Origin of the sequence: Roseovarius sp., from assembly GCF_030373445.1 — a bacterium.
Lineage (GTDB): Bacteria > Pseudomonadota > Alphaproteobacteria > Rhodobacterales > Rhodobacteraceae > Roseovarius.
In genome coordinates this window covers 1-110,919 of the sequence record NZ_JAUCYU010000001.1, presented here as the reverse complement: position 1 = coordinate 110,919, position 110,919 = coordinate 1, and the positions used below count along the sequence as shown (strand labels likewise).

The following is a 110,919-nucleotide window of genomic DNA, read 5'->3' as shown; positions in this document are numbered from 1 at the left end:
GCCGGCCCTATACCGCGAAGGAGGCGAAGGTGGCCCGCGTTGCGTGCCGCATATCGCCAATCGAGGACGGCATCGGCCTGCGGGCCGAGATCGACATGCCCCGCACCGGCGGCGGCGAGACGGCGATCGTCGAGGTGGATGACCCGCGCATCTGGGTGGCGCCCGCCCGCACCGTGCGGCAGGGTGGCCGGCTGGTGGCCGAGACGAAGCTTTACCATGTCGAGGGGCGGTCTTTTGCCCTGAACCGCTCGGGCATCCGGATCACCGTGGTTGGCCAGTCGCGCGCGGTGGATATTCAGGGCTGCCCGGCCGGCTGACGCCGCCGCAGGAGATAGGCGAGCCCGACCCCCGCCAGCACCATCAGCACGATGAGCAGCGCACCCGCAAGGTAGAGGCCGAGCGCCGCCATCATTGGCGAGGCGCCGGCCAGCATCGGCAGCGCCTCGGTAAACGGCTGCGGCAGGTGCCCCGTCGCCCATGTCAGGCCCATTGTCGCCACCAGCCACGCCACCACCACGGCCAATGCGCCCGCCACGGCCAGCCGGACCGACGCCACGGGTGCCGCCAGGGCCCGCCGCAGCGCGCCGGTACGGCGTGTGATGTCGTGCTGGATGGCGATCAGCGAGGGCACCAGCAGCAGGACCAGCACCATGCCGAACCCCAGCCCGTAGACCAGCGTGATCACCGTGGGCTTGAGGAACTGCGCCTGTTGCGAGCGCTCGAACAGCAGCGGCGCCAGCCCCAGAACCGTCGTCAGCGTGGTCAGCATCACCGGCCTGAGCCGGTCGGCCGCGCCGTCGATGATCGATGGAATCACGCCCCGTTCGCTGGCGTATTCGTCGATGGTGGTCACCAGCACGATCGAGTCGTTGATGATGATCCCGGTCATGCCCAGAAGGCCCACCACGGTGAACATCGACAGGGGCACGTCCCACGCCCAGTGCCCGTAGACCGCGCCGATCAGGCCGAAGGGGATGACCGCCATCACCACCATCGGCCGCGTCCAGCTGGCAAACACCCAGGCCAGCACGAGGTAGATGCCGGTCAGCGTCAGGATCAGGCCCAGCCGGGCATCGTTCAGGAACTCGTCCTCCTGCTCGGACAATCCCGAAAGGCTCCATTCAACCTGGTGCGTGGCGGCAATCTCGGGCAGGATCTCTTCCTCCAGCGCGTCCATGATCTCCGAGGCGCGGGCGGCGTCGTCTTCCGAGATGTCGCCGGTCACGTTGATCAGCCGCAGCCCGTTCTCGCGCCGGACGGTGGAAAAGCCGGTGCGCCGGTCGACGCTGACGATATCGGCCAGCGGCACGTAGGTGCCCGACGGGGTGCGCATCTGCATCCGTTCGAGGAAATCGGCCGTCAGCTCGCCCTCGGGCAGCTCGACGCGCACCTCCGCACTGCGCGGCCCGTCGGGATAGGTGGCGGCCTCTATGCCCGTGAGCCGGTTGCGCAGCACGCGGCCCAGCTCGTCGATGGTAAAGCCAAGCGCCTGCCCCTGCGGGGTCAGGTCGAGGATCAGCTCTTCCTTGTCATAGGCGAGGTTGTCCTCCACCGCCGAAACCTCGGGGAACTGTGCCAGCGCGGCTTTCAGCGCTTCGGACGCCGCCTTCAGCGTGTCGGCGGTGGCGCCGAAGAACTCGACATCGAGCGCGTCGCCACCCGGCCCCGAGCGCCAGCCGCGGAAGCTGACGGTTTCGGCCATCGGGTGCATCTCCACCCGCTCCTGCAGTTCACCCACGAAGGCGAAGCTGGAATAGGGGCGCAGGTCGGCGTCGATCAGCTCGATGGAAATGCCGCCAAGCTGGTCCTCGTCCTTGGTGTCAGAGCCCGACAGGCCGCGCCCGCTGTTGCCGCCGATCTCCGCCAGCACGAAGGCCAGCGGGTTGCGGCCGTAGCGTTCCTCGTACTCGGTCCCCAGCGCCTCGGTCGCGCGCTGCATCTCGCGCATCATCTCGACCGAGTCCTCGCGCGTGGCGCCGGGCGCCATCATGAAATTTCCGGTGACGCTGCTTTGCTCGGGCGAGTTGAAGAAGCGCCACGTCACGTCGCCCTTGATAAACAGCGCCGCCTGCGTGGCAAGGACGACGATGATCGCCGCGCAAACCACGTAGCGCGCCCGGATCACCAGCCCGATGAACGGCCGGAACAGCTTTTCCCGAACCCACACGAAGCCGCGGTTCACTACCCGGCTGGGCATGTCGTACCAGTGCGCCTTGGCCGAATGGGCCAGGGCGTGCGACATGTGGTTGGGCAGGATCAGGAAGCATTCCACCAGCGAGGCCAGCAGCACCACGATCACCGTGAAGGGGATGTCGATGATCAGATCGCCGAACCGCCCGCCGATGGCGACCAGCCCGAAAAAGGCGATCAGCGTGGTCAGCGTGGCCGAGAAAACCGGAAGCGCCATGCGATGCGCCGCGCGCTCGGCGGCCTCGACGGGGGTCTCGCCCAGCTTGCGCACGCGGGCATCGGCATGTTCGCCCACCACGATGGCGTCGTCGACCACGATACCCAGCGTGATGATCAGCGCGAAAAGCGAGATCATGTTGAAGGTCAGCCCGCCCAGGTACATCATCGCCACCGCCGCCAGCAGGGCCACGGGAATACCCGCCGCCACCCAGAAGGCCGTGCGCGCGTTGAGGAACAGGAACAGCAGCAGGACCACAAGCGCCAGCCCGGTCAGCCCGTTGTCGAGCAACAGGCTCAGGCGGCCGGAAATTGCCTCGGCGCGCGTGCGGATGAGTGACAGTTCCACCCCTTCCGGCAGGGTGTTCTGCAGCTTCGCCGATACCTCCTCGACCGTTTCCTGTATGGCGATCGCGTCGCCCTGGGCCGAGCGGTCGACGCGCACCGACATGGCCGGGTTCTGATCCACGAAATACTGCCGGTTCCGGTCCACCCCCTCGACCCGCACGGTGGCCACGTCGCCGACGGTCAGCTTGGTGCCGTCGCGGTTCGAGCGCAGGACGATATCGGTGATCTGGTCGGCGTTGCGTTTCTCGGTGCCGGTGCGCACGCGGGTGTTGGATCCCTCGACGTCACCGGCCGGGTTGGCATCGACCTCGGCGCCGACGGCGGCGGCGATCTCGGCCATGGTGATGTCATAGGCGATGAGATTGGTCGAGGGCACCTCGACGATGGTTTCCGGCGCGGCGATGCCCCGGATCGTGGTGCGGGTGACGCCCGCGTCGAACAGGCGCCTGACAAGCTCGTCGGCGAAGAGGCCAAGCTGTTCGGGGCCCACCGGACCGGTGATCACCACGTCGGTTACCCGGTCGCGCCACGCCCCGCGGCGGACCTCGGGCTCCTCGGCATCGTCGGGCAGGGTGGTCACGGTGTCGACTGCGCCCTGCACCTCGTCGGCGGCGCGGCTCATGTCCCAGCCGGGTTCGAATTCCAGCGCGATGGAGGCCGCGTTCTCTCGGCTGTCGGCCTCGCTGCTTTCGACGCCCTCGACCGCCAGCAGCACCGGCTCGAGCACTTGCACGATGGCGTTGTCGACGTCTTCGGCGCTGGCCCCTTCCCAGGTGACCGAAACGCTGATGCTGTCGATCACCACGTCGGGGAAGAACTGCGCCCGCATCTTCGGAAGGGCGGCAAGGCCCAGGACCACCAGCACGACGAGCAGGAGGTTGGCGGCGGTGCGGTGGCGCGTGAAATAGGACAGCACGCCGGCAACACGCGGAGAGGGGGCGCGGGCCAAGGGCTCAGCCCCCCATCCGGCGTTCAAGCCGTTCGACGACCCGTGCCGGCACGCGCTCCTGTTCAAGCTGGCCCAGCAGGCGGCGCTTGACCTCGTCGCTCATGTCGGCGCTGGCCTCGACGAACTCCATCAGCCGCTCGCGGCGGGCGGCGGACAGCTCCAGCGTGCTTGGGTCTGCCTCCGGCTCCTCCTGAACGCCGGAGGTCAGCGGACGTACCCGGATGCCTTCGCCCAGCAGCGGCGTGCGCTCGACCACCACGCGGGCGCCTGGCAGGCCCTCGCCGCGCACGAGGATATCGTCGCCCTGCCGTCGCAGCACCTCGACCTGGAGCGTCTTCAGGCGGTTCTCCTCGTCGAGCACCAGCACCGTGCCGCTCGGCCCCAGCGAAGAGGCGGGCAGGCGGACCAGCCGTTCGAGCGACGGCTCCTCGATCCGGACGGTGACGAAATCGCCGGGTTTCATCGCCGGGGCCTCGTAAAGCCGCGCGAACAGCAGCCGCCCGGTGGTGCCTTCGCCCACCGCGGCGCTTTCGCGGCTGATCACGCCCCTGGCTTCCAGATCGAGCCCGTAGGCGCTGAGATAGGCCGAGACCGGCGCCTTGAGCAGGCTGCCGGTCTCGTCCAGAAGCCGGCCGTATTGCGGGGTGGAGACGCGGAAGGAGACCTCGAGCGCGTTGCCGTCGACCAGCGTGCCAAGCTGTTCGTTGGCCGAGACGAGCCCGCCCTCGACAACCGAAACATCGCTCAGCGTGCCCGAGAACCCGGCGACGATGCGGGTGTCGGCCAGCTGCCGCTCGGCCTCGTCGAAGGCGATGCGCGCGCGGGCAAGGCTGGTATCGGCCTGGTCGATGCGGGCCTCGGCCACGGCCAGCGCCTGCCTGCGCGCGATGACGGCCTGCCGGGCCTGCGCAGCCGCAAGCTCGGCGGTTTCCACCGCCGCCGAGGTGCCGACGCCGCGATCTTCCAGGTCGACCTGCCGCTGATAGGCCTTTTCCTGCAACGTGGCCTGTTCCTCTGCCGCCTCCAGCTCGTCCTGCGCCAGCTCCAGCCCGCGCACGGCCTCCTTCTTCTCGGCCTGCGCGTCGGTCAGTTCGCTCTCGGCGCGGTTCAGGGCAAACTCCGCATCGGCCGGGTCGACCTGTGCCAGAAGCTGGCCCGCCTCGACCACGCCGCCCTCTTCGAAATTGTCCGCCAGCGTGACCAGCGTGCCGGTCGTCCTGGCGCGGATCTCCAGCGTCCGGCGGCTTTGGATTTCGCCATAGGCGGTCAGTTCCGGCGTGATCGTCTGTTCGCGCGCCTCGACCACGTTGACGGCGAAGACGCGTTCGCGCCGCTCGGGCACGCGCGGCTCGTCCGCCATCCGTTCCTGCACGGCGGAAAACACGATCTGGCCGGCATAGACCAGCAGACCCAGCGTCAGCGACAGCAAAAGCAGGCCGGTCAGGCTTTGGCGGAGGAATCTCATACGGCTTCGTAGAACCCCTGAAACGGGCCCCTCGGGGCGTCCGGTGATAGTAGTCGGAATGGCGTGAAAGCCAAGTGCACGGGGGTTCTACGGCCGAGGCCGTTACTTCCGTCGCAGATTTTCATCAAGCCGCGGCATGATTTCCACGAAATTGCAGGGCCGGTGGCGATAATCGAACTGCGGTTCGAGAATCTCGTCCCACGCATCCTTGCACGCGCCCGGGCTACCCGGCAGCGCGAAGAGATAGGTGCCGTTCGCCACGCCGCCGGTGGCGCGCGACTGAACGGCGCTGGTGCCGATCTTCTTCATCGAGACGATGGTGAAGACCGTGCCGAAGGCGTCGATCTCCTTCTCGTAGATCTCGCGATGCGCTTCGACCGTCACGTCGCGCCCCGTCAGGCCGGTGCCGCCGGTAGAGATGACCACGTCGACACGGTCGTCATTGACCCATTCACGCAACTGTTCGACGATCTGGTCGCGCTCGTCGCGCACGATCATCCGGTCGGCCAGGATATGGCCCGCCGCCTCGATCCGGTCGGCCAGCGTGTTGCCGGACTTGTCGTCGGAGGCATCGCGCGTGTCGCTCACGGTCAGAACGGAGATGCGGACGGGGATGAACTCCCTGCTGTCGTCTATGCGGCTCATGGCGGGTCAGGTCCTTTCGATCAGGGCAAGGCGCAGGGCGAGGCCCGTGAATATGGTGGCGCAGACATAGCCTATTCCACGCGAGAAGGCGGGGGACTGCGTCATCTTGCGCCCCAGGCCGCCGGCGAAGATGCCCACGGCGGCATTGACGACGAACCCGCCCGCGGCAATCACCGCGCCAAGGATCAGGAACTGCCCCAGAACGCTGCCCTTCGCCGGGTCGATGAATTGCGGCAGGAAGGCCAGCACGAAGAGGATGACCTTCGGGTTGGTAAGGTTCACGACCATCCCGTCGCGGAAGGCGCGGGCGGGGCGGACCCTGGGGGCGTCGCCGGCCTGCGGCGGGTGCCGCAATGCCTGCCATGCCAGCCAGAGCAAGTAGGCGACGCCAACCCATCGGATCACGTCGAAGAGCCATGGCAGGGTGGCCACGGCCGCGCCGAGGCCGAGCCCCGCCAGCGTGACATGTACCATGCCGCCAACCACGATACCGGCACTGGCGGCAATGGCCGGAACCGGCCCGGCGCGCAGGCCCTGGCCAAGGCAGAACATCATGTCGGCCCCCGGCGTGAGGTTCAGCGCCACGGCGGCGGGCACGAAGGCGAGAAGCGTCAGCAGATCGACCATCACAGATCGAACCAGTTGTGGCGCGGACCGAGATTGACAACCTGCGTATCGCCGATCTGGCCCGTGTGCCCCCAGCTATCGTGGATATGGCCGCAGAAGGCGAACCTGGGCTGGATGCGCTCGATGGCTTCGAAGATCGCTGTCGAGCCGACCGACTGACCGCCCGATGTCACGTCCGCAACGCCCTTGGGCGGCGAGTGCAGGACGAGGATATCGGCCGTCTCGCACGCGCCCAGCATCTCCGCCGCCTGGTCTTCGGACAGATCGCAGCTCCAGTCGCCGAATGGCGTGACCGGCACGCCGTAGCCCAGCCCGAACACGTGCAGCCCGTTCACGTCGACCCCGGTGCCGTGCAGCACGCGCATCCCCGGGTTGGCCGCCGCCTGCAATTCCTCGAAGCTTTCAGCATTGCCGGGCACCACGACGAAGGGGGCGGTGATGCCCTCCAGAAGCTCCATCGCCTCGGACAGCCCCTGCCGCATGTTGCAGAAATCGCCCGCGCCGATCACGAGGTCGGCGTCGTGGCTGGCCTCGACAAGCTCGGCGGCACGGGCACGGGCGAGGTGCAGGTCGGAAAAGGCCAGTACCTTCATGCTTCCCCCTCGAGCCGCGCCTGCAACTCCAGCAGGTCGGCCCAGGCGTGCCGCTTGTTGTGCGGGTTACGCAAAAGGCCCGCCGGGTGGAACATCGGCAGGGCCGGCCGGCCATAGGCCTGGGTCCAGGTGCCGCGCAGCCGGGTGATGCCGCGGCGGCCCAGCCCGGCCTGACAGCTCGTGTTGCCCATCAGCACGACCAGTTCGGGGTCGACCAGCTCCACGTGCCGCTGCACGAAGGGCAGCAGCATCGCGATCTCCTCGGGAGTCGGGTCGCGGTTCTGGGGCGGGCGCCAAGGCAGGACGTTGGTGATGTAGACCGCGCGGGCCGGGTCATCGGCATGGCGGGCCATGCCGATCGCCGCCAGCATCCGGTCGAGCAACTGCCCGGCGCGGCCGACGAAGGGCTTGCCCTGCATATCCTCGTCACGACCCGGGGCCTCGCCGATGATCATCACGCGGGCGGCGGGGTTGCCATCGAAGAAGACAAGGTTCCGGGCGCCCATCTTCAGGTCGCAATGGGGGTAGTCCGCCATCGCCGCCTCCAACGCCCTGAGGTCGGGTGCATCGGCGGCGGCGGCGCGGGCCACGTCGACCGGGTCGACCTCTGGCATGGGCTGGGGAATTGGCGGCGCGGCGGTGGATTGGGCTTCGACGGGCGCCGGCTTGGGGGCAAGCGCGGCGGCCGGAATTTCATAGCGGTTGACCGGCAGGTCGCCGATCGCCTCGGTCGCGCCGAGTTCGATGTGCCATTCCAGCAGCGCGCGGGCGGCGTGATATGAAAGCTCCGATTCCACGGTCGCAGCGTATCTCAAGGCCGGGCCGGTCTGAACCCGGAAAAGCGGGTCAGGCCACCATCGCGGCGGCGGCGCGCAGGTCGTCGCGGAAGCGGGCACGTTCGTCGGCCTGTTGCGCCCGGTCGGGCAGGCGCAGGAGGAAGCTGGGGTGGACAGTGATGAAGACGGGCGTGCCATCGTCTGCGGCTTCGACACTGCCGCGGCGCTTGAGTAAGCCCTTGCGGTTGCCGGTCAGGCTTTCCAGTGCCGTCGCCCCCAGCGCCACGATCAGGCCGGGCTGCACACGCTTGCGCTCGATATCCAGCCACCAGCGGCAATGCTGGATCTCGTGCGAATTGGGCGGTTCGTGCAGGCGGCGCTTGCCGCGGGGCTTGAACTTGAAGTGCTTGACGGCATTGGTGACGTAGGCCTTTGACCGGTCGATGCCGGCCTCGCCCAGAACCTCGTCGAACAGCCGCCCGGCGGGGCCGACGAAAGGCCCACCGGTCAGGTCTTCCTGATCGCCCGGCTGCTCGCCCACGAACATCAGCTTGGCATCGAGCGGCCCTTCGCCCGGCACGGGCTGGGTGGCATTTTCCCAAAGCGGGCAGCGGCGGCAGCCCTGAAGTGCTGCGCGGAACTCGGCCTCGCTGTCGATGGGCGGCACGTCCTCTCGCTCGTTGTGCAGGCGGTGAAGGATGCGCCCCGCGCGGGCCGGGGCGAGTGTCGGTGCAGCCTCGGCCATGCCGGCGGCGCGGGCGCGGGCGGTGGCGACCATTTCGGGGATCAGGTCGGCCTCGGGCAGGTTCTTCCAGTATTTCTTGGGCATCTCGGCCTGCATCGCCTTCAGCTTCACCCGGGCCGGGTTGAAGATCGACCGGAAATAGGTGCGCCAGAGGGTTTCGGTGTCATCCTCGGCCAGCGGTGGCTTGGGCGCGCCGGGGGCGAAGCGGAGCGTGCCATTTTCGAAATGCGCGGACAGGTCAGGGGTGAAGATCGTCCAGTCCATGTCGCCGAAGCGCTTGGCAAAGAAGGGCGCGGTGGGTTCGGTGATGAAATGCGACGGCTCGAACCACGCGGCGAAGCGGCGGCGTGGGGCGTCAGGCTCGCCGATCTCGCGGAAGCGGACGAAGGCGGTCATCTTGTGCTTGTCGCGGCCGACTTCCTTGGCCATGGCGTTGAGCTTGGCGACACGCGGGTCGCCCCGGTCGTGGATCAGTCGGGGATTGTCCTGCAACGCGCAGAGCAGGGCATAGGCCCGCGCGAAGCGTTCCGGATCGCGGTGCCAGAGGGCGAGGCGGGTGAGGGCCAGAAACCCTTTGGGAACAGTGATCCGGGCAGTGGCATCAGCCTTGGGCAGAGGGGCGCCGGGGCCGTCGAAGAGGTCGCCCGCCCCCTCGCCATGCTGCCACAGCACCTGCTCCGGTGCAACGCCCGCGGAAAGCAGCCCCCGCGCCGCATCGCGCCATGCCTCGAAGGTGCCGACGGTGGGCAGGTCGACCCGGTGCATCAGAACAGCGCCAGCTGTTCCGGCGGCGGCGCGAAGCGCGCGCGCAGGTCGGCGGCGTCGAGCGTGTTGCGCGGGCTCCATCCGGGGAGGGTGATGAAGGGGCGGGCGTTCTTGAGGTTGGCGCCCATGCGCTGCAGGTCCTCGTAACGCAGGCCGCGATGGCGGCGGGTGGCGAGGATGCGGGTCACCGTTTTCGTGCCAAACCCCGGCACGCGGAGCAGAGTTTCCCGGTCGGCCCGGTTCACGTCGACGGGGAAGGCATGCCGATTGGCCAGCGCCCAGGCGAGCTTCGGATCGACCTCCAGATCTAGGTTGCCGCCCTGAGTGGCCCCCGTGATCTCGCCCAGTTCGAACCCATAGAACCGCAACAGCCAGTCGGCCTGGTAGAGCCGGTGTTCGCGCATCAAAGGCGGCTTGATCAGCGGCAGCGTGGACGAAGCATCGGGGATGGGCGAGAAGGCCGAGTAATAGACGCGTTTCAGCCGGTAACTACTGTAAAGCCGGGTGGAGGTTTTCAGGATGGTAGCATCGTTCGCCCCGTCTGCCCCCACGATCATCTGCGTCGACTGCCCCGCCGGGGCAAAGCGCGGCGGGCGCTTGCCGGTGAAGCTTTTCTCCTTCCGCTCTTCCTTGAGGATGCGCACATCGGCCATCGCCTTGCGGATCTGGTCGGGCGACTTCTCGGGCGCGTAGGATTTCACGGCAGTGTCGGTGGGCAGTTCCACGTTGATCGACAGCCGGTCGGCGTAGAGCCCGGCCTCCTCGATCAATTTCGGGTCGGCGTCGGGGATGGTCTTGAGGTGGATGTACCCGCGAAAGCGGTGCTCGGTCCGCAGGGTCCGGGCGATGCGCACCATGTCGGCCATCGTGTCGTCGGGCGAGCGGATGATGCCGGAGCTGAGGAACAGCCCCTCGATATAGTTGCGGCGATAGAATTCGAGGGTGAGATGCACCACCTCCTCGGGGCTGAAACGGGCGCGTTTGACGTTGGAACTGACCCGGTTGATGCAATAGGCGCAGTCGTAGATGCAGAAATTCGTCATCAGGATCTTGAGCAGGCTGATGCAGCGGCCATCGGGCGCATAGGCGTGGCAGATGCCCGACCCGGTGACCGAGCCCAGCCCCTTGCCATCGCGGCTGTGACGCTTCGCGCCGCCGCTCGATGCGCAGGAGGCATCGTATTTCGCGGCATCGGAAAGAATCGCCAGTTTCTGATCGAGGGTCATCGCAGCCATGGTGTTCACTATATGTTCGCGTCATGGACCCCGCAAGCCAACGACTTCGTGATGCGCTAGACTCCGCAACGCGGCGTTCCTATAACCCGGCCCAGACAAGAGAGAGCGGCGGATGAGCTTTTCACAAACCCATCTCCTGGGGATCGAGCCCCTCGCGGCCCCGGAAATCAGCACCATTCTCGACCTGTCCGAGCGCTATGTGTACCTCAACCGGTCCAACATGAAGCACGGCGATGCGCTGGCAGGTCTGACCCAGATCAACATGTTCTTCGAGAATTCCACCCGCACGCAGGCCAGTTTCGAGTTGGCGGGCAAGCGGCTGGGGGCGGACGTGATGAACATGGGGATGCAGGCAAGCTCGATCAAAAAGGGCGAGACGCTGATCGACACGGCGCTGACGCTGAACGCGATGCATCCCGACCTGCTGGTCGTGCGGCACCCGCATTCAGGGGCGGTGGACCTGCTTGCGCAGAAGGTGAACTGTGCCGTGCTGAACGCCGGTGACGGGCGGCACGAGCACCCCACGCAGGCGCTGCTGGATGCGCTGACCATCCGCCGCGCCAAGGGCCGGCTGCATCGTCTCAGCATCGCGATCTGCGGCGATATCGCCCATTCGCGGGTGGCGCGGTCGAACATACTTCTGCTGCACAAGATGGAGAACCGCGTACGGCTGATCGGGCCGCCGACGCTGATGCCGTCGGGCATTTCCGACTTCGGGGTCGAGGTGTTCGAGGACATGAAGGAAGGGCTGCGCGACGTCGACGTGGTGATGATGCTGCGGCTTCAGAAGGAGCGGATGGACGGCGGCTTCATCCCGTCGGAGCGGGAATACTACTTCCGTTACGGGCTGGATGCAGAGAAGCTGGCCTACGCGAAGGACGACGCCATCGTCATGCACCCGGGTCCGATGAACCGGGGGGTCGAAATCGACGGCGAGATCGCCGACGACATCAATCGCAGCGTCATCCAGGACCAGGTGGAGATGGGGGTCGCCGTGCGTATGGCGGCAATGGACCTTCTGGCGCGAAACCTGCGCGCCAACCGAACCAGAGAGGTGATGGTATGAGCGACAAGATCAACGTGAAGGCAAGCGACCGGGGCCTTGTGTGGGTCTTCGCGGTCGACCTCGAAGGCGACGAGGCCGCGAATTTCAACCGCCGCAACGGCGAATGGCCGGCGCAGAAGGCGCTGGGGGCGGACACGCTTGACCCCGAACATGTGGAGGTGTTCCAGGCGAGCGACCTCGAAGGTGTGGGCCTGGCCGGCTATCTCGAAGAAGGGATGGGCATTCCCCGCGATCAGCTTCAGGACATGCGCGCCCGACTTGACGGGCAGCAGGGTTGGGTGATGGTGGTGACGTCGAAAGCCCTTGGTGGCAAGGCGCAGACGCTGATCCCGCGCGCGCCGCTGCGCCTGATCGGAAGCTTCTCGGAAGACCGCCCGCCCGTCTCGTTCGAGACGCTGCCCTCGGGATCGGCGCAGGGCACGGTGTCGGGTGGCGCCAGCGAAACCGAGGCGCCGCGCCAGCGCAACTGGCTCTGGGCCGTGGCGGGGGTGGTCGCGCTGGCGATCATCCTGACCCTCGTGCTGGTGGCCCGGTGAGCGATGCCGCCCTTTCCCGGCCGGAACCGGCCGAGGGCGAGGCGATACTGGCGGAATTCGCGCCCGACCGGGCGACATACTGGCGCGACCAGGCGTGGATGGCCGCGCTTGGCATGGCGGGCGGCATGGCGGTTCTGTGGGCCATCGGCAACCCGCATGTCTGGACGGGCGCCGTGGGCGGGCTGGCGGCGGTGGGCCTGCGGTCGTGGTACCTGTTATCCGAGGAGATGGCGGTTCGCTGGGTGCTGACCGAGGAGCGGCTTCTGGGACCGAACGGGCGCAGGGTTCGGCTGGGCGAGATCGAGCGTGTGCGCAGCCTCGGCTCGGCGGTGCAGGTGGTGACCACGTCTGGCGACAAGCACCTGCTGAAGTACCAGGCCGACCGCGACGCCACGCTGGCCCGGCTGCGCCGTGCCGGGGCGGGGAGGGGCGGATGAGCGAGGCCGACAGCTGGAAGGGCATTCTCGACGACGACGAAACCGTGCTCTGGCAGGGGCGGCCTGATGGGCGCGTGACGTTAAAAGCGAAGAATATCATGGGGTTCCTGTTCGGGCTGTTCTTCGCGGGCTTCGCCCTGGTGTGGATGGTGCTGGCCTCGCAGGCGGGCGGGTTCTTCTGGATGTTCGGGCTGCTGCATTTCTTCGTGGGGCTCGGGGTCGCCTTCGGGTCGACCTTCTGGAGCGCGTGGCGGCGGCGGCATACGTGGTACACGCTGACCGACCGGCGGGCCTTCATCGCGACCGACCTGCCGTTCCGGGGCCGCAGCCTGAAAAGCTATCCGATCACGAAATCGACGGTGATCGACTATGACGGGGGCCAACCGGCCTCGATCATGTTCAACCATGAAATGCGGCGGAAGAAGAACGGGCATTACCGCGTTGACGTGGGCTTTGAACGCATCGAGAACGGGGCGGAGGTGTATCGGATGATGCGAGACATTCAGAAGGGGCAGGCGGTTTGAAAACCCTTTTTCACAACGCCCGGCTGATCGATCCGGAAGCTGGCACGGACGCGCCGGGCTGGCTGTTGGCCGGCGGTGGGAAGGTGCTGGACCGGGGCAACGGCGAAGCGCCCAAGGCCGAGAAGGTCGTCGATTGCGGGGGCAAGTGCCTGGCGCCGGGGATTGTCGATATCGGCGTGAAGGTCTGTGAGCCCGGCGAGCGGCACAAGGAGAGCTATCGCTCGGCCGGGCTGGCGGCTGCGGCGGGCGGGGTCACCACGATGGTGACGCGGCCCGATACGCTGCCCGCGATCGACAGCCCGGAAACGCTGGAATTCGTGGCGCGGCGAGCGCAGGAGGCGGCGGATGTGACCGTGCTGGCCATGGCCGCCCTGACCAAGGGGCGCGAGGGCCGGGAGATGACCGAGATCAGCTTCCTGATGGATGCTGGCGCCGTGGCCTTTACCGACTGCGACCACGTGGTGACCGATACCAAGGTTTTCACCCGGGCGCTGACCTATGCCCGCAGCCTTGGGGCGCTGGTGATCGCGCATCCACAGGAGCCGGTGCTGTCGGCGGGGGCGTCGGCGACTAGCGGAAAGTTCTCTTCTCTCAAGGGGTTGCCCGCCGTCTCGCCGATGGCGGAACGGATGGGGCTGGACCGGGACATCGCGCTGATCGAGATGACGAGGGCGCGGTACCATGCCGACCAGATCACGGCGGCGCGGGCGTTGCCAGCGCTGGAGCGGGCCAAGAACAACGGGTTCGACGTAACCGCCGGCACCTCGATCCATCACCTGACGCTGAACGAGCTGGACGTGGCCGATTACCGGACCTTCTTCAAGGTCAAGCCGCCGCTGAGGTCCGAGGAGGACCGGATGGCGGTGGTCGAGGCGGTGCGCGAGGGGCTGATCGACACGATCTCTTCGATGCACACGCCGCAGGACGAGGAAAGCAAGCGCCTGCCCTTCGAGGAGGCGGCGAGCGGGGCGGTGGCGCTGGAGACATTGCTGCCGGCGGCGATGCGGCTCTACCATTCCGGCGACCTGAGTTTGCCCCAGCTTTTCAAGGCCTTGGCGCTCAACCCCGCCAAGCGGCTGGGGCTGGAAAGCGGGCGCCTGGGCAAGGGGGCGCCGGCCGACCTGGTGCTGTTCGACCCCGACAAACCCTTCATCATGGATCGCGAAACCCTGCGGTCGAAATCCAAGAACACGCCCTTTGACGGCCAGCGCATGCAGGGGCGTGTGCTGGCGACTTACGTGGGTGGCGAATGCGTTTTCGCCGAATAATGGAACTGAAAATCTATTTGGAAAATTCATGCTCAGAAATTGGTTTGGCCGAAGACGGGGAATGTCCCTGAAGGCGTTCCGGGACGAGATAGGCTCGCGGATACAGGACTCTGCCAGTGTAGCCAGGGTCGCGAGCGAGGGGGAGGCCGGGCTGCATGTATGGCATTCCGAGCAGCAGGAGGCCCCCACGACCATCGACATGACGAACATGTGGAAGACATACAGGGCCATGCTCGGAGATGGCCTGGAGACGGACGACCTGCTGCGCGAGTTCACCGCCGCAGTGGCGGAGGACCCGGATAACATCACCGTGGAGGCCGGCATGCTGCGGCCCCTGATCCGCCACATCGACTACATGGGCCGGGACGCGGAAATCGCGCGGCCGCTTTTCGAGAACGGGGAAGATCTTCCGGCCGATCATCCCGGGGTCTGGGCCGCGCCCTTTGCCGGCGACCTTGTCTGGATGGCCGCGCTGGAGACGCCGGGCACCGTGCACCCGGTGACGCGAAGGCACCTCGGGGCGCTTGGGCTTACCGGGCCGCAAGCCCTTGAACGGGCGATGGAAAACGAGCGAGGCATCGCACGCGAGATCTGTATGGAGGATGTCAACGAGGCGGGGCTGGCAGCCTTCTATTACGAAGGGTCGCACGAGTGGATGACGCCCACCCTTCTGGCACATGACACGCTGTTCCAGGACATGATGGCCGGAAACGGCATGGAGCGCGGCTGGGTCGCGCATCCGTGTCGGGAGAGGGTCTTTTTCACCGATCCGCGGCTGGAATACGCCGAGGACATGATGGCCGAAGTGGTGCGGCTTTTCATCACCGAGAGCCACCCGCAATCTCGCCTTGTTTTCGAGGTTGTCCGGGGGCGTGACATGGTTTCGCCGGTCATGGTTGTCCCGGAGAACGGCGCGGCGTATCTACTGCCTGACGAGTGATATCACTGAACACGGAAGAGGCGCTTTCACATGCCCTTGATGGACACACCGATCATGCTTCTCCTGCTTTGGGCCGTGATCGGCTACTTGCTGGGGTCGATCCCGTTCGGGATACTGCTAACCCGTTGGTTGGGATTGGGAAATCTGCGGGAGATCGGGTCGGGGAACATCGGGGCGACCAATGTTCTGCGGACCGGTGACAAGCGGGCGGCGGCGGCGACGTTGCTCCTTGATGGCGCGAAGGGGGCGGTGGCGGTGCTGCTGGCGCGGTGGATCACCGGGGAGGATGCGGCGCAGCTTGCCGGCCTGGCGGCTTTCCTGGGGCATTGCTTCCCGGTCTGGCTGGGATTCCGGGGCGGCAAGGGGGTGGCGACATTCCTGGGCATATTGCTGGCGCTGGCCTTGCCGGTGGGGATCGCGGCCTGCCTGACATGGGCCGTAACCGTCGCTGTCACAAGGACTTCTTCCATGGGCGCGCTGATGGCGGCGGCGCTGTCGACGCTGTGGGTTTTCGCTCTGGGGCATCCGCGGATGTTCGTGCTGGGGGTGATCCTGACGATCCTCGTCTTCGTGCGGCACCGGGAGAACATTGCCCGGATCAAGGACGGGGCCGAGCCGAAGATCGGCCAGAAATCCTGAGCTTCTTGCCGGCGATTCCGCGCTGCGGCGTGATTCGATGGTTAACGCCGTTGTTTTGAAGGGATCGTGACGTCGGTATCACGTCGGTATTCCGTCGGTATCGCGTCGGTGCGGGCGTCCGTGAGGACGGGCGTCAATGTGGCGCGCGGTGCGGGGCGGTACGAGATGTGGGGCCGGGCGCAACGGCGCGCCGGGCGGGGTATGGTGTGTTGGCTTCCTGCCATCTGGCGCGGCCGGAAGGTTGGTGGCAAAGTCGGCAGGTGGTTTCGGTTCGAGGGAGACGGAGATGGCGGATGCAAGCGCGCTGATCGGGTCGTGGCGGATGGAGGCGTGGACCCGCTCCTCTGTCGAGACGGGGGAGGTAACGGACGCGCTGGGCCCTGCGCCGATCGGGTATATCGCCTATCACGCCGACGGGCGGATGATGGCGACGGTGCTGCGGCGGGACCGGCCCGCGCCGAAGCCCGGCGGCTGGACGCAGGCCGAGAAAGCGGCGCTTTTCGACGACATGCTGGCCTATGTCGCCTCGTACCACCTGGAGGAGGACCGGGTGGTGCATCATGTCGACGGATCATGGAACCCGAACTGGGGCGGAGACCTGTCGCGGCCGTTCACGCTGGAGGGCGATCGGCTTGTGATCAGCGGCGCGCCGGGAGTGGACCCGGCGACGGGCGAGACGGTGGTTTACCGGATGGAATTTACCAAGGTCTGACGTCGGGAGTGGTGGGGTGGCACCCGCCCTGCGAGGAGGAATTGTTACGAGGCCCCGGCTCGGGGGCCGGGGCGGGATGGATCTGCCGCTCCGGCGCGGCAGATCGCCGGGGTCAGAGGACGGGTTCGGCGGGGAACAGGTCGGGGTCGCCGAGCGGGTTGACGCCCGGCCCCGGGTCGAATGCCAAAGCCAGATCGTTGCCCGTCATCCCCGACGGCCCGGCATCCGCGGAGGCGAAGAGGCCGCCTTGTCCGAAGGCCTCGCCCGGCCCTTGATCGGCCGGAAACATGTCATGCAACTCGATTCCGGGGGAGGGCATGTCGGCGCCGGACATGGCGCTTGCGGAGAGGGTCGTGCCGGTCGCCTGCGGCTGGTCCTCGGGCCCGGGAGGCGGGCCGAAGGGATAGACCGGGGGATCGCCTGGCTGCCACGGATCGAGCGCGACCGAGATCTCGGCGCTTGCCGTCTCTCCGTTGCCGTCGGTGACGGTGTAATCGAAGATGTAGATTTCGAAATAGTCGTCGTAGATGCCGCCTTGCGGGGCCATGTACTTGACGAGTTGCTGGCCGTCTTCCGTGGTCACGATGGAGGCGTCCCCGATGGACGGGTCCGACAGGGAGGTGATGGTCAGCGGGTCGCCGTCGGGATCGGTGTCGTTGGCCAGCACGTTGATATAGATCGTCTCGCCAGACCCGGCCTCGGCGTAATCGTCCCTTGCCTCGGGCGGGCGGTTTGGCAGCCTGTCCGGTGTCGAGCGCCCTTCCGAGACGATCGCGGTCAGGGCGCCCGTGGCGACGAGGCCGGTGGCGGTGAGGGCCAGCATGTTGACGAAGCTGTCGTCGCCGGCATGTGTTCCGGCGACCGGGTAGGCACCGTCGGAGAACTCGAGCGACTGGCTGCCATCTTCCAGGGGACGCAGGTAATAATCGGTGATGATGATCGATTGGCCGTCGTTGAAGACCAGGATCAGGTCGGGGCCCGCCTTGTGATAGGCCGAGACATCCGAGCGGGCAGCGTTGATCGCAACGGGCCGGCCGTTCAAGGGTGGGTTGATCGTGATTGTCATCGAGAATACCGGAACGGCGCGGTTATCAAAAGTCTTGGGTCTTGATAACTAAAGTCTGGATCTCATACAAGGCGGCGTTCAGGGGCGGCGAGGGGTTTCCCCCTCGCCTAGTAGCTGTATTCGGCGTAGATGGGCGCGAGGGTCTCGTTCCACTCGCCGTGGTATTTCGCCAGCAGCTCGTCGGCCGGAACCTGTCCGGTTTCGATGCTTTCCTTCAGGGCGTTGAGGAAGTGCGTCTCGTCGGCGATCATGCCGCCGGCGCCGGGGCGGGCGCGGGCCTTGAGGCCGGCCTCGGAGATGGCGACGGCCTCGCGGGCGAGGTCGTGCATCTTCAGCCCGTTCACCTCTGCCTGAAGCGCCTGTTCGCTGGCGGCTACGCGCAGGGCGTCGCGGGTTTCGGCATCCCAGTCTTTCACCATGTCCCACGCCGCGTCGAGCGAGCTTTGGTCATACATCAGCCCGACCCAGAAGGCGGGCAGCGCGCAGAGGCGGCGCCACGGGCCGCCATCGGCGCCGCGCATCTCCATGAACTTCTTGATCCGCGCCTCGGGGAAGATGGTGGTGAGGTGGTCGGCCCAGTCGCTGAGCGTGGGGGTTTCGCCGGGCAGGGCGGGCAGTTCGCCCTTGAGGAAATCGCGGAAGGACTGACCCAACGCGTCGATATACTTGCCGTCGCGGTAGACGAAATACATCGGCACATCGAGCGCGTATTGAGCCCAGGCCTCGAACCCGAAGCCCTCGTCGAAGACAAAGGGGAGCATGCCGGTGCGGTCGGGGTCGAGGTCGCGCCAGACGCGGGAGCGCCAGGACTTGTGGCCGTTGGGCTTGCCCTCGAAGAACGGCGAATTGGCGAAGAGCGCGGTGGCGACGGGCTGCAATGCCAGCGCCACGCGGAGCTTCTGGACCATGTCGGCCTCGGACGAGAAATCGAGATTCACCTGCACGGTGCAGGTGCGGTACATCATCGATTTGCCCATCGAGCCGACGCGATCCATGTACTCAGTCATCAGCTTGTAGCGGCCCTTGGGCATCATCGGCATCTGCTCGTACGACCATTCGGGCGCCGCCCCGAGGCCGATGAAGCCGACGCCGACCTTGTCGGCGATGGATTTGACGTCGGCGAGGTGGGCGTTCACCTCGTCGCAGGTTTCATGGATCGACTCGAGCGGAGCGCCGGAAAGTTCCAGTTGCCCGCCCGGTTCGAGGCTGACATTGGCGCCGTCCTTTTCCAGGCCGATGAGCTTGCCGTTTTCCTCGACGGGGGCCCAGCCGTGCAGGTCGCGCAGCCCTTCCAGCACGGCGAGGATCGAGCGTTCGCCGGCATAGGGGAGGGGCTTGAGGCTGTCCTTGCAGTAGCCGAACTTCTCGTGCTCGGTGCCGATGCGCCAGTCTTCGCGCGGTTTGCACCCGGATTCGAGGTATTCGGCAAGCTGGTTCTCGGATGTGATCGGCCCGCCGCCGGACTGGGGAATGGACATTTGGGGTAGGCTCCTGCTTCGGCGTGCGGTCGTTAGATGGAAGAAGTGGCTTCAAACGCCGGGAGTGTCAATGCAGGCGGGCGAGCTTTGCGCGGGCCATGTCGGGGCGCTGCCAGACGGTGACCGGGGCGGTGGCTGGCGCGCGCATCTGGGCCAGCATGCGCTCTGTCCGGATGCCGGGGAGGCTGGCGAAGACGTCGAACAGGGTGTCGGCGCCTTCGGCGGTGAGCGGGATGAAGAGGTCGGGCTGGCCGGGCTGGGAGAGCACCCAGTGGGGCGGTTTGGCGGTGGGGTCGAGGGAGAGGGCGGTGATTTCGGACAGCGCCACGGCGCCGCCGGTGAGGGGGCCGAAATAGGCGATCTGGCCCTCGTCGACCGTCACCACGCCCGGGCCGCCCGCGCCGCCGCGGAAGCGGGCGCGCTGCAGGCCGGCGAGGGTGAGGGCGGCGCCGGCGATGGCCAGGGCCCCGCCGATGTAGGGCAGGAGGCCGGTGGTGCCGAGGAGCCACCAGAGGCCGAGGAGGAGGATGGCGGCGCCGATCAGCGCCTCGCGGAAGCGGTGGAGGGTGGCGCGGGCCTCGGGGCGGATGAAGCTCATGACCAGTCTCCGAGGGCCTGTTGCCAGACGGTAAGGGCCGCGACGGCGGCGGTGTCGGCGCGCAGGATGCGGGGGCCGAGGGCGATTGGGTGGGCCGTTGGGTGGCCCGAGAGGCGGGTGCGCTCTGGGTCGGAGAAACCGCCCTCGGGACCGATGAGGATGGCCCAGGGCTGGCCGAAGAGGTCGGGCGGCAGGGTGGCGGCGGCGCCGGCGAGCGCCTCGTCGCAGAACATCAGGTGGCGGTCGGCGGGCCAGTCGGCGAGGAGGTCGGAGAGCTTGTGGAGGGCGGTGACCTCCGGCACGTAGGTGCCGCCGCATTGCTCGGCCGCCTCAAGGGCGTGGGCCTGGAGGCGGTCCTGGCGGATGCGCTCGGCATTGGTGAAATCGGTCTGGACGGGCAGGATGCGGGCGGCGCCCATCTCGGCGGCCTTCTCGACGATGAAGTCGGTGCGGGCCTTCTTGATGGGCGCGAAGAGGAGCCAGAGGTCGGGCGGGTTGCGCTGGGGGGATGTCTGCTCGTCGGCCGTGAGCAGGCCGCCGCGCTTGGAGGCTTCGGCGACGGTGGCGCGCCATTCGCCGTCATGGCCGTTGAAGAGGAGGACCGGGTCGCCCGGCCCCAGCCGCATGACGCCGAAGAGGTAATGCGCCTGGTCGCGGGTGAGGGGAATGGTTTGCCCTTCCCCCAGGGGGTGCTCTACAAACAGCCTGATCTTCGCAATCGCCATGAGGGCAGATATATGACCCCGACGAACGAGACGCCAGAGCCGCGCGGCACGGTGGCCGACGCGGTGAAAGGCAACTGGGTGGACCGGCTGGCGCCGGAGGGCACAAGGCCCTACCTGCGGCTTTCCCGGGCGGACCGGCCGATCGGGACGTGGCTGTTGCTGTTGCCGTGCTGGTGGGGGTTGCTGCTGGCGATGTTGCATGACGGGCGGGCGAGTTGGCACGACCTGTGGATCTTCGCGGGCTGCGGCATTGGCGCGTTCCTGATGCGGGGGGCGGGGTGTACGTGGAACGACATCACCGACCGGCATATCGACGGTTCGGTCGCCCGGACGGCATCGCGGCCGATCCCGTCGGGGGCGGTGAGCGTGACACAGGCACTGGCGTGGCTGGTGGCGCAGGCGCTGGTGGCGCTGTTCATCCTGCTGACCTTCAACTGGGCGGCGATCCTGATGGGGGTGATCTCGCTGGTGCCGGTGTGCATCTACCCGTTCGCCAAGCGGTTCACGTGGTGGCCGCAGATTTTCCTGGGGCTGGCGTTCAACTGGGGGGCGCTGCTGGCGTGGGTGGCGCATACCGGGCGGCTGGAGTGGCCGGCGGTGGTGCTGTACCTCGCGGGGATCTGCTGGACGCTGTTCTACGACACGATCTATGCCCACCAGGATGCCGAGGACGACGCGCTGATCGGGGTGAAATCGACGGCGCGGCTGTTCGGGAACGAAAGCCCCCGGTGGCTGCGGCGGTTCCTTGTGCTGGCGGTGATATTGCAGGGGCTGGCGGTGATCGGGGCGGCCATCGGGGCGGCGCCCTTCGCGCTGCTTGTGGCGCTCCTGGGGACGTGGGCATTCGGCTGGCACATGCACTGGCAGCTCAGCCGGTTCGACCTGGAGGACGGGGAGCGGCAGTTGAAACTGTTCCGGTCGAACCGGGATGCGGGGCTGTGGCCTCTGCCGTTTTTCGCCGTCGCGCTGTTCCTTTGATTGAACTTCCGCCCGGCTGGCCTTAAAACCGCACGACGAATTGGATAAACAGTATAGGCCCATGCGTCTTTCATCGGTATTCGCTATCGGCGGCGTGTTCCTGACAGCGGCCATCCTGTGCCTTGTCTGCGCGCGATTCGCCGTCTCGGTCGTCGAGGAGACGTCGCGCAACTCGGTCCGCAACACGCTTGACGAGAACGGCATGACCTGGACGGAGGTCGATGCCAACGGGCTGCATGTCTTCCTGGCCGGCACGGCGCCGACGGAGGCGCGGCGGTTCAAGGCGCTGTCGATTGCCGGTTCGGTGGTGGATGCCGCGCGGGTGATCGACCAGATGCTGGTGCAGGATACCGGCCAGATCGCGGCGCCGCGCTTTTCCATGGAAATCCTGCGCAATGACAGCGGCGTGTCGCTGATCGGGCTGGTGCCCGCGGCGATGGACCGGGAGGCGTTCGTGGGCGCCGTCGAGGGGGCGGTGGCGGGCGAGCCGGTGGCGAACTTCCTCGAATCCGCCGACTATCCCGCGCCCGAGACCTGGGAGGCGGCGACGGATTACGCGCTACGCTCGCTGAAGGACCTGAAGCGGACCAAGATTTCGCTGGATGCCGGGCAGGTCTCGGTCACGGCGATGACCGAGAGCGCGGCGGTCAAGGCGGACATGGAAAACAAGTTGGCGCGGCGGGTGCCCGAGGGGCTGAAGCTGGCGCTGAACATCTCGGCGCCGCGGCCGGTGATCACGCCCTTTACCCTGCGATTTGTCAGCGAGGAGGGCGAGGCCCGGTTCGACGCCTGTTCCGCCGATACCGAGGCCGCGCGCGAGCGGATCCTCGCGGCGGCGCGCGAGGCCGGGCTGACCGGCAAGGCGAACTGTCTCGTGGGGATGGGCGTGCCCTCGCCGAACTGGGCCGTGGCGGCCGAGCAGGCGATCGCCGCGGTCGGCGAGCTTGGCGGCGGGGTGGTGACCTTCTCGGACGCCGATATTTCGCTGGTGGCGCTGGAAGGCACGCCGCAGGGGCAGTTCGACAACGTGGTGGGCGCGCTGGAAAGCTCGCTGCCGGAGGTGTTCGCGCTGCATGCCGTGCTGCCGGCCCCGCCGGAGGAGACGACGCCCGAGACGCCGGAATTCACCGCCACGCTGTCGCCCGAGGGCATGGTGCAGCTGCGCGGCCGGATCGCCACCGCCGCCGAGCGCAAGCTGGTCGACAGTTTCGCGCGGGCCAGGTTCACCTCGGACGGGGTGCATATGAGCGCGCGGGTGGCCGAGGGGCTTCCCGAGGGGTGGACGTACCGGGTGCTGACCGCGCTCGATGCGCTGTCCTACCTGACCAACGGGGTGGTACGGGTCTCGCCGGACGAGATGCATATCAGCGGGCTGACCGGGCAATCCGGGGCCGGTTCGGCGATTTCGGGGATGTTCTCGGAAAAGCTGGGCGAGGGGGCGCAGTACACGATCGACGTGGATTACCGCGAGGAGCTGGATCCGGTGGCGAGCCTGCCGACGCCCGAGGAATGCGAGGCACGCATCGCCGCGATCCAGGAGACGCGCAAGATCAGCTTCGAGCCGGGATCGGCCAATATCGATGCGTCCGGGTCGGATATCATGGACGATATCGCCGAGATCCTGAAGACCTGTGGCGAGGTCACCATGGAGATCGGCGGCCATACCGACAGCCAGGGCCGCGAGGTGATGAACCAGCAGCTTAGCCAGGAGCGGGCGCAGACGGTTCTGAACGAGCTGCGGATGCGCCGGGTGCTGACCGCGTCGATTTCCGCCGTGGGTTACGGGGAAGCCCAGCCCATCGCCGACAACGGCACGGAAGAGGGCCGCGAGGCGAACCGGCGGATCGAATTCAAGGTGATCCTGCCCGTCGAGATCGTCGAAGAGCAAACAACGCTTGAAACTCTGGAAGGAACGTCAGAAGAACAGTCGGACAGTGATGGTACCGACGGCGAGGCTGACGATGCCGCCGGCGAGGCGGAAGAGGGGGCTGCGGACGCTGCCGATACCGGGGACGGCGACACGCAGGAAGACACGGCGGATGAACAGGATTGAATTCATAATCGCGACGGCCATCATTCTGTTCGTCGCTTTCGCGCTGGGCTGGTTCGCCAACTGGCTGGTGCACAAGTTCATCCGGGTGTCGCAATCGGACGTGGGCGAGCTGGAACGGCTGGCGCAGGAGCTGCACGAGGCCGAGGAGACCCGCGACCAGGCGATCACCTATCTTCAGCAGCGCGAGGCGGAGCTGACCAACCAGCTGAGCCAGACCGAGGCCGAGCTGTCGGCCACGATGGACGGGTTGCGCGAGGCCCGGCACGAGGCCGAGAGCCTGCGCAACGAGTTGGAGCGGCGCGCCGGGTAGGGCGCGCTACTTCTTTTTCTTCTTCGACAGCTTGGTTTTCTCCGCCGCCTTCCTGGCGGCTTTCTTGGCCTTGTCGGCGGCCTTCTTCGCCTTTTCGGCGGCCTTGGCGACCTTGCTTTCGGCCTTCTTGCGGGCCTCCTTGGCCTTCTTCTCGGCCTTGCGGGCGTCGGTTGCCTTCTTCTCGGCTTTCTTCTCGGCCTTCCTGGCGTCCTTGGCCTTGACCTGGGTCTTGTCGGCGGGCTTGGCGGGTTTCGGCGCCTTGGTCGCCTTGGTCGCCTTGGCGGCCTTGGGTTCGGCCGCCTTGGGCTTGGCGGCGGGTTTCTTCGCCTTGGTCGGTTTCTTCGCGGCCGGTTTGGGCGCGGGCTTCGCGGCCTCGGCGGTTTCGGCGCTGTGGGCGGTGTCGACCGGGGAGGCGGCGGGCTTGGTGCGGGTCTTGGCCGGGCTGCGCGGCGCGGTGGGGGCCTTCGACCTTGCGCCGGCGGTCCGGGTGGGCGACTTGCCCGGTGCGGGTTTGGCCCGCGAGCGGGTGGCTGGTTTGGTGGGGCTGGCCTTGGCCGCAGCGGGTTTGGCGGGTGCCTTGGCCGCGGCCGGTTTGGCGGGCGAGACGCGGGCCGCCGCCATGGCGAGGCGGGCGTTCTCGACGATGCGGGGCGCCGTGGCCGCGCCGATGCCGGGCACGTCGGTGAGCGTTGCCGTCGGGGTTTCGGCGAGATCCTTGGCCGTGGTGATGCCGCGCGAGGCGAGCTCGCGGGCCATGGCCGGGCCTACGCCCTTTACGTCTTTGGTGTCGGTCATGTTGATTGCCTTGCCTTGGTTGGTATAGCTTTTGGCGATACTATGTATATACGTTGATTTCAACCGTCGTGATGACAGGGGAGAATAGGGGCGACTGGCGGCGGGGCAAGGGTTTTATCGGAAGGCGGCCTTGCGCGGCGGGCTTTGCCCCTTGTTCCGCGTGACATGCGCCGGGACCGGTTACCTGGTTTCGCCCATCGCCTGTTTCGCGGAGGTGCCGGCCCCGGCAAGCCGGATGTCGGCGGTGCGGGCGTGGGCCTCCATCCCTTCGGCGCGGCTGATGGCGGCGGTGGCGGTGGCGAGGTCGGGGAGGGCGTCTTCGCCGACTTCCTGCCAGGTGACGGTTTTCAGGAACTTGTGGACCGAGAGCCCGCCGGTATAGCGCGCCGCGCCGGAGGTGGGCAGGACGTGGTTGGGCCCGGCGGCCTTGTCGCCGAAGGCCACGGTGGTGGAGGCCCCGAGAAAGAGCGAGCCGTAGGCGCGCAGGCGGTCGCGCCACCAGGGCAGGTCGGCCGCCTGCACGTGGAGGTGTTCGGGGGCCTTGCGGTCGGCGTAGGCGGCCATCTCCTCGGCATCGGCGCAGAGCACCACCTCGCCGAAATCGCGCCAGGCGGCGGTGGCGGCCTCGCGGTTGGCCGGGGGCAGGGTGGCGATGAGCTGGGGCACGCGGGTGAGGACGGTCTCGGCCAAGGCCCGGTCGGTGGTGGCGAGCCAAGCGGGGGAGGTCGGCCCGTGCTCGGCCTGCCCCACGAGGTCGTTGGCGACGGTTTCGGGGTCGGCGGCGGCGTCGGCGAGGACGAGGATATCGGTGGGGCCGGCGAACATGTCGATGCCGACGGGGCCGAAGAGCTGGCGCTTGGCCTCGGCCACGTAGGCGTTGCCGGGGCCCACGAGGATATCCGCCGGGCGCCCGCCGAAGAGGCCGAAGGCCAGCGCCGCCACGCCCTGCACCCCGCCGAGGGTGAGGATGCGGGAGGCGCCGGCGAGCTGCATGGCGTAGAGCATGGGGGACGGGATGCCGCCGGCGGCCGCGTTGGGCGGCGTGCAGGCGGTGATGTCGGGCACGCCGGCCTCGCGCGCTGTGGCGATGGTCATCAGCGCCGAGGCGATGTGGCTGTAGCGCCCGCCGGGCACGTAGCAGCCGGCGGAGCGGACGGGGATCTGTTTCTGGCCGGCGATCAGGCCGGGGCGGAGTTCGACCTGCATGTCCTGGGCGGTGGCGCGCTGGGCGGCAGCGAAGCGGGAGATATTGTCATGCGCCCAGCCAATGCTGTCCTTGAGGGATTGCGGGGTCTCGGCGATGGCCTGTTCGATGCGCTCGGGCGAGACGATGATCTCTCCCTCCCAGCCGTCGAGACGGCGCGCGTAATCCTGCGCCGCCTGGGCGCCGCCGCTGCGCAGGGTCGAGAGCATCTCGCGCACGGTGTCGGAGATGGCCTGGGTGGCCTGCGGCTGTTCGCCGGGGGCGGATTTGAGGGGGATTTCGGCCATGCGCGTGTCTCCTTGCCCACATCAGTTGCGTGGCGGATGGCGCCGGGGCAAGGGGCTTGGCCGTTCGGAGGCGGTGTTTTTCCGGCGGCTGAAACGGGGTTTCGGGTTTCCTGAAAAGAGCGGCGCGAAACCGGGCTCAGAGGCTGGCTTTGAGCCCGCGTGCCGCTTTTTCGATCAGGTCGAGCGTGCCGTCGAAATCGCGGGTGTAGTAGGGGTCGGGGACGTGGTCCATGCCGGTCTCGGGGGCGTAATCGGTAAAGAGGCGGAGGGGCGTGGTGTTGCCGGCGGGGCGGCGGGCCTCGATTCTCTCGATGTTGGAGGCGTCCATGGCGACGAGGAGGTCGAAGCGGGTGAAATCCTCGGGCGAGAGCTGGCGGGCGCGGAGGTCGGACAGGTCGTAGCCACGGGCGAGGGCGGCGCGCTGCATCTCGCCGTAGGGCGGCTCGCCCACGTGCCAGTCGCTGGTGCCGCAGCTGTCGGTCTCGACCTCGGGCGCGAGGGCGCGGAACACGCCCTCGGCGGTGGGGGAGCGGCAGATATTGCCGAGGCAGACGAAGAGAATCCGGGTGGTCATGGGGTCAGTGATAGGGCAAGCAGGGGGCATGGAAAAGATCGTGATCCTGACGGGGGCCGGCATTTCCGCCGAAAGCGGGCTGGGCACGTTCCGCGACGAGGGCGGGATATGGACGCAATACGCGCTGGAGGACGTGGCGACGCCCGAGGGCTTCGCCCGCGACCCGGTGCTGGTACATGATTTCTACAATGCGCGACGGGCGCAGGCGGCGGAGGCCGAGCCGAACCCGGCGCACAAGGCGCTGGCGCTGTTGGAGGCGGAGCACAAGGGCGAGGTGCTGATCGTGACGCAGAACGTGGACGGGCTGCACGAGAAGGCCGGGTGCCGCAACGTGCTGCACATGCACGGGCAGCTGGACCGGGCGTTGTGCGGGGGGTGCGGGCACCGGTGGGATGCGCCGCTGGCGATGGCGGTGGAGGATGGATGCGAGGCCTGCGGGGCAAGGGCCGTGCGGCCGGACGTGGTGTGGTTCGGGGAGATGCCCTATCACATGGACCGGATCGACCGGGAGCTGGCGGAGGCGGATATCTTTGCCGCGATCGGTACGTCGGGGCAGGTTTATCCGGCGGCGGCCTTCGGGCAGCTGGCGGGGGCCTATGGCGCGCGGACGGTGGAGCTGAACCTGGAACGGTCGGCGGCGTCGGAGGATTTCAGCGAGTTGCGGCACGGGCCGGCAAGCAAGGTGGTGCCGGCCTGGGTGGAGGAAGTGCTGCGGGGGTGAGGATCTGACGCGCGCGGAATAGAGGGCGAAGCCCGCCGCGCGAGCGGTCGTTCATTGAGGCGCCATTGGTTCGAGCCCAATGGACGACGCCGTCCCCACGGGCTGGCGCTTTTGCGGATCTCACGCCATGCTGGAATGTCGGATGTGCTTGGCCACCATGAAGTGCCAGTCACCAACGTAGGCAGCGCCACCCCACGGGCAGGCGCCCGCGCGGCTTCGAGACCGGACATATGGACAAAAGAAAAACCCCGCCGGGCTGGGCGGGGCCGTGCTTGAGCCGTCGTGAGGGGGAATGCCCCTCAGGCGTTGGCCGCCTGGGCCTTGGCGATCTCTTTCTTCACCTTCAGCGCGGTGGCCGACAGCGTGTCGTCCTTGGCCTTGGCAAGAAACGCGTCCAGGCCGCCGCGATGGTCGACGCTGCGCAGGGCCGAGGCCGTGATCCGCAGCTTGATGCCGCGGCCCAGCGTTTCGGACTGCAGGGTCACATCGTTCAGGTTCGGCAGGTACCGGCGCTTGGTCTTGTTGTTGGCGTGGCTGGAGTTCATGCCAACCATCGGCTTCTTTCCGGTCAGTTCGCACACGCGCGACATGGGGTCATCCTCGTCTTGGGTCAGGGCGCGTTGCGGCCCCGTTCAATACAAACGGGCACCACCAATGGCGGCGCCCCGAAATCCGTCTGCGGTCTTTACGGCCAAAGATGGGGGGCGTCAAGGGATTCGGGCGGGGAATTTCGCCGGTGCGCGGCGGGGAGTTGAATGTGCCGCCCGGGGGCCTAGGGTGAGGGGCGAAGCGCATCGGAAGGAGACGCAGATGGATATCATGAAGGCCGACGACCGGGAGAGCCGCGCGGCGAGCGCGGAGTATTTCACCGGCCGGGTCTGGCAGGACCCGGTGATCGAGGCGCCGGAGCCCGCGCGGGTGCGGGCGCTGAAGGTGACGTTCGAGCCCGGCGCGCGGACCGCGTGGCACACCCATCCGCTGGGCCAGACGCTGCACGTGCTGTCGGGCGTCGGGCTGGTGGGCCTGCGCGGCCAGGCGCCGCGGGTGATCCGGCCGGGCGACACGGTGTGGTTCGCCCCGGGCGAGGAGCACTGGCACGGTGCCGCGCCCGGCACGATGATGTGCCACCTGGCCATCCAGGAGGCGGAAGACGGGCAGGTCGCCGACTGGCTGGAGCAGGTGAGCGACGAGGATTATGCGCGGACCCCTGCCTGAGCGGTGCCGTTGACGGTTTCCCGCCGGTGCGCAGCACGCGTTTCAGCGGGGAACGGCCGGTCCGTGGCCGGGCCGGGCCGCGGGCGTTGAAACGATGCGGCGGCGGGGACAGGTCCTGTCGACGGGGCAAGAACCGCCCCGCGAAAGGAAAGAGACCCATGCGAGCTATGCTCAAGACAGTTCTGATGACCGCAAGCCTGGCCGGTGTCGTGGCTGCCCCGATGGCGGGCGTGGTCGTGGCCGGTGCTCCCGGCGCGGCAGAGGCCCAGGCCGGCGGCAGTGGCAATGGCAATGGCGCCGGCAACGGCAATGGCAGCGACAACGGCAATGGCGGGGCCGCCGGCGAGGCGCCGGGCGGCCAGGCCAGTGCGGAGGGCGCCCCGGGGGCCGATGGCACCGTTGGCAACCCGGGCAACGACATGGATGTCGGCCGCGCCGGTGAAATGCCCAACGGCGACGAGGACAGCTGGGGCGAAGGCACGCGCGGCTACTCGGATACCGTGGCCGAAGCCGGGGAGGACGGGACGGAGACCGACGTCTCGGAAGACCCGGGCATGGAGGACGACGCGTCCGACATGGAAGAGGCCGAAATGGAAGAAGACGGGACGGACAACAACCCCGAGGTCTGAGGACGTTCGGACCCCTGGCCGGCCGGCGCCTTCGCGGGGCCGGCCGTTTCATTTTGGGGCGCTGCCCCACGTTGAAACCCTGCAGGGTTTCAAGGCTCCCCGGAATATTACCGGCCAGAAGAAGCAGGGGCGTCGTCCTGCGTCTTCTCGGGCCCGGATACCCGATCCGGCGGCGGCCGCGCGGTCAGCCGCGGCCGTGGGGCGCGTCGAAGTCGGGGTTGGGGTTGATCGGGATGATGCCGTAGGGGTTAATCGTCTTGTGGCTCATGTGGTAGTGGCGCACGATGTGGTCGAAATTGACCGTCTCGCGGACGCCGGGCCACTGGTAGAGCTCGCGCAGGTAGCCCCAGAGGTTGGGGTAATCCATGATCCGGTTGCGGTTGCACTTGAAGTGCGTGTGGTAGACGAGGTCGAAGCGGACCAGCGTGGTGAAGAGACGCCAGTCGGCCTCGGTGATCGTCTCGCCCACCAGGTAGCGGCTGTGCGACAGGCGGTTTTCGAGCCAGTCGAGGCTGTCGAAAAGCGCGTGGACCGCGTCGTCATAGGCTTCCTGCGAGGTGGCGAAACCGGATTTGTAGACACCGTTGTTGACGGTGTCGTAGATGCGGTCGTTGACCGGCTGGATCTCGTGGCGCAGCGCTTCGGGCCAGTAATCGTCGGTGTTGCCGGTGATGTCGTTGAAGGCCGAATTGAACATGCGGATGATTTCCGCGCTTTCGTTCGAGACGATGGTCTCGCGCTCGGTGTCCCAGAGCACCGGGACGGTGACGCGGCCCGAGATCTGCGGGTCGGCCTTGAGGTAGAGCTCGCGCAGGTAGTCGAGCCCGTAGAGCTTGTCGCCCGTGGCGCCGGGATAGTCCGAGCGCAGTTCCCAGCCTTCCGAGAGCATGTCGGGGTGGACGACGGAGACGCCGATATGGTCATCGAGGCCTTTCAGCGCCCGGAAGACGAGCGCGCGGTGGGCCCAGGGGCAGGCGTAGGAGACGTAGAGGTGGTAGCGCCCCGAGGCGGCCGGGAAACCGCCCTCGCCCGAGGGGCCGGCGGAGCCGTCGGCGGTGATCCAGTTGCGGAACTTGGTCTCCGAGCGGACGAACTTGCCGCCCGTCTTCTCGGTGTCGTAGCCCTTGTCTTTCCATTCGCCGTCGACGAGCAAACCCATGGGAGCCTCCTTTGGTTAGGCAACGAGCTAGGCCGCGAGGGGTTCCGGGGACAGGGTGAGGGGCGCGCAGGGGCCGTGCGCGGCTGCACATGTCGCTTGCCGCGCGGATTCCGCCGATTCTCGGTTTGCAAGGGCCGCGCCCGGCGCCTATAGGTACGGGAAGACGATGCCCGGAGATCGGGCCGGAAAGGTGTGTGAAGGGCGGCCGACCCAATCCGGGGGCTTAGCTTCATGTCGTCAGTGCTCTCCTTTTCGACCGGGCCGGGACGTGACGTTTGGACAAGGGAGACGCCGCATGAAATTTGCCGTTTTTGTCGCCGCCATGATGGCAGCGGGCGCCGCGCAGGCGCATCCGGGACACCTGGCCGAGGTGGCCGGGCACGGCCACTGGCTGGGCGCGGCCGCGATCGGGGCGGCGATTGCCATCGGGCTCTGGGCCGGGCTGAAGGGGCGGAAGGCGAAGGAAGACCCCGAGGCCGGCGACGAAGAGGCCGACGCCGAGCCGCGGGAGGCCTGAGCCGGATGGTCAAGACCGGCGTGATGATCTGTGGCCACGGCTCGCGCAGCCAGTCGGCGGTGGACGAGTTCGCGACGCTGGCCGAGAAGCTGCCGCCGCTTCTGCCGGCGGAGTGGGAGATGGAATACGGCTATCTCGAGTTCGCCAACCCGGTGATCCGCGACGGGCTGGACCGGCTGCGGGAGAAGGGCTGCGAGCGCATCCTGGCGGTGCCGGGGATGCTGTTCGCGGCGATGCATTCGAAGAACGACATTCCGACGGTTCTGAACACCTATGCGGCGAAGCACGGGATCTCGGTGAGCTATGGCCGGGAGCTTGGGGTCGACCCGAAGATGGTGGCGGCCGCCGGGGCAAGGGTGCGGGAGGCGCTGGAGCGCGCCGATGCCGAGCATGGCGCGGTGAGCCGGCATGACACCTGCCTCGTGGTGATCGGGCGCGGCGCGTCGGACCCGGATGCCAATGCCAACGTGTCGAAGATCGCGCGGCTGTTGCAGGAAGGCATGGGGTTCGGCTGGTGCGAGGTGGGCTATTCGGGCGTCACCTTCCCGCTGGTGGAGCCGTGTCTGCAGCACGTGGTGAAGCTTGGGTACAAGCGGGTCGTCGTGTTTCCGTATTTCCTGTTCTCGGGGATCCTGATCGACCGGATCTATGGCTTCACCGACCAGGTGGCGGGGGAGTATCCCGGCACGCAGTTCGTGAAGGCGGATTACCTTGGCGATCATCCGCAGGTGCTGGAGACCTTTGCCGAGCGGGTGGTCGAGCAGGTGGGGGCCGTGCCGCCGCCCAATTGCGGGACGTGCCCCTACAGGACGCAGGTTCTGGCGCTGGAAGGCGAAGAGGTTGTGGAGATTTCGGCGGAAGAGCGGCGGGGGCATCCGGCGTTCAGCGACACGCCGCCGCCCACCTGCGTGATGTGCAAGTATCGCACCGCCGTTCTGGGCTTCGAGGCCGAGGTGGGGGCGGTTCAGGAGAGCCATCACCACCATGTCGAGGGGCAGGGGGCGTCGGCGCCGGGGTCGAACGTGGAGGATTGCCAGCTGTGCAGCACGTTCTGCACCGGGCTGTGCCGGCTGGAGATGGCGGGGCATCATCACCATCATCATCACGATCACGGGCACCATCATCACCATCATGACCATGGGCATGAGCACCACCACCATGATCATGACCATCACCACGATCACGGCCACGATCATCACCATCACCACCACGCCGCCTATCCGCATGCCGACCACCCGCTGGGGCCGGAGAGTGCGCGGAAGGCGAAGGCCTGAGGCGGGCGGGTCGTTCGTTCGAGAGATGCGTTGCCGGAGCGGTGTCCGGCGTTCCAGAGAGCCGAGGCCAGACCAGTGCGCCCTTACGAGAAGAACCCGCAGGCGATTTATGCCGAGAGCTTCGCGACCGTCCGCAAGGAGGCGCGGCTGGACCGGTTCGGGCCGGGGATGGAGGCGCTCGCGATCCGTCTGATCCATGCCTGCGGCATGGTCGAGGTGGCGGACCGGCTGGCGTTTTCGGAGGGCGCCTACGAGGCGGGGCAGGCGGCGTTGCAGGCCGGTGCGCCGGTGCTCTGCGATTGCGAGATGGTGGGGGCGGGGATCATCCGGCGGTATCTGCCGCGCGACAACGAGGTGATCGTGACGCTGAACGATCCGAAAGTGCCAGGGATCGCGGCGGGGATCGGGAATACGCGCTCGGCGGCGGCAGTGGAGCTGTGGGCCGAGCGGCTCGAGGGCGCCGTGGTGGCCATCGGGAATGCGCCGACGGCGTTGTTTCATCTGCTGGAGCTGATCGACGAGGGGGCGCCGAAGCCGGCGGTGATCCTCGGGTTTCCGGTGGGGTTCGTGGGTGCCGCGGAGTCGAAGGCGGAGCTGGCGGGCAATCCGCGGGGGTGTGAATTCGTGGCGTTGCGCGGGCGGCGTGGCGGGTCGGCGATGGCCTCGGCGGCGGTGAATGCGCTGGCGGCGGGGATACCGGAGGGGCGCGCGTGATGGCGGCGCTGCTCGTCGCGCCCTTGCAGGCGCGCCTCGCGGTGGAATTGGGAGAGTGAGCATGGCGGAGCCGTGGCTGCATATCGTCGGGATCGGCGAGGACGGAATGGACGGGTTGCTTCCGGCGACGCGGGCGGTTGTCGAGGCGGCGGAGGTGATCGTCGGGGGCGACCGGCATCACAGGCTGTCGGAGGCGGTGACGGCGGAGCGGGTGGCCTGGCCGAGCCCGTTCGATGCGCTGATCGATCTGCTGATGTCCTTCAAGGGGCGGCGGGTGGTGGTGCTGGCGACGGGCGATCCGCTGTGGTTCTCGGTCGGCGCGCGGATCGGGCGGGCGATCGACCCGGCGGAGATCACCTATCATCCGCAGGTCTCGGCGTTTCAGCTGGCCTCGGCCCGGATGGGGTGGAGTGTCGCGGATGTGGAGACGCTGACGGTGCATGGACGGCCCGTGGAGCAGATGATCGCGTTCATCCAGCCGCAGGCGAGGTTGCTGATCCTGACCACGGGGGCGGAGACGCCGGCGAAGATTGCCGCGTTCCTGACCGAACGGGGGTTCGGGAAGTCGCGGATGACGGTGCTGGCCGCGATGGGCGGGCAGGACGAGAAGCGGTTCGACGGGGTGGCGGAGAGCTGGGCGCATGAGGTGCCGGCCTTCAACACGCTGGCGGTGGACTGCGTGGCGGCGCCCGACGCGGCGCTGTTGCCGCGGGTGCCGGGGCTGGCGGACTCGCTCTTCGAGCATGACGGGACGATGACCAAGCAGGAGGTGCGGTCGGTGACGCTGTCGAAGCTGATGCCGATGCGGGGGGCGCTGTTGTGGGATATCGGGACCGGCTGCGGGTCTGTCGCCGTGGAGTGGATGCGCGGGGCGAGGTATGCGCGCGCTGTCGGCATCGAGCCGAGGGCGGACCGGCGGGCGATGGCGGCGGCGAATGCGCTGGCGCTGGGGGTGCCGAAGCTCGAGTTGATCGACGGCCGGGTCCCGGAGGCGCTGGAGGGGCTGGAGGCGCCGGATGCGGTGTTCATCGGCGGGGGCTTGAGCCGCGAGGTGTTCGAGGCGGCCTGGGCGGCGTTGCGGCCCTTGGGGCGGTTGGTGTGCAACGCGGTGACGCTGGAGAGCGAGGCGTTGCTTTTGGAGCTGCACAAGGAGTTTGGCGGGGAGCTGGTGAAGATTAGCGTGGCAAGGGCGGAGCCCGTGGGGCGGCTGACCGGATGGCGGCCGTTGATGCCGGTGACGCAGTGGAGCCTGGTGAAGCGGTGATGTTTGCGCGTTTTCTTCCAATGATGGCGATTGGCGAGAGTGCGGGATGCCTCCGGCGGGGATATTTGGGGCCAGAAGAAGCTTGGGGGCGTGTCTCTTGAGCGGCGTTTTGTACGGGGTCGGGCTGGGGCCGGGGGATCCGGAGTTGATGACCTTGCGGGCGCATCGGTTGATTTCGGGGGCCAAGGTGGTGGCTTATCCGGCGCTGGCGGGGGCGGAGAGTTTTGCGCGGTCGATCGCGGCGGGGGCGATTTCGCCCGGGGTGCGGGAGATCGTGATGGATGTGCCGATGACCACCGAGCGCGGGCCGGCGCAGGCGGCCTATGATGTCGGGGCCGGGGAGATTGCCGCTGTGCTGGAGGCGGGGGAGGACGTGGTTTGCCTCTGCGAGGGGGACCCGTTCTTTTACGGCTCGTTCATGTACCTGTTCGCGCGCTTGTCGGGGCGGTTCGAGGTGGAGGTGGTGCCGGGGGTGACGTCGATCACTGCCTGTGCCGCAAGGGCGGGTATGCCGCTGGCGGCACGGAACGAGCGGGTGACGGTGTTGCCGGGGCCCTTGCCCGAGGATGAGCTCAGGGCGCGGATCGAGGGCGCGGAGAGCGTCGTGATCATGAAGGTGGGGCGGCATTTGCCGAAGATCCGGGGGGTGATCGAGAGCCTCGGGTTTGGCGGGCAGGCGGTTTACGTGGAGCGCGCGAGCCTGCCGGGCGAGGTGGTTTGCCCCTTGGCGGAGGCGCCGGAGAAGGCGCCGTATTTCTCGATGATTTTGCTGACGAAAGGGGCCGATCCATGGCTGTGACACCGGTAGTTCTGGCGCTGAGCCGGTCGGGCGAGGACGTGGCGCACAAGGTGGCCGCGCTGTTGGGCGCGCAGGTGCATGGGCGCGAAGGGCGTGTTGGCAAGGCGGATGCGTTTTTCGGCAATGCGCTGGATCATGCGCGGGATCTGTTTGCCGCGGGGGTGCCGGTTGTTGGGGTTTGCGCCAGTGGCATCCTGATCCGGGCGGTGGCGCCGATGTTGTCGGACAAGCGGGCGGAGCCGCCGGTGGTTTCCGTGTCGGATGACGGGGGTGTCGTGGTGCCGCTGTTGGGTGGGCACCGGGGGGCGAACCGGCTGGCGGCGGAGATTGCCGAGGGGCTTGGCGGTATCGCGGCGGTGACGACGGCGGGGGACGTGGCGATGGGCGTGGCGCTGGATGCGCCGCCCGAGGGGTATCGGCTGGCCAATCCGGGCGATGCGAAGGCGGCAATGGCGGCGATGTTGTCGGGCGAGGGTGTGTCTGTTGTCGGTGAGAACATCTTTGGCGTCGAGGATACCGGCGGCGCGGTGGAGCTTGTTGTCAGCGAGGCGCCTGTCGAGGGGAGCGAGCGGCGGCTGGTTTATCATCCGCAGCGGCATGTCGTGGGCGTGGGCTGTGCGCGGAATGCCGATCCGAAGGAGCTTTGGGGGCTTGTACAACAGACGTTGGCGGAGGGCGGGATCGCGCCGGGGGCGGTGGCCTGCGTGGCGACGATCGACCTGAAGGCCGATGAGCCGGCGATGAACGAGGTGGCGCGGCGGTTGGGTGTGCCGCTCCGGTTGTTCACGGCGGCGGAGCTGGAGGCGGAGACGCAGAAGCTGGCCAATCCGTCGGAGGTGGTGTTTGCCGAGGTGGGCTGTCATGGCGTTTCCGAAGGGGCGGCGCTGGCCTGTGGCGGGGCGCTGGTGGTCGAGAAGCGGAAGACGGCGAATGCGACCTGTGCGGTGGGGCGGTGTGATGCGCCGCTGACCGAGATACCGGGGCGGGCGCGCGGGCGGCTGTCGGTCGTGGGAATCGGGCCGGGGCAGGCGACGTGGCGGACGCCGGAGGTTTCCAAGTTGATTGCCGAGGCGGATGAACTGGTGGGCTATGGGTTGTATATCGACCTGCTGGGGCCGCTGGCGGCGGGCAAGGCGCGGTCGGATTTCCCGCTGGGCGGGGAAGAGGCGCGGTGCCGCTATGCTCTGGAACAAGCGGGGCAGGGAAAGAACGTGGCGCTGGTCTGCTCGGGCGATGCCGGGATTTACGCGATGGGGGCGCTGGTGTTCGAGCTGCTGGATCGGGACGCGGCCGCGCAGGGTGTGAGCGATGCGGCGCGGCGGGTGGAGGTGGTGTGCTCACCCGGCGTGAGTGCGTTGCAGGGGGCGGCGGCCCGGGCCGGGGCGCCGCTGGGGCATGATTTCTGCACGATTTCCCTGAGCGATCTGCTCACGCCGCGCGATGACATCATTCGCAGGCTGCACGCGGCGGCGGAGGGGGATTTCGTGATCGCCTTCTACAACCCGGTGAGCAAGACACGGCGGACATTGCTGGCGGAGGCAAGGGATATCCTGCTCGAGCATCGGCCCGGGGAGACGCCGGTGATGCTGGCCACCTCGCTGGGGCGGCCGGAGGAGCATGTGCGCTATCGGCGGCTCGACGAGCTTGAGGTCGACGAGGTGGATATGCTGACCGTGGTGCTGGTGGGGTCGAGCAATTCGCGGCTGGCGCAATTGGGCGAGGGGCCGAGGATGTTCACGCCGCGGGGCTATGCGCGGAAGATCGACGGCGACCTGGCGAAGAAGGAGGGCACGGGATGAACGGGATATTGCTGGAATTTGCCGGGCGCATGTCGGATGCCGGGGCGACGCAATTGCCCGAGACGTTCAGGCAGATGGCGGTGAATGCACGGTTCTTCCTGGAGACGCGGATGGCCGGATCGGAGTTTGCGAAGCGGCTGGACGAGGCCAGTGATTTCCGGGTGAACCAGAAGAAGGGGCGGATTGTCTGGAGCTTCGGCGATGCGCCGGAGGTGGCGGCGGATGCGCAGGTGATCGGGACGTATTCGGACGATGGCAGCTTCATGTGGGGCTGGGGGCATCCGGATGTCGTCGAGCCGATGCAGCAGGCGGCGTGGGCGGTGCAGCAGCTGGGCGAGCGGCAACAGATCGAGGAATTGCTGACGCGGGGCGGGCCGACGGAGGAAGAGCGGCTGAAGGATTACATGGCGATCTGCGCCTATGTCTCGGACGCGGACGGGGTGTTCATGGGCGAGCATGGCGGCGGCGGCAAGGTGTGCATCTGTTACTATCTGAACGATCAGTTGAAGGGGCTTCTGGGACAATGACGGTTTATTTCATCGGGGCCGGGCCGGGCGACCCGGAGCTTCTGACCAAGAAGGCGGAGCGGGTGATCGGGGAATGCCCGGTGTGCCTTTATGCAGGCAGCCTGGTGCCGGCGGAGGTGGTGGCCTGTGCGCCGGAGGGGGCGCGGGTGATGGATACCGCGCCGATGACGCTGGACGACACCCATGCCGAGATCGTGGCGGCGCATCAGCGGGGCGAGGACGTGGCGCGGGTGCATTCGGGCGATCCGTCGCTTTACGGGGCGATTGCCGAGCAGATCAGGCGGTTACGGAAAGACGGGATCGATTACCAGATCATTCCGGGGGTGCCGGCCTATGCGGCGGCGGCGGCCGCGCTGGGGCAGGAATTGACGGTGCCGGAAGTGGGGCAGTCGATCGTACTGACGCGGGTGAGCATGAAATCGACGTCGATGCCCGAGGGCGAGACGCTGGAGAATTTCGCGCGGACGCGGACGACCTTGGCAATCCATCTGGGCGTTCGGGCGCTGCGGGAGATCGAGCGGGTGCTGGTGCCCTATTACGGGGCCGACTGCCCGGTGGTGGTGGCCTATCGCGTGGGCTGGCCCGACCAGATGTTCATTCGCGGGACGCTGTCGGATATCCGGCTGAAGGTGCGGGACGAGAAGATCACGCGCACGGCGCTGATCCTCGTGGGGCCGGTCCTGGGGGAGATATCGGACTTTACCGACAGCGCGTTGTACGACCCGGCGATCCCGCATGTGCTGCGCCCGAAAGCGACAGTTTGATGAAGAATCCCGGAGAGGGCCGAAATATCTTTTGAGAATCGGCGCTTACGTTTTACATGGTGACTCGGTAATTTTGCGTTGGGGTGCATCATGACAACCTATCTGCCGCCGGAGGTTCAGCAGGGGCTCGACGAGGCCCGCAAGCGGGCGCTGAAGAAGAGCCAGCGGCTGCGGGTGCAGGCGGGGGAGGAGACCTTCCGCGTGCTGGAGGCGTGGAACGAGGGGTTCGCGCTGGAACTGGCGGTGGCCGATCACCTTCGGGGGATGGTCGACCTTTACGATGGCGAGCGGCTGTTGTCGCAATGCCTGATCGTGGCGTCGGAGGAAGACGGCGACCGGATGCGGTTCGAGTACAAGCGCATGACCGAGGCGACGGGCGAGCAGCCGGTGGATTTCGAGAAGCCGGAGAACGCGCCGGTTGCGCTGATCGGGAAGGGCTGACCGCGAGGGTCAGGGGCGGATCACCACCTCTGTGCCGATGGGCGCGATGCGCCAGAGTTCCTCTATGACATTATCGGCGACGGCGATGCAGCCGGCTGTCCAGTCGCCCGGCAGGGTGCGAAGGCCTTTGACGGCGTTGGGCTGGCCGTGGATGAAGATATCACCGCCGGGAGAGACGCCGTTGGCGCGGGCCCGGGCGATGTGTTCGGGCTGCGGGTAGTCGATGCCGAGGGAGAGGTTGAACTTGCTGTTGGGGTTGCGGCGGTCGATGCGGAAGGTGCCCTCGGGCGTGCGGCCATCGCCCTGTTGCGTCTTGGCGCCGACCGGGTCGCGGCCGAGGCCGATGGGGTAGGTTCGGAGCGCCTCGCCGCCCTTGAAGACCGTCAGCAGGCGCTGGCCCTTGTCGATCTCGATCCGGTCGATCTGTTCGGTGAGCGGCGGCAGGGGTGGTGCAGGCGGTGGCGGGGCGAAGCGCTGCCAGAGGATGACGCCGCCGGCGACGAGAGCGGCCAGCGCCGCCGCCCGCAGCGCCCAGCGGATCATTGCAGGTCGGAGAAGGCGTCTTGCAGGCGCGAGACGGCCTCTTCCACGCGCGCGCGCTGGGTGCCGATGTTGAAGCGCAGGAAGGTTTCGCCCCCCGTGCCGAAGCCGCCGACGGAAGGCACGAGGCGGGCGTCGTCGTGGACGCGATGCAGCACATCCTCCATCGACAGGCCGGTATTGGCGAAGTCGACCCAGGCGAGGTAGGTGGATTGCATCGGCATCGGCACGGCGCCGGGGATCTGGTCGACCCCGTCGTTGAAGAGCCGCGCATTGCCGGCGATGTAGGGGACCAGTTCATCGACCCATTCGGCGCCGCGCGGCGTGTAGGCGGCGGCGGTGAGTTCGACGCCCAGCAGGTTGGGCTGGGTCTGGTGGACGAGCAGCGCGTGGCGGAAGCGCTTGCGCTTTTCCGCCTCGGGGATGGTCACGGCGGCGTTGCGCGCACCGGCGATGTTGAAGGTCTTGGACGCGGCGGTGAGGACGATGGTGCGGTGGGCCATGTCGGGCGCGGCGACCATGAAGGGGGTGTAGCTGTTGCCGGGGAAGGTGAGATCGTGGTGGATCTCGTCGGAGATCATCAGCAGGTCGTGCCGCTCGCAGAAGGCGGCGAGCTGTTGCAGCTCTTCCGCCGTCCAGATGCGGCCCGCCGGGTTGTGGGGGGAGGAGATCAGGACGGCTTTTTCCTTGCCCGTCAGCCCGGCTTCGAGCGCGTCGAGATCCAAGTGGTAGATGCCGTCGCGGATGACCAGCGGCGACTCGTGCACCATCCGGCCGGCGTTTTTGATCTTGTTGGTGAACTCGTGGTAGACGGGGGTGAAGATGATCACCTCGTCGCCCGGATCGGTGAAGGTTTCCAGCAGCAGGGCGATGGCGTGGCCGAGGCCCAGCGTGCTGGTCATCCAGTCAGGGTCGACGGCCCAGCCGTGGCGTTCCTTCATCCACCATGCGGCGGCCTGGATGGCCTTGGCGTCGGAAGCGAAATAGCCGTAATTGGCCTTTTCCAGCAGGCCCTGCACCGCCTCCTGCAGCACGTCGGCGGCCCGGAAATCCATGTCGGCCACCCACATGGCGATGCCGTCCTCGGGGGAGACGCCGGAATAGGCCTCCATCCGGTCCCACTTGGCGGCATTGGTGCCACGGCGGTCGATGGGGTCGTCGAAAGTCATGGCGCCTCCGGTTGCTCGCTCGCGCGGCAAGCTAGCGCACTGGAGCCCGAGCGCAAGGGGCGTTGCGGTTCGCGCGGGCTTCGCCTAAATGAACACGCATGAAACGGCCTATTCTCATCCATCCCGACCCGCGCCTGAAAAAGGTGTGCGACCCCGTGAGCGACGTCTCGGACGAGCTGCGCGCGCTGGCGGACGACATGCTGGAAACCATGTATGACGCGCCGGGCATCGGGCTGGCCGCGCCGCAGGTGGGCGTGATGAGCCGCCTGCTGGTGATGGATTGCATGAAGGAAGAGCACGAGACGCCGCGGCCGATGGTGCTGATCAACCCCGAGATCGTGGCCAGTTCGGATGAAAAGAACGTCTACGAGGAAGGCTGCCTGTCGATCCCCGAGCAGTTCGCCGAGGTGACGCGGCCCAAGGTGGTCGACGTGCGCTGGATCGACCTTGACGGGACCGAGCAGCAGGAGACGTTCGACGGGCTGTGGGCGACCTGTGTGCAGCACGAGATCGACCATTTGAACGGCAAGCTGTTCATCGATTACCTCGGGCCGATGAAGCGGCAGATGATCACCCGCCGGATGCAGAAGCTGAAGCGGGAAAAGGCGCGCGCGTGAGCGTTCGGCGCTGCCTGCCCTGGCCCGACGGGCGGTTGCGGCGCAAGGCCGAGCCGGTCGACGAGATTACCGACGAGATCCGCGCCACCTGGGGTGACATGATCGACACGATGGAGGCGATGCCGGGCGTGGGCCTGGCCGCGCCGCAGATCGGCGTGATGCTGCGGCTGGCGGTGGTGGATGCGAGCGCCGAGCGGGGGAAGGCTGTGAAGATGGCCAACCCGGAAGTGCTGTATGCCAGTATCGAGCTGCGCGAGCACGAGGAGGCGAGCCCGAACCTGCCGGGCGTGTCGGCCAAGGTGAAAAGGCCCCGGGCGGTGACGGTGCGGTTTCTCAACGAGGCCGGCGAGGTGGAGGAGCGCGATTTCGTCGGGCTCTGGGCCACCTCGGTGCAGCACCAGATCGATCATCTGAACGGGCGGCTTTACTTCGACCGGCTGGGCAAGGTGAAGCGGGACATGCTTTTGCGGAAGGCGAAGAAGGCCGGGTAAGGCGGGTGGTGGTGAGAGGTGGGTTGGCACCCACCCTACGGGCCGTAACCGTTTGACGGCGAAGGAAGGGAATACCGATGCGCGTGGTTTTCATGGGAACGCCCGACTTCTCGGTGCCGGTGCTGGAGGCGCTGGTGGAGGCCGGGCACGAGGTGGCGGCCGTCTATTGCCAGCCGCCGCGCCCTGCGGGCCGGGGCAAGAAGGATCGCCCGACGCCGGTGCATGCCAGGGCCGAGGCGCTGGGGCTGGAGGTGCGGCATCCGGAGCGGTTGAAGGGTGAGGCCGAGCAGGCGGAGTTCGCGGCATTGCAGGCCGATGTGGCGGTGGTGGTGGCCTATGGGCTGATCTTGCCGCAGGCGGTGCTGGACATGCCGAAGCACGGGTGCCTGAATATCCACGCCTCGCTTCTGCCGCGCTGGCGGGGGGCGGCGCCCATTCACCGGGCGATCATGGCGGGCGATGCCGAAACCGGCGTGTGCATCATGCAGATGGAAGCGGGGCTCGACACCGGGCCGGTGTTGCTCAGGCAGGCGACACCGATCGCGCCGGAGGATACGACCGGCTCGCTTCATGACCGGCTGTCGGCGATGGGTGCGGCGCTGATCGTCGAGGCGCTGGCGCGGCTGGACGAGTTGGAGCCGGAGCCGCAGCCCGGGGACGGCGTGACCTATGCCGACAAGATCGACAAGTCCGAGGCGCGGGTGGATTGGGCCGCGCCCGCGGTGGAGGTGGATGGCAAGATCAGGGGGCTGTCGCCCTTTCCTGGCGCCTGGATCGAGGTGGAGGGCCAGCGGATCAAGCTGCTGGGGTCGCGGGTTGCGGAGGGCCGCGGCGCGCCCGGCGAGGTGCTGGACGAGGCGCTGACGGTGGCCTGTGGCGAGGGCGCGGTGCAGGTTTTGCGCTTGCAGCGGGCGGGCCGGGGGCCGCAGGATGCGGAAGAGTTCCTGCGCGGTACGAAGCTTCCGCGCGGCACGCGGTTGTAGAGAGGACGGCGCGCATGTTCTTGCAGCTTTTCGGGACGGTCGTGATCGCGGGGATCGTGGGTTATGTCAGCGAGAAATCGGGGTTCACGCGGAACGGTTACCTGCCGTCGATCATTATCTGCGTGGGCGGGGCGTTCCTGTTCTATTTCGTCCGCATCATGTTCGGGCTGCGGTTCGGCGCACCGGGGGTGGATGCGATCATCTCGTCCATCGGCGCGCTGATCATCGTGCCGACGCATTGGCGCAAGGGAAGGTAAGGGGCGATGAACATCATCTTTCTCATCATCATCGGCGCGGTCGCCGGGTACCTGGCGACGCGGATCATGCGGGTCGAGGCGGGTCTTTTGCCCACGATCGGCATCGGCATCGCGGGCGCGTTGATCGGCGGGCTGGTGTTGCAGCTTGCGCTGGCGGTGCTGGGCATCCTGGCCGGGCTGATCGGGGCGGTGCTGGGGGCGCTGCTTCTGATCTGGATCTACCGCACCTACTGGGTGGGGCGGCGGTAGGCCGGGCGCGCCGCCCCGGTTTCATCTTTCCGAAAATACTCAATGCGCTGCGCGTGCGTCTGAGCGAAGCGATTCGAGTATTTGGAGAAAGATGAAAGGCTTGGGTGCTCAGCCCCTGGCCGGCTTGAAGGGTTTCATGCCTGCGCGGGCGAGTTCGTCGGCGCGTTCGTTTTCGGGGTGGCCGGCGTGGCCCTTGACCCATTCCCAGGTGACCTTGTGGCGGGCCTGGGCGGCGTCGAGCCGTTGCCAGAGCTCGGCGTTCTTGACGGGCTTTTTCGCGGCGGTTTTCCAGCCGTTCTTCTTCCAGCCGAAGATCCAGCCGGTGACGCCGTTCTTCACGTAGGCCGAGTCGGTGACGATGGTGATGGGGGAGGGGGATTTCAGCGCCTCGAGCGCGTGGATCGCGGCGAGGAGTTCCATGCGGTTGTTGGTGGTCTCGGCCTCGCCGCCCTTCAATTCGCGTTCCCTGACGACGGTGTCGCCGTCCATCGCCTGAAGCAGCACGCCCCAGCCGCCCGGGCCGGGATTGCCGGAGCAGGCCCCGTCGGTATAGGCGAAGAGCTCAGCCATGGGCGGCGATCGTGATCCAGGGGTCCATCGTGCCGGCAAGGCCCTTGTCGGTGCCGGTGTGCGAGGAGAAGGGGGTGAAGCCCGCGTCGGTGATCAGGGCGTGCAGCTCCTCGGCGGTGTAGTAGGTGTAGTGGCGGCCGAGCGCGTCGCGATGCGCGCCTTCGCCGGTTTTCATGCCGATATGGAAGAGCCCGCCCGGTTTCAGCGCGCGGCGCAGGGCGGCGAGGTGGCGGGGCATGTCGGCGCGCGGGGCGTGGAGGAGGGAGAAGTTGGCCCAGATGCCGTCATAGGCGTCGATTTCGGCGATGTCGTCGAAACTGGCCACCCGGGCGGTGACGCCGGCGATCTGGCTGGCGAGCTCGACCATCTCCGGCGCGGCATCGGTGGCGGTGACGGTCAGCCCCGCTTCGGCCATCTGCGCCGCAGCCCAGCCCGGCCCGCAGCCGAGGTCGAGCGCGTGGGCGCCCCTGGGCAGGGCCGCGATGAAGGCGGTGAGCCGGGGGTCATCGGATTGCGCATCCATGGTGCGGACGTAGTCGTCGCGCCTGGCGGCGTAGACGTCGAGGGTTTGCTTGTCGGCTGTCATGAGAAGATCACTCCGATCGCGAGGCAGGTGGTGACGACGATGGTGAGCAGCAGGCGGAGTTGCATCCACCATTCCGGCGCCGCGCCCAGCCGCCAGAAATACCAGTCGATGCCGAGGATGGCGATGAAGCCCGCGATGAGCGAGAGCCCGGCGGAGGTGACGCCGCCGCCGGTGGTGAAGAAGGCCCAGAGCGCGGGCAGGACCGAGAGAATGTAGCCGGTTGTGGCGCGGGTTCCGTCGAGCCGCGTCGCGAAGCCCCAGAGCACGCCGGACATGAAGGCGAGGATGATGGCGCCGTAGAACAGCATGACATAGGCACCGGCGAAGCGCGGCCCGAGCGTGCGCGCGCCCCATTCCGCGAGCCCCGGCTGGAGCACGGTGAGGACGCTCCAGACGAAGGGGGCGAGGCCGGCGAAGCCGAGCAGGAGGGGCGTGCGGGGGATTTCGGTCAAGGGGGTATCCGGGCCGTGGCGTGGTGGGTCGGGTGTAAGGCCCGGGCGGGGCGGGTTCAAGGGTGGGGTTCGAGGCTTGGGAGGCGAGAGGCCCCGGATCGAGTCCGGGGCGGGGGGCGCGGGGTCAGGCGCGTTCGAGGGCGAGGCGGCCTGCGAGGGCGGCGAAGATCGCCGCGAAGCCGCGGCCGAGCCAGCGCATGATCCGTTCCGAGGCGAGAAGCCGGTCGCGGGCGGCGGCTGCGAAGAGGCCGTAGAGCAGGAATACCGCGAGGGTAAGCGCCATGAAGACGCCGCCGAGGCCCAGCATCTCGGCCGATGCCGTGGCCGGGTTGCCCGACAGGAAGGGCGGCAGGAGGGCGAGGAAGAAGATCGAAAGCTTGGGGTTGAGGATGTTGATCAGCGCGCCGCGGCGGGCGACGGTCAGGCCCGGCTCGACCCGCGCGTCGGGGCGGACGGAGAGGGCGCCGTCGGATTTGAGCGCCTGCCAGGCAAGGTAGAGCAGGTAGGCGACGCCCGCGAATTTCACGATCTGGAAGAGGATCGCGGAGGCGTGGAGGACGGCGGCGAGGCCGAGCGTGGCCGCGAGGATATGCGGGACGATGCCCAGCGTGCAGCCGAGAGCCGCGAAGGCGGAGGCGCGGCGGCCCTGTCCGAGGCCGATGGCCAGCGTATAGATGACGCCGGTGCCGGGGGCGATGACGACGACGAGCGCGGTGATGAGGAACTGGAGGGTCATGGGCGGGGCCTTGGGCGGGAGAGAGGCCCCGGGTCGGGCCCGGGGCGGGGCGTCGCGTGAGGCGCGAGGCCCCGGGCGGGCGTCAGATCTTCTGGTCGTATTCGCCGACGGAGGGCTCGGTGCGGATGACGGTGTCGAGCTCTTCGAAGATGGCGCGCATCTCGGCGTCGCTTTCGGCGCTTTCGCAGACCACCACGAGGTTGGGCGTGTTGGAGCTGGCGCGGACGAGGCCCCAGCTTCCATTGTCGAGGATCACGCGGGCGCCGTTGACGGTGACCACTTCCTTGACGTCGCGGCCGGCGAACTTGTCGCCATCCTCGGCCTTGGTGACGAGTTTCTCGACGATGCGGTCGAGCACCTCGTATTTCTCGGTGTCGGCGCAGTAGGGCGACATTGTCGGGGTCGACCAGGTTTGCGGCAGGGCGCGGCGCAGGTCGGACATGGACATGTCGGGGTTGCGGTCCATCAGCTTGCAGATCTCGACGGCGACGCGCATCCCGCAATCGTAGCCGCGGCCCACGGGTTCGGCGAGGAAGTAGTGGCCGGATTTCTCGAAGCCGGCGAGGGCGCCGATTTCCTTCACCCGCCGCTTCATGTGGCTGTGGCCGGTTTTCCAGTAATCGGCGGTGACCCCGTTCTTCTGCAGCTCGGGGTCGGCGGCGAAGAGGCCGGTGGATTTCACGTCGGCGACGAAGATGGAATTGGGGTGCAGTTTCGACAGGTCGCGGGCCATGATGACGCCGACCTTGTCGGCGAAGATCTCCTCGCCCTCGTCATCGACCACGCCGCAGCGGTCGCCGTCGCCGTCGAAGCCCAACGCGAAATCGGCGCCCGAGGCGCGCACGGCGTCGGCCATGTCGTGCAGCATTTCCATGGCTTCGGGGTTCGGGTTGTAGTTGGGGAAGGTGTAATCGAGCTCGGTATGGAGCGGCACGACCTCGACGCCGAGGCGTTCGAAGAGTTCGGGCGCGATGGCCGAGGCGGTGCCGTTGCCGGTGGCGCAGACCACTTTCAGTTTCCGGGACATGCGGAAATCGCCGACCAGGTCGTCGAGATAGGCCTCGCGGACGCCGTCGACGAATTCGTAAGCACCGCCGTCGCGTTTCTCGCCCTCGCCGTTCAGGACGATGTCGCGCAGTTCGCCCATTTCGTCCGGCCCGTGGGTCAGCGGGCGGTCGAAGCCCATTTTCACGCCGGTCCAGCCGTTGGGGTTGTGGCTGGCCGTGACCATGGCGACCGCCGGCACGTCGAGGTGGAACTGCGAGAAATAGGCCATGGGCGAGAGGGCCGGGCCGATATCCTTGACCTGGATGCCGGCCTGCATGAGGCCGACGATCAGGGCGTTCTTGATGGAGAGCGAATAGTCGCGGTAGTCGTTGCCGACCGCGATGACGGGGGCGATGCCGCGCTTGTGCATCTGGGTGCCGAGGCCGAGGCCGAGGGCGGTCATGCCGGGCAGGTTGATCTCGTCGGGGTATTTCCAGCGCGCGTCGTATTCGCGGAAGCCGGTGGGCTTGATCATGGGGTCGCGCAGGAAAGACCACGTATTGGGGGTGACGTCGGGCAGCGGTTTGGTCACGGGGGAGATCCTTCTGAAAGTCAGAGGCCGAGGGGATTTTCCTTGGCCAGCCTGTCGAATTGCATGAGCGTGGAAATCAGCGCGGGCATCTGCGCGAGGTGAATCATGTTTGGCCCGTCGGAGGGGGCATTGTCGGGGTCTTCGTGGGTTTCTATGAACACGGCGGCGACCCCGATTGCAACCGCGGCCCTTGCCATGACCGGCGCGAATTCGCGCTGTCCGCCGGAGGAGCCGCCGAGGCCGCCGGGTTGCTGCACGGAATGGGTGGCGTCCATCACCACCGGGTAGCCGGTTTGGGCCATCTGGGGGAGCGAGCGCATGTCGGCAACGAGGGCGTTGTAGCCGAAGGTGGTGCCGCGTTCGGTCAGCATCAGGCGGGTATTGCCGGTGCTTTCCAGCTTCGAGATGACGCCGGCCATGTCCCACGGCGCGAGGAACTGACCCTTCTTGACGTTGATCGCCGCGCCGGTTTCGCCGGCCGCGAGCAGCAGGTCGGTCTGGCGGCAGAGGAAGGCGGGGATCTGCAGGACGTCGACCACGCCGGCCACGGGGGCGCATTGATCGGGCAGGTGCACGTCGGTCAGCACCGGCAGGCCGAGCGTGTCCTTGACCGATTGCATGACCTTGAGCCCTTCGTCGATGCCAAGGCCGCGCTTTCCCGACATGGAGGAGCGGTTGGCCTTGTCGAAGGAGCCCTTGAAGATGAACTGGGCCCCGGCCGCCTTGCAGGCCTCGGCCATGGTGCCGGCGATCATCTGGGCGTGATCGGTGCTTTCAAGCTGACAGGGACCGGCGATGACCGTCAGGGGGCGGTCATTGCCGATCGTGAGGTCGGAAACTTCGACATGCGTCATGGGTTAGGACGATACCTGCTCTCTCAGAATGGACGCGGTGAGCGACACCATCAGGTAGATACCGGCAAAAATCAGGAACGCAACGATCGTGTTCTCGAAGGCCCGCGGATAGGAGGGATCTTGCGAAGCGACGGGCGTGACGCTGACCGTGAGGTAGCGGACCTGCTTGTTCGCCTCGATCTCGGAGGCGCGCTTGGCCTCGAGCGCGGATTGCAGGACGAGATCGGCGGTGGCGAGGTCGGCCTGCGCCATCTGGATCTCGGCGGCCTGCGAGGCGAGCGAGGTGGAGCTTTCGGTGGCATCGGTCAGGCGGGCGTTCTGCTTGGCCAGCTCGCGTTCGAGCACCTCGATCTGGCTGCGCAACGCCTCGACCTTGGCGGCGTTGGGGCGGGAGTTGTTGAGCTGGGTGTTGAGGGCCAGCTGCTTTTCCTGAAGCTGCAGTTCTACGTTCTGGATCAGCGCGCGGATATTGGCGACCTCGCCCTCGGGGTCGAGGATCGAGCCTTCCTGAAGGGTGACGAGCCGTTCCTGGGCGGCGCGGCGTTCGGCCTTGGCATCCTCGAGGCTGGCGACGGCGGTTTTCACCGCGTCCTGCCGTTTTTCCTGACTGAGGTGGTCGACGCGTTCCTCGGCATACTCGATGAGTTTCTGCGAGAATTGCTGGCTGACCTCGGGGTCGGCGGTGGACAGCTCCATCCGGATCACGCCCTCGGTCGGGTCATAGCCGAGCTTCACGTATTTCTTGTAGATGCCGTAGGCGGCCTCGTTCGTGGCGCCGGGGTCGAGCCGCTGGATCGGGTCGATCCAGGGCTGGCTGAAATGCTCGCGGAAGCCGACATCCTGGTCGAGGCGCAGCATGGCGTCCTTCGATTGCAGGTAGGATTGGGTGGCGATGGAATCCTGCCCGGTGGCGAAGGCGGTGCCGCTGAAGAGGCCGGAGGCGGGGGAGGAGCCGGCGGAGCCGTCGGCCGTCAGGATCAGGAATTCCGACTTGGTGGAATACATCGGCGTGGCGATGTTGAAATAGTAGTAGCCGACGATGAAGGTCGGCAGGAAGACGAAGGCCAGCAGGCGCGACATGAGCAGCGCCAGCTTGCGGCGGCGGCGGCGGCCGATATCGCGCTGGATCTGCATGATCTCGGAGGCGCGGCGTTCGGCCGGTGTGACCTCGGTCGAGGGGAGGTGGAACTGTTGCGCGGGCACCGTCTGGGGGAGCTGGATGCGCTCGCCCCCGCTTTCGGCGGGCTGGTGGCCGTTCGAGGTGACCAGCTCGAGGATGTTGGAGCGCTGGAACGGGTCGATGCCCTTGGCGCGCAGAAGGCGGACGGCGTCGAAATCGGAGGTGGGCGCAAGGCCGTGTTTCTGGGCCATGCGGCGGGCCATGCGCAGCTGGCGCCCGGTGAGGCCCTCGCTGCGGATGGCGTCGATATCCTGCGAGGCGCTCATCTCGGACGCGCTGGAGACCATGCCGGCCCGGGAGGGGGATTCGGCCGTCTCGTGGTAGTCGGAGGTGTCGGGGGCGTCGGTCCGCGGGGTGACCGGCGGCTCGTATTGCGCGCGCTCGTGGTCCTGCGCCCCCTCCGACGGGGTGCGGGCGGTGTCCGACACCGGCCCGGCCTGTGTGGCCGGGGTGCGGCGGATGCGGAATTTCCTAGCCTTGGGTTTCGTAGTCATAGAGCTGTCTGGCCTCTTCCAAGGTGTCGAACATGTGTAGCTTGCCGTTCTTCAGGACGGCGGCGGAGCGCGCGAATTTCTCGAGCGTCTGCGGCTGGTGCGAGACGATCACGACGGTCGTCGTTGCCAGCCGCTCTTTCAGGATTTCGCCGGCCTTGCGGTTGAACTCGACATCGGTCGAGCTCGGCATGCCTTCGTCGATCAGGTACATATCGAAGTCAAGCGCCAGCATCAGCGAAAAGGTGAAGCGGGCGCGCATTCCCGAGGAGTAGGTGCCGAGCGGCTGGTCGAAATACTCGCCCAGGCCGCAGAGCCAGCGGCAGAACGCCTCGACATAGTCGGGGTCGAGCCCGTAGAGGCGGGCGATGTAGCGGGAGTTTTCCATCGCCGAAACCTTGGTGATGACGCCGCCCATGAAGCCCAGCGGGAAGCTGATGCGGCAGCCGCGGCGGATTTCGCCCTCGTCGGGTTTTTCCAAACCGGCCATCATCTTGATCAGGGTGGTCTTGCCGGTGCCGTTGGGCGCGAGGATGCCGAGGCTGCGGCCAAGCTCGACGCGGAACGACACCCGGTCGAGGATGACCTTGCGCTGGCTTCCCGTCCAGAAAGACTTGCTCACGTTCTCGAATTCGAGCATCCAAAGCTCCGGTGCTGCTCTGACGGCCCTGTTCTTGGCAGGGCTGCGTTAAGGCCTGATAAGCCAACCTCGTGTTTCAGTATGTCCGAATTCGGGTGAATGTTTCAATAAATCGTGGCCATTTTGGGTCATAATGCGTCAAAAATGACCGGTGTGCACCGGGTTTTGTTTCCGTTGCGGAAAGATTGTGGCTGGTGCCCGGAGCCCTCGTGGGCTCCGGAAAGGTTATGCCAGCGGTGTCAGGCGACGCCAGCGGTGTCAGGCGACGGCCTGCCAGGCGATGCCCGCGAGGATCGCGCCGGTGATGGCGAGGCCGAGATAGGCGGCGAAGACGCGGGGTTTGACCAGCGCCCAGACGGCGATGGCGGCGGGGATGCAGCTGACGCCGCCGGCGATGACGAAGCTCATGGCGGCGCCGTCGCTCATGCCCTGGGCCAGCAGCGCGTCGACCAGCGGCACGGCGGCATAGCCGTTGAGGTAGGCGGGGGCGCCGACGAGCGCGCCGAGGATGATGGCGCCGAGCCCGTCGCCGCCGAGGAGGCGGGCGATCATGTCGGCGGGGACGTATTGGAGCATCAGGGCTTCGATGACATAGGCCAGCGTGAGCCATTTCACGAGGAAGACGGCATTTTCGAGGGCGTTCTCGCGGAAGGTGTCGCGGCGGTCGGTTTCCTGCCAGAAGCGCCAGACGGGTTTGCCCTGGAAGGGTTTCCTGACGCCGCAGCAGCCGCCGATCTGCGGTTTTTCCCGCAGCGGATCGGCGAAGACAGCGGAGCGGGCGGCGGCCATGGTGACGAACCCGCCGAAGAGGCCGAGGCCGACGGCGGCGAGGGTCTTGGCGATGGCGAAATCCCAGCCGAGCGTGCCGGAGGTGATGAGGAACATCGCCGGGTCCATGATCGGCGAGGCGAGCCAGAAGGCCATGACCGCGCCCAGGGGCGCGCCGAGGGCGAGCATGGCGGCGATGAAGGGGATGACCTCGCAGGAGCAGAAGGGGGAGAGGCCGCCGAGGAGCGCGGCGAGGACGATCATGCGGGTCTGGCGGCCTTCGAAGGCGCGCGCCAGCAGGGTCTCGGCGCCGGTGGCCTTCATGTAGGCGACGGCGAGGACGGCGAAGGCGATGAAGGGCGCGGTGTGCCAGAGGGCCGTGGCGGTGAAGCTGACGGTGGGGCGGAATTGCACGGGGTCGAAGAAGGCCGTCAGCGCGAGGATGGTGACGAGGGCGAACCAGGCCTTGTCGGTGCGCTGCCACCAGAGGCGGGCGGCGGGGAGGGAGATGTCAGTCATGGGCGTGATCCGCGGGGTTGGGGCTGTCGGCGCAGCATTCGCGCAGGAGGAAATCGGCAAGGGCGCGCAGTTCGTCATAGGCGACAGCCGCGCAGATGATGCTGCGGCCCTGCTTTTCCTGTGTGACGAGGCCGGACTGGGCGAGGATTTTCATGTGGTGGGTCAGGGTGGAGCCGGTGACGCCGGTGCGTTGGCCCAGCTCGCCGATGGTGAGCCCGTCGGTGCCGGCGCGGACAAGGGTGCGCAGGACGGCGAGGCGCTGTTCGCTGCCGAGCGCGGCGAAGGTGGAGGCGGCGAGGGCGAGGTCGTGATCGGAGACGGATGAATGTTTCATGATTCTAGAAATATCGAAATAATTGCGCGCCGGCAAGTATTATTTCGATATTTGTCGAACTGTCCGCTCGTCACGCCCTTGCAGGCGTGCCTCGCTCAGGTCTCGGAGGCGCGGGTCAGCGACAGGCGGGCGGTTTCGAGGTGTTCCTTCATGATGTTCGCCGCGCGCTCGGGTTCGCGGGTGCGGATGGCGTTCATGATCTGGCGGTGCTGGACGTTGTAGGTGCGGATGGTCTGGGCATCGAGCGTCAGGTGGCGCATCCGGGTCCAGTCATCCTCGCTCCGGACATTGCCGATCTGGTCGATGATCCAGATGAGCAGGCCGTTGCGCGTCGAATCGGCGAGGGCGCGGTGGAACTCGGTATCGGCCTCCGAGAAGGCGACCGGGTCCTCGGTGCAGGCCTCCATCCGGGTGCAGAGCTCTTCCATGCGGTCGAAATCGGTGTGGCGGCCGTGGAGGACGGCGAGGCGGCAGACATGGGGTTCGAGGGCGAATCGGGTGTCCATCAGTTCGAGCGGGGTGGCATTCTCGATTGCGTCGGTGGTGCTTCGGTCGGGCTTGTGGGCCACATATGTACCGCTACCGGCGCGAATCTCGACATAGCCCTCCTGTTCGAGCCGGGTGAGCGCCTTGCGGATGGTGCCGCGGGCGGCGCCGTAGGTCTCTGCCAGCACACGCTCGGGCGGCAGGCGGTCGTGCAGTTGCAGATTTCCCTTGGAAATCTCGCGCCTTACTAGGGCCGCGATGTCGGCGGCGCCGAGTTTCTGATCTTGCGTTGCGGTCATGCGCGCCCTCCCTCGAATAGTCCAAAAATATACCAAAATGATGAAATTTCCAGCAGAAACTTACCTATTGGATCAAAAGTGGTTGACTTTTGGCCGACGCAGCGGAAAGCTCGGATCACGCGGTAAACCTCCGCGCCGGACGTATCGCGGACGGCAACACCTTTGTTTGGGAGTGCTCCTTGTTGGCACATCTGGAACAAACGATCGGACGGGTCATGAACCCATGTTTACACGCGAAGCGTGCCGCAGGGAAGCTGCGCACCTCCCGGAAGGGACGGGAGATGTACCGGACATGACAGGATTGGTTCACGCAACTTAAAGGCCAACGCCGCCGAACGGCACCAGACCAGAGGCGGCACAACCATCAGGGAGCAAGACAGTGGCTGAAATGGATATTGAAAAATTCGTCGAAGCGCCGGGCCGCGACGAGAAGATCAAGGAAGTCCGGAAGAAGATCGACGAGCTGGGGATCGAGTACCTCTACCTGCAGTTCGTCTCGGTCACCGGCAAGATCATGGGCAAGGGGATTCCGGCCGATCACTGGGAGCAGGTGGCCAAGAAAGGCTTCCAGCTTGTCTACGGCGCGACGATGAACCTGTTCCTGAACCGGGGCGGCGACTATCTCGGCTACGGCCCGGAAGCGGCGGAGCTGGTTGGCATCCCCGAGCCGGAAACCTTCATGCAGCTGCCCTGGGCGCCGGAGATCGGGCGGTTCTACTGCACGCTGTTCCGCAACCGCGAGGAAAAGAAGGATCCGGGCGGTTACCTGACCTCGGATTGCCGCGGCAACCTGCGCCGGCTGCATGACGAGTTCACCAAGAAGCACGGCACCAAGCTGCGGATCGGCACCGAGCCCGAGATGATGTGGCTGAAGTTCGACGAGAACGGCAAGCCGAAGGACGGCTATTCCAAGCCCTATTGCTATCACATCGACCAGTTCGAGAGCCTGCGCCCGGTGTCGCTCCAGGTCATCCGGTACGCCCGCAAGATGGGTCTCGACATGATCCAGGGCGACCACGAGGACGCGCCCGGGCAGCTCGAGCTGAACTGGATGTTCGACGACGTGCTGCGCAATGCCGACCGTCTGACCACCTATCGCCAGATCTGTGCCCAGGTGGCGCGGGAGAACGGGATTTTCGCCTGCTTCATGACCAAGCCGTTCATGGGTGTCTCGGCCAGCGGCTGTCACCACAACATGAGCCTGTGGCATGGCGGCGAGGACGAGTTCGTCAAGTGCGGCAACAATCCCGACGACCTGCCGGGGATGGCCGAGAACTACATGTACGTGAAAGGCGGCGAGAACACCTTCATGCCCGACACGGATGACCCGCAGATGCCGGGCAAGGAAGGGCTGAAGGCGATCGGCGGCGTGGTGCATCACCTGCAGGCGCTGACGGCGATCGGCTGTTCGACGGTGAACTCGTACCGGCGGCTTTGGGATACGGGCTTCTGGGCGCCGGTCTTCTCTGACTGGGGCTTCCAGAACCGGACCACGGGCCTGCGGGTTTCGGCGCCGGGGCGGTTCGAGTACCGCTCGGTCGACTCGATGGTGAACCCCTACCTGATGGGCTCGACCCTGCTGGCGGCGATGGATGACGGGCTGGAGAACAGCCTCGACCCGGGCAAGCCGGAAGAGCGCAACATCTACGAGGCGATGGAGCAGGGCAAGGAAGTGAAGAAGCTTCCGATGAGCCTTGGCGAGGCGCTCGACAAGCTGGCGGCAAGCGAGGTCGTGCAGCGCGGCCTGCCGGGCGAGATGTACCGCCTCTACGACGAGTACAAGCGCGACGAGTTCGCCCGCTTCATGTCGACCGTCACCGAGTGGGACAACGAAATGTACATGGAGTGTCTGCCCTGAGGCATTCCATTCTCAAGGCGGCGGGTGACCCTCTTGCCTGCCGCCTTTCTTGAACAGCAACGCGACACCCAGACAACCAAAGGAGGCGCATCCAGATGTGCGGAATTGCTGGATTGATCCACAAGGGCAAGAGCGCAAACGTCGGGTCGGAAATGACCGCGATGTTGCAGGCCCTGAAACATCGCGGCCCGGACAGCACCGGTTACGCGGTCTATGGCGAGCCCAAGGAAGGCGAGTTCATCATGCGCCTCAAGGTCGCCGAGGCCGAGGACCGGGCGCGCGGCCATAGCGTTCACAAGCTGATCGCGGACCGGATCGCTTCGGTCGACGAGATCCTGGCGGAACACGATGTCACCGTGAAATCGAAGGACGCGGCGACCGAGTACGCCCTGCGCTACGTGCTGAGCGATATCGACGACACCGGCAAGCTGGCCGAGCGGATCGAGGAGACCGACGGCGTCGAGATCCTGTCCTTCGGCAACGGGCTGGAACTGATCAAGGACCTGGGCGATGCCACGGTCGTGTCGAACCAGTACGGCCTGAACGAGTTCAAGGGCACGCACGGGATCGGCCACACGCGGATGGCGACCGAGTCGGATGTCGACATCAAGTCGGCGCACCCCTACTGGGCCTTCCCCTATAACGACGTGAGCGTGGTGCATAACGGCCAGATCACCAACTACTGGATCATGCGCCGCCAGATGGAGCGCAAGGGCCACCGGTTCATGTCGAACTGCGACAGCGAGCTGCTGGCGGTCTACACCGCGCACAACCTGGCCAACGGCGTGTCGCTGGAGGACAGCCTGCGGCAGTCGATCGAGGAGATCGACGGGGTGTTCACCTATCTCGTGGCGACCAAGGACCAGCTTGGCATGGCCAAGGACACGATGGCGGCGAAACCGCTGGTTCTCTACGAATCCGACGACCTGATCGCCATGGCCTCGGAAGAGGTGGCGATCCGGGCGATCCTTCCGCAGGAAATCGATACGACAGACCCTTATGACGAGGAGGTTCGGGTATGGCAGGCGTGACCGACGAAGAACTCAAGCAGATGACCCAGGAGGAGCGGGTGACCGCCCTGGGCATGCGCACCGAACAGCTGACGGGCAAGTCGCTGTATGTCGAGTTCGACCCCGATGCCGAGGAACGGTTCACCTACCCCTGGGCGCCGGATGTCGACTTCAACAAGCGCACCGAGCTTGATACCGACAAGATGACCACCACCGAGGTGAACAGCCGCATCCGCGAGCTGATGCGCGAGGGCTATGGCACGATCGTGCTGCAGAACCCGCGCGGCAAGCACAGCCTTGGCGTGGGGATCCTGAGCAAGCTGAACCTGATCATCGAAGGGTCGACGGGATATTTCGGTGTCGGCCTGATCGACGGGCCCAACGTGCGGATCACCGGCCGGGTCGGCTGGTCCTGCGCCGAGAACATGATGGCGGGCACCGTGGTGATCGAGAAGAACGCAGGGTCCACCTTCGGGGCGGCGATGCGGGGCGGCGACCTTGTCTGCAAGGGCTCGGTGGGTTCGCGCACGGGGATCGACCAGAAGGGCGGCACGATCATCGTCGGTGGCGACACCGGGGCGCTGTCGGGCTTCATGATGCAGCGCGGGCGGATGGTTGTCTGTGGCAATGCCGGCAAGAACCTCGGCGACTCGATGTATGACGGGACGATCTACGTGGGTGGTGAAATCCGCTCGCTGGGGGTCGACGCCGTCACCGCCGAGCTGACCGATCTCGACAAGAAGTGGCTGAAGCGGAAGCTGACCCAGTACGGGCTGATGCCCGAGAAGGGGGTGGATCACTTCACCAAGGTCGTGGCCGGCAAGCAGCTGTGGAACTACGACAACCTCGAACCGACCGAGAAGAAATTGATCCTGTAAAATGGTGGGTTGGCACCCACCCTACGGCAGGGTCGGGGGCGCCAACCGCCGCACACGGATAAGGAGACACGACAATGGCTGACGGCGATCTGCCACAGAAAAAGCCCCTGGGCCGCGACAATTACCGGCTGGGCGACAGCTTCATCTTCCCGCCCAACGTGATGGACGACATCCACATCAAGTCGGAGCTTGGCCGCTACCGGATGCGGGGGTTCTCGCTGTTCAAGAAGATCCCGCACTGGGATGACCTGACCTTCCTTCCCGGCACGCTGACGCGGTTCGTGATCGAGGGCTATCGCGAGAAATGCGAGACCAAGACGGTGATCGGGCCGCGCGCCAAGAAGCCGCTTGAGCTGGATATCCCGGTCTACATCACTGGCATGTCCTTTGGCGCGCTTTCGTATGAGGCCAAGACCGCGCTGGCGCGGGGCGCCACGATGGCGGGCACGGCGACCTGTTCGGGCGAAGGTGGGATGATCCCCGACGAGCGGCGCTTCAGCTCGAAATGGTTCTACCAGTGCATCCAGTCGCGGTACGGGTTCAACCCGAACCACCTGGTGCTGGCCGATGGCTGCGAGTTCTTCATCGGGCAGGGCTGCAAGGTGGGCCTTGGCGGGCACCTGATGGGTCAGAAGGTGACCGACCAGGTGGCCGAGATGCGTTCGCTTCCTGCCGGGATCGACCAACGCTCGCCCGCGCGTCACCCCGACTGGCTGGGCCCGGACGACCTTGCGCTCAAGATCCAGGAGATCCGCGAGGCGACCGACTGGCAGATCCCGATCCAGCTCAAGCTGGGGGCGGCGCGGGTCTATGACGACGTGCGCATGGCGGTGAAGTGCGACCCGGATTCGATCTATATCGACGGGATGGAAGGCGGCACCGGAGCCGGCCCGCACCTTGCCACCGAGGATACCGGCGTACCGGGCATGGCCGCCATCCGCCAGGCGCGGAAGGCGATCGACGACCTTGGCAAGCGGGGCGAGATCAGCCTGGTTTACGCGGGCGGTATCCGGAACGGCGCGGACGTGGCCAAGGCCATCGCGCTGGGCGCGGATGCCATCGCCATCGGCCACTCGGCGATGATGGCGCTGAACTGCAACAAGGATATCCCCGAGGCCAACTACCCGGAAGAGATCGGCGCGGAGCCGGGCTACTGCTACCACTGCCACACGGGCCGCTGCCCGGTCGGCGTGGCGACGCAGGACCCCAAGCTGCGCGAACGGCTTGATCCGGATGCGGCGGCGGAGCGGGTCTACAACTTCCTGCATACGCTGACCATCGAGGCGCAGCTTTTCGCCCGCGCCTGTGGCAAGACCTACATCCACTCGCTGGAGCCGGAGGATATTGCCGCGCTGACGATGGAAGCCTCGGCCATGGCCGGTGTGCCGCTTGCGGGCACCAACCATACCGTGGGCATCGCGGATTATCACCACTTCTAAATGGTGGGTTCGCACCCACCCTACGGGTTGACCGTGGGGTGGGAAGACCCACCTTTCCGACAAGGAGAGAGACACATGGCTGGAACACAGTACCGCGGCTCGGAGATCACCGATGTCGACCAGTTCCTGAAGGACGCCGACGGGCTTGGCTCGGAGCGTGAGAAGGAAATCGGCCAGCATATCGGCTATCGCTACGACGTGAACCTGGTGCCGGATTACGACCGGATCACGCCCTATCTTCAGAAATACATGGAGGTCATGGGCTGGGACGATCTGAACTGGCTGGAAGACGTGCACATGGGCTACGAGGAAGGCGCCCCTGCCGTGTTCGACCGGAACAACAATGGCTGGATCCGGGTGCCCGACACGCTCGACCTGCCCGACAACCAGCAGGACCGTGACATGATCGCACGCGAGCTTCTTTTGAAGTTCCAGATGTCCGACCGGCACCCGCTGGTGGCGCTGCGCAAGGCGTACATGAAGTTCTGAAGCATCATGCCGCGCCCGCTTGATATCGCCTGTCTGCAGACACGGCCCCGGCCCGATTTCCGTTCGGCGCTGGACGAGGCCTTGCCGCTGGCCGACACGGCGGCGCGGGCGGGCGCGGATATCCTTTTCCTGCCGGAATATTGCGGCGGGCTGGCGACCGAGGGGGCGGCGGTGGCGCCGCCCTCCGCGCCGGAGGAGAAACACCCGTTCCTGCAGGAAATGCAGGGGTTCGCGCGGGACCGGAAGGTGTGGGTCAACCTCGGGTCCATCGCCGTGGACGGGCCGGACGGGCGGATCATCAACCGCGGTTTCATGCTGGACGATGCGGGCGAGATCCGCGGGCGGTACGACAAGATCAACATGTTCGACATCCAGTTGTCGGAGACCGAGGTCTATCGCGAGAGCGCAAGGGTGAGCCCCGGGTCGAAGGCGGTGATCCATGACACGCCCTTTGCCCGGATCGGCCACACGATCTGTTACGACCTGCGCTTTCCGGAGCTGTTCCGCACGCTGGCGCAGGCGGGGGCGGAGATATTGATCTGCCCGGCCGCGTTCACGAAGAAGTCCGGCGAGGCGCATTGGCACGTGCTGAACCGGGCGCGGGCGATCGAGACCACGCGGTTCGTCATCTCCGCCTGTGCCATCGGCCCGGTGCCGGGCGGGGGCGAGTGTTATGGCCATTCGCTGGTGATCAGCCCCTGGGGCGAGGTGATCTGTGATGGTGGCACGATCCCCGGCGTGGTGCAGGCGCGGATCGACCTCGACGCCGTGGCCGAGGCGGAGGGGCGCGTGCCCAGCCTGATGAACGACCGGCCCTTTACCCTTTCCCGATCATCGCACAGGAGCGTTGCATGAGTTCGCTGGCCTCTCAATTCGGGCAGAGCTTTTCCGACCACCCGCTGCGCATGGGGTTCCTGCGCTGGCAATGCCGGGTGCGGCAGATGGCGATGCGCGACAAGGACGGGCGGCCGGATGACGCGATCATGCCTGAGGTGTTCCTGCCGGGGGAAAGCGAGCCGCTGGGCGCGGTGATCACGGTTATGAGCAAGACGCCGGGCTACTCGGTGACGCCGGAGCTGGAGCACATGGCAGCCAAGACCAACGACCCGGCGCAGCGGCGCGATCAGGCGATCCGGTTCCTCGCGGCGGGGTATTACCAGCAGGCGGCGGAGTTCTCGGATATCCTGACCGCCACCTTCCCGCCGGACTCGCCCGGCGCGGCACAGATCCACGAGGCCGGGCGCTGTACGCTGGTCTTCGAGGCCTATTCCCAGCGGTTCGAACTTGACTGCAAGGTCTGGCGGCTGGCGCCGCACAACCTTCTGCACAAGGCGACGATGGCGCATAACCGGCTGTTCAACCCCGGCATTCCGGGGGACACGGTCGTGCTGGGCTTCGAGCCGGACTGGGAAAACAGCACTTCCGATCCGAAGATCGCCTGACCTGACAGGCGCGCCTTGCGGCGCGGCCGGTTGGTTTGCGTTCGGGCCACGCAGGCCTTGAGGGGCCAGCCCCGCCGCCATTGGGCTTGAACCAATGGCGCACCAATGCCGGCTCCCCGGGATACTTTCAGCCAGAAGAAGCAGGGGTTTAATCCCCTTGCTTTCACTTTTCTGAAAATACTCTCGCCGAAGGCGTCTGGCCTTGTGGTCGGGCGCGTCGTTTGAATCTTCTCGACACGTGAATACAGAATGTATACATTGCGTATTCAGAAAGGATTCGCCATGGCCCCCGACCGGAAGACCCAGTGCCTCGAAGACCTGCGGATGCGCATCCTGCGGCAGGAGATTGCGCCCGGCGCCGATCTGGACGAGGCGGCGATTTGTGCCGAGTACGGCCTGTCGCGCACGCCGGTGCGGGAGATATTCCAGCGGCTGGCGGGCGAGGGGTACTTGACGCAGGGCCAGAACCGGGGGCCGAAGGTGGCGTCGATGGACCTGCCGGTGATGCGGATGTTCTTCCAGACCGCGCCGATGATCTATGCGAACGTGGCGCGGCTGGCGGCCGAGAACCGGCGTGCGGACGAGATCGCGCCGCTGAAAGCCACGCAGGAGGAATTTCGCGCGGCGAACGAGGCGGGGGATGCGGGGAGCGCCGCGCTGCTCAATCACCGGTTTCACCGGCAGATCGGCGAGATGGCGCATAACCCGTACCTGCTGGCCAGTCTCAACCGGATGCTGATCGACCATACGCGGTTGAGCCAGACCTTCTATCGCCCGGCGTCGGAGGACGAGACGGCGCGGGTGAAGGCCGCCATCGAGCATCACGACGCGATGATCGCCGCCATCGAGGCGCATGACGCCGACGGGATCGTCGATTTGACCATCGAACACTGGAACCTGTCGCGCGACCGGCTGGAGCGGTTTGTCACCCCTGACCCCCTCCCGCTTGACGTGCTTTCCAAAGAGGACCGCGCCAATGCAGTTTGAAGGGATCTGGACGCCCATCGTCACGCCCCTGAACGCCGATTTCTCGATCAACGAGGCCGCGCTGGCCGAGGTGGTGGAGTACCTGATCGCCGGTGGCGTGAACGGGATCATCTCGGCCGGGACCACGGGGGAATATTACGCCCAGACGTTCGAGGAGCGGGCGCGGCTGGCCAAGATCACGAAGGAGATGATCGGCGGGCGGGTGCCGCTGGTGGTGGGCACCGGCGCGCTGCGCACGGAGGACAGCATCGAATTTGCGAAGATGGCGAAGGACGTGGGGGCCGAGGCCATTCTTGTCGCCACGCCGCCCTATTCGGTGCCGACGGGGCGCGAGATCGCGCTGCATGCGCTCGCCATCGACCGGGCGGTCGACATGCCGGTGATGCTTTACAACTACCCGGGCCGGATGGGCGTGAACATGGACGAGGAGACGCTCGACCGTCTTGGCCGGAGCCCCAATTTCTGCGGGATCAAGGAGAGCAGCGGGGATATCAACCGGCTGCATATGATCGCGCGGGAGTATCCGCACCTGGGCCTGCTGTGCGGGATGGATGACCAGGCGCTGGAGTTCTTTGCCTGGGGCGCGAAAGGCTGGGTTTGTGCCGGGTCGAATTTCGCACCTGAGGCGCATGTGGCGCTCTACAGGGCCTGCGTGGTCGAGGGCGATTTCACCAAGGGCCGCAGGATCATGTCGGCGATGATGCCGCTGATGAGCGTGCTGGAACAGGGCGGCAAGTTCATCCAGTGCATCAAGCACGGCGTCACCATGCGCGGCATCGAGTGCGGGCCGCCCCGCAAGCCGCTGCAACCGCTCAACAAGGACGACAAGCGTGCGCTGGAAGAGGTGATCCGCACGCTCGACACCTCCATCGCCGCGATCACGGGAGAGGCCAAATGACCGAGTTACTGACCCGCGAGGAATACGCCGCCATCGCCGCCGACCTCGACCTGCCCGCCGCGCCGTTCATCGACGGGAAGTTCCGCAAGGGGAACGGCCCGGTGATGGAGACGGTGAACCCGGCGACGGGCGAGGTGCTGAAGAAAATCTCGACCGCCAATGCCGAGGACGTGGATTTCGCCGTGAAGAAGGCGCGGGAGGCGTTCGACCGGGGAGAGTGGTCGCGGGCGCACCCGTCGGAGCGGAAGGACGTGCTGATCCGGTTCTGCAAGCTGATCACCCGGCGGCGGCACGAGCTGGCGGTGATGGAGAGCCTCGACAGCGGCAAGCCCATCCGGGATTGCGAGACGATCGATGTGCCGGAGACCATTCACACGATCAAGTGGCATGGCGAGCTGATCGACAAGATCTATGACCAGGCCGCGCCGTCGGGCGATGACGCGATTTCGATGATCGTGCGCGAGCCCCTGGGCGTGGTGGCCGCCGTGCTGCCGTGGAACTTCCCGATGCTGATGATGGCGTGGAAGATCGGCCCGGCGCTGGCCGCCGGGAACTCGGTGATCGTGAAACCGGCCGAGCAGACCAGCCTGACCGCCCTGCGGCTGGCCGAGGTGGCGCATATGGCGGGCATTCCGCGCGGTGTGCTGCAGGTGCTGCCGGGCGACGGGCCGGGCGTGGGCGAGCCGCTGGGGCTGCACATGGGCATCGACATGGTGAGCTTTACCGGCTCGACCGAGACCGGCAAGCGGTTCCTGCGCTATTCGGCCGACAGCAACATGAAGAAGGTCACGCTGGAATGCGGCGGCAAGAACCCGGCGGTGGTGCTGGAAGATGCCGAGAACCTCGATCACGTGGCAGAGCACGTGGTCAACGCGGCCTTCTGGAACATGGGCGAGAACTGTTCGGCGACCTCGCGGCTGATCGTGCACAAGGCGGTGAAGGAGGCCCTGCTGGAGCGGATCGCGGCTCGGATGCGCGACTGGAAGACGGGCGATCCGTTGGATCCGGCGATGCATCTGGGCGCGCTGATCGATGGCGAGCATTGCAAGAAGGTTTCCAGGTACCTGAAGGGCAAGGCCGTCGCGGGCGGTGGCAAGCCCAAGGGGAATTTCGTCGAGCCCACGGTTTACGAGGTGAAGAAGAGCGACGCGAAGGCGCGCGAAGAGATCTTCGGGCCGGTCCTGTCGGTCATCGAGGTGGCCAGCACCGAGGAGGCGATCCAGCTGGCCAACGACACCGAGTATGGCCTCGCGGCGTCGGTCTTCACCGGCAATGTGCGCAAGGCGATCCGTGCCGCGCGGGAGATCCGGGCGGGCACGGTGACGGTGAACTGCTACGGCGAGGGCGATATCTCCACCCCCTTCGGCGGATACAAGCAATCGGGCTTCGGCGGGCGCGACAATTCCATACACGCCCATGACCAGTTCACCGAGATGAAGACCATCTGGATCGAACTGACCGATCCGAAGGACGGCGACAACGTCGGGTAGGGTGGGTGTGAACCCACCACGCGCGCAACGGTGGGTTGGCACCCACCCTACGAGAAGGACGGCGCATCATGGCTGATGTGGCAGAGAAGAGAGCGGCCCGGCGGGGCCGCGGGGCGCGGACATCGGCGCGGCAGAAGCGGGATTTCACGATGCTGCCCGCGCTGAAGCGGGGCATTCCGCTGACCGAGCCAATGGATGGGGAGCAGGTCGAGCGGATCGACAATGCCTCGATGCATATCCTTGAAAACGTGGGCGTGGTGTTCCGCGACGAGATCGCGCTGGCCGACTGGAAAGCCGCCGGGGCGAAGGTGGTGGGGGAGACGGTTTACCTCGACCGGGGACTGGTACGGGAGTTGATCAAGACGATCCCGGAGACCTTTACCTATCACGCGCGGAACCCGGTGAATAACCTGCCGTTCGGGCGCGATCATGCCATGTTCGTGCCGATGACCGGTGCGCCCTACCTGCGCGACCTCGACGATGTGCGGCGGAACCCGACGCTGGAGGACCTCGCGAACTTCCACAAGCTGTCGCATATGCTGCCGGCGCTGCACAGCTCGGCGCATCATATCGTGGAACCTTACGATCACCCGATCAGCCAGCGGCACCTGCGGATCACCTATTCGTCGATGAAGCATTCCGACAAGACGTTCATGGGCATGACCACCAGCCCGAAAAACGCCGAGGACGTGATGGAGATGTGCGCGATCCTCTTTGGCGAAGCGTTCATGGAGAATCACCCGGTCGTCACCGGCAATTGCAACGGCAACTCGCCCCTGGTGTGGGACGAAACGATGCTGGGGGCGATGCGGGCGTTCTGCCGGAAGAACCAGCCGGTTCTGTGCTCTCCCTTCGTGCTGGGCGGGGCGAATACGCCGGCGTCGGTGGCGCCGTCGGTGGCGCAGCTCAATGCAGAGGCGCTGTCGGCGCTGGCCTATACGCAGGTCGTTCGCAAGGGCTGCCCTGCGATCTACGGGCATTACCTGTCGACCGTGAGCATGAAATCCGGGGCGCCGATGGCGGGGACGCCGGAGATCAGCCTGATGAACATGATGATCGGCCAGATGGCGCGGTTCTACGGGGTGCCGTGGCGGTCTTCGACCAACCTTGGCGGGGCCAAGGTGCTGGACGCGCAGGCGGGGTATGAGAGTGCGACCACGCTGATGGCGCTGCAGATGGCGGGCACGAATTACATGTGGCACGCGGCGGGCTGGAACGAAGCTGGGATGCATTGTTCGATGGCAAAGTTCGTGGTCGATGCCGAGCAATGCGCCATGGCCTACCGGATGGCCGAGGGCGTCCGCTGGGACGATTTCGACGAGGCGGTCGCCGCTGTCGCCGATATCGGGCCGGGGGGGCATTACCTTGGCCACGCGCATACGCTCGCCAACTTTCAGCGTGCGTTCTTCATGCCGGATCTGTTCGATAACAATGCATATGAACAGTGGGTTGCCGAAGGCGGCATCGATACGAACATCCGCGCGGTCAACCACGCGCGGGACTTGCTGAAGGCCTATGAAGAGCCGACACTCGACGCGGGCGTCAACGAGGCGCTGCTCGATTACATCGCGCGTCGCGAGAGGGAGATTCCGGCCGCCGACGCGCTCAACCAGGAGTATTGATCCATGTGTGCGCTGCCCTATCTCGACCTGACCGATCCGGGGTTTTCCACCCGTGGACCGGAAGTGATGGCGGCGCGGGAGGCGCATTGGTGCGCCGAGACGCCTTATGGGCTGGCAGTGCTGCGTTACATGGAGGTGGGGCGCATCCTGCGCGACCGGCGGTTCCGGCAGGGCAGCCACGCCTGGCCCGACACGGTGGGAATCGAGGGGCGGTTCGCCGATTTCTGGCGCGACTCGGTGATTGGCCGGGAGGGGGATGACCATCGCAAGCTGCGGGCGCTGGCGGTGCCGGCGTTGTCGGACGAGTACGTGCTGGGCCTGAAGCCCGCCTTCGACGAGATCGCGCGGGACCTGTGCGACGGGCTGCGGCAGACGCGGAGCTGCGAGTTCCAGAGCGCCTTCTGCGAGCCGTTTGCCGGGCAGGCGATCACCACGATTCTGGGCCTGTCGCGGGAGCGGTGGCCCGAGGTGGCGCATGACGCGAGCGATCTGGGGTTGGCGATGGGGATCGAGGCGCCGCAGCACGAAGAGCGGTTCAATGCCGCCTGTACGCGCCTCTTCAACCTTGCCGACGAGCTGGTGTCGCGGGTGCGGCGGGGGGAGGATTCCGAGAGCTACGTGGCGCGGATGGTGGCCGAGTTCGACGCCAATGGCGATTGCAGCCATGAGGAGCTGCTGAACACCATCGTGATTTCCATTTTCGGCGGGGTCGATACGACCCGGGCGTTGCTGGGGCTGGGCCTGTCGCTGTTCATCGAGCACCCAGAGCAATGGCAGTTGCTGCGGAAAGACCCCTCGCTCATCCCTGCCGCGGTGGACGAATTCATCCGTGCGCGGCCGACGACGACATGGGCCACGCGCGAGGCGGTGGAGGATGTGGAGATGAACGGGCAGGTGATCCCGAAGGGCACGATCCTGCATCTTTTCGTGCATGCCTCGGCCCGCGACCCGGAGTATTGCGAGGATCCGGCGTTCGACATCACCGCCAAGCGGCGGAAGCATTTCGGGTTCGGCGGCGGGGCGCATCATTGCATCGGGCATTTCGTGGCCCGCACCGATACCGGCTGTGCACTGGATGCGCTGCGGCAGACCTTTGCCACGGTGGAGTATGACGGGGCGCCGGAATGGCTTCCCGACAGCGGCAACACGGGCGCCCGGCGGCTGCACATCAGGTACGAGGTCGACTGATGCGGTTCGAGGGGCAGCGGGCGCTGGTGACGGGGGCCGCCGGCGGCATCGGCGCGGCGGTGGTCGCGATGCTGCGGGCCGAGGGGGCGCGCGTGGCGGTGACCGACCGGCAGACCGCGCACCTGGAGGCCGAGGCGCATTTCGATGGGGACCTGTGCGACGGCGCGTTCTGCGATGCCTTGCCGGGGCGGGTGGCGGAGACGCTGGGGGGTATCGACCTGATTTGCAACAATGCCGGCGTGATCACGCGGGGGCCGATCACGCAGGTGACGGATGCCGATTACGCGCTGACCATGGCGGTGAACGTGGCCGCGCCCTTTCGCCTGTGTCGGGCGGCGATCCCGATCATGGCGGGGCAGGGGGGCGGTGCCATCGTCAATACCGCGTCCTGCTGGGGCTTGCGGCCGGGGCCGAACCATCCGCTTTACGTCATGTCGAAGGCGGCGCTGGCCTCGCTGACGCAATGCCTTGGCCGGGATCACGCGCATGAGGGAATCCGGGTCAACGCCGTCTGTCCGAACGAGGTGAACACGGCGATGCTGCGCAGCGGGTTCGCGGCGCGGGGGTTCGACCCCGACAAGGCGGTTGCCGAGTTGAACGCGACCGTGCCGATCGGCCGGATTGCCGAGCCGGAGGAGATTGCCGACGTGATCCTGTTCCTGGCCTCGGATGCGGCGCGGTACATGACCGGGGCGCTCTTGGAAGTGCATGGAGGCAAGCCCGTCATATGACACGGTTCGCGGGCAAGGTGGCGCTGGTGACCGGCGCGTCCTCGGGCATGGGGTCGGCGACGGCGGACCTTTTGGCCGAGGGTGGCGCGCGGGTGTTTACCGCGCAGCGCGGGGGCACGGCGCATGAGAGTATCGCGGCGGATTTCTCGGACCGGGCGACGCCGGCGCGGGTGGTGGAGCATGTGCGGCAGGCGGCGGGGCGGCTCGACATCCTTGTGAACAACGCGGGCATGATGCGCGAGGGCACGGTGGAGGAGACCAGCGAGGAAGATTGGGACGCGCAGCTTCACCTGAACCTGACCATTCCCTTCCTGATGATCCGCGCCGCGATGCCGCTTCTGAAGGAAGCTGGGGGCGCCATCATCAATACCGGGTCGATCGAGGGGTTGGGCAACAACCCCCGCCACCCGGCCTATGGCGCGTCGAAGGCCGGGCTGCACGGGCTGACCCGGGCGGTGGCGGTGGACGAGGGCCAGTACGGCGTGCGCTGCAATGCCGTGGCGCCGGGCTGGATCGACACGGCCCTCAACGAGGCGTTCATCGAGAGCCTTGGCGACCCGGCGGCGTTCCGCAAGGGGATCGGGCGTATCCACCCGTTGCGCCGCACCGGGGCGCCGGAGGAAGTTGCGCGGCTGATCTGCTGGCTGGCATCGGACGAGGCGAGTTTCGTGACGGGGCAGGTCTATACGATTGATGGCGGCCGCACCGCGCAGTTGAGCCTGCCATGAAGGTGACGCGACTGCCTGTCGATCCCGGCCTGTCCGGCTGGAACGAGATCCTGCCCGCGCCGGAGGCGGCTGAGGTGCTGGAGGAACGGACGACGGCGGATTTCCTTGTCATCGGCGGGGGATATGCCGGGCTGGCGGCGACGCGGCGGCTTTCGCAGTTGCACCCCGACGCGCGGATCGTACTGCTGGAGGCGAAGCGCATCGGCGAGGGGCCGGCGGGGCGCAATTCAGGCTTCATGATCGACCTGCCGCATGACCTCGCCTCGGATGATTACGGCGGGGCGGTGGAGGCCGACACCGCGCAGACCCGCGCCAACCGGGCGGGGATCGAGTTTGCCGCGGCGATGGCCGAGGCGTTCGGGCTGGGCGAGGAGGCGTTCGCGCGGTCGGGCAAGATCAACGCGGCGGCGAGCGACAAGGGGCACCGGCACAATCTCGATTACGCGAAGCACCTGACGGCGATGGGCGAGTCGCACGAGATGCTGGATGCCGCGCAGATGCGGGAGCTGACCGGCAGCGAGTATTACCGGAGCGGGCTGTTCACGCCCGGCGCGGCGATGATCCAGCCGGCGCTCTTCGTGCGGGGCGTGGCACGGGGGTTGCGGTCGAACCGGGTGCGGATCTTCGAGAACTCGCCGGTGACCGAGCTGAAGCGCAACGGGGCGTGGAGTGCCGTGACACCCAAGGGGCGGGTGGTGGCGCCGAAGGTGATCTTGGCGGTAAACGGGCACGCCAACAGTTTCGGGTATTTCAAACGCCAGTTGCTGCATGTCTTCACCTATGCCTCGATGACCCGGGCCTTGACCGGTGAGGAGGTGCGGAAGCTTGGCGGCAGCCCGCGCTGGGGGGTGACGCCGGCCGATCCTATGGGCACCACGGTACGGCGGATATCGGGCACCGGGGGCGACCGGCTGATCATCCGCAACCGGTTCACCTGTGACCCCTCGATGGAGGTGAGCGCCGCGCGGATCGCGCGGGTGGGGCGGGATCACGACAGGGCCTTCGCGGCGCGGTTCCCGATGCTGAAGGGCGTCGGGATGGACTATCGCTGGGGCGGGCGGCTGTGCCTGAGCTGGAACGGCGTGCCGGCGACGGGTGAGGTCGAGACCGGGCTTTACTCCGCCTGCTGCCAGAACGGGCTGGGCACGGCGAAGGGCACGATGCTGGGGATGGTGACGGCCGATCTGGCGGCGGGTCACCGAACGGAGCTGCTGGCCGAGGTGCTGGCGCTCGATCCGCCGAAGCGGCTGCCGCCGGGGCCGGTGACGTATCTCGGGGCCAACGCGGTGATGCGCTGGGGCGAGATGAAGGCCGGGCGGGAGATGTAATGGCCGGTCAGTGCCGGGCGAGGTCTTTCAGGATCGGACAGTCGGGGCGGTTGTCGCCCGCGCAGCAATGGACCAGCTCGTTGAGCGTGTCGCGCATGGCCTGAAGCTGGGCGATCTTGTCTTCGATCTGGTGCAGGTGTTCCGTCGCCACGGCCTTGACGTCGGCGCTGGCGCGGTCGTCATCCTCGTAAAGCGCCAGAAGGGTGCGGCAATCCTCGATGGAGAACCCCAGCGCGCGGGCGCGGCCGAGGAAGGCCAGCTTGTGCGCGTCGGTGTCGCGGAAGACGCGGTAGCCGTTGGTGTCGCGCGCCGGGCGGACAAGGCCGATATCCTCGTAATAGCGGATGGTCTTGGCCGGGAGGCCGGTGCGTTCCGATACGTCGCCGATATTCATCGCACTCTCCGTCATTCTGCCGCGGCCGGGTGGAGGGCCGGGGCGGGCTTGGTCGCTGGTTTCGTCACGCCGCGGCCCACCCGGCGCAGGCGCAGGGCGTTGGTGACCACGAAGACCGAGCTGAGCGCCATGGCGCCTGCCGCCAGCATCGGCGACAGCAGCGTGCCGGTCAGCGGGTAGAGCACGCCCGCCGCCACGGGAATAAGCGCGGCGTTGTAGGCGAAGGCCCAGAACAGGTTCTGCCGGATGTTGCGCATGGTGCGGTCCGACAGGTGGCGGGCGGTGGCGACGCCGGTCAGGTCGCCCGACATCAGCACCACGTCGGCGGATTCGATGGCGACGTCGGTGCCGGTGCCCACGGCGATGCCGATATCGGCCTCGGCGAGGGCGGGGGCGTCGTTGATCCCGTCGCCGACGAAGGCTACGGCGCCGTGGGTGTCGCGCAGCGCCTGCACCGTGCGGCGCTTGTCGGTGGGCAGGACGCCGGCCTCGACATGGTCGATGCCCAGGTCGGCGGCGATGGCGTTGGCGGTGGCTGGGGTGTCGCCGGTGATCATGGCGATCCTCAGGCCTTCCCGCCGCAGCGCGTCGAGCGCGGCGCGGGTGGTGGGCTTGACCCGGTCGGCGACGGCGATGAGGCCGGCGAGGCGGCCATCGACGGCGATGAAGACGGGGCTTTGGCCGTTGTCCGATATGTCCTCGGCGGTTTCGTTCAGCGTGTCGAACGCGACGCCTTCGCGCTCCATCAGCCGGGCGGTGCCGATCAGCAGGTCATGCCCGTCGACCTGTGCCGAGAGCCCATGCCCGCCGATGGCGCGCATCTGCTCGGCCTGTGGCAGGGTCAGGCCGCGCTCGCTGGCGGCCTCGACGATGGCGCGGGCGATGGGGTGTTCGGATTGCGCCTCTGCCGCCGCGACGAGGCGGAGCACGGTCTCCTCGTCCTGCCCCGCGACCGTTTCCAGCCGGGTCAGGCGGGGCCGCCCCTCGGTCAGCGTGCCGGTCTTGTCGAACGCCACGACGCGCGCCTCGTCGAGCCGCTGCAGGGCGTCGCCCTTGCGGAACAGAACGCCCAGTTCGGCCGCGCGGCCGGTGCCGACCATGATCGAGGTGGGCGTCGCGAGGCCCATGGCGCAGGGGCAGGCGATGATCAGCACCGAGACGCCCGCGACCAGCGCGAGGCCGAGCGCGGGGCTGGGGCCGACGGCCAGCCACACCAGCACCGTCAGCACGGCGATGGCGATGACCACCGGCACGAAGACCGCGACCACGCGGTCGGCGAGCGACTGGATCGGCAGACGGGTGCCTTGCGCCCGCTGAACCTCGGCCACGATCTGCGAGAGCATGGTGTCACGGCCCACATGGGTGGCGCGGAAGGTGAGGGCGCTGTCGCCGTTGACGGTGCCGCCGATCACGCGGTCGCCGGGGGACTTGGCGACCGGGACGGGCTCGCCCGAGATCATGCTTTCGTCGACGTAAGCCTCGCCGCTGGTTACTTCGCCATCCACCGCGACCTTCTCGCCGGGACGAACGAGGAGGATGTCGCCGGGCTGGACGGTTTCGAGGGGGATGTCCTCGTAGCTGCCGTTCCGTTCGACCCGGGCGGTCTTGGGCTGAAGGCCCACGAGCTTGCGGATTGCGGCGCCTGCCTGTCCGCGGGCGCGGGCCTCGAGCCAGCGGCCAAGGAGGATCAGGGTCACGATCACCGCCGCGGCCTCGAAATAGACGGCGCGGGTGCCTTCGGGGAGGAGCGACGGGACGAAGAGCGCGACGGTCGAGAAGGCCCAGGCGGCGGAGGCGCCAAGGGCCACCAGCGAATTCATCTCGGGCGCGCCGCGCAGGAGGGCGGGCACGCCTTTCACGAAGAATTCGCGGCCGGGCCACAGAAGCACGATAGTTGCCAGCATGAATTGCAGGAGCCACGATGCCTGTTGCCCGATGGCCTGGTGCACGAAATGGTGGAAGGCCGGGACGAGGTGGCCGCCCATCTCGACGATGAAGACCGGCAGGGTGAGGGCGCCGGCGATGAGCGTGCGGCGGAGGGCCGGGGTGGCCTCGTCCTCCTGCCGGTCATCGCGCGGAGCGCCGTCTTCGGCGGGGACGGTGGGGTAGCCCGCATCGGTGGCGGCGCGGGCCAGTTCCTGTGCCGTGGCCGCGCCGGTGAGGATCTGCACGGTCGCGGTGCCGGCGGCGAAGTTCACCGCGGCGTCGACCACGCCGGGCCGGGCCGTCAGGGCTTTCTCGACGCGGGACGCGCAGGAGGCGCAGGTCATGTCCGACACCTCGAGCGTGACCATATCGGTGCGGGCCGGGTATCCGGCCTGGTCGAGCGCCTCGACGATGGCGGGCTCGGTGCCGGGGGCGGCGCTGACCTCGGCGGTGCGGGTGGCGAAGTTTACCTGGGCCTGCGAGACGCCGGGTACGGAGGAAATCGCCCGTTCTGCCCGCCCGGCACAGCCGGCACAGGACATCTCGTCGATCTCGATTCGGAAGGGGCGGGTCTGGGTCATATGCCCCAGATAAGGATTCCAGTCACTGGAGGGTCAAGGGGCGATGGCCAAGAAATCGTCATCGGCGAGTCAGCAGGGGGGCGATGAGGTCGGCGATGCGGGCCGAGCCCTTCTGCGAGGGGTGCGTCTTGTCCGAAGCGAAGAGGGTCAGGTCGTCGGGGCGCAACGCGTCATCCATATCGGCCAGCGTCACCCCATCATCGCGGGCGGCCATGCGGCCAAGGCGCGATTCCAGCACCTTGTAGCGTGGCTCGCAGGCCGTGCCTGCGTATTTCGGGGAGGTATAGTAGTCGGCCCAGATCACCCGTGACCCGCGCCTGCGCAGATCGGCCACCAGCGCGGGGATCGCGCCTTGCGTGCCGTCCTCGGAGATCAGCCGGTCGAGCACGGGGCCGCACTGGCCGCAATCGCAGCTGGTCAGGTCATTGGCCCCGCCATTAAGGACGACGTGGCTGACGGTGATACCTTCGAGCTGGCTGGGGATGTTGAGGGGGCCGGCGCCGCCCGCCACCTTGGCCAGCGGGAGCGAGACATCGCCCACCGGTTCGCCGAGACGCGCCTGGAGCTGGTCGGCGACGGAGGCACCGGCGGAGCGGTTCCAGGCCATGACGGAATCGCCGGCGACGACGATGCGGGCCTGATCGGGAACGCCGCGCCCGCAGGCGGCGAGGAGGAGGAGGGAGAGGAGGATCAACTGTTTCATCAAGGGGGAAGTGATCCGATTGGGGGTGGGATCAAGGTGGGGTGGCGGTGATTTGCGAGTAGCGGGCAATATGAGATTGTCGCGCCCCGGGCTTGACCCGGGGCCTGTTGGCCGAGAAACAGAGGCCCCGGGTCAAGCCCGGGGCGGGCAGGGCCAAGTGTGCTCGTGCAGGTCTTGATCCCGCGCGTGTGGGCAACTGGCATGTTTGTGCTTGCCCGCCCATTTCCTGTCGCAGCTTGATGTTTGGGCCTGACCGTCAAGGAGCTTCCCATGCCCGATTACTCCAACCACGTCATCCTGTCCGGCTGCTCCGGGGGCGGGAAATCCACGTTGCTCGATGAACTGGCGCGGCGGGGGGTTGCGACCGTGCCGGAGCCGGGCCGGCGCATCGTGGCCGAGGAGAGCCGGGGCGAGGGCCGGGCGTTGCCGTGGGTGGACATGGAAGCATTCGCTCGCCGCGCCCTCGACCTTGCGACGCAGGACCGGGCGACAGTCGCGCATCATACGGGCTGGGTGTTTTTCGACCGGGGGCAGATCGACGCGGCGGTGGCGCTGGAGCATGCGGCGGGGGTGCCGGTGGCGGAGACGCTGGGCGATCTGCGCCGATTTCACTGCCAGGTGTTCCTGACCCCGCCGTGGCCGGAGATTTACGCCGCCGATGCAGAGCGGCGGCATGGCATGGCGGAGGCGGAAGCAGAGTATCGAAGGCTGTGCGCCGCCTACGAAGCGCTGGGCTACGAGGCCGTCATTCTGCCGAAAACCGGCGTGCGGGCGCGCGCCGATTTTCTGCTTTCTCGCCTCGGCTGACAGGTCACTCCGCCGCGCAGGCGCCGGGGTTGTTGGGGTGCATCGTCCAGTTGGCGTACTCTTCCTCGACGACCTTGCCGGTGCGCTTGTCCACCTCGCCCGGGGCGAGCCGCTCCATGGTGATGCAATCCTCGACCGGGCAGACATTGACACACAGGTTGCAGGCCACGCATTCTTCGTCGATCACCTCGAACACCCGGTCTTCGGACATCGAGATGGCCTGGTGGCTGGTATCCTCGCAGGCTGCGTAGCAGCGGCCGCAATTGATGCAGGCGTCCTGGTCGATGCGGGCCTTGGTGACGTAGTTGAGGTTGAGGTGCTGCCAGTCGGAGAGGTTCGGCACGGCCCGGCCCACGAGCTGATCGACCGAAGTGAAGCCCTTCTCGTCCATGTAATGCGAGAGGCCCGAGATCATCTCCTGCACGATCTTGAAACCGTAGGTCATCGCGGCGGTGCAGACCTGCACGTTGCCGGCACCAAGCGCCATGAACTCGGCCGCGTCCTTCCACGTCGTCACCCCGCCGATGCCCGAGATGGGCAGGCCCTGAAGGTCGGGCGTGCGGGCGATCTCGGCCACCATGTTGAGCGCGATGGGCTTCACCGCCGGGCCGCAATAGCCGCCATGGGCGCCCTTGCCGTCGATCGTGGGCTCGGGGGCGAAGATGTCGAGGTCGACCCCGGTGATCGAGTTGATCGTGTTGATCAGCGAGACCGCGTCGGCGCCGCCATCCTTGGCCGCCTGCGCGGGCTTGCGAATGTCGGTGATGTTGGGCGTGAGCTTGACGATCACCGGCAGGTCGGTGTGCTTCTTGCACCATTCGGCCACCTGCTGGACGTATTCCGGCACCTGCCCCACGGCCGAGCCCATGCCGCGCTCGCTCATCCCGTGGGGGCAGCCGAAGTTCAGCTCGACCCCGTCACAGCCCGTGGCCGCCACCTTCTCGAGGATGGCCTTCCAGCTCTCCTCTTCCACCGGCACCATCAGCGAGGCGATGATCGCGCGGTCGGGGTAGTCCTTCTTGACGCGCGTCATTTCGTCGAGGTTGGTCTGCAGCGGGCGGTCGGTGATCAGTTCGATGTTGTTGAGCCCCAGAAGCCGCCGATCGGCGCCCCAGATGGCGCCGTAGCGCGGGCCGTTCACGTTGACGATGGGCGGGCCTTCCTCGCCCAGCGTCTTCCACACGACGCCGCCCCAGCCGGCCTCGAAGGCGCGGCGGACGTTGTATTCCTTGTCGGTCGGCGGGGCGGAGGCCAGCCAGAACGGGTTTGGGGATTTGATCCCGATGAAGTTGGATGTCAGATCGGCCATGTTGTCTGGTCCTTTCCCTGTTGCCTGCACGCCCTAGTTCGGCGCGCGGAAGATCATTTCGACCGGGGCGATATCCCCGGCGGATATGTGGGTGACGTAGTTCTGCAGCTTTTCCTTCGCGGTGCCGCCCATCAGCAGGTGGATGCCCAGCGGCGGCGGGCCGCCGGCCTTTTCCATGCGCGCGAAGACCCGGTTGAAGAAGTCGAGCGCGAAGTCGAGGCGGTTGCGCTCCTCAAGCCGTCCGAACCCCGCCTTCTCGGCGGCCTCGCGGTAGATTTCGGGCGGATCGACGAAGGAAACGCCCGAGGTTTCCGCCCACGGGAAGGGGAAGTTCAGCGGCGCATCGGAGAGCCGCATCACGTCGAACAGCGCGAAGGTGCCGCCGGGGGCGAGCACGCGGGCCACTTCGGCGAAGAGGGTTTTCTTGTCGTCGATATTCATGCCGACATGGAACATCAGCACGAGGTCGAAGGCATGGTCCGGCACCGGCAGGTCGAGCGCGCTGCCGGTCCTGAAGGTGGTGAGGGCGTCGAGGCCGACCAGCGTGCTCAGTGTCTTGGCGGCGGTCACGTATGCCGGAGTCAGGTCGACGCCGGTGACGTGACAGCCGGCGCGCGCCGCGACGTGGCGGGCGGTGCCGCCGATGCCGCAGCCGATATCGAGCACGCGCGTTTCGGAGGTGATGTCGAGCTGGTTCAGCAGCGCGTCGGTCGCCTCCTGCCCGCCGGTGTGGAACTCGTCCACCGGCTTGAGGTCTTCCGGCGTCGGGGCGTCAGGGTCGGCGCCGGCCCGTTCCAGCGCCGCCTTGATCGTGTCGACGATGCGGTCGACCGCGTAGTGATCGGCCACACGGGTTTCGAGGCTGTCCATCGCGGTATCCCTTTCGCGGGTCATGACCATGTCGGCCAAACCTATCACGAAACGAGACTTGCGTGGATATCTTCGGCGGCGTCGCGCCCCTCGGCCACGGCGGTCACCGTCAGGTCGTCGCCGCCCGCGGCACAGTCGCCCCCGGCCCAGACCCGGTCGACGCTGGTGCGGCCGGCACCGGTGACGGCGATCTTGCGGCCGTCGAGTTCTGGCAGGCCCTCGGCATCGAGCGCCTGGCCGATGGCCTTGAACAGCTGGTCGGCGGGAAGACGGAAGCGTTCGCCGGTGGGGGCGAGGGTATCGTCGGTATATTCGAACTCGACCTCGCGTACCGCGCCGTTGCCGTGGATGGCGACGGGGGTGGCATTGGTGATGATCCGCACGCCTTTCGAGGCGGCGAGATCCTGTTCGAAAACGCTGGCGTTCATCCGGTCGCGGCCCCGGCGGTAGACGAGGCTGACGTTGAGGGCGCCCAGCAGCTTGGATTGCACGGCGGCATCGACAGCGGTCATGCCGCCCCCGATCACCACCACGTCGCGGCCCACGGGGAGGGCGGAGAGATCGCTGGCCTGCCGCAGCTCGGCGATGAAATCCACGGCGTCGGCGATGCCGTCCTTGTCCTCGGCCTCGAGCCCGAGGGCGTTCACGCCACCAAGGCCCACGCCGAGGAAGACCGCGTCGTATTGGTCGCGCAGCGCATCGAGCGTAAGTTCACGGCCCAGCCGCTTGCCGGTCTCGACCTTGATGCCGCCAATCTGCAGCAGCCAGTCGACCTCGGCCTGGGCGAAGCCGCCGACGGTCTTGTAGGCGGCGATGCCATACTCGTTCAGCCCGCCGGGCTTCTCGCGCCCGTCATAGAGCGCCACGTCATGGCCGTGCATCGCCAGCCGGTGCGCGCAGGACAGGCCCGCGGGGCCGGCGCCGACGACGGCGATGCGCTTGCCGGTGGGTTCGGCACGCTTGAACGGGTGCTTGCCCGCCGCCATCAGCGTGTCGGTGGCGTAGCGCTGCAACTGGCCGATCAGCACCGGTTTGCCTTCGGCCACCTCGCGCACGCAGACTTCCTCGCACAGCGTCTCGGTCGGGCAGACCCGGGCGCACATGCCGCCCAGGATGTTCTGGCCCAGGATCGTCTCGGCCGCCGCCTCGGGCGTGCCGGTGGCGATCTGCCGGATGAAGAGGGGGATGTCGATATCGGTGGGGCAGGCGGTGATGCAGGGCGCATCATGGCAGAAATAGCAGCGGTCGGCGGCGACCAGCGCTTCGTGATCGTCGAGAGGCTCATGCAGGTCGGCGAAATTCTCTTCGTAATCCTGTGCCTGCAGCCTGCCGGGGACGATCCCCGGCGAAAGGGCGTTGTGGGTCAAGATGTCCTCCACGTGTTGGCCGTGTTTTCACAGAAGTATGACACAGGTTCTTTTTTTATCAAATGGTAAAATTTCAGCAGCGAGTCCGGCGTTTTGAGCAGTTCGCGAAGGGGGCCCGGACGAGGTGGAGTGGCCCGCCGGCAACATGCGTGGCGCACGTCACGATTGTTTGAAATTGACCTTGCGACCGCTTTGGTGATCCACTTTCCTGACGGTCCCGGTGGCGACGCCGGACAAAGAACAAGAAAAGACCACGAAGGAATAACGGAATGTCCCCGAGACTCATCGCGCCGCTGCTTGCGGCGACCATTCTTGCCGCCGGCGGCTGTGCGACCGTCACCCGCGGCAGCAGCGAGGCGGTCACCTTCACCTCGAAGCCTGCGGGCGCCGTGGTGACCACGGGTCTTGGCAAGAGCTGCCAGACGCCCTGCGCCATGCGGATCAGCCGGAAGGAATCGTTCTGGGCCACGTTCAAGCACGGGCGGGACGTGCGGAAGGTGCATGTCACGATCAAGTCGTCCTCGGACGGGACCGCGGCGACGGCCGGCAACTTCATCGCCGGCGGGCTGATCGGGGTGGCGGTGGACGCCGATTCCGGGGCGACGCTCGACCACGTGCCGAACCCGGTCTATGTCGATTTCGCGGTGCCGCAGTCGGGAATCCAGGAGGCGGCCGTCGCCTATTACCGGCAGATACGCGACGCCGAGGAAGCCAAGTGGGCCGAGGCGCGCGCCGCGGAACAGGCGGCGGCGGACAAGCAGAAGCCGTGAGCGATGGCGACGGTGGCGCGCCTTAGCGCGACTGTTCGTGGGCCAGCCGCTGGCGGGCGATCTCCTCGTTCCGGTCGGCCTTCTTCTGGTCCTGGAGGCAGGTCTCGACATAGGTGAGATGCGTCTCGACCGCCGCCCGCGCCGCTTCGGGGTCGCGGGCCTGAAGCGCGGTGTTCATGGCGCGGTGCTGATCGAGCAGGGCGCCGCGCGTGGTGCGCTGCTTGAACATGACCTGCCGGTTGTAGAACACGCCCTCGCGCAGGAGCTGGAACATCGAGCGCATCATGTGCAGCATCACCACGTTGTGGCTGGCCTCGATGATCGACATGTGGAACTCGGCATCGAGCCGGGCCTCGTCGGCGGGGTTGGTCTTGCGGTGCGCGGCCTCCATCTTGGCGAAGATCTCGCCCACCACCTTGAGGTCGGTGTCGGAAGCCAGCCGCGCGGCCCGCTCGGCCGCCAGCCCCTCGAGGTCGCGGCGGAAGGCGATGTAGTCGAAGACCGCCTCGTCATGTTCGGAGAAGAGCTGGATCAGCGCATCTGAAAAGGCGCTGCCCAGCACGTCGGCCACGTAAATGCCGGCGCCGGCGCGGGTCTTGAGAAGGCCCTTTTCCTGCAGCTCGCCGATCGCCTCGCGCAGGCTGGGACGGGACACGCCCAGCCGGTCGGCCAGTTCGCGCTCGGCGGGCAGGCGTTCGCCGGGGCGAAGGATGCCGCGTAGGATCAGCTTCTCGACCTGCCGGGTGACGGCGGTGGAGAGCTTCTCGGGGGTGACACGGTGAAACGGCATTGGGGCGCTCCGGGCGGCGGCAGGGCGGGCGATGGCGCATGATGGCCTTGCCGGTGCCGGGGGTCAATGCGGGGTGTGAGCGGTCGCGCCGATCAGAACTCCACGCCGATCTGCGCCTTCACGCCCGAGCGGAACGGGTGTTTGACCAGTTCCATCTCGGTCACCAGGTCGGCGATCTCGATCAGCTCGTCCTTGGCGTTGCGGCCGGTCAGAACGACATGGGTCATGTCGGGCTTTTCCTCGACCAGGAACTCCACCACCTCGTTCACGTCGAGATAGTCGTAGCGCAGGGCGATATTGATCTCGTCGAGCAGGACCATGCGGTTCTTCTCGTCCCGGATCAGCTCCTTCGCCTTTTCCCAAGCGGCCTGCGCCATCTCGGTGTCGCGCTCGCGGTCCTGGGTTTCCCAGGTGAAGCCCTCGCCCATGGTGTGGAAGGCGCAGGCGTCGGAGAATTTCGACAGGATCAGGTCGCGCTCGCCGGTGCTCATGCCGCCCTTGATGAACTGCACCACGGCGCAGGGCATGTCATGGGCGATGCAGCGGAAGATCATCCCGAAGGCGGCCGAGGATTTGCCCTTGCCCTTGCCGGTATGGATGATGATCAGGCCCTTCTCGTCGGTCTTGGTGGCCATGATCTTGTCGCGCGCGGCCTTCTTCTTGGCCATCTTCATCGCGTGTCGGTCTGGATCGTCGGTCATCTTGGCCCTCCCTTTGGCGCCGGAGTTTGGGCGAGCAGGGCGCGGGGTGCAAGCGGGGTTTTGCGATGGCGCGTGCCGGGAGGGTGGCGCCTTTCGGGGGCTCTGCCCCCACGTTGTAGTTCGTACCGAACTTCAACGCTCCCCCCGGGAGTATTTGGGCCAAGAAGACGCCGGGGCGAGGCAAGAAGGATGGCGGATTAGCCGCCCTTGATGTTGATCGAGAAACTGCGGCGGGCGCCGGGGGGCGGGGCCGGGAAAGGGGCGGCGCGGCGGACGACGCCGAGCGCCGCCTGGTCGAGCCGGCCGTTGCCGGAACTGCGGGCAAGCGACAGGCCCGCGAGGCCGCCGCTGGAGGAGATGGTGAAGGCCACGACCGCGGTGCCGCGCGAGCCCACTTGCGGGCGGCGGACGCGGGACAGCTGGCGCATCACCTGGCCGGGGTAGTTGCTGGCCGCCGCGTTGCCGGATTCGGCAGAGCGGCCGGTGCCGGTATTGGCCTGCCGGCGGTTGGTCTCGGCGCCGGTGGCCGCGCCGGTGGTGGCGTTCTGGCTGGCGTTGCCCTGCGGCTGTTGGCGGGCGGCCTGTTGCTGCTGTTGCTGTTGCTGGCGGCGTTGTTCTGCCTGCCGCTCCTGCCGTTCCTGTTCGCGCTGGCGGGCGAGGCGCTCCTGCTCTTCCTCGATCGCCCTGGGCCGCGTCTGCGGGCGCAGGGAGCGGGAGACGGCGGGGGAGGTTTCGGCCTCGGCCTCGATGGTTTCGGCGCTTTCGGCGAGGTTGGTCGAGGTGACGGGTTCGGCGACCGTCGGTTCCGGCTGGGTCGGTTCGATCGCCTGCGGTTCGGTCGCGGCGACGGGCGGCTCGGCGGGTTGCGGCTCGGCCCTGGGTTCGGCCTGCTGGATCTCGTCCGGGGCGGTCTGTTGCAGGGTTTCGGGCTCGGGGGTTTCGGCGTCCTGCGCGACGGCCACGTCGGCGGTGACCTGATCGGGGGCTTCCGGCGCGGTGGCGGTTTCGGCCTGCTGGGGCTGTTGCGGCGGCTGCGGCTGTTCGGGCGTGTCGTGCGCCACCGGCTCGGGCGCGTCGGGGCGGGTTTCCTCGGGCGTGGTTTCGGCGGTTTGCTGCTCGGGCGTCTCGGCTTCGCGCGCTTCCTCCGGCTGGTCCTGCGCGGTTTCCCCGGTGGGTGTTTCCTCGGTCAGCTCTTCGGTCTGGTCGGCCTCGGTCGTCTCGGCCTCGGTCGGTTCCGCCTGCGCCTCGGGGGCGTCCGGTTCGGTCAGCTCCTCCGTCTCGGCGGGGGAGACGGTGCCTTCGACCATGTCGGAGAAGGAATTGCCGAGGCTGGCCTGCATCGCGCCGCCGGAGCCTTCCATCTCGATCTCGATATCCGGGGTGATGGCCCAGAGCGCCAGCCCGTGGACGGTGAGCGCGGTGGCGGCGGCGAGGGTCTTGGCGAGGCGGGAAGAGGCGGTCATTGCAGCCCCCTTTCGGTGACGACGAGCACGCGCTCGGCCCCCTGGCTGCGCAATTCTCGGGTGAGGTCGACGAGGGTCTGGGCCGGCAGCTCGCGGTCAGGCACGAGGCGGATGGTCTTGCGCTCCTCCTCGGAGAGGGTGGCGACGTAGGCGGTGGCGGAGGCCTGGGTTTCGCCGCGGTAGCTGAGCCGGCCGTCGGCGTGGACGACCAGCGTGTCGGGCGGCGCGCGCCCTTCGAGATCGGCGGTGCGCACGAGGTCGAGATCGCCGTCGAGCGGCTGGGCCAGGGTGCCGGCCACCATGAAGAACACCAGCATCAGGAAGACGATGTTGATGAGTGCGATGGTGGGTTCGCGTTTCTGGGTGGCGCGCGCGCGTCTCATGAGGCGGTTCCCAGCACGGTGACGCGGACGGGCCCGACGGAGCGCAGGGCGACCAGCAGGTCGGTCAGGCGCTGGGCGTTGACGCCGTCACGCAGGCTGACGAGGACGGGGGTTTCCGTCTCCTCGGTTTCGCGCAGCGCGTCGAGGGCGGGTTTCAGGCCGGCGATTTCCACGTCCTCTCCGTTGAGGCTGAGCGTATCGGGGCTGAGCCGCAGGAAGGCGGGGGGCGTGTCGGAGGGGGCCGCTGCGCCGCCGGCTGCCGCGCTGATCTCGACCTCGGCGAAGCGCGAGAAGGTCGAGGACAGCATGAAGAAGAGCAGCAGCAGGAAGATGACGTCGATCAGCGACGTCATCGACAGGCGCTTGCGGGCGCGTGATCTACGCACCGGCGGGCACCGCGCCGCGGGTGGGCGCGGCGGCCGGCGCGGCCCCTTGCGGGAAGAGGATGGTCGAGATGGCGCGCCCGGCGGTGACGCGCTCGGCGTCCATGCGGGCCTCGAACCAGCTGAGCACCAGGGCGGTGGGCATGGCCACGGCAAGGCCGACGGCGGTGGTCAGCAGCGCCACCCAGATGCCGCCCGCCAGGAGCGAGGGGTCGACCTGTGCGCCGGCCTGCTGGAGCGACTGGAACGCCTCGATCATGCCGAGAACGGTGCCGAAGAGGCCGAGGAGGGGGGCGAGCTGGGCCACGGAATCGAGCAGGCGGAAGCCGCTTTCGAGCCGGGCGAAGCGGCTTTCGGCCTCGGCCTCGAGCCGGGCGGCGTCGGCCGGGCCGGAGGTGAAGGCCATCTCGATCACCGGGGCAAGGTAGCTGCGCGAGCGGGAGAGTGCCTGTTGCGCCCCGGCACGGTCGCCCCGGTCCCAGGCCGCGACGGCCTCGGACAGTTCGCGGTGACGGCCGGCATGGGCCGCCTTGAACTGCCAGAGCTTGTAGAGGATCACCGCCAGCGTCAGCACCGAGACGCCGATCAGGACCATGACGACGGGCCCGCCGAGATCGGCGACCTGGCGGAGGGCTTCGAGAAGTCCGGTCATCCGACCACCTCCACCTCTGTGCGGCTGTTGACCTGCAGGCCGGTCGAGCAGGCGCTCTCGTCAAGCTCGGGCGCGGTGCAGGCATGGGCACCGTTGATCAGCACGCGGCTGATGTTGTCACATGTCAGGCCGGGGACCGAGAATTGCCGCACGCGGGGCCGGCCCGGCGGCAGTTCGCCAAAATCGAAGAGCGTGAGGCGGTCGACCTGTCCCTCGGCGTTGAAGAGGACGGTCTCGTAGACCGCCTTCTCGATCGGCTTGTCGTGGCCGTTGATGACGAGGAAGGTCAGCGCGCAGGCGTTGTCGCCGGGTTTGACGGTGTTCAGCTCGACCATGACGTTCTTGCCGATGGGCGTATCCTGGGCCATCGCGGCAGGGCCGGTCAGACAGGCGGCGGCGAGGGCGGCGAGCGGGAAAAGGCGGAAGGCGTGGCGCGTCATGCTGGGCTCCGGGACATGGACCTGAACGGATTCGTGCCTGGCTTGGGTATGTCCCAGCTTGGCGTTTATCAATGGGATTCACCACAAATCCCCGTGTGGCGCAATACCTAATCGAAATTGTCGGGATAGCGCGTCAGAGCGCCGCGCCGGCCTTGAGCCCTTCGAACACGGCTTCCTCTACTGTGCGCGGGGTGAGGCAATCGCCGACCAGGTGCAGCTCGCCCGGCCACTGCGAGAGCGCGTCGGCCAGCGTGGCGACGGGCTGGTGGCCGAGGGAGGTGACAAGCGTGTCAACGCCTTCGAGCATCACCGGCTCGCCGCTGAGCACGTGCTGGAAATAGGCGTCCTCGGCATCGGCGCCGTAAAGGCGGAGATAGGGGAGGATCTCGACGCCGAGGCGATGGAGCGTGCCGAGCCAGGCGTCGCGGGCGTATTGGGGGATGGACTGGCCCGCCATGGTGCCGTTGACGGCAAGGCGGACGTGGCAGCCGTTGCGGGCGAGGCGTTCGGCGAGGCCGAGGCCGATCCAGTCGCCTTTCCAGTCGGCGATGACGACGCGGCCGCCGATATTGGCTTTGTCCTGCAGCACCTCCCAGGCGGTGAGGATATGGGCCTCGTCGGCGCCGGGGATGTCGGGGGTGTAGGGTTGCGCGCCGGTGGCGCAGACCACGGCGTCGGGGGCTGATCTTTCGATCAGAGAGAGGTCGGCGGGGCTGTTGAGGCGGATGTCGACGCCGGCCGACTTGGCCTCGTGGGCAAGGTTGGTGGCGGCGCCGCCGAATTCGGCACGGCCGGGAAGGGTTTGGGCAAGGTTGACCTGGCCGCCGAGGGTGGCGGTGGCCTCGTGCAGGGTGACGTCATGGCCGCGGGCGGCGGCGATGGCCGCGGCCTTGAGGCCGGCGGGGCCGCCGCCGATGACGAGGACGCGCTTGGGGTTCATGGCCTTGGAGAGGGTGCCGTATTCCAGTTCGCGGCCGGTTTCGGGGTGCTGGATGCAGGAAATGGGCTGGCCGTTCAGCATGTGGCCGATGCAGGCCTGGTTGCAGGCGATGCAGGCGCGGATGTCGTCGAGGCGGTTTTCTTCGGCCTTCAGGGGCATTTCCGGGTCGGCGATCATGGCGCGGGTCATGCCGCACATGTCGGCCTGGCCGGAGGTGAGCACTTCCTCGGCGATCTGGGGCTGGTTGATGCGGCCGGCGACGAAAATCGGGATCGAGAGGCGGGCGCGGATGGCGGCGGCGAGAGGGGCGGTGTAGGCCGTCTCGTAATGCATGGGCGGCACGATATGCGTAGAGCCCGACAGCCCGGCGGAGGTGCCGGCGGTGACGTTGAGGTAGTCGAGTATGCCGTCGGCGGCGAGGGCTTCGGAGATCGCGATGACCTCGGGCTGTTCGAGGCCGTCATGGTCTTTTTCGTCGCCCGAGATGCGCAGGCCGATGGCGAGCCCGTCGCCGGCGCCGCGGCGGACGGCGGCGAGCACCTCGCGGACGAGGCGGAGGCGGTTCTCGGGGGAGCCGCCATAGGCGTCTTGCCGGATGTTGGTGCGGGGGTTGAGGAATTGGCCGAGGAGGTAGCCGTGGGAGGCGAGCACCTCGATGCCGTCGAGGCCGGCGCGTTTCAAGCGGGCGGCAGCGGCCTCGAACCCTTCGATGAGCTCGGCAATGAGGGCCAGGGGCATGGCACGGGGCATGACGTGGAAGCGTTCGTTCGGCACGGCGGAGGGGGCGTAGGCCACGGGCTGGGTGCCATCGGCCAAAGCGCCCATTTCGCGGCCCGGGTGGGTGAGTTGGCCGAAGACCTTGCAGCCATGCGGGCGGCAGGCGGCTATGATGCGCTCGTAGCCGGGGATGCAACTGTCGTCATAGGCCGTGATCGCCGCGCGGCCGGAGGTGCCGGAGGGGTGGGCGCGGGCGGCCTCGACGATGATGAGCCCGGCGCCGCCCCGGGCGCGGGCACCGTGATAGGCGGCCATGCGGGCCGAGGGCACGCCGTCTTCCAGCATCACCGTCATGTGGCCGGTGGAGAAGATTCGGTTTTTCAGGAGGGCGGGGCCGACGCGGAGGGGCGAGAAGAGCGTCGGGAAGGCGGTGTCAGCCGTCATCTTCGGTGTCGGCCTCTTTGTCGGGCAGGGAAAGCCGTTGCTGCTGAAGTCGTTGCAGGCTCTTGTGGCGGGCGGTGCAAACATCGCACTCGCGGGGGACGCCTTCGGATTGGGCCTGTGGCTCGCCGTAGATATTCGTATCCGGCGCATCCGTTTCGGCGTCGGTTCCGTTGGCGAGCTCGGGGGTGGCGAGGAGGAGGGTGAGGAGGAGGTATCTCATGCCCGCCCCGTTTCCATGTAGCGGCGGAGGGGGGCCGTGCTTTCGCTCGCGCTCGAAGCCTCCAGTTCGAGGAAGTCGATGGCGGCGTATTCATGCGCGGTGAGGACCTTGAGCGCGGGCAGGTCCTCGGGCGGGGCCATGGCTTCGAGGCCCTTGAAATCGCCGATATAGCCGGGGAAGCTTTGCTGCATGCCGGCGATCAAAGTGGGCCAGTCTGTGGATTCGCGGTCGGCTTGGGCGTGGCCGGTGGCGTGAAGGTCGGCCGAAGGGCGCGGGGTCAGGCCGTACTTGTCGAGCAGCGGGCGGACGGCGGCGGCAGCGAAGGTTTCCACGTCGCCCATCAGGCGCATCTTGTCGGCGTGATCCGGCGTGGCGAGACGGTCGGCGATGCGGTGGAAATAGGCTTCGCCCTCGATCTCTTCCTCGTAGTATTTCAGCAGCGTATCGAGATAGGCCGTGTCGGGTTGGGAAAGCGTGGCGCCCACGTCGACGCGGTCATGGCGGGTGAGGCGGGTTGTTTCTTCCGGCAAGTCGAGGTCGCGGGCGTAGCGGTGGCCGGCATAGACGGCGGCGGCGATGATGGCGGGGGCCTCGCAATCGCCGATGCGTTTCAGGGTGAAGGGGAGGCTTGAGGGATCCCCGCCGGCGGAGGCGAGGATGTCGTGGTAGAGCGTGTCGTTCGGCGCGCGCTGGGTGACCATGACGACGGAAGAGACGGGCAGGCGTTTTTCCGTGCCGGTGAAGATGCAAGAGAGGGTGGCCTCGGTGCCGTCATAGCGTTCGAGGTTCCGGGCGGTTTCGATTGCGACGCCCTGCTGCATGAGGCGGGTGCGGACGGACCAGCGTTCCGTGGTTTTGCCGGCCCATTCGGAGACGACCTCGGACGGGGTGGCGAGGGTGACGTCGAGGCTCTTGGCGCGCAACAGCTCGGCGATCAGGCCGCCCATGTAGTAGCGGTCTTCGTCGTAGACGAGGACGGGGCCATCGGGGATGTTGCCGGCCATGATGTCGTCGGGGGTGAGGAGCGGGATGTCGGGATCGGCGACGGGTTTGTAGACCTCTCCGTCGAACCGGTCGCGGCGCCACGTGGCGCCGGTGGCCAGCACGACGTGATCGGCGCCGACCTCGCGAATGGCGTCGGCGGTCATGGCGCTTTCGCGGAAGATCTCGACATTGGGCATGTCTTGCAGGGCCTGTTCGCGGTAGTCGCGGACGCGGGCATAGGGGCTCATGCCGGGGAGGGCGGACTCGAGGGTGGCGCGACCGCCGAGGGTGCGGGTGGCCTCGGCGAGCATGACGTTGTAGCCGCGCTGGCCGAGGGCGCGGGCGGCCTCCAGTCCGGCGGGCCCGGCGCCGACGACGAGGACGGAGCTGTCGGAGCCTCTCGGTTCGATCTTCTCGGGGTGCCAGCCGCGGCGCCATTCCTCGCCCATGGCGGGGTTCTGGGTGCAGCGGATCGGAACGCTGAGGCTGTCGCCCGAATAGCAGATGTTGCAGCCGATGCATTCGCGGATGGTTTCGAGCGCGCCGGTTTCGATTTTCGACGGCAGGAACGGGTCAGCGATGGAGGGGCGGGCGGCGCCGATGAAATCGGTGATGCCGCGCTTGACCTGGGAGACCATCGTGTCGGGGGAGGTGAAGCGGCCGACGGTGACGACGGGCTTGGAGGTGACGCCCTTGACGAAGGACATGTAGGGCTCGAGCGCCGCTTCCTGCGTGTAGCGGGAGACGCCCATTTCAACGAAGTAATTGGCGATGTTGATGTCCCACAGGTCGGGCAGGTCGGCGAGCATGGCCAGCATGTCGCGGCGTTCGCCGTGGATGGGCTTGCCGTCTTCGCCGATTTCCTCGTCGGCCGAGAAGCGGACGGCGACGGCGCAGCGGTCGCCCACGGCTTCCTTGGTCTCCTCGATCAGTTCGCGCACCAGCCGCACGCGGTTTTCCAGCGAGCCGCCGTATTCGTCGGTGCGGGTGTTGATGCGGGGGTGGAGGAAGTTGGAAAGGAGGTAGGTGTGGGTGGCGTAGACATAGACGATATCGAAGCCCGCGTCGCGGGCGCGGAGCGCGGCGTTGCGATGCCAGAGGCGGAGGTTGCGGATGTCCTCTTTGTCCATCGCGCGGGTCTGGTAGGGGTGGCCGGCGAGGTTGGGCATCGAGGCGATGTCCATCGAAACCTCGCGGGTCATCAGGTTGGCGGTGCGGGCGCCGCCATACCATAGCTCGGCTCCGGCCAGCGCGCCGTGCTCATGCACCGCGTCGGTCATCAGGCTGTGGGCGCGGATATCGCTGTCATCCCAGAGCGCGGCGGAAGGGTGGGGCAGGTCGTCGGAGGTGGGGTGGATGGAGTTGTACTCGGTGCAGACCACGGCCCAGCCGCCCTCGGCCTTGACCCCGCGCATGGCGGCCAGCATCCGGGGGCGCATGTGGCCCATGCCGGTGCAGTGGGGGACCTGGTAGAAGCGGTTTTTCGCGGTGACGGGGCCGATCTTCACCGGCTCGAAGAGGATGTCGTAGCGTGGGTCGCGGGTCATTCCGCTGCCTTTCGGGGTTCGGGGGCCGGGGAGAGTTCGGTGAGTTCGCGTCGGAAGGAGATGGCGCGGTTGTCCTGTTCGCCCAGTTCGCGGGCGTACTTGTGGCCCGCGTAGACGGCGGCGGCGATGATGCCGGGGGCGTAGGCGTCGCCGATGCGGGTGACGTTCGAGGCGCCTTGGGCGGTTAGGTCGTGGTAGAGAGTGTCGACGGGCAGGCGCATGGTGACCAGTACGGCGGTGCCGCAGGGGATGGTGCGGGATGCGCCCGTGTAGGCGCAGGCGAGGTCGGCCTCGCCTTTTCGCAGGGCGGTGACGTTGTGGGTGAGGACGAGGGCGACGTCCATTTCCAGCAGGCGTTTCTGGACCACGTGCTGTTCGAGCGTGTTGTGGGACCAGCCCGCCACCTCGGGCGCGGCGGTGACGAAGGTGACCTCGTGGCCGTCGGCGCGGAGCTTCTCGGCCATGAGACCGCCCATGTAGAAATTGTCATCATCGAAGATCACCACGGGGCCGGTGGGTTCGGTGCCGTCCATGATGTCGTTCGGGGTGAGCACGGTCGCGCCCTCGTCGATGGCGATGCCGCGGGGGTTGGTGCGGCCGATGCCGTCGGCTGTCCAGCGGGAGCCGGTGGCGAGCACGATGCGGTCGGCGCCGAACTCGGTGGCGGTCTCGGCGGTGAGCTCGCTTTCGAGGTAGAGGTGGACGTTGGCCATCTGGCTGATCTGGTAGGTGCGGTAATCGACCACGCGGCCCCATTCCGACAGGCCCGGCAGACGGCGTTCGCCGACAAGGCGGCCGCCGGCCTCGGAGCGGGCGTCGGCCAGGGTGACCTCGTGGCCGCGTTCGCCCAGGGCACGGGCGGCTTCAAGCCCGGCGGGGCCGGCGCCGATGATGAGCACCGAGTCCTCGGTGCGTTTGGGGGCGATGCGGTCTGGGTGCCAGCCCTTGCGCCATTCCTCGCCCATGGTGGGGTTCTGGGTGCAGCGCATGGGGGCGAAGCCCATGTCGCCCGAAATGCAGATGTTGCAGCCGATGCATTCGCGGATGTCCTCGATGCGGCCCTCCTCGATCTTCTTCGGCAGGAAGGGGTCGGCAATCGAGGGGCGGGCGGCGCCGATGAAGTCGAGCTTGCCGCCCTTGACCAGCGAGACCATCGCGTCGGGCGAGGTGTAGCGGCCGACTCCGACCACGGGTTTCGACGTGACGCCCTTTACGAAGGCGACGTAATCGTCCTGGAAGCCCTGCTGCTTGAAGCGGGAGGGGGCGCTGTCGTGCTCCCAGCCGGAAATGTTGACGTCCCACAGGTCGGGCTCTTCGGCGATCATCTCGACGAGGTCACGGCCTTCGCCATCGCAGGTCATGCCCTCGTCGCCCATCAGCTCGTCGACGGCGAAGCGCAGGGCCACGGCGCAGGTGTCGCCGACGGCATCCTTGGTGTCGGCGAGGATTTCGCGCAGCAGGCGGGCGCGGTTTTCGAACGAGCCGCCGTACTGGTCGGAGCGGCGGTTGCGGTAGGGCGAGAGGAAGTGGGAAATGGTCGAAAGCTGGTGGCCCGCGTAGACATAGACGATATCGGCCCCGGCGGTGCGGGCGCGCAGGGCCGCGTCGCGGTGCCAGCGGCGCAGGTCGCGAATGTCAGAGAGGTCCATCGCGCGGGCCTGCACCGGGTCGGCCAGTGCCACGGGGTGGTGCGAGGGGCCCATCGGCGCCATCCGGCTGTAGCGGTTGGCGGTCATGACGCCGGCGTGGTTCAGCTCGATCCCGGCAAGGCTGCCGAATTCGTGGATGCCCTCGCACATGCGGGCGAAAAGGGGGATGTCACGATCTTCCCAGAGGCGGCCGCCCGCCCATGGCGTGTGGTCGGCGGAGGGGTGGATTTCCACCTCCTCGGTGCAGACGACGGCCCAGCCGCCCTCGGCCTTCACACGGCGCATTTCGGTCATGGACGACGGGAAGGTGCGGCCCATGCCGTTGCAATGCGGCACCTGGTAGAAGCGGTTCCGGGCGGTTACCGGACCGATCTTCACCGGCTCGAAGAGGATGTCGTAGCGGGGATCTCTGGTCATGATTCAGGTGCCGCAGGCCTTTCCGGAGGGCGGGTCGAAATGTCGGGGGAACGTGTTGGCGAGGAAATCGCGGATCCGGATCTTGGCGTCGGCGCCCGAGAATTTCTCGGGGTAGATCAGGATGTTGATGGAATAGCCGTCATATAGCGCCTCCATCGTGTTGGCGACGTCGGCGGCGTCGATATCGTCGTACTGGCCGTCTTCGATGATCCGCTCGAAAAGCTCTCGCATGGAGTTCAGGCGCTCGGCGTCGATCTCGTCCATGATCTTGCGGTAGACGTGGCGATAGGGCGCCTCGCCGAAGAAGCTGTACCAGACGGAGAGGTTCTTGCGGTTGCAGATACGGGGGTGAAAGTTGGCGTCGACGATGGCGAGCAGCTTGGCCACGGGTGTCAACTCGGCCTTCTGCACCGATTTCAGCCACTGGTCGCGGTGCTCGTCGGCGAGGTGACGCAGGGTTTCCTCGTAGAGGTTCTGCTTGTTCTGGAAGTGGAAGTTGACGATGCCGAGGGACAACCCCGCAAAGCCGGTCACCGTGGTCATGGTGGTGCCGGTAATGCCATGCTTGGCGATCGACTCGATCGTCGCCTCGATCAGTTGCTGGCGCCGCACCTCGCGCGAGGCGGTGCGGCCGGTGGGTTTCACAGGCTTGGTGGTGCGCCCGTTCACATCCGCCATGGTCCGCCCCGTCGTATTCGGAAAAGTGCCGGCATCGGTCTACTCGGCGCCCAGCAGGACGATCGCCTCCGGATCCCAGCTTAGCCAGATCGGGCGTGACTCGCCGGTGACGGAGATCGCGTCGACCCTGTTCTGGGCCGAGACCGCGACGGGCTTTTCGAGCCCGTCGAGCTTGACGAAGAAGTGGCTTCGTTCGCCCAGGTAGGCGGAGTCCTTCAGCGTGCCCTGCACGGTAGAGGTGCCGCCGTTGGGTTTCTCTTCGGTCAGCTCCAGCTTTTCGGGGCGGATGGCGACCTGGATCCTGTCGCCTTCCGCGAAGGCGCGTTCTCCGCGGTCGCCCTGGACACGGCCGAGCCCCTCGGCATCGACGGAGATCTTCGTGCCCTCGACCTTGGAGACCTTGCCATCGAAGAAGTTCATCGTGCCGATGAAGGAGGCCACGTCGCGCGAACCGGGGCGCTCGTAGAGGCCGGTGGGCGTGTCGAGCTGCAGTACGCGGCCGCGGGACATCACGGCGATCCTGTCGGAGAGTGTCAGCGCCTCTTCCTGATCGTGGGTGACGAAGACGAAGGTGATGCCGACGGTGCGCTGCAGCTGGCGCAGTTCGAGCTGCATTTGCTCGCGCAGTTGCTTGTCGAGCGCGCCGAGCGGTTCGTCGAGGAGAAGCACCTTGGGCCGCAGGATCAGCGACCGGGCCAGCGCGATGCGCTGGCGCTGGCCGCCGGAGAGCTCGTTGGCCTTGCGGTCGCCGTATTCCGGCAGCTTGATGAGGGCGAGCATCTCGTCGACCATCTAGTTCCGCTTGGCCTTGCTGAGTTTCTGCCGGCGCAGGCCGTAGGCGATGTTGTCGCGCACGTTGAGGTGGGGGAAGATGGCGTAGTTCTGGAACACCATGTTGACGGGCCGGTAGTGCGGCGGCACTTCCGACATGGGCTGGCCGTCGATGTAGATTTCGCCCGAAGAGGGGTTCTCGAACCCCGCCAGCATCCGCAGCAGCGTGGTCTTGCCGCAGCCGGAGGAGCCCAGCAGCGAGAAGAACTCGCCATGGCCGATGTCGATCGAGACGTTGTCGATCGCCTGGAACTTGCCGAAGTACTTGTCGACGTTCTGTATCGAGATGAAGGCATCAGACGACATGGATTATTCTACCTTTATCGTGCCGGCGTGGGCGCCGCGGTTGATCCAGAGACCGATGAAGACGATCACGAAGGAGGCGGCGATGACGAAGGAGGACAGCGCCAGCACCGAGGGGAATTCCTGCGGGAAGCGCAGCTGGCCCCAGATGTAGATGGGCAGGGTGGGCTGCGTGCCGTTGAGGAAGAAGGCCATGATGAACTCGTCGAAGGAGACGGTGAAGGTCAGCATCAGGCTGGCCACGACGCCCGGGAAGATCATCGGCAGGGTGACGCGCCAGAAGGTCCAGAGCGCGTTCTCGCCCAGGTCGGCCGAGGCTTCCTCGAGCGCCGGTTCGAAGCCTTCGAACCTTGGCAGAAGGGTGGCGATCGAGAAGGGCATGCAGACGATCAGGTGCCCGAGCCCGACTGTCCAGAGCGAGAGGGGGATGCCCAGCCGGCTGAGCAGCACGAGGAGCGCCACGCCGAAGATGATCAGCGGCACCACCAGCGGAAGCATGATGAAGCCAACGAGCGGCCCGCGCCCGGGAAAGCGATAGCGGGCGATGGCCTTGGCCGCGAAGATGCCGAAGAGGGTGGAAATGACCGAGACGGCCACCCCGACCCGGACGCTGTTCATCAGCGAATTCCAGACCGCATCCCGCTGGAACAGCTCGACATACCATTTCAGGGTGAACCCCTCGAGCGGGAAGCGTACGTAGATCGAGTCGTTGAAGCTGAAGAGCGGGATGAACAGCACCGGCACGTAGAGCACGATGATGAAGATGATCGCGTAGACCTGCAGCGGGCGGCTGCGTTTGCGGATGTAGGAGCCGGTGCTCATGAGATTTTCCTCCGCACCAGGAGCATGATGAAGACGTAAACAAGGCAGATCAGCGCGATGATGATCATCAGCACGATCGAGAGCGTGGCCCCCATCGGCCAGTTGTTGATGGGGCCGAACATCTTCTGGATGAGGTTGCCGATCATCGCCCCGTCAGGCCCGCCCAGCAGCGCCGGGGTGATGTAGTCGCCCGTCGTCGGGATGAAGATGAGAAGGCTCGCGGCGATGACGCCGGGCAGCGACAGCGGCAGGGTGATGCGGATGAAGCGCATCGCCGGCCCGTCGCCCAGGTCGGTCGCGGCCTCGAGCAGGGAGCGGTCGATCTTTTCGAGTGAAACGTAGATCGGCAGGATGGCGAAGGCCGCCCAGGCATGGGCGAGGGTGATGATCACCGCCTCCTGGCTGTAGAGCAGGAAGCCAAGCGGTTCGTCGATCAGCCCGACGTTGATGAGCGCCGAGTTGATGACGCCCTCGTAGCCCAGCACCACCTTCCAAGCGAAGACGCGCAGCAGGTAGCTAGTCCAGAAGGGCAGGGTCATCAGCACGATCCACATCATCTTGTTCCGATGCACGTGGAAGGCCACGTAGTAGGCCATCGGGTAGCACAGGACGACCGTGGCGACGGTTGCGATGGCCGAGATGTAGATGGACCGCCCAAGCAGCGCCAGGTAGATCGGGCGTTCGAAGACCTGCTGGTAGTTCTTGATGGTGGGCGTGGTGTCGAAGTCGAAGCCAACCGCTGTCCAGAGGCTCATGATGATCAGGATGGCGAAGGGCACCAGGATGACCGTCAACAGGAAGATCAGCGTCGGGGCGAGAAGGCTGAAGCCGCGGGCCGCCTCGGACCGGTAGATCAGCCGCTCGAACCAGCCGGCGCGTCGCGCGGGACTGTCGGGGTCTGACGTGGAGGCGCTTAGGGATTGGTCGCTCATGGAAAGGAAATCCGCCATGTTGGCGCGCCGGCCGGGCACCGGGGCCCGGGCCGGCCGCGAAGGGCCGGCCGGCGCAGCTGTCGAAGTTGGTCCGCGCCGGGGATGCGCGGCGCGGACCCCGGTCAAACCGGCTTAGAAGCCGGCTTTGATCTCTTCGAACATCGAGCTCATCTTGGTTTCCCATTCCTGCGTCTGCGGGGTCTGGAAGTGACCGGCCTGCAGGATGTCGGCGGGCGTCTTGCTGAGCCCCAGCTCGGCGAGCTCTTCGGCGGTGAACTCGTCGAACGACTTGGCGTTGGAGTGGCCGTAGCCGTAATCACCGATCATGAACTTGCCGGTCTCGACGCTGAGCAGCGAGTCGATGACGTCATAGGCGCGGTCGACCTTCGAGGCGTCCTTGTGGATCATCACGCCGCAGACCCATGTCAGTGCGCCTTCCTTCGGATCGGCGAACTTCACTTCGACGCCTTCGGCTTTCAGCAGGGCGGCCGAGCTGTTCCACGTCATTGCAGCCACAAGCTCGCCCGAGGCCAGGGCCTGTTCCAGCGTGGTGGTGTCGTCGGTATAGGTGCGGATCAGCGGGCGCTGCTCGCGCATGACGGCGGCGATTTTCTCGAAGGCTTCGGGGGTGTCGATCTCTTCGAACGAAACACCTGCCTTGATCGCGCCGATCCACCAGGCGTCGGCCCCGGCGGCGAGGCTGCCCAGCTTGCCCTTGTATTCCTCGTTCCAGAGCATGTCCCAGCTCTCTTCCTCCACATCGATCAGGTCGGTGCGGTAGGTGATAGATGTCTGCCCCCAGTCGAACGGCACCATCCACAGCTTGCCGTCGCCGGCATCGTTGCCTTCGAGGCTGACCAGTTCCGGCATCACGTCGCCCCAGTGGGAAAGCCGCGTCGGGTCGACCGGCTGGAAGAGTTCGCTGGCCTTCCAGCGCGGCAGGGCCTGGTTGCAGGGGTGCGAGACGTCGACGACGAACCCGCCGCGCATCTTGGTCAGGGCTTCCTCGGAACTGCCGAAAACCGAGAAGTTGGGTAGTTCGCCGTGCTTTTCCTGATATTCGCCGAAGAGTTCGGGAATGTCGTAGCCGCCCCAGGTGAAATAGGTTGCCTGGTCTTCGGCCGCGGCCATCGCCTTGCGGCCGCCCATCGGTACCGCGGTGACGGCGACGCCGGCGGCGAGCAGTGATTTCGTGAAGGCGCGGCGGCTCATCTTGCCTTCGCGCATCGAACCGAGTTGGTCCAAGACATCCATGTGGTGATCTCCCTGTTTGTCGGCCTGTTGGCGGCCGTCGTCTGGATTTTGTTTTCTGTCCCATTCGCGCATTGTGCGGCGCATTCGGGTCTTTTTTGTTGTAGCGGCATCCCCTTGGTCGCGACCGGTTGGGGCCGAAATCAATTGAATACTCATTCAATGGATGAGTTGCTTTGGACTGCGAGTCAATACAATATTCGGCTATCGTCGCGCCGATGCCCCGGGTTGCACAATGATTGGGCAGTTGGGAGGTGAGTAAGAAATGCAAGATATGACAATGACTTACAAGGTCCCCCTGGTGACCGTGAAACAAAGTTTCTCCACCAATTGCGGTGCCTGCCCCGCGCGCCGGGGACCGCTGGCAGATGGGTGAATCGGGCGCAACTTCGTGCGCTATCGTACCGCTTTCTCCCGCCGAGTTGGTGCTGGAGACGCCCCGTCTCACCCTGCGCCCGCTGGCTGGCGATGCCGACGACCTGGCGCTGTCGGTTCGGCTGTTCACCGACCCGGAGGTGGTGCGATTCATCTGCGACACCTTCTCGGAAGAGGAGTTGGCAGAGGAGATGCCGGTGATCACGCGGCGGGGGGCCGGCGGGCGCATCGGGATCTGGACGGTGACACGGAAGGACACGGGCGAGAAGATCGGCACGTCGATCCTGTTGCCGCTGCCGGTGGAGCTTGATGATACCGACTGGTCGCTGGTCGTGCCGGAGCGTTACCCGGAGGCCGAGATAGAGGTGGGCTATGTGCTGGTGCCTGACGCATGGGGGCAGGGATTTGCGACCGAGGCCTGTTCGCGCCTGCTGGAATTCGCCTTCGAGAGCACCACCCTTGACGAGATCAAGGCCACGACCGACCCCGGGAATGCGGCCTCGCAGCATGTCCTGACGAAATGCGGGCTGCGGCATGACGGGGTGCGCCGTGCTTATGATTGCGACTGTTACGGGTTCTCGATCACGAGGGCCGAATGGCAAACGAAGCGCCGGGCCGGGTGACGGTTTCGGCGGCAACATGGAGAGGTTGAAGGATGACGAAGACAGGCGTGATACGATTTGAACCGAACGGCCCGGTGGGCAACGGGCTTCAGCCGATGGAGGTGGACCCGGCGGGGTTCGCGCCGGGCTCGGACGTGCCGGAGCAGACGATCCACGCGTATTTTTCCGACGAGTCGATCGGGCTGACGGTCGGCGTCTGGACGACGACGGGCATGACCGAGAAGCCGGGCCCCTATCCGGGGGACGAGTTCATGTACCTGCTGGAAGGGCGGCTGGACATGGTGAGCGACGGCGAGACCGTTCCGGTCGAGACCGGGCAATCCTTTGCCGTGCGCAACGGCATTCCGGTGAGCTGGACCCAGGAGGCGCCGTTCTTGCGCAAGTTCTTCCTGTTGCTGCATGACGAGAAGAAGGCCGTGCCGGAGATCGACAGCGCCAAGGGCGGCGTCGTGGTGATGGACCCGGTGGCGCTGGAGGAAAAGCTGGCGCCGGAGGCGGAGTCGCTTGGCGGTGGCGAGCAGCGCGATGCGCCGGCTTTCACCAACGATGACGGCACGATGTTCGTCGGCATGTGGGAGACGACGCCGTTCGAGACGGAGATGGGGCCGTTCTCGGTGCACGAGATGTGCCAGATCCTCGAAGGGGAAGCAATTATCACCGAGGAGGACGGCACGGAGCATAGGTTCGGCCCGGGGGAGTTCCTGTTCATTCCAAAGGGCACGGTGTGCAGCTGGAAATGCGACGTGCCGCTTCGGAAGTATTACGCGATCGTGGATATGTGAGGGGGCGGTCTATCCCAGCCGCTGCCCCGTCTCGGTGGAGAAGAAATGCAGGGCGCCGGGGTGCGGTGCGAGTGGCAGGGTATCGCCCGGTTTGGGAATGTCGGGACCGGTAACGCTGGCAACAAGTTCGGTTCCGGTGCCCTTCAGGACGCCATGCACATTGGCCGTGGCGCCGAGGCGTTCGACGACCTGCACCTTCAAGGGCAGGGGGCCGCTGGGTGTAGGCACGAGGTGTTCAGGGCGGATGCCGATGGTGACCGGGCCGATGGCGGGGCGGTCGGGCGAGAGGACGTGGCCGGTCTCGAGCATGACGCCCTCGCCGGTGGCGGTGCCGGGCAGGACGTTCATCGGCGGCGAACCGATGAAGCCCGCGACGAAGGTGGTGGCGGGGTTTTCGTAGATTTCGAGCGGCGGGCCGGCCTGTTCGATCCGGCCGGCGTTCATGATGACCAGCTTGTCGGCGAGCGTCATCGCCTCGAGCTGGTCATGGGTGACGTAGATCGAGGTGGTGCCGAGGCGCTGTTGCAGGGCCCGGATTTCCACGCGCGTCTTCACCCGCAGCTTGGCGTCGAGGTTCGATAGCGGTTCGTCGAAGAGAAACGCGGTGGGGTCGCGGACGATGGCGCGGCCCATGGCGACGCGCTGGCGCTGGCCGCCGGAGAGCTGGCGGGGCTTGCGGTCGAGGAAGTCCGACAGACCGAGGGTTTGCGCGGCGTCGCGGACGGCGGCATCGATCCGGTCCTTCGGCTCGCCCCGGTTGCGCAGGCCGTAGGCCATGTTGTCGTAGACGGTCATGTGCGGGTAGAGCGCGTAGTTCTGGAAAACCATGGAGATGTCGCGCTCGACCGGTTCGAGCTCGTTCACGCGGCGGCCGCCGATGCGGATCTCGCCGCCGGTGACGGTTTCGAGGCCGGCGACCATGCGCAGGAGGGTGGACTTGCCGCAGCCCGAGGGGCCGACCAGCACGCAAAGTTCGCCCGCCGCGATGGAAAGGGAGAGGTCGGGGATGACCTCGACCCCACCGGGATAGACCTTGCGGACGTGTTCGATGGCGATGTCTGACATTGTTCTTACTTCTCGGTTTCGACGAGGCCGCGCACGAAGAGGCGCTGCATACCGATGATGACCATCACGGGCGGCAGCATGGCGAGGATGGCGGTGGCCATGATCAGGTTCCAGAGTGGCTGTTCCTCGCCCGCGTTGGCCATGCGCTGGATGCCCATGACGACGGTGTAATAGCTTTCATCCGTGGTCACGAGGAGCGGCCAGAGATACTGGTTCCAGCCGTAGATGAAGAGGATCACCGACAGGGCGGCGAGGTTGGTGCGGCTGAGCGGGATCAGGATGTCGCGGAAGAATTTCAGCGGGCCGGCACCGTCGACGCGGGCGGCCTCGGTCAGCTCGTCGGGGACGGTCATGAAGAATTGCCGGAAGAGGAAGGTGGCGGTGGCCGACGCGATGAGGGGGATGGAGAGCCCGGCATAGGAATTGAGCATGCCGAGCTGGGCCACGACCTCATAGGTGGGCAGGATGCGCACCTCGACCGGCAGCATCAGGGTGATGAATATCGTCCAGAAGGCCAGCACGCGGAAGGGGAAGCGGAAATAGACGATGGCGAAGGCCGAGAGCAGCGAAATGGCGACCTTGCCGGCGGTGATGGCGATGGCCATGACAGCCGAGTTGAAGAGCATCAGGCCGATGGGCGGGGCGCCGACGGAGGAAAGGCCTTCGCCGAGTACTTGCGCGTAGTTGGTGAGGAACTCGCCGCCGGGCAGGAGGGGGATGCCGCTGCCGACCTCGCGTGCCGTGTGGGTCGAGGCGATGAAGGCCACGTAGATCGGGAAGACGAAGAGCGCGGCGCCGAGGATCAGCAGGCCGTGCTGGACGATGTTGAGGACGGGGCGGTTCTCGACCATCTCAGTATTCCACCCGGCGTTCGATATAGCGGAACTGGATCGCCGTGAGGGCGATGACGATGACCATCAGCACCACCGATTGCGCGGCCGAGGAGCCGAGGTTCAGCCCCTCGAAGGCGTCTCGCCAGACCTTGTAGACAAGGATGTTGGTGGCGTTGCCGGGCCCGCCGCTGGTGGTGGCGTGGACGACGCCGAAGGTCTCGAAGAAGGCGTAGACGAGGTTCACGACCAGCAGGAAGAAGACGGTGGGCGACAGGAGCGGAAGCTGGATGGTCAAGAAGCGTTTGACCGGGCCTGCGCCGTCGATGGCGGCGGCTTCGGTGAGGGAGCGGGGGATGGCCTGAAGGCCGGCGAGGAAGAAGAGGAAATTGTAGCTGACCTGCCGCCACGCGGCGGCGATGACGATGAGGGCCATGGCGTCAGTGCCGCTGACATAGTGGCTCCAGTCATAGCCCAGCCCATCGAGCGCGTAGGCGATGATGCCGATGGTGGGGTTGAAGAGGAACCACCAGAGCACGCCCGCCACCGCCGGGGCCACGGCGTAGGGCCAGATCAGCAGCGTCCTATAGGTGAGCGCGCCGCGCAGGACGCGGTCGGCCATGACGGCGAGGACCAGCGCGATCAGCATGGACAGGGCGGTGACCAGCGTACTGAAAACGATCGTGGTGATGAAACTGTCGAGGTAGCGCGGGTCGGCGAAGAGGCGGGCGAAGTTCTTGAGGCCGACGAACTCGGTGCGCAGGCCGAAGGCGTCCTGTCGCAGAAGCGACTGGTAGATCGCCTGGCTGGCGGGCCAGAGGAAGAAGACGATTGTGATGAGGATCTGCGGCGCGATCAGCGCGTAGGGCAGCCAGCGGTGCCGGAAGGTGACTCTCTTGGCGCGCAATGCGGGGCTCCGGTCTTTGATCGTGCGGAAAGCGGCCCGGGCGCGCCGGGCCGCTTTCGTGTGGCCGATCGGTTGGGATCAGCTGTTGGTGTCCTGGAACTCGCGCAGCAGTTGGTTGCCGCGGTCGGCGGCCTTGTCGAGCGCCTCGTTCGCGGTCTGGTCGCCGGCCCAGAGGGCTTCGAGCTCTTCGTTGATGATGTCGCGGATCTGGACGAAATTGCCGAAGCGGATGCCGCGGGAATTCTCGGTCGGCTCGTTCAGCGAAAGCTGCTTGATCGCGGTGTCGGTGCCGGGGAATTCGTCGTAGAAGCCCTGTTCCTGCGAGAGTTCATAGGCCGCCGTGGTGATCGGCACGTAGCCCGAGGACTGGTGCCAGTCGGCCTGCACTTCGGGCGTGGACATGTAGTTGAAGAACTCGGCGACGCCCTGGTATTCGGCGTCGTCATGGCCTTCGAGCACCCAGAGGGTGGCGCCGCCGATGATCGAGTTCTGGGCCTCGTCGCGGGCCGCGGTGTTCACCGGCAGCATGGCCTGGCCGAATTCGAATTCCGCCTGCTCGGAGATGCCGGCGTAATAGGCCGACGAGTTCATCCACATGGCGCATTCGCCGGTGGTGAAGAGCGGGAGGGAGTCGCCGCGGCGGCCGCCGTACTTGAACATGCCGTCAGCCTGGCTGTCGGCGATGCGCTGCAGCAGTTCGGTGAGGTCGGAGCTTTCGTTGAAGACGAACTCGGTGTCGGTGCCGGCGAAGCCGTTCTGCTGGGTGCCGATCGGCTGGTCATGCCAGGCGAGGTAGTTTTCGACCATCACCCACGACTGCCAGCCGAAGGAAAAGGCGCAATCGGCGTTGTTGGCTTTCAGTTTCTCGGCGGCTTCGAACATCGCGTCCCAGGTCTGGGGCACTTCTTCGACGCCGGCGGCGTCGAGCATGTCCTTGTTGTACCACATCACAGGGGTCGAGGAGTTGAAGGGCAGCGAGAGCAGGTCGCCCTCGGGCGTGGTGTAGTAGGATTTCACGGCCGGCAGGTAGGCGTCGGCATCCCACTCGATATCGGCGTTGCCCATCACCTCGTAGACCGGCTTCACGGCGCCTTGCGCCGCCATCATGGTGGCGGTGCCGACCTCGAAGACCTGCACGACATGCGGCTGCTCGCCCGCGCGGAAGGCGGCGATGGCGGCGGTCATGTTCTCGGTGTAGTTGCCCTTGTAGGTGGGGACGATCTTGTACTCGTCCTGCATCTCGTTGAAATCGGCGGCGATTTCTTCGACCTTCTCGCCGAGGGCGCCGCCCATGGCGTGCCAGAAATTGATCTCGGTCTGCGCAAGCACGGGCGAGGCGGCAAAGGCCAGCGACGCTGCAAGCGCGGCGATGGAAGTATAGGATTTCATCGTCGGTCTCCGAAGAAGTCAAATGTTGGGAGGCCGGGCGGGGGCCCGGCGGGGTGTGGCGATAAACAACCACGCGGCTTCGGAACTCTCAAATGAAGGTTTTATAACATAACCGGCTGGCGCGGCGACGGTTTGACAAATCCGACAAAACAACTCAAGTTCTTGGCGACAGCCAGGCCGGTGATTCCGGAACTGCCATTTCTCGCGCGCTCCCGCATCGGGCCCGCCGGCGCATGGGCTGCGCGTCCAGACCGTAACCAGACCAGCCGGAGCGGCCCATGTCAGTCAATTTTCCCGGCCTTCCCAAGGATGCGCGCGCGGTTCCGCAGGCGACCGATGACGTGCCCGAGGCCGTCACCCCCGCCTATTTCGCCAACGACCTGACCCGCGACGGAAAGCTCGCGTTCATCTGCCACCAGGACCAGGTCTACACCTTGCGGATCACCCGCTCGGGCAAGCTGATCCTGAACAAGTAGCCCAAAAAGGAGGAGACAGTTCCCATGACCCTACCCAAGCCAAGCACAAGTGCGCTGGCCCTTGCCCTCGCGCTCGGCCAAGCCGGTTTTGCCGCGGCCGAGACCGCAAAGGCCGATGTCCTCGCGAATTACGCCGACATCGCGGCGGCCAAGTACGAGGACAGCCTGACCACCGCCAAGCGGCTTCAGGAGGCTGTCAGCGCGTTGGTGTCCGACCCGTCTGCCGAGGCACTGAACACGGCGAAAGAGGCGTGGCTGGCCGCGCGGGTGCCCTACCAGCAGACCGAGGTCTATCGGTTCGGCAACGCTATCGTCGATGACTGGGAGGGCAAGGTGAACGCCTGGCCGCTCGACGAGGGGCTGATCGACTATGTCGATGCCAGCTATGGCGGGCCGTCGGATGCCAACGAGCTGGCGGCACTGAACGTGGTGGCGAACGAAAGCTTCACCCTGTCGGGCGAGGAAGTCGATGCGTCGGAGATCACGCCAGAGCTGCTGGAAGGCTCGCTGCACGAGGCGGACGGGGTCGAGGCGAACGTGGCCACGGGCTACCACGCCATCGAGTTCCTGCTTTGGGGGCAGGACCTGAACGGCCATGAACCGGGCGCGGGCGAGCGGCCCTGGACGGATTACGCGGCAGGCGACGAGTGCACGAATGGGCATTGCGACCGCCGGGGCGCCTACCTGACGGCGGCAACCGATCTGCTGGTTTCGGACCTCGAATGGATCACCGCGCAATGGCAGGAGGGTGGTGAGGCCCGCGCGGCGCTGATGGAAGATGAAAATGCCGGTCTGTCGGCGATCCTGACCGGCATGGGCTCGCTGTCCTACGGCGAGCAGGCGGGCGAGCGGATGCGGCTTGGCCTGATGCTGAACGATCCCGAGGAAGAGCATGACTGCTTCTCGGACAACACCCATAACAGCCATTACTATGACGGGCTGGGCATTCAGAACGTGTACCTGGGTGAGTACGTGCGCACCGATGGCACGGTGGTGAGCGGTGCATCGCTGTCGGACATGGTGGCCGAGACCGACGAGGCGCTCGATGCCGAGATGCAGGCCAAGCTGTCGGTGATGATGCGGGAGCTTGGCCAGATCAAGACCGCGGCCGAGGCCGGGTTCACCTATGACCAGATGCTCGAGGCCGGCAACGACAAGGGCGAGGCGCTGGTGATGGGCGGGGTCGACGCGCTGATCGACCAGACCCGCTCGATCGAGCGGGTGGTTTCGGCGCTGGGGCTCGACGGGATCGAGTTCGAGGGATCCGACAGTCTGGATAATCCCGGGGCCGTGTTCCAGTAGGGTGACGGGTTTCAGGTGCGCAGCGTGCAGCCCCGGGTTTGCGCCCGGGGCTGCGGCATTTTGAAACCGTTTCGGGATTTGATACCTGACAGAAATGCTCGTATTGAGATGGTGAGCCCCCGCGCGACACCATCGCAGACCCGGGACAGACACCTATGAGACGTCCTTCGCATCTTCGCCGGCTTACGGTTGCCGGCTTTGCCGTTCTGACAGGCGGGACCGCCGCGCTGGCGGGTGTGCTGGACGAGCCGCATTTGCGGGTCGTGCCACGCACCGGTGCCGAACTGGACCGGATCGCCAAAGCCCTGGCGGCGCCGGAGGATTTCTCGAAGGCGCAGGCATTCGAGGAGATGTCGGCCGGGGCCGCCACGGTGCGCCCGCGCGACAATCCGGATGCGTTTTCCCAGCCTTCGGGCAACATGCCGTTTGCCGCCGAGCTTGATTTCAAGGTTGGCAACGGGCTTTTCCGGAAACTATGGGTCTCGTCGCCGTCTTCGACGCTGGCCTCCGACGGGCTGGGGCCGCTGTTCAACGCGCGGTCCTGCCAGCGGTGCCACCTGAAAGACGGGCGCGGCCATCCGCCGGAAGGGCCGGAGGATTCGGCGGTGTCGATGTTCCTGCGCGTCTCGATCCCCGGGGGCGAGGAACAGGCGATGGCGGAGATCGAGGATTACATCTCGACCAGGCCGGAGCCGACCTATGGCGCGCAGTTGCAGGATTTCAGCCTGCCGGGGCACAAGGCCGAGTACCGGCTGAAGGTGACCTACGAGGAGCGCGAGGTGGCCTTGTCGGGCGGCGAGACGGCAAGCCTGCGGGTGCCCACTTACGAGGCGGCCGACCTGGGCTATGGCCCGCTCCACCCCGGGGCGATGCTGAGCCCCCGGGTGGCGCCGCAGATGATCGGGCTGGGTTTGCTCGAGGCGATCCCGGCGGCGGACATCATGGAGAGGGCCGACCCGGGCGATGCAGATGGCGACGGCATTTCCGGGCGGCCAAACATCATCTGGTCGCTGGAATTCGATATGCCGATGCTGGGCCGGTTCGGGCACAAGGCCGGCGCGCCGACGATCCGGCACCAGACGGCCTCGGCCTTTGCCGGGGATATCGGGATTTCCAACCCGCTGTTCCCCGACCCGTGGGGCGAATGCACAGAGGCGCAGGCGGACTGCCGCGCCGGGCCGCATGGCGACGGGGATGACCGGCTGCACGAGATCGATGGCGAGGGGCTGGGGCTAGTGACCTTCTACAGCCGCAATCTTGCCGTGCCCGCGCGTCGGGATGTGTCCGATCCGATGGTCCTGCGCGGCAAGAAACTGTTCTACGACACCGGCTGCACGTCATGCCACACGCCGGCCTTTGTCACGCACCGGCTGGAGGATCAGCCGGAGCAGAGCTTCCAGCTCATCTGGCCTTATACTGACATGCTGCTGCACGACATGGGCGAGGGGCTCGCCGATAATCGGCCCGAAGCGCGGGCGACCGGCCGGGAATGGCGGACCGCGCCGCTTTGGGGCGTGGGGATGACCGAGCGCGTTTCGGGGCACACGTATTTCCTGCATGACGGGCGGGCGCGGTCGCTTCTGGAGGCCATCCTGTGGCATGGCGGAGAGGCGCAGGCGCAGCGGGATGCGGTGGTGGAGATGTCCCCGGACGACCGCGCCGCGCTGATCGAATTTCTGGAGAGCCTGTGATGAAACACGTCCTTGCCGCCTTGCTGATCGCCCTGCCGCTGGCCGCGCCGGCGCAGGACCGGGCCGGCATGATCCGCGGCATCGTCGAGGAGGAGATCGTCGGTGGCTTCGCCGAACTGGAACAGGCGGCCGCGCGGTTGGTCGAGGTGGCGGGGCAGGACTGTACCCACCCGGGCCTGCACGACAGCTATGCCGCCGCGTTCCTGGCCTGGGCAAGGGTCAGCCACTTGCGTTTCGGCCCGTCGGAAGAGGAGAACCGCGCCTTCGCGTTGGCCTATTGGCCTGATCCACGGGGGCGAACAGCGAGCGCGATCCGCAAGATGCTGGCGGATGGCAACGAGGATCTGCTTGCGCCGGAGACCTATGCCGACATGTCCATCGCGGTGCGCGGGTTCTATGCGCTTGATTTCCTCATGCACGAGAAAGACCTGGCGGAGATCGGCACGCCGGAATATCGCTGTGCGCTGGTTCGGACGATCGTGGCGGATATCCACGGCACGACCGGCGAGCTGGCCGAGGCGTGGGAGGGTTTTGCGCCGATGCTGACCGAGCCGGGCGCCGACAGCCCCTACCGGACCGAGGACGAGGTCTTGCAGGTGCTCTACAAGTCGGCCAGCACCGGGCTTGAATTCGCCTCGGACATGCGGCTTGGCCGGCCTTTGGGCACGTTCGAGCGGCCCCGCCCGAACTGGGCCGAAGCGTATCGTTCGGGGTTGAGCCTGCAATTGTTGCAGGCGGCCGTGCGCGGTGCTGGCGGGCTGGCGGTGCGGCTGGCGGCGGACGATGCGACGTTGCAGGCCAGGCTGAAGGCGGAACTGGAGGATTTCCACGACAGCGCCGACGCCCTCGGCGACCCGGTCTTCGCCTCGGTGGCCGAACCGACAGGCCGGTTCCGGGTGGAATCGCTGCAGACCGACCTGCAGGAGGTGCGAGAGGTGGTGCAGGGCGAGCTTGGCCCGGCGCTGGGCGTCTCGGCGGGGTTCAATTCGATGGACGGAGACTGACGCCATGCCGACGCGCCGCGGATTCCTTGCCGGGTTGATGGCTTCGGGGCTGGCCCCCTGCGCAAGCTGGGCCGATGCGGGCAGCCCGGCCTTTCTCGCCGCGGCAAAGGTGCCCTCGGGTGCGTTCGCGCTCATCGGGCTCAGCGCGACCGGAGAGCGGCTGTTCGAGATTCCGCTGCCGGGGCGCGGCCATGCGGCGGCGGCTCATCCCAGCCGGCCATTGGCTGTGGCCTTCGCCCGGCGGCCGGGGCATTTCGCGCTGGTGATCGATTGCGTGACCGGGGAAACGGTGCGGCGGCTCGATACGCCGGAGGGGTTTCATTTCTACGGGCACGGGGCGTTCTCGGCGGATGGGGCGATGCTGTTCACCACCGAGAATGATTATGAGACCGGTCGCGGGATGATAGGCATCTGGGATGCGGCGGGCGGGTTCGCGCGGTTGGGGGCCTTTCCCTCGGGCGGGGTCGGGCCGCACGAGCTTCGGTTGATGCCGGATGGCGAGGCGCTGGTTGTCGCCAATGGCGGGATCGAGACGCACCCGGATGCCGGGCGCCAGAAGCTGAACATCCCGACGATGCGGCCGAACCTGAGCCACCTGGCCTTCGATGGGACGCTGCTGGATCAGGCGGAACCGCCCACGTCGTGGCACAAGAATTCCATGCGCCATATCACGGTGCGAGGGGACGGGCTGGTGGCGATCGCCTGCCAGTGGCAGGGGGCGATGACGGAGGTGCCGCCGCTACTTGCGACGCATCGGATGGGCGGGCCGCTGGCGTTTCACGGGTTCGGGCCGGGCGCGGAATACGACCTGCAAGGCTATCTCGGCAGCGTGGCGTTTTCCGGCAGCGGAGAGGAGATCGCCGTCACCGGCCCGCGCGGCGGGATGGCGGTGGTCACCGATGCCGAAGGCCGGGTGATCCGGCGATTGGACCAGCGCGACATTTGCGGCGCGGCGCCGGGGGTGGACGGTTTCGTGTTCACGACCGGCGAGGGGCGTATGCTGGCCGACAACGGCGTGACGCGCGACCTCGCCGGGCACGACTGCGCGTGGGACAATCACCTCGTGCCCATCGGCTGAGACGCCTTAGCGCTCGGCCTGTTCCAACTGGACAAGGAACCGCTTGGCATAGGCGTGTTCAAGTGCCGGTGTATAGCCCGTCTCGCGCGTCTGGCGGAGGAGGGCCAGGCCATCCTCGGTGCGGCCCTGCGCGATGTCCCGCATGGCGGCGTAGAACAGCGCCTCGGTCAGCAGTTCCTCGCTGGGGAGGCCGATCTTCGACAGGGCGTGGCCGTCGAACTGCGCGGGGTCCTGCAGGACGCCTATCAGGTGATCCAGCCGGTAGCCTTCCACCTCTTCCCCCAGCGCGGCGGCGAGCAGGACCTCGCGCCAGACGTCGGCGTCTTCGAGGTCGAGCCGCCTGTCCCACGTGGCGGGGTCGACCCGCTGCCAGTTTCGCCGAAGGAGGGTAGGCGCGCCGGCCAGGTCGCCTCCCTGCGCGTAGAGCATCAGCGCCACCAGCTTGGCATAGGGGTGATCGACGCGGTCGGTGACGGTGCGGGCGACGGTCTGCCAGTCCTGGTAACGGTAGAGGACCTGGGCTGCGGCGCGCCAGAGCCACGGGGCGGCACAGGGGCCGGCATAGGCCTGCAGGCAGTCGGTGTCGCGGGGGAGGGCGACCATGTCGGGCAGCAAACCCTCGCCATCGCCCGCCTCGATGGCCTGCGCCAGATGCAGGGCGTGCAGGTTGGCGAGGTTGGCGGGGTCGACCGAGGCCACGTCGGCGGCCGACAGGGCGTCTTCGATGAGCGCGCTGGCGGCGTCGGGGCCATCCTGCGCCGCGGTGACCTGGGTCAGCGCCGGCAGGACGGCGAAGCGGAAAGCGGGGTGGCCCATGGCGCGGTTCAGGTGGGCTTTGGCATCGCCGTCTCCTGCTGCCTGGGCCACGAGGCCACGCAGGAAGCTGACATAGGCGGCGTACCAGTCGGCCTTCGGCCCGGCGTAGTCGGGTGCCAGGCCTCGCGCCGCTTGGAAGAGGTCGAGCATGGCGGTGACGCGCTGGCGGTCGGCCGGGTCACTGGATGCGGCCAGCGCCTCGGCGGCAAAGAGGCCGGTCTCGGGTTTGCCGGCCTGTTCGGCCAGCGCCAATACCCGGCGCATGCAGGGGCGGGTGTCGATGCGGTAATAGCAATCGGTGGCCAGTGCCTGCCCGAGCGTATCGGTGCGCGCGGGGTCGTCGATGCGGGAGAGGCCGCCTTGCAGGAAGCGCTCGCCGACAGCCAGTGCGCCGGGGGTTTCCGAGAGGGGATCGTGCCGCTGCCAGATGGTGCGGCCAAGCCAGACGGCCTCTTCCGGGTCGAGGTCGTCCTCGGCACGGAGCGTGGCGGCATAGGAGATCGCAGCATCGAGCCAGTCGCGCATGCCGGCCTTGTGCTGCGCGGCGAGGCGGCAGAGGCCGAAGCGGGTACTGTCGTCGGGGGGCAGGGACGTGTCGAGCACGAGGTCAAGCTGCTGAATGCCGAGCTGGCCGAGGTCGGGCCGGGTGGGGGTGCGGCAGTCGTCGCGCAGGCGGTCGGCCAGCATGGCAGGGGCGGCGTCGGCATAGGCGGTAAGGAAGCTGTCGCGGGCGGTTTCGGCGTCCTGCGTGATGGCGCGTTCGAAGGCGGCATTGGCGGCGGGGATGTCATCGGCGAGAAGATGCGCGACGCCATCGGCGACGGCAGCGTTGCCCGGCGCGGCGGAGGGGTCGGTCCGCGCCGCCCGGTCCGAGAGTTCGCGCCACAGGGCGAGGTGTGCCTCGCCATCCGCTACCCCGTGGGCCGCGACGGAGAAGACCAGCGCGCCCAGCAGCCAGTCGAACCGCGGCAGGTGGGCGGCATCGGCGCCGTCCGGGCGCGCGCCGGACGTTTCATGCCGGACAAGCCCGGCCACGAGCTGCATCAGGTCGGTATGGGCAAAGGTCTCCAGTGCCCAGCGCTTGCGGCCCTGCGCGGCGCTGTCGAGGTAGCCGGCCATGTCATGCGGAAAGACGAAGCGCGCCGGGTCTGACAACACGCGGGTTTCCAGCGCCCGGAATACGGCGTCGATGGTGGCGGCGGGGTCGTCGGTGTCGGGGGTGAGGGGCTCGGTCCAGTCGCTATCGAGGACTTCAACCGCCACGTCCCCCGGCCCCAGCCGCGCATCCGAGCGCATGGCGATGTCGAGCGTCACCAGCCCGGTTTTCCGCCTGAGTCTTTCCAGCGCGGCGTCGCGCGTGTCGAGGAAGGCGTCGGAGAGTTGCAGGGTTCGGTCGCGGTAGATGGCCTGGGTTACGGGGTGCCAGGCCTCGAAGGGCTGGCTGGCGTCGGGGGTGGGCAGCAGCAGGCGCACCGGGGCGGTCAGCGGATCGGTCGCCTCGCGACCGGCGCTGGTGACGCCATCCTCCGGCTCGGCGGTGCGAAGCGTGACCCGCTCGCTCCGGTCTGGCGCGATCGAGGCGGGGGCCGAGGGGCGGCTGTAGGCAGATTGCCCGAAGCTGCCCGCGGCGAAGGGGTCGTTCTCCTCGCTCAGCGCCGCCACCTCGCGCGTCCGGCGGATGGGCCCGTGCATGTAGAGCCCCGCCTGCCAGCCCGCCCCCTCATGCGCGGCGGCCATGTCGATATCGCGCGCGCCGGGGCCGTGGCTGGCGATCAGGCCGAGGCTGAACAGCATGTCGTCGAGCGAATGCCCCGCGTCGAGCCAGGCCAGCATGTCCTCGCGCACATGCGGCCCGCGGATGGCGAGGTATTCGTTGACGGTGATGTCATAGGCCTCGGGGAAGCGGCGGAAGAAATAGTCGACCGCCGCCGTGTCGAGCACGATCTGCGGGTCGGCGACGATGAGATTGCCGAGGAGCAAGGTGAAATCCGCGCCGGGCGGCAGCACGCGGCTGCCCGCCTCGCGGTCGCGGCCCGCGTTCCAGATCGGAACGCTCCAGTCAGGCACGTAGTAGTGATCTGGCGAGCCGGTCACCGCCTCGGCGGGGGCGAAGCTGGCGCGGTTGGCCTCGAAGAATGCCTTCAGGTCACCGCTGTCGAGTTTCGAGGCGTCGAGGATATGGCGCCCGTCGGTCTCGGGCAGCATGGCGTCGAACACCACCTCCCCCGCACGGCGGATCACCACTCGGCGGGGCGGGAAGGCCGGGTTCTCGACCAGTTGCAGGAAGCCCGGCACCGGCAGGCCCCATTCCCCGGCGATCCGGTCGGCGCGCGGGCGCCAGAGGATCGGGAACAGCTCTGCGTCGACGCCGCGTTCCGAGGAATATTCCAGTTCGTAAAGGCTGCTCTCCGGCGCATCGAGCGCCTCGAGCGCGAAATCGGCGATGGCGTATTCGGGGTCGACCGTTGTCTGCGCGGAACTCAGCACCCGGCGCAGGATGGCGAAGCGGTCCTCGCGGGTACGGGCATAGGGGTCCTGCAGGATGTAATAGGTGAAGCTTTCCAGCGTGCTGATATCCTGCGCCTGCATGGCGGCGGCGACGCGTTCGTCGAAGCCGGCCTCGCGCTCGGCCAGCATGCGGCGTTCGGATTGCTGCCACGACCAGACGCCGAGCCCGACCGCCGCCACGGCCACGCCCGCGGCAATGGAGGTGGTCAGGATGCCCCGGCGCCGCAGCCGCGTGCAGGCGGCCAGATACGCCCGGTCGGCGGCGCCCAGCCGGTCGCGGTAGCGGGGGTTGGCCAACAGGGCGCGCGCGTCGGCAAGGCGCTGGCCGCGATGGGTCAGAAGGCTGGTATTGCGGCCGGACTGATCCCATGCGCGGGCGGCGTCGGCGACGGCGCGCAGGGTGCCGATGCGGGCGATTTCCGGCTCGAGCCAGGCCTGCATCCGGTCCCATTCCCGGAACAGCGCCTCATGCGCAACCTCGACCGTGGCATCCTCGCCCACACCCCGGCGGACGATGAGGCGCCACGCCTCGAACTGGCGCAGAAGCGCCTGTTCCTCGGGGGTAAACCCGGCCCACACGGCGGTGCGCCGGGTGGCCTTGCCATCGGCATCGACATCGACAAGGGCCGGGATGAAGCAGGTTTCGGCAAGCGCCGCGCGATCCTTCGGCTGCCCGGGCGGCGGGCCAGTGTCTTCTCCCGGCGCCACGCCCGCCAACGCCCGTTCCGCGGCGTCGCGCAGCAGGCCTGAAAGACGGCCAAGCCGCTGGTAATCCTCGAGCAGCAATTCCTTGTCGGCGCTGAACTGGTCCCACAGCCGCTGCAGCGCGAAGGCCAGCAGCGGAAGCGCGTCACGCTCGGGGGCGTCGTCCATCAGCGCGTCGACAAGCTCGGGCGCAAGGCGCACGCCGTAGCGGGCGGCGGGTTGTTCCATCACGTCGCTGAACCGGAAAGGCGGCATCTGGCGCAGGTCGTAGCCGCGTGTCTTGAGCTGGCCGAAACCCGGATGCGCCTGCAGATCGGGCAGGCGGTCGGCGCGGATGGTCAACGCAGTCATCCAGCCGCGGGGCCCCTTGCTGACGGCAGCGAGGCAGGCAATGAGCTTTGCGGCGGCCGGGCTGTCGTCGCGCAGCAGCTCCTCGACCTGGTCGACGCTGATGAGGATCGTCGCGCCGGGCGAGCCGGCGGCGGTGCGGAGTTTCTCGGAGAGGAGGTCGAGCACCGCGGCCAGCGCGTCGGGGCTGGCGTCCTCTGCCAGCGCGTCCTTCAAGCGCTCGCGGATCTCTCCCGGCGCCTCGGCCGCGCCGTGATCGGCCAGCGTTTGCGAGATGGCACGTGCAAACCCGTCGAGCGCGTCGATGCCCGGCCGGAACACCCGCAGCGGCAGCCACGAGCGCGGCTCGCGCCTCAATCGCGGAATGACCCCGGCCTTGAGGAAAGAGGATTTGCCCGCCCCCGATACGCCGAGGATGGCCAGCGGCCGCCGGTCGGCATTGGCCCGCATCGAGCGCAGCTCCTCGATCGCCTCGGCGATCTCGCGGGAGCGGCCGTAGAAGATTGCCGCGTCCGCATCCCGGTCACCGAATGAGACGAGGCCGGGGAAGGGCGTGGGCCGCGCAGCCTGGTCGACGGAGAAGGCCGTCGGGTCGAGGCCGATCTCGGATTGTGCGCCGAAGGCCCGCAGGCTGCGCGCCAGCAGGTCGGCGGTGTCGGGGTCGCGGGACAGGTCGATCGTGGCATTGGGGGCCAGTGCGCCGCGCAGGTCGATCCCCTGCGTTTCCGCGAGCACCCGGCCCAACCGCCGCGCGGGCTCGCCCGTTCCCGGCGCGTCGATGTCGACGAAGAACAGCGGCAGGATGCTCTTGCCCATGTACCAGGCCGCCTGGAACTCGTTGAAGCAGTCCGAGGAGTTGAGCCAGTTTTCCGTCAGCACGCAGATCACCACCCGGCAGGCCGCAGCCTGGTCGCGGAGCCGGTCGGTCCAGTTGTCGCCGCCGAGGATGTCGAGATGGTCGACGAAAGTATCGCGAAAGCCGTTCTCGTGCAGCCACCGCAAAAGGTCGCCGGTCAGGGCGTCGTCCTTGGTTGCGTGGCTCAGGAACACAGTCGCCATGTCGCGCGCGACCCTTCTCTTTTTTCAAGACAGCCACAGCCGCGGCTTGGTTTCAAGTCTTACGTGGAAGGGCGGCACTTCCGTCGGAAACGCAGAAGGCCCGCCTTTTTGGCGGGCCTTTTTCTTTGTGAGGTTTTGGAGCTCAGTAGCACTGCCAGACGGTGACCCAGTTGCCGTAGTAGTCGTAGACGGTGATCCATTCGCAGTAATAGGCGGTGTCGACGGCGGCTTC

110 protein-coding genes and 1 pseudogene (1 of these 111 only partly in view) are annotated in these 110,919 nt (G+C 67.1%); 53 read left to right on the top strand and 58 right to left on the bottom strand.

The window, feature by feature from the left end:
- Window positions 1–317: the 3' portion of a protein-disulfide reductase DsbD domain-containing protein gene (locus tag QUV18_RS00550; RefSeq protein ID WP_300891292.1), read on the top strand. The gene continues 496 nt to the left of window position 1, outside the view; only the last 317 of its 813 coding nucleotides appear in the window; its start codon lies beyond the left edge, outside the window; its stop codon occupies window positions 315–317.
- On the opposite strand, the gene QUV18_RS00545 is transcribed toward QUV18_RS00550, so the two are convergent.
- The 8 genes from QUV18_RS00545 to QUV18_RS00510 all read right to left on the bottom strand — a co-directional run bounded on the left by QUV18_RS00545 (window position 296) and on the right by QUV18_RS00510 (window position 10,554).
- Window positions 296–3,703, bottom strand: a complete 3,408-nt coding sequence (locus QUV18_RS00545; RefSeq protein ID WP_300891291.1) for an efflux RND transporter permease subunit — start codon at window positions 3,701–3,703, stop codon at window positions 296–298. The two genes, QUV18_RS00550 and QUV18_RS00545, sit on opposite strands and share 22 nt — an antisense overlap.
- Window positions 3,704–3,707: 4 nt before the next feature.
- Window positions 3,708–5,168, bottom strand: a complete 1,461-nt coding sequence (locus QUV18_RS00540) for an HlyD family efflux transporter periplasmic adaptor subunit (RefSeq protein WP_300891290.1) — start codon at window positions 5,166–5,168, stop codon at window positions 3,708–3,710.
- A 102-nt stretch (window positions 5,169–5,270) separates the two neighbouring features.
- On the bottom strand, window positions 5,271–5,813 hold the full coding sequence (gene moaB / locus QUV18_RS00535; protein ID WP_300891289.1) for a molybdenum cofactor biosynthesis protein B: 543 nt from the start codon (window positions 5,811–5,813) through the stop codon (window positions 5,271–5,273).
- A gap of 6 nt (window positions 5,814–5,819) precedes the next feature.
- Complete coding sequence (locus QUV18_RS00530) at window positions 5,820–6,440, bottom strand: LysE family translocator (RefSeq protein WP_300891288.1); 621 nt, start codon at window positions 6,438–6,440, stop codon at window positions 5,820–5,822.
- Window positions 6,440–7,033 (bottom strand): metallophosphoesterase family protein, encoded by a 594-nt coding sequence (locus tag QUV18_RS00525; protein WP_300891287.1) that lies wholly within the window; start codon window positions 7,031–7,033, stop codon window positions 6,440–6,442. Before QUV18_RS00525 ends, QUV18_RS00530 begins: the two co-directional genes overlap by 1 nt.
- Entirely contained in the window at window positions 7,030–7,830 is an 801-nt protein-coding gene (locus QUV18_RS00520) for a uracil-DNA glycosylase (protein WP_300891286.1), read from the bottom strand. The genes QUV18_RS00525 and QUV18_RS00520 overlap by 4 nt, the downstream gene beginning before the upstream one ends.
- Before the next feature lie 49 nt (window positions 7,831–7,879).
- Complete coding sequence (locus QUV18_RS00515; RefSeq protein ID WP_300891285.1) at window positions 7,880–9,319, bottom strand: UdgX family uracil-DNA binding protein; 1,440 nt, start codon at window positions 9,317–9,319, stop codon at window positions 7,880–7,882.
- On the bottom strand, window positions 9,319–10,554 hold the full coding sequence (locus QUV18_RS00510; RefSeq protein ID WP_300891284.1) for a putative DNA modification/repair radical SAM protein: 1,236 nt from the start codon (window positions 10,552–10,554) through the stop codon (window positions 9,319–9,321). Before QUV18_RS00510 ends, QUV18_RS00515 begins: the two co-directional genes overlap by 1 nt.
- A gap of 112 nt (window positions 10,555–10,666) precedes the next feature.
- On the opposite strand from QUV18_RS00510, the gene QUV18_RS00505 reads away from it, so the two are divergent.
- From QUV18_RS00505 to QUV18_RS00470, 8 genes are all read left to right on the top strand, one after another.
- Window positions 10,667–11,620, top strand: coding sequence for an aspartate carbamoyltransferase catalytic subunit (locus QUV18_RS00505; protein ID WP_300891283.1), 954 nt, complete (start codon window positions 10,667–10,669; stop codon window positions 11,618–11,620).
- Window positions 11,617–12,156: a hypothetical protein gene (locus QUV18_RS00500; protein WP_300891282.1), complete on the top strand. Its 540-nt coding sequence runs from the start codon at window positions 11,617–11,619 to the stop codon at window positions 12,154–12,156. The genes QUV18_RS00505 and QUV18_RS00500 overlap by 4 nt, the downstream gene beginning before the upstream one ends.
- Before the next feature lie 98 nt (window positions 12,157–12,254).
- Complete coding sequence (locus tag QUV18_RS00495) at window positions 12,255–12,593, top strand: hypothetical protein (protein ID WP_300892027.1); 339 nt, start codon at window positions 12,255–12,257, stop codon at window positions 12,591–12,593.
- On the top strand, window positions 12,590–13,117 hold the full coding sequence (locus QUV18_RS00490; protein WP_300891281.1) for an aspartate carbamoyltransferase catalytic subunit: 528 nt from the start codon (window positions 12,590–12,592) through the stop codon (window positions 13,115–13,117). The genes QUV18_RS00495 and QUV18_RS00490 overlap by 4 nt, the downstream gene beginning before the upstream one ends.
- The gene (pyrC, locus tag QUV18_RS00485; protein ID WP_300891280.1) at window positions 13,114–14,385 is read left to right on the top strand and encodes a dihydroorotase; all 1,272 of its coding nucleotides are present in this window, start codon (window positions 13,114–13,116) and stop codon (window positions 14,383–14,385) included. Before QUV18_RS00490 ends, pyrC begins: the two co-directional genes overlap by 4 nt.
- Window positions 14,386–14,446: 61 nt before the next feature.
- Window positions 14,447–15,325, top strand: a complete 879-nt coding sequence (locus QUV18_RS00480; RefSeq protein ID WP_300891279.1) for a hypothetical protein — start codon at window positions 14,447–14,449, stop codon at window positions 15,323–15,325.
- Between the two features lie 30 nt (window positions 15,326–15,355).
- Entirely contained in the window at window positions 15,356–15,964 is a 609-nt protein-coding gene (plsY, locus tag QUV18_RS00475) for a glycerol-3-phosphate 1-O-acyltransferase PlsY (protein WP_300891278.1), read from the top strand.
- Between the two features lie 286 nt (window positions 15,965–16,250).
- Entirely contained in the window at window positions 16,251–16,676 is a 426-nt protein-coding gene (locus QUV18_RS00470; protein WP_300891277.1) for a lipocalin-like domain-containing protein, read from the top strand.
- Between the two features lie 112 nt (window positions 16,677–16,788).
- On the opposite strand, the gene QUV18_RS00465 is transcribed toward QUV18_RS00470, so the two are convergent.
- The 4 genes from QUV18_RS00465 to QUV18_RS00450 form a co-directional block, all read right to left on the bottom strand.
- Entirely contained in the window at window positions 16,789–17,742 is a 954-nt protein-coding gene (locus QUV18_RS00465) for an Ig-like domain-containing protein (protein WP_300891276.1), read from the bottom strand.
- Between the two features lie 107 nt (window positions 17,743–17,849).
- Complete coding sequence (locus QUV18_RS00460; protein WP_300891275.1) at window positions 17,850–19,220, bottom strand: glutamate--cysteine ligase; 1,371 nt, start codon at window positions 19,218–19,220, stop codon at window positions 17,850–17,852.
- Between the two features lie 67 nt (window positions 19,221–19,287).
- The gene (locus tag QUV18_RS00455; protein WP_300891274.1) at window positions 19,288–19,818 is read right to left on the bottom strand and encodes a hypothetical protein; all 531 of its coding nucleotides are present in this window, start codon (window positions 19,816–19,818) and stop codon (window positions 19,288–19,290) included.
- Window positions 19,815–20,543: a 16S rRNA (uracil(1498)-N(3))-methyltransferase gene (locus QUV18_RS00450; protein WP_300891273.1), complete on the bottom strand. Its 729-nt coding sequence runs from the start codon at window positions 20,541–20,543 to the stop codon at window positions 19,815–19,817. The genes QUV18_RS00455 and QUV18_RS00450 overlap by 4 nt, the downstream gene beginning before the upstream one ends.
- Before the next feature lie 12 nt (window positions 20,544–20,555).
- On the opposite strand from QUV18_RS00450, the gene ubiA reads away from it, so the two are divergent.
- The 3 genes from ubiA (at window position 20,556) to QUV18_RS00435 (ending at window position 23,884) form a co-directional block, all read left to right on the top strand.
- A complete protein-coding gene (gene ubiA, locus QUV18_RS00445; protein WP_300891272.1) occupies window positions 20,556–21,521 on the top strand; it encodes a 4-hydroxybenzoate octaprenyltransferase in 966 nt (321 codons plus the stop codon).
- A 61-nt stretch (window positions 21,522–21,582) separates the two neighbouring features.
- Window positions 21,583–23,574, top strand: coding sequence for an OmpA family protein (locus QUV18_RS00440; protein ID WP_300891271.1), 1,992 nt, complete (start codon window positions 21,583–21,585; stop codon window positions 23,572–23,574).
- Entirely contained in the window at window positions 23,561–23,884 is a 324-nt protein-coding gene (locus tag QUV18_RS00435; RefSeq protein WP_300891270.1) for a hypothetical protein, read from the top strand. Before QUV18_RS00440 ends, QUV18_RS00435 begins: the two co-directional genes overlap by 14 nt.
- A 6-nt stretch (window positions 23,885–23,890) precedes the next feature.
- Here QUV18_RS00435 and QUV18_RS00430 read toward each other — a convergent pair whose 3' ends face one another.
- The 3 genes from QUV18_RS00430 to QUV18_RS00420 form a co-directional block, all read right to left on the bottom strand.
- Complete coding sequence (locus QUV18_RS00430) at window positions 23,891–24,679, bottom strand: helix-hairpin-helix domain-containing protein (protein ID WP_300891269.1); 789 nt, start codon at window positions 24,677–24,679, stop codon at window positions 23,891–23,893.
- Window positions 24,680–24,859: 180 nt separating this feature from the next.
- Window positions 24,860–26,170, bottom strand: a complete 1,311-nt coding sequence (gene hisD, locus QUV18_RS00425; protein WP_300891268.1) for a histidinol dehydrogenase — start codon at window positions 26,168–26,170, stop codon at window positions 24,860–24,862.
- Window positions 26,171–26,306: 136 nt separating this feature from the next.
- Window positions 26,307–26,744 carry a low molecular weight protein-tyrosine-phosphatase gene (locus QUV18_RS00420; protein ID WP_300891267.1) on the bottom strand — a complete coding sequence of 146 codons (438 nt, stop codon included), beginning with the start codon at window positions 26,742–26,744 and terminating at the stop codon, window positions 26,307–26,309.
- Window positions 26,745–26,772: 28 nt separating this feature from the next.
- Here QUV18_RS00420 and QUV18_RS00415 point away from each other — a divergent pair, with 28 nt between their 5' ends.
- Window positions 26,773–27,465, top strand: a complete 693-nt coding sequence (locus tag QUV18_RS00415) for an NAD-dependent deacylase (protein WP_300891266.1) — start codon at window positions 26,773–26,775, stop codon at window positions 27,463–27,465.
- Window positions 27,466–27,764: 299 nt separating this feature from the next.
- Here QUV18_RS00415 and rpmB read toward each other — a convergent pair whose 3' ends face one another.
- Complete coding sequence (gene rpmB, locus QUV18_RS00410) at window positions 27,765–28,055, bottom strand: 50S ribosomal protein L28 (protein WP_064258306.1); 291 nt, start codon at window positions 28,053–28,055, stop codon at window positions 27,765–27,767.
- Window positions 28,056–28,275: 220 nt separating this feature from the next.
- Here rpmB and QUV18_RS00405 point away from each other — a divergent pair, with 220 nt between their 5' ends.
- Together QUV18_RS00405 and QUV18_RS00400 are read left to right on the top strand one after the other, a co-directional pair.
- Window positions 28,276–28,680 (top strand): cupin domain-containing protein, encoded by a 405-nt coding sequence (locus QUV18_RS00405; protein ID WP_300891265.1) that lies wholly within the window; start codon window positions 28,276–28,278, stop codon window positions 28,678–28,680.
- Between the two features lie 167 nt (window positions 28,681–28,847).
- On the top strand, window positions 28,848–29,309 hold the full coding sequence (locus tag QUV18_RS00400; RefSeq protein WP_300891264.1) for a hypothetical protein: 462 nt from the start codon (window positions 28,848–28,850) through the stop codon (window positions 29,307–29,309).
- A gap of 184 nt (window positions 29,310–29,493) precedes the next feature.
- Here the strand turns inward: QUV18_RS00400 and QUV18_RS00395 are convergent, their stop codons facing one another.
- Entirely contained in the window at window positions 29,494–30,468 is a 975-nt protein-coding gene (locus tag QUV18_RS00395; protein WP_300891263.1) for a glutathione S-transferase family protein, read from the bottom strand.
- Window positions 30,469–30,763: 295 nt separating this feature from the next.
- Between QUV18_RS00395 and QUV18_RS00390 the strand changes: the two genes are divergently transcribed.
- From QUV18_RS00390 to QUV18_RS00350, 9 genes are all read left to right on the top strand, one after another.
- On the top strand, window positions 30,764–30,985 hold the full coding sequence (locus QUV18_RS00390; protein WP_300891262.1) for a DUF6732 family protein: 222 nt from the start codon (window positions 30,764–30,766) through the stop codon (window positions 30,983–30,985).
- 5 nt (window positions 30,986–30,990) lie between these two features.
- Window positions 30,991–32,259, top strand: a complete 1,269-nt coding sequence (locus QUV18_RS00385) for a sirohydrochlorin chelatase (protein WP_300891261.1) — start codon at window positions 30,991–30,993, stop codon at window positions 32,257–32,259.
- A 75-nt stretch (window positions 32,260–32,334) separates the two neighbouring features.
- Entirely contained in the window at window positions 32,335–32,973 is a 639-nt protein-coding gene (locus tag QUV18_RS00380) for a precorrin-8X methylmutase (RefSeq protein ID WP_300891260.1), read from the top strand.
- Between the two features lie 61 nt (window positions 32,974–33,034).
- A complete protein-coding gene (gene cbiE / locus QUV18_RS00375) occupies window positions 33,035–34,237 on the top strand; it encodes a precorrin-6y C5,15-methyltransferase (decarboxylating) subunit CbiE (protein ID WP_300891259.1) in 1,203 nt (400 codons plus the stop codon).
- A gap of 97 nt (window positions 34,238–34,334) precedes the next feature.
- Entirely contained in the window at window positions 34,335–35,036 is a 702-nt protein-coding gene (gene cobI / locus QUV18_RS00370; protein ID WP_300891258.1) for a precorrin-2 C(20)-methyltransferase, read from the top strand.
- A complete protein-coding gene (gene cobJ, locus QUV18_RS00365) occupies window positions 35,027–36,835 on the top strand; it encodes a precorrin-3B C(17)-methyltransferase (RefSeq protein ID WP_300891257.1) in 1,809 nt (602 codons plus the stop codon). Before cobI ends, cobJ begins: the two co-directional genes overlap by 10 nt.
- Entirely contained in the window at window positions 36,832–37,362 is a 531-nt protein-coding gene (locus QUV18_RS00360; protein ID WP_300891256.1) for a DUF6882 domain-containing protein, read from the top strand. The genes cobJ and QUV18_RS00360 overlap by 4 nt, the downstream gene beginning before the upstream one ends.
- Window positions 37,359–38,126, top strand: coding sequence for a precorrin-4 C(11)-methyltransferase (gene cobM / locus QUV18_RS00355; protein ID WP_300891255.1), 768 nt, complete (start codon window positions 37,359–37,361; stop codon window positions 38,124–38,126). Before QUV18_RS00360 ends, cobM begins: the two co-directional genes overlap by 4 nt.
- Window positions 38,127–38,216: 90 nt before the next feature.
- Entirely contained in the window at window positions 38,217–38,567 is a 351-nt protein-coding gene (locus QUV18_RS00350; RefSeq protein WP_300891254.1) for a hypothetical protein, read from the top strand.
- Between the two features lie 9 nt (window positions 38,568–38,576).
- Here the strand turns inward: QUV18_RS00350 and QUV18_RS00345 are convergent, their stop codons facing one another.
- Both QUV18_RS00345 and QUV18_RS00340 read right to left on the bottom strand, forming a co-directional pair.
- A complete protein-coding gene (locus QUV18_RS00345; RefSeq protein WP_300891253.1) occupies window positions 38,577–39,110 on the bottom strand; it encodes a L,D-transpeptidase in 534 nt (177 codons plus the stop codon).
- Window positions 39,107–40,276 (bottom strand): aminotransferase class I/II-fold pyridoxal phosphate-dependent enzyme, encoded by a 1,170-nt coding sequence (locus QUV18_RS00340; RefSeq protein ID WP_300891252.1) that lies wholly within the window; start codon window positions 40,274–40,276, stop codon window positions 39,107–39,109. The genes QUV18_RS00345 and QUV18_RS00340 overlap by 4 nt, the downstream gene beginning before the upstream one ends.
- Before the next feature lie 98 nt (window positions 40,277–40,374).
- Between QUV18_RS00340 and def (QUV18_RS00335) the strand changes: the two genes are divergently transcribed.
- The 5 genes from def (QUV18_RS00335) (at window position 40,375) to QUV18_RS00315 (ending at window position 42,873) form a co-directional block, all read left to right on the top strand.
- Window positions 40,375–40,893, top strand: coding sequence for a peptide deformylase (def, locus tag QUV18_RS00335; RefSeq protein WP_300891251.1), 519 nt, complete (start codon window positions 40,375–40,377; stop codon window positions 40,891–40,893).
- Window positions 40,890–41,384 carry a peptide deformylase gene (gene def / locus QUV18_RS00330; RefSeq protein ID WP_300891250.1) on the top strand — a complete coding sequence of 165 codons (495 nt, stop codon included), beginning with the start codon at window positions 40,890–40,892 and terminating at the stop codon, window positions 41,382–41,384. Before def (QUV18_RS00335) ends, def (QUV18_RS00330) begins: the two co-directional genes overlap by 4 nt.
- Before the next feature lie 77 nt (window positions 41,385–41,461).
- Entirely contained in the window at window positions 41,462–42,367 is a 906-nt protein-coding gene (fmt, locus tag QUV18_RS00325; RefSeq protein ID WP_300891249.1) for a methionyl-tRNA formyltransferase, read from the top strand.
- 14 nt (window positions 42,368–42,381) lie between these two features.
- Window positions 42,382–42,624, top strand: a complete 243-nt coding sequence (locus QUV18_RS00320; RefSeq protein ID WP_300891248.1) for a hypothetical protein — start codon at window positions 42,382–42,384, stop codon at window positions 42,622–42,624.
- Between the two features lie 6 nt (window positions 42,625–42,630).
- Window positions 42,631–42,873, top strand: a complete 243-nt coding sequence (locus QUV18_RS00315) for a GlsB/YeaQ/YmgE family stress response membrane protein (protein ID WP_300891247.1) — start codon at window positions 42,631–42,633, stop codon at window positions 42,871–42,873.
- Window positions 42,874–42,981: 108 nt separating this feature from the next.
- Here the strand turns inward: QUV18_RS00315 and rnhA are convergent, their stop codons facing one another.
- The 11 genes from rnhA to QUV18_RS00260 form a co-directional block, all read right to left on the bottom strand.
- A complete protein-coding gene (gene rnhA / locus QUV18_RS00310; protein ID WP_300891246.1) occupies window positions 42,982–43,443 on the bottom strand; it encodes a ribonuclease HI in 462 nt (153 codons plus the stop codon).
- On the bottom strand, window positions 43,436–44,029 hold the full coding sequence (locus QUV18_RS00305; protein WP_300891245.1) for a class I SAM-dependent methyltransferase: 594 nt from the start codon (window positions 44,027–44,029) through the stop codon (window positions 43,436–43,438). Before QUV18_RS00305 ends, rnhA begins: the two co-directional genes overlap by 8 nt.
- The gene (locus QUV18_RS00300; protein WP_300891244.1) at window positions 44,026–44,481 is read right to left on the bottom strand and encodes a DUF3429 domain-containing protein; all 456 of its coding nucleotides are present in this window, start codon (window positions 44,479–44,481) and stop codon (window positions 44,026–44,028) included. The genes QUV18_RS00305 and QUV18_RS00300 overlap by 4 nt, the downstream gene beginning before the upstream one ends.
- Before the next feature lie 124 nt (window positions 44,482–44,605).
- Window positions 44,606–45,217, bottom strand: coding sequence for a LysE family translocator (locus QUV18_RS00295; RefSeq protein WP_300891243.1), 612 nt, complete (start codon window positions 45,215–45,217; stop codon window positions 44,606–44,608).
- An 82-nt stretch (window positions 45,218–45,299) separates the two neighbouring features.
- Entirely contained in the window at window positions 45,300–46,796 is a 1,497-nt protein-coding gene (locus tag QUV18_RS00290) for a phosphomannomutase/phosphoglucomutase (RefSeq protein ID WP_300891242.1), read from the bottom strand.
- A gap of 20 nt (window positions 46,797–46,816) precedes the next feature.
- Window positions 46,817–47,650 (bottom strand): 3-deoxy-8-phosphooctulonate synthase, encoded by an 834-nt coding sequence (gene kdsA, locus QUV18_RS00285; protein ID WP_300891241.1) that lies wholly within the window; start codon window positions 47,648–47,650, stop codon window positions 46,817–46,819.
- Window positions 47,651–47,653: 3 nt separating this feature from the next.
- Complete coding sequence (locus tag QUV18_RS00280; protein ID WP_300891240.1) at window positions 47,654–49,324, bottom strand: capsule biosynthesis protein; 1,671 nt, start codon at window positions 49,322–49,324, stop codon at window positions 47,654–47,656.
- Window positions 49,302–49,961, bottom strand: a complete 660-nt coding sequence (locus QUV18_RS00275; RefSeq protein WP_300891239.1) for an ATP-binding cassette domain-containing protein — start codon at window positions 49,959–49,961, stop codon at window positions 49,302–49,304. The genes QUV18_RS00280 and QUV18_RS00275 overlap by 23 nt, the downstream gene beginning before the upstream one ends.
- Before the next feature lie 258 nt (window positions 49,962–50,219).
- Entirely contained in the window at window positions 50,220–51,248 is a 1,029-nt protein-coding gene (locus QUV18_RS00270; protein ID WP_300891237.1) for a permease, read from the bottom strand.
- Complete coding sequence (locus tag QUV18_RS00265; protein ID WP_300891235.1) at window positions 51,241–51,582, bottom strand: metalloregulator ArsR/SmtB family transcription factor; 342 nt, start codon at window positions 51,580–51,582, stop codon at window positions 51,241–51,243. Before QUV18_RS00265 ends, QUV18_RS00270 begins: the two co-directional genes overlap by 8 nt.
- Window positions 51,583–51,677: 95 nt before the next feature.
- On the bottom strand, window positions 51,678–52,367 hold the full coding sequence (locus QUV18_RS00260; RefSeq protein ID WP_300891233.1) for a FadR/GntR family transcriptional regulator: 690 nt from the start codon (window positions 52,365–52,367) through the stop codon (window positions 51,678–51,680).
- Between the two features lie 388 nt (window positions 52,368–52,755).
- On the opposite strand from QUV18_RS00260, the gene QUV18_RS00255 reads away from it, so the two are divergent.
- The 15 genes from QUV18_RS00255 (at window position 52,756) to QUV18_RS00185 (ending at window position 68,455) form a co-directional block, all read left to right on the top strand.
- Window positions 52,756–54,225, top strand: a complete 1,470-nt coding sequence (locus QUV18_RS00255) for a glutamine synthetase family protein (RefSeq protein WP_300891232.1) — start codon at window positions 52,756–52,758, stop codon at window positions 54,223–54,225.
- 95 nt (window positions 54,226–54,320) lie between these two features.
- On the top strand, window positions 54,321–55,256 hold the full coding sequence (locus tag QUV18_RS00250) for a glutamine amidotransferase (RefSeq protein WP_300891230.1): 936 nt from the start codon (window positions 54,321–54,323) through the stop codon (window positions 55,254–55,256).
- On the top strand, window positions 55,244–56,113 hold the full coding sequence (locus QUV18_RS00245; RefSeq protein WP_300891228.1) for a GXGXG motif-containing protein: 870 nt from the start codon (window positions 55,244–55,246) through the stop codon (window positions 56,111–56,113). Before QUV18_RS00250 ends, QUV18_RS00245 begins: the two co-directional genes overlap by 13 nt.
- A gap of 74 nt (window positions 56,114–56,187) precedes the next feature.
- Window positions 56,188–57,552, top strand: coding sequence for an FMN-binding glutamate synthase family protein (locus QUV18_RS00240; protein ID WP_300891226.1), 1,365 nt, complete (start codon window positions 56,188–56,190; stop codon window positions 57,550–57,552).
- Window positions 57,553–57,627: 75 nt separating this feature from the next.
- Entirely contained in the window at window positions 57,628–58,041 is a 414-nt protein-coding gene (locus QUV18_RS00235; protein ID WP_057816268.1) for a hypothetical protein, read from the top strand.
- A 6-nt stretch (window positions 58,042–58,047) separates the two neighbouring features.
- Entirely contained in the window at window positions 58,048–58,896 is an 849-nt protein-coding gene (locus tag QUV18_RS00230) for a carbon-nitrogen hydrolase family protein (RefSeq protein ID WP_300891219.1), read from the top strand.
- On the top strand, window positions 58,893–59,483 hold the full coding sequence (locus QUV18_RS00225) for a hypothetical protein (protein WP_300891217.1): 591 nt from the start codon (window positions 58,893–58,895) through the stop codon (window positions 59,481–59,483). The genes QUV18_RS00230 and QUV18_RS00225 overlap by 4 nt, the downstream gene beginning before the upstream one ends.
- A 282-nt stretch (window positions 59,484–59,765) precedes the next feature.
- Window positions 59,766–60,470: a GntR family transcriptional regulator gene (locus QUV18_RS00220; RefSeq protein WP_300891215.1), complete on the top strand. Its 705-nt coding sequence runs from the start codon at window positions 59,766–59,768 to the stop codon at window positions 60,468–60,470.
- Window positions 60,460–61,368, top strand: a complete 909-nt coding sequence (gene dapA, locus QUV18_RS00215; RefSeq protein WP_300891213.1) for a 4-hydroxy-tetrahydrodipicolinate synthase — start codon at window positions 60,460–60,462, stop codon at window positions 61,366–61,368. The genes QUV18_RS00220 and dapA overlap by 11 nt, the downstream gene beginning before the upstream one ends.
- Entirely contained in the window at window positions 61,365–62,858 is a 1,494-nt protein-coding gene (locus tag QUV18_RS00210) for an aldehyde dehydrogenase (protein ID WP_300891211.1), read from the top strand. The genes dapA and QUV18_RS00210 overlap by 4 nt, the downstream gene beginning before the upstream one ends.
- 68 nt (window positions 62,859–62,926) lie before the next feature.
- Window positions 62,927–64,480, top strand: coding sequence for a trimethylamine methyltransferase family protein (locus QUV18_RS00205; RefSeq protein ID WP_300891208.1), 1,554 nt, complete (start codon window positions 62,927–62,929; stop codon window positions 64,478–64,480).
- Window positions 64,481–64,483: 3 nt separating this feature from the next.
- Window positions 64,484–65,668 carry a cytochrome P450 gene (locus QUV18_RS00200; RefSeq protein WP_300891206.1) on the top strand — a complete coding sequence of 395 codons (1,185 nt, stop codon included), beginning with the start codon at window positions 64,484–64,486 and terminating at the stop codon, window positions 65,666–65,668.
- On the top strand, window positions 65,668–66,399 hold the full coding sequence (locus QUV18_RS00195) for an SDR family oxidoreductase (RefSeq protein WP_300891204.1): 732 nt from the start codon (window positions 65,668–65,670) through the stop codon (window positions 66,397–66,399). Before QUV18_RS00200 ends, QUV18_RS00195 begins: the two co-directional genes overlap by 1 nt.
- Window positions 66,396–67,127, top strand: coding sequence for an SDR family oxidoreductase (locus tag QUV18_RS00190; RefSeq protein ID WP_300891203.1), 732 nt, complete (start codon window positions 66,396–66,398; stop codon window positions 67,125–67,127). Before QUV18_RS00195 ends, QUV18_RS00190 begins: the two co-directional genes overlap by 4 nt.
- A complete protein-coding gene (locus tag QUV18_RS00185) occupies window positions 67,124–68,455 on the top strand; it encodes an FAD-binding oxidoreductase (protein ID WP_300891202.1) in 1,332 nt (443 codons plus the stop codon). The genes QUV18_RS00190 and QUV18_RS00185 overlap by 4 nt, the downstream gene beginning before the upstream one ends.
- Before the next feature lie 7 nt (window positions 68,456–68,462).
- Here the strand turns inward: QUV18_RS00185 and cueR are convergent, their stop codons facing one another.
- From cueR to QUV18_RS00170, 3 genes are read right to left on the bottom strand one after another with little or no spacing between them, the layout of a single operon-like run.
- Window positions 68,463–68,849 carry a Cu(I)-responsive transcriptional regulator gene (cueR, locus tag QUV18_RS00180; protein WP_300891201.1) on the bottom strand — a complete coding sequence of 129 codons (387 nt, stop codon included), beginning with the start codon at window positions 68,847–68,849 and terminating at the stop codon, window positions 68,463–68,465.
- Window positions 68,850–68,860: 11 nt separating this feature from the next.
- Complete coding sequence (locus QUV18_RS00175) at window positions 68,861–71,356, bottom strand: heavy metal translocating P-type ATPase (RefSeq protein ID WP_300891200.1); 2,496 nt, start codon at window positions 71,354–71,356, stop codon at window positions 68,861–68,863.
- A 58-nt stretch (window positions 71,357–71,414) separates the two neighbouring features.
- Entirely contained in the window at window positions 71,415–72,059 is a 645-nt protein-coding gene (locus QUV18_RS00170) for an SGNH/GDSL hydrolase family protein (protein ID WP_300891199.1), read from the bottom strand.
- A gap of 270 nt (window positions 72,060–72,329) precedes the next feature.
- Here QUV18_RS00170 and QUV18_RS00165 point away from each other — a divergent pair, with 270 nt between their 5' ends.
- Window positions 72,330–72,866 (top strand): AAA family ATPase, encoded by a 537-nt coding sequence (locus QUV18_RS00165; RefSeq protein ID WP_300891198.1) that lies wholly within the window; start codon window positions 72,330–72,332, stop codon window positions 72,864–72,866.
- A 4-nt stretch (window positions 72,867–72,870) separates the two neighbouring features.
- Here QUV18_RS00165 and preA read toward each other — a convergent pair whose 3' ends face one another.
- The 3 genes from preA to QUV18_RS00150 are packed head-to-tail and all read right to left on the bottom strand — an operon-like array spanning window position 72,871 to window position 76,412.
- The gene (preA, locus tag QUV18_RS00160) at window positions 72,871–74,175 is read right to left on the bottom strand and encodes an NAD-dependent dihydropyrimidine dehydrogenase subunit PreA (protein ID WP_300891196.1); all 1,305 of its coding nucleotides are present in this window, start codon (window positions 74,173–74,175) and stop codon (window positions 72,871–72,873) included.
- A gap of 33 nt (window positions 74,176–74,208) precedes the next feature.
- Complete coding sequence (locus QUV18_RS00155) at window positions 74,209–75,069, bottom strand: class I SAM-dependent methyltransferase (RefSeq protein WP_300891195.1); 861 nt, start codon at window positions 75,067–75,069, stop codon at window positions 74,209–74,211.
- A gap of 20 nt (window positions 75,070–75,089) precedes the next feature.
- Entirely contained in the window at window positions 75,090–76,412 is a 1,323-nt protein-coding gene (locus QUV18_RS00150; RefSeq protein ID WP_300891193.1) for an NAD(P)-dependent oxidoreductase, read from the bottom strand.
- 269 nt (window positions 76,413–76,681) lie between these two features.
- On the opposite strand from QUV18_RS00150, the gene QUV18_RS00145 reads away from it, so the two are divergent.
- Window positions 76,682–77,182, top strand: coding sequence for a hypothetical protein (locus QUV18_RS00145; RefSeq protein ID WP_300891192.1), 501 nt, complete (start codon window positions 76,682–76,684; stop codon window positions 77,180–77,182).
- 22 nt (window positions 77,183–77,204) lie between these two features.
- On the opposite strand, the gene QUV18_RS00140 is transcribed toward QUV18_RS00145, so the two are convergent.
- The 17 genes and pseudogenes from QUV18_RS00140 to QUV18_RS00065 form a co-directional block, all read right to left on the bottom strand.
- On the bottom strand, window positions 77,205–77,972 hold the full coding sequence (locus tag QUV18_RS00140; RefSeq protein ID WP_300891191.1) for an FCD domain-containing protein: 768 nt from the start codon (window positions 77,970–77,972) through the stop codon (window positions 77,205–77,207).
- 92 nt (window positions 77,973–78,064) lie between these two features.
- On the bottom strand, window positions 78,065–78,673 hold the full coding sequence (gene cobO, locus QUV18_RS00135; RefSeq protein ID WP_300891190.1) for a cob(I)yrinic acid a,c-diamide adenosyltransferase: 609 nt from the start codon (window positions 78,671–78,673) through the stop codon (window positions 78,065–78,067).
- Between the two features lie 197 nt (window positions 78,674–78,870).
- Window positions 78,871–80,136: an energy transducer TonB gene (locus QUV18_RS00130; RefSeq protein WP_300891188.1), complete on the bottom strand. Its 1,266-nt coding sequence runs from the start codon at window positions 80,134–80,136 to the stop codon at window positions 78,871–78,873.
- Window positions 80,133–80,519 carry a biopolymer transporter ExbD gene (locus QUV18_RS00125; RefSeq protein WP_300891187.1) on the bottom strand — a complete coding sequence of 129 codons (387 nt, stop codon included), beginning with the start codon at window positions 80,517–80,519 and terminating at the stop codon, window positions 80,133–80,135. The genes QUV18_RS00130 and QUV18_RS00125 overlap by 4 nt, the downstream gene beginning before the upstream one ends.
- Window positions 80,516–80,872: a biopolymer transporter ExbD gene (locus tag QUV18_RS00120; protein ID WP_300892026.1), complete on the bottom strand. Its 357-nt coding sequence runs from the start codon at window positions 80,870–80,872 to the stop codon at window positions 80,516–80,518. The genes QUV18_RS00125 and QUV18_RS00120 overlap by 4 nt, the downstream gene beginning before the upstream one ends.
- A 25-nt stretch (window positions 80,873–80,897) precedes the next feature.
- Window positions 80,898–81,554 (bottom strand): MotA/TolQ/ExbB proton channel family protein, encoded by a 657-nt coding sequence (locus tag QUV18_RS00115; RefSeq protein WP_300891186.1) that lies wholly within the window; start codon window positions 81,552–81,554, stop codon window positions 80,898–80,900.
- On the bottom strand, window positions 81,551–81,994 hold the full coding sequence (locus QUV18_RS00110; protein WP_300891184.1) for a hypothetical protein: 444 nt from the start codon (window positions 81,992–81,994) through the stop codon (window positions 81,551–81,553). Before QUV18_RS00110 ends, QUV18_RS00115 begins: the two co-directional genes overlap by 4 nt.
- Before the next feature lie 133 nt (window positions 81,995–82,127).
- On the bottom strand, window positions 82,128–84,095 hold the full coding sequence (locus tag QUV18_RS00105) for an FAD-dependent oxidoreductase (RefSeq protein ID WP_300891182.1): 1,968 nt from the start codon (window positions 84,093–84,095) through the stop codon (window positions 82,128–82,130).
- Window positions 84,085–84,315, bottom strand: coding sequence for a hypothetical protein (locus QUV18_RS00100; RefSeq protein WP_300891180.1), 231 nt, complete (start codon window positions 84,313–84,315; stop codon window positions 84,085–84,087). The genes QUV18_RS00105 and QUV18_RS00100 overlap by 11 nt, the downstream gene beginning before the upstream one ends.
- Window positions 84,312–86,846: an FAD-dependent oxidoreductase gene (locus tag QUV18_RS00095; RefSeq protein ID WP_300891178.1), complete on the bottom strand. Its 2,535-nt coding sequence runs from the start codon at window positions 86,844–86,846 to the stop codon at window positions 84,312–84,314. The genes QUV18_RS00100 and QUV18_RS00095 overlap by 4 nt, the downstream gene beginning before the upstream one ends.
- Complete coding sequence (locus tag QUV18_RS00090; RefSeq protein ID WP_300891176.1) at window positions 86,843–88,912, bottom strand: FAD-dependent oxidoreductase; 2,070 nt, start codon at window positions 88,910–88,912, stop codon at window positions 86,843–86,845. The genes QUV18_RS00095 and QUV18_RS00090 overlap by 4 nt, the downstream gene beginning before the upstream one ends.
- 3 nt (window positions 88,913–88,915) lie before the next feature.
- Window positions 88,916–89,590, bottom strand: a complete 675-nt coding sequence (locus QUV18_RS00085; RefSeq protein ID WP_300891174.1) for a TetR family transcriptional regulator C-terminal domain-containing protein — start codon at window positions 89,588–89,590, stop codon at window positions 88,916–88,918.
- A 39-nt stretch (window positions 89,591–89,629) separates the two neighbouring features.
- Entirely contained in the window at window positions 89,630–90,010 is a 381-nt protein-coding gene (locus QUV18_RS23535; RefSeq protein ID WP_366914614.1) for a TOBE domain-containing protein, read from the bottom strand.
- Between the two features lie 237 nt (window positions 90,011–90,247).
- Window positions 90,248–90,727 (bottom strand): annotated as a pseudogene (locus tag QUV18_RS23530) (ABC transporter ATP-binding protein); the annotation flags it as partial.
- A 3-nt stretch (window positions 90,728–90,730) separates the two neighbouring features.
- Window positions 90,731–91,546, bottom strand: coding sequence for an ABC transporter permease (locus QUV18_RS00075; RefSeq protein WP_300891171.1), 816 nt, complete (start codon window positions 91,544–91,546; stop codon window positions 90,731–90,733).
- Window positions 91,543–92,478, bottom strand: a complete 936-nt coding sequence (locus tag QUV18_RS00070) for an ABC transporter permease (protein ID WP_300891169.1) — start codon at window positions 92,476–92,478, stop codon at window positions 91,543–91,545. Before QUV18_RS00070 ends, QUV18_RS00075 begins: the two co-directional genes overlap by 4 nt.
- Before the next feature lie 132 nt (window positions 92,479–92,610).
- A complete protein-coding gene (locus tag QUV18_RS00065) occupies window positions 92,611–93,732 on the bottom strand; it encodes an extracellular solute-binding protein (protein ID WP_300891168.1) in 1,122 nt (373 codons plus the stop codon).
- A 422-nt stretch (window positions 93,733–94,154) separates the two neighbouring features.
- Between QUV18_RS00065 and QUV18_RS00060 the strand changes: the two genes are divergently transcribed.
- Window positions 94,155–94,727, top strand: coding sequence for a GNAT family N-acetyltransferase (locus QUV18_RS00060; protein ID WP_300891167.1), 573 nt, complete (start codon window positions 94,155–94,157; stop codon window positions 94,725–94,727).
- 32 nt (window positions 94,728–94,759) lie between these two features.
- The gene (locus tag QUV18_RS00055; protein WP_300891166.1) at window positions 94,760–95,509 is read left to right on the top strand and encodes a cupin domain-containing protein; all 750 of its coding nucleotides are present in this window, start codon (window positions 94,760–94,762) and stop codon (window positions 95,507–95,509) included.
- 9 nt (window positions 95,510–95,518) lie between these two features.
- On the opposite strand, the gene ugpC is transcribed toward QUV18_RS00055, so the two are convergent.
- The 4 genes from ugpC to ugpB form a co-directional block, all read right to left on the bottom strand.
- Window positions 95,519–96,574, bottom strand: a complete 1,056-nt coding sequence (gene ugpC / locus QUV18_RS00050) for a sn-glycerol-3-phosphate ABC transporter ATP-binding protein UgpC (protein ID WP_300891165.1) — start codon at window positions 96,572–96,574, stop codon at window positions 95,519–95,521.
- 5 nt (window positions 96,575–96,579) lie between these two features.
- A complete protein-coding gene (ugpE, locus tag QUV18_RS00045; RefSeq protein ID WP_300891164.1) occupies window positions 96,580–97,425 on the bottom strand; it encodes a sn-glycerol-3-phosphate ABC transporter permease UgpE in 846 nt (281 codons plus the stop codon).
- A gap of 1 nt (window position 97,426) precedes the next feature.
- Entirely contained in the window at window positions 97,427–98,311 is an 885-nt protein-coding gene (ugpA, locus tag QUV18_RS00040; protein ID WP_300891163.1) for a sn-glycerol-3-phosphate ABC transporter permease UgpA, read from the bottom strand.
- Window positions 98,312–98,389: 78 nt separating this feature from the next.
- Entirely contained in the window at window positions 98,390–99,700 is a 1,311-nt protein-coding gene (gene ugpB / locus QUV18_RS00035) for a sn-glycerol-3-phosphate ABC transporter substrate-binding protein UgpB (RefSeq protein WP_300891161.1), read from the bottom strand.
- Window positions 99,701–99,978: 278 nt separating this feature from the next.
- Between ugpB and QUV18_RS00030 the strand changes: the two genes are divergently transcribed.
- The 5 genes from QUV18_RS00030 (at window position 99,979) to QUV18_RS00010 (ending at window position 105,251) form a co-directional block, all read left to right on the top strand.
- Window positions 99,979–100,176: a hemin uptake protein HemP gene (locus tag QUV18_RS00030; protein ID WP_300891160.1), complete on the top strand. Its 198-nt coding sequence runs from the start codon at window positions 99,979–99,981 to the stop codon at window positions 100,174–100,176.
- Window positions 100,177–100,200: 24 nt separating this feature from the next.
- The gene (locus tag QUV18_RS00025) at window positions 100,201–101,478 is read left to right on the top strand and encodes an imelysin family protein (protein WP_300891158.1); all 1,278 of its coding nucleotides are present in this window, start codon (window positions 100,201–100,203) and stop codon (window positions 101,476–101,478) included.
- 155 nt (window positions 101,479–101,633) lie between these two features.
- A complete protein-coding gene (locus tag QUV18_RS00020) occupies window positions 101,634–103,169 on the top strand; it encodes a di-heme oxidoredictase family protein (RefSeq protein ID WP_300891156.1) in 1,536 nt (511 codons plus the stop codon).
- The gene (locus tag QUV18_RS00015; protein ID WP_300891154.1) at window positions 103,169–104,173 is read left to right on the top strand and encodes an imelysin family protein; all 1,005 of its coding nucleotides are present in this window, start codon (window positions 103,169–103,171) and stop codon (window positions 104,171–104,173) included. Before QUV18_RS00020 ends, QUV18_RS00015 begins: the two co-directional genes overlap by 1 nt.
- A gap of 4 nt (window positions 104,174–104,177) precedes the next feature.
- Window positions 104,178–105,251, top strand: coding sequence for a DUF1513 domain-containing protein (locus QUV18_RS00010; RefSeq protein ID WP_300891152.1), 1,074 nt, complete (start codon window positions 104,178–104,180; stop codon window positions 105,249–105,251).
- 6 nt (window positions 105,252–105,257) lie between these two features.
- On the opposite strand, the gene QUV18_RS00005 is transcribed toward QUV18_RS00010, so the two are convergent.
- Complete coding sequence (locus tag QUV18_RS00005; RefSeq protein WP_300891150.1) at window positions 105,258–110,687, bottom strand: toll/interleukin-1 receptor domain-containing protein; 5,430 nt, start codon at window positions 110,685–110,687, stop codon at window positions 105,258–105,260.
- Window positions 110,688–110,919: the final 232 nt, after the last annotated feature.

Coding starts and splice junctions, on each gene's coding strand:
- QUV18_RS00540 (WP_300891290.1), bottom strand. CDS start 5,168: ATGAGATTCCTCCGCCAAAGCCTGACCGGCCTGCTTTTGCTGTCGCTG.
- moaB (WP_300891289.1), bottom strand. CDS start 5,813: ATGAGCCGCATAGACGACAGCAGGGAGTTCATCCCCGTCCGCATCTCC.
- QUV18_RS00530 (WP_300891288.1), bottom strand. CDS start 6,440: ATGGTCGATCTGCTGACGCTTCTCGCCTTCGTGCCCGCCGCCGTGGCG.
- QUV18_RS00525 (WP_300891287.1), bottom strand. CDS start 7,033: ATGAAGGTACTGGCCTTTTCCGACCTGCACCTCGCCCGTGCCCGTGCC.
- QUV18_RS00515 (WP_300891285.1), bottom strand. CDS start 9,319: ATGCACCGGGTCGACCTGCCCACCGTCGGCACCTTCGAGGCATGGCGC.
- QUV18_RS00510 (WP_300891284.1), bottom strand. CDS start 10,554: ATGGCTGCGATGACCCTCGATCAGAAACTGGCGATTCTTTCCGATGCC.
- QUV18_RS00505 (WP_300891283.1), top strand. CDS start 10,667: ATGAGCTTTTCACAAACCCATCTCCTGGGGATCGAGCCCCTCGCGGCC.
- QUV18_RS00500 (WP_300891282.1), top strand. CDS start 11,617: ATGAGCGACAAGATCAACGTGAAGGCAAGCGACCGGGGCCTTGTGTGG.
- QUV18_RS00495 (WP_300892027.1), top strand. CDS start 12,255: ATGGCCGCGCTTGGCATGGCGGGCGGCATGGCGGTTCTGTGGGCCATC.
- QUV18_RS00490 (WP_300891281.1), top strand. CDS start 12,590: ATGAGCGAGGCCGACAGCTGGAAGGGCATTCTCGACGACGACGAAACC.
- QUV18_RS00480 (WP_300891279.1), top strand. CDS start 14,447: ATGTCCCTGAAGGCGTTCCGGGACGAGATAGGCTCGCGGATACAGGAC.
- plsY (WP_300891278.1), top strand. CDS start 15,356: ATGCCCTTGATGGACACACCGATCATGCTTCTCCTGCTTTGGGCCGTG.
- QUV18_RS00470 (WP_300891277.1), top strand. CDS start 16,251: ATGGCGGATGCAAGCGCGCTGATCGGGTCGTGGCGGATGGAGGCGTGG.
- QUV18_RS00465 (WP_300891276.1), bottom strand. CDS start 17,742: ATGACAATCACGATCAACCCACCCTTGAACGGCCGGCCCGTTGCGATC.
- QUV18_RS00460 (WP_300891275.1), bottom strand. CDS start 19,220: ATGTCCATTCCCCAGTCCGGCGGCGGGCCGATCACATCCGAGAACCAG.
- QUV18_RS00455 (WP_300891274.1), bottom strand. CDS start 19,818: ATGAGCTTCATCCGCCCCGAGGCCCGCGCCACCCTCCACCGCTTCCGC.
- QUV18_RS00450 (WP_300891273.1), bottom strand. CDS start 20,543: ATGGCGATTGCGAAGATCAGGCTGTTTGTAGAGCACCCCCTGGGGGAA.
- ubiA (WP_300891272.1), top strand. CDS start 20,556: ATGACCCCGACGAACGAGACGCCAGAGCCGCGCGGCACGGTGGCCGAC.
- QUV18_RS00440 (WP_300891271.1), top strand. CDS start 21,583: ATGCGTCTTTCATCGGTATTCGCTATCGGCGGCGTGTTCCTGACAGCG.
- QUV18_RS00435 (WP_300891270.1), top strand. CDS start 23,561: ATGAACAGGATTGAATTCATAATCGCGACGGCCATCATTCTGTTCGTC.
- QUV18_RS00430 (WP_300891269.1), bottom strand. CDS start 24,679: ATGACCGACACCAAAGACGTAAAGGGCGTAGGCCCGGCCATGGCCCGC.
- hisD (WP_300891268.1), bottom strand. CDS start 26,170: ATGGCCGAAATCCCCCTCAAATCCGCCCCCGGCGAACAGCCGCAGGCC.
- QUV18_RS00420 (WP_300891267.1), bottom strand. CDS start 26,744: ATGACCACCCGGATTCTCTTCGTCTGCCTCGGCAATATCTGCCGCTCC.
- QUV18_RS00415 (WP_300891266.1), top strand. CDS start 26,773: ATGGAAAAGATCGTGATCCTGACGGGGGCCGGCATTTCCGCCGAAAGC.
- rpmB (WP_064258306.1), bottom strand. CDS start 28,055: ATGTCGCGCGTGTGCGAACTGACCGGAAAGAAGCCGATGGTTGGCATG.
- QUV18_RS00405 (WP_300891265.1), top strand. CDS start 28,276: ATGGATATCATGAAGGCCGACGACCGGGAGAGCCGCGCGGCGAGCGCG.
- QUV18_RS00400 (WP_300891264.1), top strand. CDS start 28,848: ATGCTCAAGACAGTTCTGATGACCGCAAGCCTGGCCGGTGTCGTGGCT.
- QUV18_RS00395 (WP_300891263.1), bottom strand. CDS start 30,468: ATGGGTTTGCTCGTCGACGGCGAATGGAAAGACAAGGGCTACGACACC.
- QUV18_RS00390 (WP_300891262.1), top strand. CDS start 30,764: ATGAAATTTGCCGTTTTTGTCGCCGCCATGATGGCAGCGGGCGCCGCG.
- QUV18_RS00385 (WP_300891261.1), top strand. CDS start 30,991: ATGGTCAAGACCGGCGTGATGATCTGTGGCCACGGCTCGCGCAGCCAG.
- cbiE (WP_300891259.1), top strand. CDS start 33,035: ATGGCGGAGCCGTGGCTGCATATCGTCGGGATCGGCGAGGACGGAATG.
- cobJ (WP_300891257.1), top strand. CDS start 35,027: ATGGCTGTGACACCGGTAGTTCTGGCGCTGAGCCGGTCGGGCGAGGAC.
- QUV18_RS00360 (WP_300891256.1), top strand. CDS start 36,832: ATGAACGGGATATTGCTGGAATTTGCCGGGCGCATGTCGGATGCCGGG.
- cobM (WP_300891255.1), top strand. CDS start 37,359: ATGACGGTTTATTTCATCGGGGCCGGGCCGGGCGACCCGGAGCTTCTG.
- QUV18_RS00350 (WP_300891254.1), top strand. CDS start 38,217: ATGACAACCTATCTGCCGCCGGAGGTTCAGCAGGGGCTCGACGAGGCC.
- QUV18_RS00345 (WP_300891253.1), bottom strand. CDS start 39,110: ATGATCCGCTGGGCGCTGCGGGCGGCGGCGCTGGCCGCTCTCGTCGCC.
- QUV18_RS00340 (WP_300891252.1), bottom strand. CDS start 40,276: ATGACTTTCGACGACCCCATCGACCGCCGTGGCACCAATGCCGCCAAG.
- def (WP_300891251.1), top strand. CDS start 40,375: ATGAAACGGCCTATTCTCATCCATCCCGACCCGCGCCTGAAAAAGGTG.
- fmt (WP_300891249.1), top strand. CDS start 41,462: ATGCGCGTGGTTTTCATGGGAACGCCCGACTTCTCGGTGCCGGTGCTG.
- QUV18_RS00320 (WP_300891248.1), top strand. CDS start 42,382: ATGTTCTTGCAGCTTTTCGGGACGGTCGTGATCGCGGGGATCGTGGGT.
- QUV18_RS00315 (WP_300891247.1), top strand. CDS start 42,631: ATGAACATCATCTTTCTCATCATCATCGGCGCGGTCGCCGGGTACCTG.
- rnhA (WP_300891246.1), bottom strand. CDS start 43,443: ATGGCTGAGCTCTTCGCCTATACCGACGGGGCCTGCTCCGGCAATCCC.
- QUV18_RS00305 (WP_300891245.1), bottom strand. CDS start 44,029: ATGACAGCCGACAAGCAAACCCTCGACGTCTACGCCGCCAGGCGCGAC.
- QUV18_RS00295 (WP_300891243.1), bottom strand. CDS start 45,217: ATGACCCTCCAGTTCCTCATCACCGCGCTCGTCGTCGTCATCGCCCCC.
- kdsA (WP_300891241.1), bottom strand. CDS start 47,650: ATGACGCATGTCGAAGTTTCCGACCTCACGATCGGCAATGACCGCCCC.
- QUV18_RS00280 (WP_300891240.1), bottom strand. CDS start 49,324: ATGACTACGAAACCCAAGGCTAGGAAATTCCGCATCCGCCGCACCCCG.
- QUV18_RS00275 (WP_300891239.1), bottom strand. CDS start 49,961: ATGCTCGAATTCGAGAACGTGAGCAAGTCTTTCTGGACGGGAAGCCAG.
- QUV18_RS00270 (WP_300891237.1), bottom strand. CDS start 51,248: ATGACTGACATCTCCCTCCCCGCCGCCCGCCTCTGGTGGCAGCGCACC.
- QUV18_RS00265 (WP_300891235.1), bottom strand. CDS start 51,582: ATGAAACATTCATCCGTCTCCGATCACGACCTCGCCCTCGCCGCCTCC.
- QUV18_RS00260 (WP_300891233.1), bottom strand. CDS start 52,367: ATGACCGCAACGCAAGATCAGAAACTCGGCGCCGCCGACATCGCGGCC.
- QUV18_RS00255 (WP_300891232.1), top strand. CDS start 52,756: ATGGATATTGAAAAATTCGTCGAAGCGCCGGGCCGCGACGAGAAGATC.
- QUV18_RS00250 (WP_300891230.1), top strand. CDS start 54,321: ATGTGCGGAATTGCTGGATTGATCCACAAGGGCAAGAGCGCAAACGTC.
- QUV18_RS00245 (WP_300891228.1), top strand. CDS start 55,244: ATGGCAGGCGTGACCGACGAAGAACTCAAGCAGATGACCCAGGAGGAG.
- QUV18_RS00240 (WP_300891226.1), top strand. CDS start 56,188: ATGGCTGACGGCGATCTGCCACAGAAAAAGCCCCTGGGCCGCGACAAT.
- QUV18_RS00235 (WP_057816268.1), top strand. CDS start 57,628: ATGGCTGGAACACAGTACCGCGGCTCGGAGATCACCGATGTCGACCAG.
- QUV18_RS00230 (WP_300891219.1), top strand. CDS start 58,048: ATGCCGCGCCCGCTTGATATCGCCTGTCTGCAGACACGGCCCCGGCCC.
- QUV18_RS00225 (WP_300891217.1), top strand. CDS start 58,893: ATGAGTTCGCTGGCCTCTCAATTCGGGCAGAGCTTTTCCGACCACCCG.
- QUV18_RS00220 (WP_300891215.1), top strand. CDS start 59,766: ATGGCCCCCGACCGGAAGACCCAGTGCCTCGAAGACCTGCGGATGCGC.
- dapA (WP_300891213.1), top strand. CDS start 60,460: ATGCAGTTTGAAGGGATCTGGACGCCCATCGTCACGCCCCTGAACGCC.
- QUV18_RS00210 (WP_300891211.1), top strand. CDS start 61,365: ATGACCGAGTTACTGACCCGCGAGGAATACGCCGCCATCGCCGCCGAC.
- QUV18_RS00205 (WP_300891208.1), top strand. CDS start 62,927: ATGGCTGATGTGGCAGAGAAGAGAGCGGCCCGGCGGGGCCGCGGGGCG.
- QUV18_RS00200 (WP_300891206.1), top strand. CDS start 64,484: ATGTGTGCGCTGCCCTATCTCGACCTGACCGATCCGGGGTTTTCCACC.
- QUV18_RS00195 (WP_300891204.1), top strand. CDS start 65,668: ATGCGGTTCGAGGGGCAGCGGGCGCTGGTGACGGGGGCCGCCGGCGGC.
- QUV18_RS00190 (WP_300891203.1), top strand. CDS start 66,396: ATGACACGGTTCGCGGGCAAGGTGGCGCTGGTGACCGGCGCGTCCTCG.
- QUV18_RS00185 (WP_300891202.1), top strand. CDS start 67,124: ATGAAGGTGACGCGACTGCCTGTCGATCCCGGCCTGTCCGGCTGGAAC.
- cueR (WP_300891201.1), bottom strand. CDS start 68,849: ATGAATATCGGCGACGTATCGGAACGCACCGGCCTCCCGGCCAAGACC.
- QUV18_RS00175 (WP_300891200.1), bottom strand. CDS start 71,356: ATGACCCAGACCCGCCCCTTCCGAATCGAGATCGACGAGATGTCCTGT.
- QUV18_RS00170 (WP_300891199.1), bottom strand. CDS start 72,059: ATGAAACAGTTGATCCTCCTCTCCCTCCTCCTCCTCGCCGCCTGCGGG.
- QUV18_RS00165 (WP_300891198.1), top strand. CDS start 72,330: ATGCCCGATTACTCCAACCACGTCATCCTGTCCGGCTGCTCCGGGGGC.
- preA (WP_300891196.1), bottom strand. CDS start 74,175: ATGGCCGATCTGACATCCAACTTCATCGGGATCAAATCCCCAAACCCG.
- QUV18_RS00155 (WP_300891195.1), bottom strand. CDS start 75,069: ATGACCCGCGAAAGGGATACCGCGATGGACAGCCTCGAAACCCGTGTG.
- QUV18_RS00145 (WP_300891192.1), top strand. CDS start 76,682: ATGTCCCCGAGACTCATCGCGCCGCTGCTTGCGGCGACCATTCTTGCC.
- QUV18_RS00140 (WP_300891191.1), bottom strand. CDS start 77,972: ATGCCGTTTCACCGTGTCACCCCCGAGAAGCTCTCCACCGCCGTCACC.
- cobO (WP_300891190.1), bottom strand. CDS start 78,673: ATGACCGACGATCCAGACCGACACGCGATGAAGATGGCCAAGAAGAAG.
- QUV18_RS00130 (WP_300891188.1), bottom strand. CDS start 80,136: ATGACCGCCTCTTCCCGCCTCGCCAAGACCCTCGCCGCCGCCACCGCG.
- QUV18_RS00125 (WP_300891187.1), bottom strand. CDS start 80,519: ATGAGACGCGCGCGCGCCACCCAGAAACGCGAACCCACCATCGCACTC.
- QUV18_RS00120 (WP_300892026.1), bottom strand. CDS start 80,872: ATGACGTCGCTGATCGACGTCATCTTCCTGCTGCTGCTCTTCTTCATG.
- QUV18_RS00115 (WP_300891186.1), bottom strand. CDS start 81,554: ATGACCGGACTTCTCGAAGCCCTCCGCCAGGTCGCCGATCTCGGCGGG.
- QUV18_RS00110 (WP_300891184.1), bottom strand. CDS start 81,994: ATGACGCGCCACGCCTTCCGCCTTTTCCCGCTCGCCGCCCTCGCCGCC.
- QUV18_RS00105 (WP_300891182.1), bottom strand. CDS start 84,095: ATGACGGCTGACACCGCCTTCCCGACGCTCTTCTCGCCCCTCCGCGTC.
- QUV18_RS00100 (WP_300891180.1), bottom strand. CDS start 84,315: ATGAGATACCTCCTCCTCACCCTCCTCCTCGCCACCCCCGAGCTCGCC.
- QUV18_RS00095 (WP_300891178.1), bottom strand. CDS start 86,846: ATGACCCGCGACCCACGCTACGACATCCTCTTCGAGCCGGTGAAGATC.
- QUV18_RS00090 (WP_300891176.1), bottom strand. CDS start 88,912: ATGACCAGAGATCCCCGCTACGACATCCTCTTCGAGCCGGTGAAGATC.
- QUV18_RS00085 (WP_300891174.1), bottom strand. CDS start 89,590: ATGGCGGATGTGAACGGGCGCACCACCAAGCCTGTGAAACCCACCGGC.
- QUV18_RS23535 (WP_366914614.1), bottom strand. CDS start 90,010: ATGAACTTCTTCGATGGCAAGGTCTCCAAGGTCGAGGGCACGAAGATC.
- QUV18_RS00075 (WP_300891171.1), bottom strand. CDS start 91,546: ATGAGCACCGGCTCCTACATCCGCAAACGCAGCCGCCCGCTGCAGGTC.
- QUV18_RS00070 (WP_300891169.1), bottom strand. CDS start 92,478: ATGAGCGACCAATCCCTAAGCGCCTCCACGTCAGACCCCGACAGTCCC.
- QUV18_RS00065 (WP_300891168.1), bottom strand. CDS start 93,732: ATGGATGTCTTGGACCAACTCGGTTCGATGCGCGAAGGCAAGATGAGC.
- QUV18_RS00055 (WP_300891166.1), top strand. CDS start 94,760: ATGACGAAGACAGGCGTGATACGATTTGAACCGAACGGCCCGGTGGGC.
- ugpC (WP_300891165.1), bottom strand. CDS start 96,574: ATGTCAGACATCGCCATCGAACACGTCCGCAAGGTCTATCCCGGTGGG.
- ugpE (WP_300891164.1), bottom strand. CDS start 97,425: ATGGTCGAGAACCGCCCCGTCCTCAACATCGTCCAGCACGGCCTGCTG.
- ugpB (WP_300891161.1), bottom strand. CDS start 99,700: ATGAAATCCTATACTTCCATCGCCGCGCTTGCAGCGTCGCTGGCCTTT.
- QUV18_RS00030 (WP_300891160.1), top strand. CDS start 99,979: ATGTCAGTCAATTTTCCCGGCCTTCCCAAGGATGCGCGCGCGGTTCCG.
- QUV18_RS00025 (WP_300891158.1), top strand. CDS start 100,201: ATGACCCTACCCAAGCCAAGCACAAGTGCGCTGGCCCTTGCCCTCGCG.
- QUV18_RS00020 (WP_300891156.1), top strand. CDS start 101,634: ATGAGACGTCCTTCGCATCTTCGCCGGCTTACGGTTGCCGGCTTTGCC.
- QUV18_RS00015 (WP_300891154.1), top strand. CDS start 103,169: ATGAAACACGTCCTTGCCGCCTTGCTGATCGCCCTGCCGCTGGCCGCG.
- QUV18_RS00010 (WP_300891152.1), top strand. CDS start 104,178: ATGCCGACGCGCCGCGGATTCCTTGCCGGGTTGATGGCTTCGGGGCTG.
- QUV18_RS00005 (WP_300891150.1), bottom strand. CDS start 110,687: ATGGCGACTGTGTTCCTGAGCCACGCAACCAAGGACGACGCCCTGACC.